Genomic DNA, 115,343 nt, shown 5'->3' with positions numbered 1-115,343 from the left:
ACGATCGGTAGCCGTCTTTCAACACGTTGCCTTCGACAGCGACGCCGCCCAGCGGATTGATCCGGTCCAGCACGACGAACGGCTTGCCCGCCTTCGCGCAGTCCTCCAACGCGTAGAGCATCGTATAGATAAACGTATAATAGCGAACGCCGACGTCCTGGATGTCGTAGACGACCATGTCGACCGCGTCCAGCATCTCCTGGGTGAGACGCTTGGAGTCGCGTCTGTACAAGCTGTATACGGGTACGCCCGTCCGCTCGTCGGCGTACGTATCCACCAGCGCGCCCGCATCCTGATCGCCGCGCACGCCGTGCTCGGGCGAGAACAGCGCGGCCAGCTCGTAGCGCTCGTGCAGGCGTTCGATCGTCGACTTAAAGCCGTGCGACAGGCCGGTCGGCGAGGTGATCAGGCCGAGGCGTTTACCCTTGAGGAGACCGTCGTAGCGCGCGAGGTTATCTACGCCGTTCAGAATCATCGCTTACAGCTCCGACTGGCGCAGGCGCAGCGTTTCCTCGGGAACCATGAACGTCTCCGCATACGTCTTGCGCGCTTCGATGCCGCGAACGCGGGCCAGATGCTTGTAATATTCCATGTAAGGGAACGACTTGCTGCCGGTCACGAACCAGTGCGTCGACAGCGCCTTGATCCACAGGTCGTAGGCTTCCTGGTCAAAATCGACATAGACGTAAGGGCGATAGTCGACGGCATCCTCCCAGTTTTCCGCATAATACAGCTTGCCCGCGAAGGCCGCCGGCAGCGCCCGCTCGATGGACGGCAGGCCCGCGAAGAAGCGCGCGTCGTTGACGATCCGGTGCGTCGTCATATGGTCCTTATGCATGCTGTTTTTAAAATGCGTGATGATGATGCTTGGACGCACCTTGCGAATGACGTCGCATACGCGCCAACGGATCGCAGCGTCGTCCGGCAGCTCGCCGTCCGGAATGTCGTCGAACACGATCGCTTCGCCGCCCAGCAATTCCGCGAATGCTTGCGCCTCCCGGATTTTCTGCGCCTTGTAGTCCGCCATGTCCTGTCCTGCGGGCACGCCGCGTTCGCCGGGCGTCAGCGCCAGCGTCACGATGCGGTCGCCTTTGAGCGAATGACTCGCGAGCACGCCGCCCGCCGTCAATTCCATATCTCCTACGTGGCCGCCGATGGCCAAGATCGTCTGCTTGTCGCTCATTGTGTTAGCTCCTTCCGCATGATCGCGAATTGACGTACCGTGTCGAAGCCGGCCTTCTCGTAGATTCGAATGGCCGGATTGCCGCTCCCCGTGAAAAGCGACATATAATCGGCGCCGACATCGCGCAGCGCCTCGCAAAGCTTGAAGAACAAAATGCTGCCTAGCCCGCAGCCCTCATGGTCCGGATGGACGCCGATGCCGGCGAAGTAGCCCCGGCCGTTGTCCTGCCGGACGACCGGTCCCGCGAAGCCGGCCGCTTGGCCGCCCGGCGCCGCCGCGATCACGACGGGCACGCCGTCCGCGGCGCAGGCCGCGATCTCCCGCTCCCAAGCGGGATTGTCGAGACCGGCCAGCATCTCGGCCAGCCCGGTATGCCTGCGCGGATCGAACAGCTCCACCGCGTAGCCGGCTTCCTCGGCCTTCGCCTCCTTGGCGCGAATATCCGCCGGGATCGCGAAGTCCGCAAGCGGCCTGTACATCGCGCACTGCCGCGCCCGATCCGCATACCCTTCGCTCAGGAGGAAGCGATAAAGCCCGGCGTCGGCCGGCACGCCCGGCGCATTGTTGTGCTCGTGCCCCGGCGTGCCCGGAATGTACCAGGGCAGCCGCATCGGGTTAAAAAACAGCACCTCGGACTGGCGCTTGCCGAGCGTGCGGAAGCGCGTTTCCAGCGCATCTAACAGCGCTGCCCGGTTCGCATCTGTGTCGAAGCCTTCGGCCAGCACGATGCAGGTGATATAGCCTGCTACATCGCCCAGCGGCAGATCGTCGCCCGTGCAGCCGCAGGCGAAGCCGCGTACCTCTCCGCCGTCCGGCAGCACGAACGCGCAGGCCGGATCGAAGTACCGGTTCGCCGTGAATATCTCGGCGAACGTCTCCCGCGTCAGCTCCTTGTAGCCTTCGCGGACGGCCGAGCCGTTCCAGAGCGCGACGACCGCGTCGACATACCGATCTTCCCAGGCGCCCAGCTTCAACTCCGTCATCCGCCGCACCCTTTCTCCGTTAAGTACTTCGCGACCCTACCGCCGCAGATGTATGCACGTGCGCTGACACTTCGCTTCAGACGCTCGCTTTTCCCCACGAAGTATGCATCCACGTTCACACTTTGTCCGACGCAGTCGCTTTCTCGATCGATGTATCCACATACGCGCACACTTGTACCGAACGATCAGACCCGCTTCGGTGCGCGCGGCTGTAGAGTAACTTTCTGCCTTTACAGCACCATTTTGACCGGACCGCGAGCCTGTAGAGTAACTTTCTGCCTTTACAGCACCAATTCGACCCGACCGCGAGACTGTAGAGTAACTTTTTGCCCTTACAGCACCAATTTGACCCGACCGTGAGCCTGTAGAGTAACTTTTTGCCTTTAAAGCACCAATTTGACCGGACTGTGAGCCTGTAGAGTAACTTTTTACCTTTAAAGCACCCTTGGACCGGTCCGCGACGCTGAAGAGTGTGTTCGAGGTAACAATCCAGCACTTTTCATCGATTGATGATTTGCGCCGTGCTGTACTAGTACGAGATCTTCCCCAGCACGACCGGCCGCGCCGCGCCCGTCGCCGCCGGCAGGTTGGCCGGCTGGCGGGCCATCGCGTAGTCCGCCAGCAGCGCGAACGCGATCGCTTCCTTCGCGTCGCTGCTGCCGCCGACGGCCTCCTGCGTCGCGACCGCCACGCCGCGCGCCGCCATCTCGGCGGCGAGATCGCGCATCAGCACGGGGTTGTAGCTGCCGCCTCCGCCGACGATCATGAGATCCGCGGCGTGCCGCCCCGCGATAAACCGGTCGTACGCGTCGCCGATCGACCAGGCGGTCAGCCTGGTCACCGTGGCCGTGAGATCCGCGTCCGACAGGCCAAGCTCGCGGCCGCGGCGCACGATCCGCTCCACGTAGTCCGCGCCGAACCGCTCGCGGCCCGTCGACTTCGGCACGGGCATCGCATAGTACGCATCCTGCCGGAGCTCGCCGAGCAGCGTCTCGCTCACGCGGCCGCGCGCCGCCAGCGCGCCGCCCGCGTCCATCGCAAGCGCGCCGCCCGTCACGAGGCTCGCGACGCCGTCGATGAGCATGTTGCCCGGGCCCGTGTCGAAGGCGTACACGTCCTCGGGTCCGCAGCCCGCCGGGATGACGGTCACATTGCCGATGCCGCCGATGTTCTGAAGCAGCAGCGTCCGGTCCGGCTCGCGATAGAGCAAATATTCCGTGAACGGAACGAGCGGCGCGCCTTGTCCGCCCACCGCGAGATCCGCGGGGCGGAAGTCCGACACGCACGGAATGCCCGTGCGCGCGGCGATGACGGCGCCTTCGCCGATCTGCACGGTGAAGCCTGCCTCCGGCGCATGATAGATCGTCTGACCGTGCGAGCCGACGACCGAGACGTCCGCCGGCGCGAGACCGGCCAGGCCGACGACGGACAGCGCTGCGTCCGCGTAGAGTTCCCCCGAGGCGAACGTTCAGCGCGCCCACCCGGTCCACGGTCGCCCGCGCGGGATCGAACAGCTCGAAGATCTCGCGCCGCACGTCCGCCGGGTACGGCTTGTTCTCGAAGGCGAGCAGGCGCACGGAGATTCCTCCATCCCCGCCCGGCTCGCCCAAGATCTCGACGGCCGCGGCGTCGATGCCGTCGACGGACGTGCCGGACATCAGGCCGACCGCGAAGCGACGCGATGGTTCGCCATTCTGCCGGGACATGCCCGGCTTCGAACGGTCAACGCACCGCCGCGAGCGCTCCTCATACCCGCCGCCTTCGAGTGCTCCGCCGGCTTCGCTGCGCACGGCAGCTACGGCCGAATCACCCGCCGCAGTCCCGCCCCGCTCAGCCATCCCTTCACCGCTCCCGGCCTTCGCCGACCCGCGCGTTCCTTCTTTCCCCACGCCCATATCAGCCCTTGACCGCGCCGACGGTGACGCCCTCGAGGAAATACTTCTGCAGGCTGAAGAACAGGATGAACATCGGCACCGCCGAGATCGTCGCGCCCGCCATCATCGGGGAGAAGTACGTCGTGTTCGCGAACCGGAAGTTCTTGAGGCCGACCTGGATCGTCTGCATATCCATCGTGTTGGTGACGAGGAACGGCCAGAAGAACGTATTCCAGCTGTCCATGAACGTCAGGATCGCGATGACGGCCATGACCGTCTTGGACAACGGCATGATGATCCGGAAAAAAAATCTGGAACTGGCTGCAGCCCTCCACCTTCGCGGACTCCATGATCTCGGTCGGGATGCTGCTCATGAACTGCTTGGCGAGGAAGACGTTGTACACCGTCACGAGACCCGGCAGAATCAGCGCGCTGTACGTATTTTCGATATGGAACGTATTGACGATGAGGATGTACAGCGGCACCTGCGTCACCTGGTACGGGATCATCATCGCCGCGAGCAGGATGGAGAACAGTACGCCCCGCCCCTTGAAGCGCAGCTTGGAAAACGCATAGCCCGCCATCGTCGCGAAGAAGACGTTCGTGATCGTCACGGCGCCCGCCACGATCGTCGAGTTCAGAATCCAGCGGTACGAATACTCGCTATAGTTGAAGAAAAAGGAATACGACTCCAGCGTGAACTTCCCCGGCCAGATGGAATAGCTGACGGCCCCCGCCTCGACCGGGTCTCCGAACGAGGAGATGACCATGAAGTAGATGGGGAACAGCGTCGCCAGCGCGAAGAGCAGGAGAAGGACGACAATCACGGTATTGCGGGCTCTCTTGCCGGCCCGGCTGCCGGTATGGTTATTGTAAAGCGACATATGCGGTTGCCTCCTTCCCCCTAGTAGTCCACGTCTTTGCCCAGGAACTTGAACTGGAACAGCGAGACCAGGGCTATGATAAGCGCCAATATCAGAGATTGGGCCGCGGCTTTGCCGAATTCAAAGTACTTGAAGGCATTGTCGAAAATGAGCAGGCCGACCATCGTCGTCGCATGGTCCGGTCCGCCGCCGGTCATCAGGTACGCGTTCTGGAACACCTGGAACGATCCGATCACGGCCGTCACGAGCAGGAACAGCGTCGTCGGCTTGAGGCTCGGAATGACGATATGCCACAGCTTCTGCAGGAAGGACGCGCCGTCGAGGTCCGCCGCTTCGTAGTAGCTGTCGTCGATGCCGAGCAACGCGGCCAGATAGATGATGATGCTGGCGCCGTGGCTGGACAGCCAGGCCATGATGACGAGCGAGAGCATCGCCGTGGCGCTCGAGCCGAGCCAGTTCTGGTTGTGCGCGCCGAACCAGCCGATGAATTGGTTGAAGATGCCGCCCGGCATCGGATCGAAGATCCACAGCCAGACGAGCGAGAGCGCGACGCCGGAGGCGACCACGGGCAGGTAATACACGGCTTTGAACACGGTCTGCAGCTTCTTGCGCAGCGGGAGAATCATGATCGCCACGAGAAAAGACAGCAGCAGCGCGACCGGGACGGTCAGTATGGTGTAGTAGAGCGTGTTTTTGATCGACTTCCAGAACAGGTCGTCCTTGAACGTCGCCGTATAATTGTCGAAGCCGATGTAGGTCGAACCCAGCGGCTTGTATTCCTGGAAGCTGATGAGGAACGCGCTGAAGACCGGATAAGCCGTAAACAGGGCGTACACGATGAGCGCGACCGCGATGAACGCGTAGCCCCATGCGCCGTCGCCTTTGATCTTGCGCTTTTTTGACCGATTGTGCCGACTGGGCCATGTGCAGGACTCCTCTCCTCGCGTCCGCTTATGAAGAAGGATAGCCGCATGCGGGGTGATCACGCGGCTATCCGTACGCGAATGCGTTATTGCGAATGCGTCGTTAATCTTGGACGATGCCGTCCTGGCCGAAGGCGTCGATCGCGGCTTTCTTCACCGCGTCGTACATGTCCTGCGGCTTGATCTCGCCGGCGAGCAAGGCTTGCATTTTCGGAACGATGACCTCGTTCTCGATCTTGATCGCCTTGGCGCCGAGGTCGGCCGGGATGTCGGGACGCGCCGGCGCGGCGTGGGAGAGCATCGTCTCGACGGCGGCGACGTTGTCCGGGCTGCGGTCGACCGTCATGGAAGCGGCCGCTTCGCGTCCGCTCTTGGTGATGTGGGCCGCGAACAGGTCGTTGTTCGTCGTGGCCGCGACCTTGCCGCTCGACAGGAAGTAGGCGGCCTTGGCGATGTTCGCCTTATGCTCGGCGGTCGGCTCCTTCTTGCCGCGGAACGCGACGTAGCCGTCGACGACCGTCGAGGACACCGGCTCCGCGCCTGCGAAGGTCGGCACCGGCAGGACGATATAGTCGACCTTGATGCTGTCCTTGACCGCGCTGCCGTCTTTGGCGTCGATTTTCGCGTTGTTCTTTTTTCGCGGAGTTCTCGAACGTCGCCAGGCCCTTGCCGGTGATCATCGTCTGGCCGGTGAGGAACATGTTCCAGCGCTTGCCCGCGTCGACGGAGCTCAGCTCCTTCGGCATCGAGCCGTCGTCGATCATCTGGCGAAGATCCGTCAGCAGCTCCAGATAGTTTTTGCTCGTATAGGCATACTTCAGATCTTTGTTAAACGCGGCCGGCATGCCCGCGCTCTTGGCCATGATGCCGAGGTAGTCCTTGGAAGCGACGCCTGCCGTCGCGAAGACGAAGCCGTAGCGGGAAGTCGCATTGCCGTTTTTCACGACGCCCTTCTTGATCGCCTCGCGGAATTCGTCGTAGGTCCAGCCGTTTTTCTGAACGTTTTTCCAATCGATGCCCGCAGCCTCGAGGAATTCCTTGTTGCCGCCCAGGGCGTGGACTTCCATGTAAGCGGGGAAGCCGTACAGGCCGGAGCCGTTTTTCATGTATTCCAGCGGCGCGGTATCGTAGTCGCCCGTCATCTCCGGCGTCGCGACGTCGGTCAGGTCGAGCGCCATGCCCTGCTGCACGTACTTGGCGATGCCGTCGGAGCCGATGAACGCGATGTCCGGCGGGCTGCCCGCGTTAACCTGCGTGTCGAGCTTCTGCGTCATGTCTTCCCAGCTGGCCGGCTCGATTTTGAGCGTCAGGTTCGGGTACTTGGCGTTGAAATCCTTTTCCATCTGGTCGAAGTTGTCCTGGTACGTCGGCGATACGGGCGGCAGCAGCGCCGTGATCGTATCCTTGGCGCCGGAATCGGCGGAGCCGGATGCGGCAGCCGAGCCGGATGCGGCCGGGCTGGCCGCGCCGTTCTTGTCGTTGTTGCCGCCGCACGCGGTCAGCGCGGATACGGACAGCGTCGCTGCGAGCATGAGCGAGAGTGCTTTGCCTTTGTTCATCATTCGGATGACTCCTCCTTGGGATGGCCCCTCAATCGGGTGAATGAAGACTAACGCTTGCCGGTTAAACGACTTGCTTGTGCGCGCGGATCGTCGCCTTGAGATTGCCTTCGAAGCGGGCCAGCGATGCGGCCGCCTCCGAAGCGGCGAGCCCCGTCTCGATCATCAGAATCGCGAGCTTGCAGCTCTGCGACGCCCGCGCCAGATAATCGGACGCCGTCTCGGCGTCGACGCCGGTCGCGGCCTTGATGATGCGGATCGAGCGATCCTGCAGCTTCTTGTTGCTCGCCTTGAGGTCGACCATCAGATTGTTGTAGGTTTTCCCCAACTTGACCATCGTCGCCGTCGTCAGCATGTTAAGCACCAGCTTCTGCGCCGAGCCGGCTTTCAGCCGCGTGGAGCCCATGATGACCTCCGGTCCGACGACGGGCGCGATGCAGATGTCGCACACTTCGCCGAGCTTCGAGCCTTTGTTGTTGACGACGCCGATCGTGGCCGCGCCGATCTCTCCCGCCCGACGAAGCGCGGCGATGACGAAGGCCGCGCTGCCGCTGGCCGAGATGCCGATGACCGCGTCCTTGTCCGTGACGCCGATGCGCGCGATGAGCGCCATCCCCTCCTCCGCGTTGTCCTCGAATCCTTCCACCGCTGTTCGAAGCGCCGTATCCCCGCCTGCTATATGCCCCTGCACGAGCTCAGGGTCGACCCCGAAGGTGGGCGGACACTCGGATGCGTCCAGTACGCCGATTCTGCCGGACGAGCCGGCGCCAATATAGAACATTCTGCCCCCCGCTCCTGAGCCTGGCATGCAGAACGTCTACCGCCTCCATGATGTTCGGAATTTCTTCCGCCACCGCGGCCGGAACGGCGGCATCCTCCCGGTTGAGAAGATGCAGCATCTGCTCCGTTGTGCACTCGTCGATCGTCCGGGTTGCCGGATTGATCTTCTCGGTGGTTAGACCCGCGAGATATTCGTTCATGGCCATTCTCCTACCCTTTGTTTGTGAGGATCGTCCTTTCATGGATCTATTTAATGCCCCCCTCTTGGGCTCTATCTTATCGTCTCCGCTTTGGAAGCGTCAATACTTTTTTGAAATAAAATTTCATTGTAAAAATTTTAATTGCATTTTTATTTTCATAAAAGCAACAAAAAAAAGACACTGCCGCGCGTGTCCGGCAATGTCTGAAATCGCTATCTGCGGTGCTTTCCCGCCAAAATATTGTGGGTTTTCAACAAATACTTTTTGATATTCGGATATTCCGCGCTGGCCACGCCGGCGAACAGGATGTCGATGACGGTCAGCATCGCGATGCGCGACCCCATCGCCCCGCTCCGGATCGTGACCTCGGGCGTGGAGATGCTGAGCACGATGTCGGCCTTGTCCGCGAGCTCGCTCTTGTTGAACTTGGTAAGGGCGATCGAGGTCGCGCCCGCGCGCTGCGTGATCTCGAGCGCCTCGAGGATCTCGATCGTATCGCCGGAGTTGGAGACGAAGAAGGCGACGTCGCCTTTGCCGAGCAGCGTGGCCGCCGTCAGTTGGCTGTGCCCGTCCGTGTAGGCGTGGCACATCTTGTTGATGCGCGAGAACTTCTGCTCGCCGTCCATGCATACGAGTCCCGAAGCCCCGATGCCGAAAAATACGATCCGGTTCGTGTCGCGCAGCGCCTGGACCGCCTTGGCGACCGCGCTCCGGTCGATGATGCTGAGCGTGTCCTCGATCGACTTCATGTTGTTGTACGAGATGTTCGAGACGACGACGTTCAGGTCGTCCCCGGGCTGGATATCGGTATACTCGTCCTTCTGCTCCTCGTCCATCGAACCGACCGACGCCGAGATGCTCACGATGAAGCTGCGGTAACCGCTGTAGCCGAGCGTCTTGCAAAAGCGCAGCACCGACGCGTCGCTCGTCCGGCTGAACTGCGCCAGGCTCTTGATCGAGAGATGCGGAATCTCCTCCGTATTGGCGAGGATGTACTCGGCCACCATCCGTTCGACGGGCGTCATGCTGTCCTTCATGTCGCGGATCTTGAGCAATATATTGTTCTGGATCGCCATGGTAGGTACCTGCGCATTCTGTCGTATTTTAGTAAATAGTAAGGCCATTTTTTGCAAAAGACAAGGGATGGCGGGACGGTTGAGCCATTTGCGGATTAGAAATAATATTTTGAAACAAATATATCATAATGAAATAAAATTTCTATATTTTATTGTTGGCAAGTGGGTCCCATGCTATAATAGCCGCAAATGAAGGGCCGCAACTTAAAAGGTACGTTGGACCGAACGGGCCCGCAGGAGGTAAGTCATGAGCAAGCTGAAAATCGCGATTATCGGGTCCGGCAGCACGTATACGCCGGAGCTGATCGAAGGCATCATCAAGCGCAAGGGGGGTTCTGCCCGTCAGCGAGCTCGTGCTGATGGACATCGACGCGCATAAGCTGAACGTCGTCGGCAGCCTGTGCCGGCGCATGATCGAAGCGGAAAATCTGTCCTGCCGCGTCACGCTGACCCAGGACCTGGACGAGGCGCTGCGGGACGCGGACTTCGTGCTCGCGCAGATTCGCGTCGGCAAGCTGTCCGCCCGCGTGCTCGACGAGAAGATCCCGCTCAAGTACGGCCTGATCGGCCAGGAGACGTGCGGGATCGGCGGCTTTTTCAAGGCGATGCGCACGATTCCGGTCATGCTGCAGATCGCGGCGCGGATGGAGGAACTGTGCCCGAACGCCTGGCTGATCAACTTCTCGAACCCGGCGGGCATCATCACCGAGGCGCTGCTCAAGCATACCGGCGTCAAGATGCTCGGCCTTTGCAACGTTCCGTATAATATGTACAAGAGCATCCGCGAGTCGCTCGCGCTGCCGGACGCCAAGATGACGTATGTCGGACTTAACCACCTGAGCTGGATCACCGCGATCGAACAAGACGGCAAGGACTATCTGAAAACGGCGCTCGAGCTCGGGCTCAACAGCGAGGCGATGAAAAACATTCCGTCGAGCGGCTTCAGCCGCGAGCTCGTGAACATGGTCGGCGCGATTCCCTCCTCCTACCTCGAGTATTACTACTTCAAGGACAAGAAGCTGAAGCTGCTGATGGAAAGCGAGCAGACGCGCGGCGAGAAGTGCATCGATATCGAGGCGGACCTGTTGCGGATTTACGAGGACGCCGAGCTGCACGTGAAGCCGGAGCTGCTCTCCTCGCGCGGCGGCGCCAACTATTCGGAGGTGGCGATCAGCCTCGTGGACGCGATCTGGAACGACAAGCGCGAGGTGCACGTCGTGAACCTGCTGAATCGCGGCGCCTTGTCGTTTATGGAAGACGACGACGCGGTCGAGACGTCCGCGGTCATCGGCAAGGACGGCGCGACGCCGGTCGCGGTGCCGGGCTTCGCGAATCGCCACATCATCGATTATATGCGGATGGTGAAGGCGTACGAGCGCGAGACGGTAGCTGCCGCGGTGAGCGGCAGCGAGGACGCCGCGATGCGCGCGCTGCTCATGAACCCGCTCGTCGGCGACTACAACACGGCGCTGGCATGCTTCAACGAGCTGAAGGAAGCGCACAAGGCGTATTTGCCGCAGTTCGGGTGAGTATCGGCTGTAAATTGGGCCGGTGCGGGTCAGGTTTGGGCGACTATAGCAGAAGTTTTTTCCGCTAGGGGCCACGCTGGCGGGGTTTGAGCGGCTTTTAGCGGAAGTTGTTTCCGCTATGGGCGACGCCGGCCGGGTTTGAGCGGCTTTTAGCGGAAGTTTTTTCCGCTAGGGGCCTCGCTGGCGGGGTTTGAGTGGCTTTTAGCGGAAGTTTTTTCCGCTAGGGGCCACGCCGGCCGGATTTGAGCGGCTTTTAGCGGAAGTTTTTTCCGCTAGGGGCCACGCCGGCCGGATTTGAGCGGCTTTTAGCGGAAGTTTTTTCCGCTATGGGCGACGCCGGCCGGGTTTGAGCGGCTTTTAGCGGAAGTTTTTTCCGCTCGGGGCCACGCTGGCCGGGTTTGAGTGGCTTTTAGCGGAAGTTTTTTCCGCTATGGGCCACGCCGGCCGGGTTAGAGCGGCTTTTAGCGGAAGTTTTTTCCGCTAGGGGCGGCAATGGCCGAGTTTGAGTGGCTTTTAGCGGAAGTTTTTTCCGCTATGGGCGACGCTGGCCGGGTTTGCGTGGCTTTTAGCGGAAGTTTTTTCCGCTATGGGCGGCGATGGCCGAGTTTGGGCGACTATAGCGGAAGTTTTTTCCTCTATGAGTTGCACGGGTTTGGTTTAGGCGCGATAGCGGAGCTTTCTTCAGCTATCGCTCGGGTGCACGAGAGCCCTCGGCAAGCGAATGTGTTACAAGAAAGAGAAACGAGCGTGATACCTATGAACGGCGCGGAACCGGGGGCCGGCTACGTCATCGGCGTGGACGGCGGCAACAGCAAGACCGACTATTTCCTGTTCGACCGCGAGGGCGGCTTCGTCAACCATATCAACGCGGGCACGTGCAGCCACGAGCGGTTCGCCGACGGCTACGCGGGCGCTTACCGCGAGATGGACGCCCGCATCCGCGAGCTGCTCGCGCCATGCGGCATCGCGCCTTCGCAGGTCGATGCCGCAGCGTTCGGCCTCGCGGGCTGCGACCTGCCCACGCAGCAGGAGGAGCTGTGCCGGATCGCCGGGCGAATCGGGCTGCGGCAGTATGCCGTGGACAACGATTCGTTCCTCGGCATCAAGGCGGGCACCGCGCGCGGCTACGGCATCTGCTCGGTCAACGGCTCGGGCGCCGTCACCGGCGGCATCTCGCCGAGCGGCCTGCGGCTGCAGGTCGGCGGCATCGGCAGCGAGCTCGCCGGGGACGAGGGCGGCGGCTACTACCTGGGCCGCAAGGTCGTACGCGCGGTCTATGACGGCTTCTACCGGCTGGGACCGCCGACCGCGATGGCCGAGCCGGTCATGGCGCTGCTCGGCGCGCCGTCGCGCGAGCGCTTCATGGCGTATGCCGCCGAAGCCGCGTACAAGCGCGCGCTCCCGAACACGGCGCTGATGCGCGTGCTGTTCGCCGCTGCGGACGCGGGCGACGAAGCCGCCGTCGCGCTGGTGGCGCACTCGGCCAGGCAGATGGCGCTGTCCACGGCGGGCTGCATCGCCAATCTCGACTTCCCCGCGGACGACGAGATCGAGATCGTGCTGTCCGGCTCTGTCTGGATCAAAGCGGAAAGTCCGCTGATGATGCAGCGGTATATGCGGGAGGTGGGCGAGCTGACCGGCCGCCGATGCCGCTTCCTCCCGCTCGCCGTCCCTCCGGCGACCGGCGCGGTGCTGTGGGCGCTGGAGCTGGCCCGCGGCGCCCCGGTCGACGCCGGCATGCGAAGCAAGGTGTTGCAAGGCGTACAAGCGAGGCTCTGATCCGCAAAAACAAACGGACCCTTCCCTCTCGAAGCAGAGGCGAACGGGTCCGTTTTATCGTTTCTCGGTCAGCAGGAGACGTCCGTCTCTTTGCCTTCAAAAAAGATCGTCAACAGCGCGCTCAGCTCCGAACGCTGCTGGGCCGTAAAACCGCGCAGCAGCGACTCCGAAATCTGCGCTTGACGGGCTTTGATCCGGTGAACCTGGCAGCGCGCTTCGTCCGTGAGCTCCAGCAGCGTCGCCCGGCGGTCGTACGGATCCGCGATTCGCCTGATCAGCCCGTCCCGCTCGAGCGCGTCCACCTGTTCGGTGACCGTCCTCGCTTTAACGCCCAGCTTGCCCGCCAGCTCGTTCATTCGGATCGTACCGGCTCCCCAGACCGTCAGCAAAAGCCGGATCCGCGAGCCCGACAGCGGAAAGGGCAGGTCCGACGAAGATAGTCTGGCTTCGAATTCTTGCTGTATATAGTGGGTAGCCCGCAGCAGCAAGCTGAACGACCTCTGCCGCCTTCGGATCTCCAGTCGCTGAATCGGTCATGGAATCGGATCGCTCCTTGACAAACGAATAGTAGAAGCGTAAGCTAAAAGCGAATTAGTGAGGGCCCTCACTTTCACCCACCACAGCACTTTGATCTTCTTGTTTAAGTTTACATGTTTCTTACTCGGATGCAAATGAAAGAAAACGGAGGAATCCAGATGACGCAAGCGAATTTGAACATCGGCATTATTCTCGGCAGCACCCGCGAAGGACGTGTCAGCCCCCAAGTAGGCGCATGGGTGAAGGAAGTCGCCGACAAGCGGCAGGACGCCAATTACGAGATCGTGGACATCGCCGAATACGATTTGCCGTTTTTCGGGACGACCGCCATGCAGGAGCCCGGCATCGCCGCCTGGAATCAAAAGCTCGCTTCGCTGGACGGATTCATCTTTATCGTCCAGGAGTATAACCATAGCATTACGGGCGTGCTGAAAAACGCGCTCGATATGGCTCGCGACGCCTGGAACCACAAAGCCGCGGGCATCGTCAGCTACGGCTCCGCCGGCGGCGCGCGCGCGGCGGAGCATCTGCGCGGCATCCTGGGCGAGCTGCTCGTCGCTGACGTACGTTCGAACCCGGTGCTCTCCGTTTATACCGACTTCTCGGACCGTCAAACGTTCAAGCCGGCGGAGCTGCACGTGCCGATCGTGAACGAAATGCTGAATCAGCTGATTACATGGAGCGCGGCTTTGAAGCCGGTCAGAGCCAAGTAATCGGCCGGTTGCCTATTCCCCGCCCATACGCAAAAAGCCCGCGACGCGGATTCCTGCACGGAATCGCGTTCGCGGGCTTTTTGCCGCGCTTTTCCCGCTGCCGGCGAGATTAGCCCTTCTTCGTGCTCAGCCAGTTCACCAGCGTGTTGATCTGATCGTCCGTCAGCGTTCCCTTGAACGCGGGCATGCCCCCGCCGCCGTTGTGAATGCGCGTCGAGAGCTCGTCCGTCGACAGCCGCGCGCCGACGTCCGTCAGCTTCGGACCGACGCCGCCGCTCAGATCCGCGGCATGGCAGGCGATGCATTGCGCCTTGTAGATCGTCTCCGCGTCTTCGCCGGATGCCGTCGTCGTACCGCCGGGCGATGCCGGCGCTTCGCTCGACGGCGGCGTCGTGGACGCGTTATTGTTGCTTTTTCCGCATGCCGCCGTCGTCATTGCCAGCAGCGCGGCTGTCGCCGCGATTGCCGCCCATTTTCTCATGCGAGCTTGACCTCCTTCTGTCGTTTGCGGTTAGATTTCTCCATTTATCCGAGCGGCATACGCGCGACGAACGGTCCTGCGTCACGAGAATAGCCGCGGACATATTGGACACGATAAGGACGAGGCTATGCAATTTATGGCAACGGCGGTGATGCGTTTGAACGCGAATCAAGAATGGATCGGCCATCTGTCCGAGCTGCGCAAGCGGCTGATCGTCACGGGCGTCTGGTTCGTCGCTTCGATGGGCGCCGGCTTGTACCTGTCCCCCTCGATCCTGCTGCTGCTCAAATCGCGGGCTGCGGCCGGCGCCCCCATCGACTGGCACGTTTTTTCATTCACCGACGGCTTGTTCGTCTATCTGAGGTGCGCTTTTCTGCTGGCCGCCCTGCTCACCTTTCCGATCGCGATGTATCAGGCCTGGGCGTTCGTACGGCCGGGTCTCACAGGCCGGGAAGCGCGCGGAACGCTCGGCTACGTCCCGGCATCGTTCCTGCTGTTTCTCGGCGGCGTCTCGTTCGGGTATTTCCTCGTCTTCCCGATGATGCTCCGGTTCATGCAGTCGATGAACGAGAGCGTGGGCGCCGTGGAAATGTACGGAATCGAGCGCTACTTCGCCTTTATGTTCGGCGTGCTGATGCCGCTTGGCATCGCGTTCGAGATGCCGCTCGTCATGCTTTTTCTGACGAAGCTCGGCCTGCTGGACCCTGCGCGCATCAAGTTTATCCGCAAATACGCCTATGTAGGGCTCGCGGTGGTAGGCTCCTGCATCTCGCCGCCGGACCTTTTTTCCCACTTGTCCGTGACGGTGCCGCTCCTGCTGCTGTTCGAGTGCAGCGCGCTCGTCTCGAACCGGCAGTTCCGGCTGCGCCGCGCGGCGGGGCCGACGCCCGGTTAAGGGCGTTGATGTTTAAGCCTGCGAAATATGAACGCGTTCAAATGCCTTCAAAGGAGGTGAACCAACGATGTTCCACAATATCGGCATCTCCGGACTGCTGATCATCTTCGCCATCGCGCTGATCGTCTTCGGTCCGGCCAAGCTTCCCCAGCTCGGCAAAGCCTTCGGCGAGACGTTGCGCGAATTCCGCAGCTCCACCCGCGGCATCATCGAGGACGACAAGCACGAGCCTGCCGCCGAGCTGATCAAGGAGCGGAATCCGACTTGAAGCCGCGCTCCCCCCTATAAAAGAGAACGCCAAAAAATCCCTTCCCCGTTTCCGACAGCGAATGTGTCGGCAGGTGAGGGATTTTCCTTTTCAACGATTCTATCTACGATTCCGCGACGACGATCTTGACGTCCCAGCGCCCAAGCTGCAGACTGTCGCCCGTCCCGATCCGCGCGTCCGCCAGCAGTTCGCGTCCCGCGCCGTGCGGATAACGCACTTCAACCGGCGCATCCGAGTAATTAAAATAGTAACGGACGACGCGTCCCTGCCCGTTGACGCCGGTCTTGACGACGATCGGAAAAACGAGCTCCTGGTCGGCGCGGAGCAGGTCCGCGCTCGCCAGCGCTTCCCTGAATATGCGGCGCATCGCATCCGCCGAAGTCATGCAGCCAACGTAGGTCGCCGTGCCGGCTCCATATTGGTTGCGCGTGACGGCCGCGTAAGTCCCCCCAGTGCGCATGGTCGTAATAGGCGAGTACCTCCGCCGTCGTCGGCGTCAGCAGCTCCATCCACGTCCGCACCTCGCGCGCTCCGGAGTCGAACGACAGCGCGCCGTCGCGCAAGGCGACCGCGTCCGGCTCTACGAATACGCTGTAGCCGACGCCGCAGGCTTCGTGGATGATGCCAGGCTGCTGCGCGGCGCGCACCTGGACGACCTCGTCCGCGAAGCCGGACTTGAACGAATAGACGACATGGCCGCCGTCCCGCACGTAAGCGTTCAGCCGCTCGAGCGTGTCGTCGGGCGCCGCGTAAAGCGCCGGCACGACGATCATACGGTAGTCCGCCAGCCGCTCGTGCGAAGCGGGGATAAAGTCGCATTGCACGTTCAGCTTGTACAGCTCGTCGTACATCCACCTGACGACGTCGTTATATTTCAAACCGCCGGGCAGCTTGAACCATTCGAGCGCGGTCAACGCCTCGTTGCTGACCATCACGGCGACGTCGCTCTTCTTTTTCAGATTGACCAACTGCTCGCTGAGCCGCGCGAAGTCCCTGCCAACCGTCTTCGCTTCGTCGTACACCGGATTCGGCTTGAGATCGTGGCTGAGCAGCCCCTTCCAGTACGTCTCGAACGAATTGTGGATCGAGTGCCAGTGCCAGTACGCGACCATATTGGCCCCGGAGGCCAGATGGCTGAACGCGAGCTGCCGCAGCTGGCCGGGATACGGCGTCCAATCCGGGAACGCCTGCGCCTGCGTCTCGAGCACGAGATAGTTCGTCCCCTTGAGCGACCGCGTCATGTCGCCCCCGAACGAGATCTCGGCGCCGGTCAGCTTGGCCTGCGACGGATGATAAATGTCGACGCCCGCGATATCGAACGGCCGCGCCGCCTCGAAGTGGTCGACCGACGGCTGCACGCCGAACGAGTGCCCCCGCCACTCGAAGTCGAAGTTCTGCGTCACGAACTGATCCGGCCGCGCGTACTCGCGGACGAGGCCGACCTGCCAGGCCAGGAATTCGGTCACGAGCCCGCGCTGGAACCTCGCGAACTCGGCGCCCAGGCTGCCGTTGATCGTGCCGTTTACCGAAGGGAAGTCCTCCCAGCTGTCGATGCGGTTGCTCCAGTAGTCCAGTCCGAACCGCCGGTTAACGACGTCCAGGCTGCCGTATTTTCTCGCATGTACTTCACGAACCGCAGTTGCACGTTCGGCCCCGCCGTATCATAATGCTTCGTCTCGTTGTCGGTCTGGTAGCCGATGACGGCCGGGTGGTCCTTGACGCGCCCGATGAGCCTGCGGATGATACGTTCGGCGTAAAACAAATACGTCTTGTTCGTAATGTCCATGATCTGGCGCGCGCCGTAGCGGCCGGGTCCGCCCGCCGCCGTCTCCGCGAGCACGGCGGGATCCTCCTTCACCATCCAGGCGGGGACCGCGTAGGTCGGCGTGCCGACGATCACGCGGATGCCCGCTTCGTGCATCGCATCCAGCACCCTGTCGACGGAGGAAAAGTCGAACACGCCGTTTTGCGGCTCGTGCGTGCTCCAGGTCGACTCGGCGATCCGCACCGTGTTGATGCCGGCTTCCTTCATCATGCGAATGTCTTCGGCCAGCCTGTCGTAAGGCATGTATTCATCGTAGTAGGCGACGCCGTACAGCAGTTTATCCAAGTTCGTCCACTCCCTGCGGTTCATTCTTATCGTTCATTCTTATCGCACCTGTCATTCGAATCCCGTCCTCAAGCGGCTCAGGCTCATTGGTTGCGGTACTGGTTCGGGGTCATCCCCGTATACTTTTTGAACACCTGGAAGAAGTACTTCTCGTCCTGATAACCGACCTCGTGCGCCACGTCCGCGATTCGCGCCCCGCTGTCCTCGAACAGCCGGCAGGCCTGGTCGATCCGGGTCTGGTGCAGATAATCCAGAAAGCTCGTCTGCAGCTGCTGCTTGAACAGCAGGCTCACGTAGCCGGGCGTGATGAATACCTCCCGCGCCACCGTTTCCCGGCTGATATCCTTGCTGTAGTTGTTGCGGATATAAGCGATGACCGCGTCGAACAGCTTGTTCCCGTTCTTCTTCGCGTTCAGTTGGGCGGCGACGAGCCGAGCGGTCTCGTCCAGCGCCTGCACGATGCCTTCGAGGCTCGAGCGGGCCAGCATATGCGTGATCCCGGCCAGATCCCGGCCGAACACCTCCTGCACGTTGACGTTTTTCTCGATGCACAGCCGATACAACGCGAAGAACAGGGAAAAAATCGAATTCAGCACCGGCTCCTTCGATGCGCTCTCCGGCCGCAGCGCCTGCAAAAACGCCTGGAGCTGCTCGCGGATCGCGCCTTCTTCCCCGTGCATGACCGCCTGGATGAACGCCTTCTCCAGCGCGAACGGATAAGAAGTGCGATCCGTCTCGCCGTCCACGGACTCCATATAGTCGACGATCTTGCGGTCGCCCATGTAGAACCGCATGTCCAGCGCCCGCGCCGCTTCCTGATACGAGAGACGCAGATGTCCGATCTCGGCGCCGACGCTGCCGATGCCGACGCTGACCGTGAACTTGAGATACGTTTCCGCGTTCCGCTGGATCTGCTCCGCATAGCGGCCGATCGCCGCGCTGTCCGGCATCTCTTCCGCGTTCAGCAGCGCGATCAGATCGTCGTTATGCTCGAAGGCGGCGCACATGCCCAGAGGAGCGAGCGTCTCCTCGGCGATGTTTTTGAGTCCGTACTTGTACAGCTCGACGTCCTCGTCGCCTACTCGCTGCTGGAACGAATGGAAGTTGTCGATCTGCACGACGAGCGCGCCGTAAAACGAATGGCCGAAGACGATGCCGTTCGTCTTCAGGCTCGCGAGGAGCCGCTCGTACGGCGGATTGTCGGTCAGCACGAGCCTGCCAAGCATCTTGTCCCGCAGCAGCGGGAAGCTGTCGCGGAAGCCCGCCTTCAGCTCCTCGAGCCTGCTCGACTGCTGCCGTTCCCGATCGATCTCCGCCCGGAGCTGGAGCACGAGATCCAGAATCTCCTGCCTGCGGCTCGGCTTGAGCAGGTAGTGACTGGCCCCGAGCGACATCGCCTTCTGGGCATAGGAGAACTCGTCGTAGCCGCTCATGATGACGCATTTGACGGCCGGATATTGCTTGGAAATTCGCTCGATCAGCTCGAGGCCGTCCATTTCCGGCATCCGGATGTCCGTCAGTACGATATCGACAGGCACCTGCGCCATCCGTTCGAGGGCTTCCTCCCCGTCCCTGGCCTCGGCGACGATCGCGATATCGTGCTGCGCCCAGTCGATCAGCGTCCGGATGCCGCTGCGCGCCCGCTCCTCGTCGTCGACGATCATCATACGAATCATGCGTCCGTCCCTCCCTCCATCTCGGTTTTCGCCGGGATCTCGATCTCCACGACGGTGCCTTGTCCCGGCTCGCTCATATATCCGATGCGATAATGGTCCTTGTAGAAATGCCGCAGCCGTTCCTGCACGTTCTGCACGGCATAGCCCCCCGGTATCCTTCGCGGTGTAAATATCGCCGTCGCTGCGGATCTCCAGGATCCGTTCCAGCGTCTCCGCCGACATGCCCGGTCCGTTGTCCTCGATCCGAAAACGCAGGCGATCCCCCTCCTGCACGCCCGATACGCGGATACGGCCGCCGCCGCGCTTGCGCTCGATGCCGTGCACGATCGCGTTTTCCACGAACGGCTGCAGGCTCAGCTTCAAGATGACGAAGCCGCCGATCTCGTCCGGTATGTCGATCTCGTAGGCAAGCAGGTCCTTGAAGCGCATCTGCTGCAGCGACAAATACAGCTCCAGCAGCTCCCGTTCCTTCGCCACGCTGGTGAAGCTCTTGCCCCGGTTCAAGCTGAGGCGGAACAGCCGCGACAGATTGATGATCATCTCGCTGATCCGGTCCTGCCCCGCGGCCTCGGCCTCCCAGAAGATCGTGTCGAGCATGTTGTACAGGAAATGCGGATTGATCTGCGACTGCAGCGCCTTCAGCTCCGCTTCCTGCTCGCGCAGCTTGAGCACGTAGACGTCGTCGACGAGCGTCTTGATGTTGGCGACCATGCTGTTGTAGCCGCGGCCCAGGTGACCGATCTCGTCTCCGTACTTGACCGCGATCTTCTCGTCGAACTGGCCGTTCTGGAACCGGCGCATCGACAGCAGCAGCTTTTTGAGCGGCGCCGTGAGGAACGCGGACAGCAGCATCAGAATCGGAATGCACAGGAGCAGCCAGCCGGCGATCGATAAAATGACGAACAGCTTGATCGAATTCAGCTCTCGCGTCAGGTTGCTGAGCGGGACGCCGTACAGGATCTGCCAGCCGTTCTCGCCGGTGCTGTACGACAGCAGCAGCTTCTCGCCTCCGACCGTGACGACATCCGAGCCGTCTCCGCTCGCCAGCGCACGGATGCGCGCCGTGTCCGCGGCCGAACCGTCGTAAAATGGCATCCCCGCGGACAACAGCGGCACGCCGTCGGCATCCAGGATGACGATGCCGTGATCCTTGTCGTACATCGTGTTCAGGTACCGGCTCAGCACCGTCTGCACGTTCACGCCGACGAAGATAAAGCCGATATTGCGTCCGTTTTTCACGTTGCGCACGACCCGGGTCATGCCGATCTTGGCATTGCGGTTGTTCTGGATAAACGTATTGTTCGCTTCCGTGAGCGGGAACCAATAGGAAGAACCGTTCAACGCGACCGTCTTGCGGTAGATGCCGCTATTCCTGATGTCTTCGATCGAATAAGGCCCGCTGCTGTCGTCCGTCGCCAGCTGGAACAGCGGCTGGCCCGTCCTGCCGTACAGCGCGACATAATCGAAGTTGCCGGTGACGAGCATCTGGTCGATCAGCGTAGAGTTCGCGTCGCTGTACAGGAGCGGATCGAGCGGTTCCTGCGCGTCCGCTTCCTTCGCCAGCATCGTCTGAATGACGGGCGCGATGCTGAACACCGTCACCCAGTTCTGCATCGCGCGCTGCAGCGAAGCGACATTGTTGTCGATCGCCTTGACGGGCCCCTGGTTCGTCGCGCTGACCTTGCTGACGATCTGCTTCTCCGACGTCCGGAAAGCATAGTACCCGAGCACCAGGGAAAATATAGTCATCAGCAGCGAAAATAAAATGACGATCTTATAGGTGAGACTCATGTTCAGGTAGATGCGCAGCATGCCGTCCCCCCCCAGGCGTCCCTCGGTTTGTACTCATGATAGCCAACCGCAGGACATTCCACAACGGATCGGCTCTTGGTTTCGATAAACTTCAACTTTCCCGTTCTTTTCTCTACTGACCGGCAGCCGGACCGTACGCTATGATGCAATCAGAAACGTCGCACACTCCACAATCCATCGTTCAGGGGGGAATACCGAATGGCTAAGCATAAAAAATGGAGCGGCTTGACCGCCGCGACAGCCGTCCTCGCATCCGTCACCGTCCTCTCCGCTTGCGGCAGCAACGGCAACAATAACGCGGCAGGCAGCGCAAGCGCGAGTCCGAACGCAAGCGCAAGCGGCGGCGCGGCAAGCAACGAGAAGGTCACGCTGCGCCTGTTCTCCAACCTGCCCGACCGCAAGTCCGGTCAAGGGCTGGCCGAGCAGACGGTCATCGACAACTATATAAAGGAAAACCCGAACGTGAAGATCGACGTCGAAGCGCTCGCCGAGGAGCCGTTCAAGAACAAGCTGAAGGCGTACATGGCTTCCAACGAGCCGGTCGACATCACGATGGTCCACGGCGGCGCCGAGCTGAGCACGCTGGTTCAGGCCAACTACGTCAAGGCGATCGACCCGGCCGCCTACGAAGGCGAACAGTTCAACTTCCTCCCGGGCGTCTACAAGTCGTTCACGTTCGACGGCAAGCTGTACGGCCTGCCGCGCAACAGCGACTACGAGGTCATTTACTACAACAAGAAGCTGTTCGACGACAACGGCGTCAAAGTGCCGACGACCTTCACCGAGCTGACGGATGCCATCAAGGCGTTCCGCGCCAAGAAGATCGCGCCGATGTCGATCAACGGCAAGGATCTGTGGAGCTTCGGCGAGCTGTACCAGAACATCGTGCAGCGCTACAGCGGCGACCAGAACCTCATCCTTGACGCGGTCGAAGGCAAGAAGAAGTTCACGGAAGACGAGAGCTTCCTCAAGGCGGCGCAGTACATGGCGCAGCTGCGGGACGACAAGCTGTTCCAGGACGCGTTCATGACCGCCGACTACGGCGCGTCGCAGAACCTGTTCACGCAGGGCAAAGCCGCGATGTGGTACATGGGCTCCTGGGAAGCCGGCATGGCGACCAACGCCAGCCTGCCCGAAGAATTCCGCAACAATCTGCAGGTCGCCAAGTTCCCGATCGCCGAGGACGGCAAGGGCGTAGCGACCGACCTGATCGCCTGGAACGGCGGCGGGTACGCGCTGGTGAACAGCTCCAAGCACCCCGAGGCAGCGAAGAAGTTCTTCGATTACCTTTTCAACGCCAACCAATGGGCGAAGGTCGCCTGGGATACGGGCGCAGCCGTTCCGGCGCAGAAGTACGAGCTGACCGGCAAAGAAAGCGAAGTCCAAAAGCAGTTGACCGACGTGCTCGTGCAGGCGACTTCTACCCCGGGCGCATCGTTCATCGACTACGGCACGCCGAAGTTCAAGGACGACGTACAGAACGCGTTCGGCAAGTTCTTCTCCGGCAGCCAGAAGCCCGAAGAGCTCGTAGCCGCCCTGCAGGCCGCCGCCGACAGCCAGTAATCGCGATTCGACGCCACGCATGAGCCACAGATAAAGGAAAGCGGCGGGGACGGCAGCATTCGTGTCCCCGCCGTATTCTCAAGGATGGAGCGGGTACCTATGCACCGAGTGCTACGCAATAAAACGGCGATTTTCCTCTTCGTTTTCCCAGGTCTTCTGCTGTTTATACTTACCTTTCTGGCCCCTATCCTATTGAGCGGATACTACTCCCTCACGGACACGCTAGCCCCGGGTACGAAAATCCATATGGTCGGCCTGCAAAATTACGCAGATCTGATCCTTCACGATACAAGATTTTGGATCGCGCTCCGCAATGCCGTCCTGCTCGGCATCGGCTTCATCGTGCTGCAGCATCCGCTTAGCATTTTCTTCGCCGTCCTGCTCGACCGGATCGGCGGCAAGGCGGAGAAGATTTTCCGCACCATCTTCTTCATCCCTTGCGTAATCTCCGTCGTCGTCATCTCGAAAATGTGGCTGTCGCTGCTCGACCCGACGTTCGGCATCCTGAACAAGCTGCTGGCCGCCGTCGGCCTGGAGTCCCTGCAGCACGCCTGGCTCGGCGAGAGCAGCACGGCGCTCGGCACGATGCTGTTCATCCTGATCTGGGCCGGCTTCGGCTGGGGACTGCTGTTCTACTACGCCGGCGTGAAGGGCATTCCCGAGGATCTGTACGAGGCCGCGAGCCTCGACGGCGCGTCGGGCCTGAAGCTGCACCTTCGCATCACCGTGCCGCTGCTGAAGCCGGTCATCGCCGTCCAGGTGACGCTGGCCATGATCACGGCGCTCAAGCAGATGGAGCTCGTCTTCCTGACCACCAACGGCGGCCCGGGCGATTCGACGCAATTCATCGCGGTCTACCTGTACAACAAAGCGTTCTCCGCCAGCCAATACGGCTATGCCAACGCCATCTCCATCCTGTTCATCGTCGTCTGTCTGATCGCGACGTACCTGAGCAACAAATTCATCCGCAGCGACGCGGCGGAAGCCTGAGGAGGCGACGAACATGAGATCGCGATACAAGACAGGCATTTGGATCTTTTTCCTGATCGTCGCCCTCCTGCAGCTGTTCCCGCTGATCTGGCTGGTCGACTTCTCTTTTAACAGCAGCGCGGACTTCTACTCCGACCATATTCTAAAGTGGCCGACCGATCCGCAGTGGCAGAACTACAAGAACGCCTGGATCGACGGCAAGTTCCTGAAGTACTTCCTGAACAGCGTGCTGGTGTCCGGCGTCACGATCGTGCTCACCGTCGTCCTGTCGCTGACGCTGTCGTACGCGTTCACCCGCATGCAGTGGCGGATGCGCTCCTTCTTTTTCTCCGTCATCCTGCTCGGCATCATGATTCCGATCCATGCGACGCTGCTGCCGAACTTCGCCATCTTCAAGCAGCTTGGCCTGACCGATTCGTACCTCGGCCTCATCCTGCCGTATACGGCCGTGTCCGTGCCGCTCGGCACATTCATGCTGACGGGCTTCCTGCGGAGTATCCCGAAGGCGGTCGAGGAATCGGCCGTGATGGACGGCTGCAGCATCTACCGCATCGTCTTCCAGATCATCGCGCCGCTCATGGCGCCGGCCCTCGTGACGGTCGTCGTCACAACGTTCCTGAACTGCTGGAACGAATTCATCATGGCGTCGACGTTCCTCAGCAAGGACGCGCTCAAGACGCTGCCTTTCTCGGTCATGAACTTCGCGGGCCAGTACTCGTCCGACTACGGCTCCCAGTTCGCCGTCATGGTGCTGACCAGCGTGCCGGCGATCGTCATCTACGCGCTGTTCAACGAGCAGATTACCAAAGGCGTGACGGCTGGCGCGGTGAAGGGGTAAACAATCGAAAAGCGTTTCGCGAAGAGGCTCTGGATGGAGCCTCTTCGTTTTGTATAGCGGCGGGGACAGCGAAGTGGTTCTGGCTGGGACTTCTTTGGCGCGTTTGGCGGCGGGGATAGCTAGGAGGTTCTAGCTGGGACTTCTTTGGCGCGTTTGGCGGCGGGGACAACGAAGTGGTTCTGGCTGGGACTTCTTCGGCGCGTTTGGCGGCGGGAACAGCTAGGAGGTTCTGGCTGGGACTTCTTCGGCGCGTTTGGCGGCGGTGACAGCTAAGAGGTTCTAGCTGGGACTTCTTCGGCGCGTTTGGCGACGGTGACAGCTAGGAGGTTCTAGCTGGGACTTCTTCGGCGCGTTTGGCGGCGGGGACAACGAAGTGGTTCTGGCTGGGACTTCTTCGGCGCGTTTGGCGGCGGGGTCCCGCGAAGATAAAAAAAGGATCGCCTCTTCGTCATAGGTATGACTATTGAGGCGGTCCCTCGATTCAACTCGTCTCGAAGTTAGATTTGAATCCCCTTCTGCTCCAGCGTCTCGCGCAAAGCCTCGGCCATGATATCGTAGCCGAGCACATGCGGATGCAGACCGTCGTCCGCCAGCTCCTCGCGAAGCCGGAGACCGTCTTCGCGGGTCATCCGCGAATGGTAATCGACGTAGACCGCGCCTTGTTCGGCGGCTACCTTTTGCAAATCTTCGTTCGCGCTGCGAATGCCCGCATTGCGTTGGTCGTTATGCCCGGATTGCGGCATATCCGTCGGGAGAATGGAGCATACGACCGGTACGATACCGCTCTCCTTCGCTTTCTTGACCATTTCCCCGATATCGCCGACGATGCGCGGAACGATTTGCTCCGCCGTTTTCCGGTCGTTCGCCGTCCAGCCGTTCATCGCCCAAAAGTTGTTAACGCCGATTTTGATCACGACATGCTTGGGCTTCAACTGGATCACGTCCGCATCGAATCTCCGCAGCACATGGCTGCTGATGTCCCCGCCGATGCCCCGATTCACGATAAAACGGCCGCCGCGGCCGAAGTAGGCATTGAGCTCCCACATATGCGTGATCGAGTCGCCGATGAAGACAAAATCGACCGGCACCTCGTGCGCGATCAGAATCTCGTTGCCGATATCGAATTCGCCTCTGCGGCTGTCCGCCGCCGCAGCCGTCGCGAAGTAGCCCGGTTTAACGAGCTTTACGCGATTCGTCGTCTCATTCGCCGTCATTTTCATTTCCCCTTCACCAGGGCTTCAGCCCGTTATTTTTCAGCTTAAACAGCGCTTCGGCAAAATAGTAATCTCCATAGATAAGCGGCGCGTCCACGCCGATCTGCGCAGCGTAATAGCCGGTCGCATGGAGCAGCAGCCCTTCTTCGTCCGCATCCCACGCGCCATAGTTTTCATGCAACGAACGAAGCATGCTTTCGGCCGCCTGCTTGTACGCTTCCCCCTTCCCCCTTCCCCTCCCTGCAGCGAGAAGGCCAGCTCCATCAACCCCGATGCGGCGATCGCCGCCGCGGAAGAATCTTTTGGCATCTCCTCCGCATCCGCCGGCAGCCGAAAATCCCAATATGGCACCAGGTCGGCCGGCAAATGATCCAGAAAAAAGCGCGCCGCCTTTTGGGCTGCGGCAAGGTACTTGTCCTTGCCCGTGTACGTATAACTGAGCGCAAAACCGTACAGCGCCCACGCCGCGCCTCTCGACCATGCCGAATCCGCGGCATAGCCTTGACCGGCCAGCGCGCCGCGCCGCTCGCCCGTCTCCGGATCGAAGCTGACGATGTGGTGAACGGAGCCGTCCGCTTGCACAAATTCCCGCAGCACCGTATCCGCGTGAATCTCGGCGATCAGCCGGTACCGCGGATCTTCGATTTCCCTTGAAGCCCAGTACAGGAGCGGCAGATTCATCATGCAGTCGATGATCGCCCAGCCGCTGTGATCCTCCCCGCCCCAATCCGGCCAAGCCCGGATGAATCCCCCCGGCGGGATTAAATCTTCCGGCCAGCAGGCTGGCGGCCATCAATCCGTGGCGCCTGGCTTCCTCGTCCTGCAGAAGCTGATATTGGTTGACGTTGCTTAACCCGAACATGAACCCGACATCGTGATGCAAAAAAGTCGAATTCCCACAGCGTGCGGCCGATTTGCGCCTCGCATTGCACGGCCAGTTCCTTTAAACGTTCATCCCGGGTGTCCCGATAGACCAGCCAGAGCAGCCCCGGCCAAAATCCCGCGACCCAATCGTGCGCAAGACTCCGAATGTAGCGGCCCTGCTGGGAGACGTTCGGAAACGACGCTCCGATGGCCACGCTCGTTTTGCCGATCTTCTCGACGACCTGCTGCCAGGCCGCTTCCGCCCAATTCGTCTGCGTATCCATCTCATACCTTCCTTCCGCCAACGATGCTTCGTCTATTATGGCAGCAATAAATAGGGAATTGAATGATCGTATTTTAAGGTTATGAACTTCGTAAAAGAACTTGTGCGGCATCCGGGCGCAGCAAAAAAGCCCCCCGCTCGCTCGACGCTCGAAACGGAGGGGGGAGCTTTTCGCCGCATGCGGTTAAACCAGGCTTCCGCCTTTTTTGCCGGTACTTGAGAATACCTTCCGACGCCCGGAAGGCGAGCGCGCCGACCGTGTCGGTCGGATTGTAGCCCGAGTTGTGCGGGAAGGCGCTGGCGCCGACGACGAACACGTTTTCCGCGTCCCACATCTGCAAGTACGTGTTGACCGCGGACGTGTCGGGCGAGGCGCCCATGACGACGCCGCCGGTATTGTGCGTCGACTGGTAGGTCGTGATCTCGTAAGGGCCGAGCTCCTTCAACTGATCGATATGGCTTGCGCCCATCTCCTTCATGATCTCCGCGCACTTGCCCGACAGGTACAGCGCCAGCTGGCGGTCCTGCTCCTCGAAGTCGAACGTCAACCTCATGAGCGGGTCCCCGTACGCATCCTTATATGTAGGATCGAGGTCGAGGAAGTGGTGGCGAAAAGGCATGCACGACCCTTGACCGCCTATGGACAGGAAGCGGTTGGCGTATTTGACCGAGTTGGCCTTGAACTCCGCTCCCCACGATGCGGTCCCTCCAGGCACGGGATTGTTCGCGATCGGGCGCATGCCGGTCTGGCTGATGCTGATCGAGCCGCCATGGATAAACTTCAGGTCGGTGTGGTCGAAATTGTCCCCGTTGTAATCGTCGAGGGATACGCCGAGCGAGCCCGCGCCCGCGTAAGTGTTGAACTGCTTGTCGTCGAAAAAGCCGGCCGCGTTGCCCTTCAGCACCTGGTACGCGTAATTGCGGCCGACGACCCCCGTCCCGCTCGCGGCGTCGTACGGCTTGCCGAGCCCGGACATCAGCAGCAGCTTGACGTTGTTGAACACGTAGCTGGTCACGACGACGATGTCGGCCGGCTGCACGAGCTCCTCGCCCGTCGTGACGTCCGTATACATGACGCCCGTCGCCTTCCCGCCCTGGTGAAGGATGCGCCGCACCTGCGAATGCGTGCGAATCTCGAATTTGCCCGTCTTCAGCGCCACGGGAAGCACGGTGACGACCGGATCCGCCTTCGCGCCGTATTCGCAGCCGAAGCGCTCGCAGAACGCGCAATATTGGCAGGCGGCGCGGGAGATGCCGTCCGGGTTCGTATACGGCTCCGACAGATTGGCCGAAGGCATCATGTACGGATGGAGCTTGAGCTTGGAAGCCGCTTCGCTGAACATGGTAAGCGCGGGCGACTTCTTCATCGGCGGCGTCGGATAATCGGCCGAGCGTTTTCCCCCGAGCGGATTCGGTTCCCCCCGAGATGCCGGCGAGCTTTTCGAATTTATCGTAATAAGGCTCCATCTCGTCGTACGTGAGGCCCCAGTCCTGAATCGTCATGCCGTCCGGAATCTTGTTCTTGCCGTACCGCTCGATCGTCTTGGAACGAATCTCGAAGTCGTACGGAAGGAAGCGGTAGGTCTGGCCGTTCCAGTGGATGCCCGCTCCGCCAAGTCCCTCGCCGAGCAGAAACGAGCCGTACGACCGCATCGGCAGCGCGCGGATTTTCTCCGTGCTTCGAAAAGTCACCGTGTCCTTGGACAAATCCTGCATCAGCTCGTATCGCAATCCATAGCGCAGCTCGTCGTGGACCATGAAGTAGTCCTCGGTCTTGCGCTCCTTGCCCCGCTCCAGGCCGACGACGTTCAGCCCGCTCTTCGTCAGCTCGGCGGCGATGATGCCGCCCGCCCAGCCGACGCCCACGACGACGACGTCCGTTTTCGGCAGCGTTTTGGCCATAGTTGCTCCTGTCCTCCCCGCCTTAGTGGGCGCTTAGATGGTCTTGCAGGCTGCTCGGCGGGATCACCGCGAAGTCCTTGTCGATGACGTCCGTATAGCTCATCTGGTTGCCGGGGTAGCTTCGCATCTTCCAGCCGTTCATGTCCGCGTTGCCGCCGTACAGCGGATCGCTGTACGCGCCTTCGAGCGTGCTGCTCCGCAGCATTTTGAAAAAACCGCTCGCCGAGATCGTCGTCAGCTTCACCTCGTCGGACTCGAACGCCTTCAGCACCTCGTCCTGCTGCTCGGGCGCAAGCGCCGCGAAGCCCTTCGCAAACTTCGTCTGGCTGTAATTTTCCATTTCCCGCAGCCCGATCTCGAACATTTCCCGCCGCTTCAGCCGGCCTTGATAGCCCTGGACCTTCTCCCCCGCATAAAAGGGCGGCGACATGTATTCCCTGGAATTGAAGCCCCATTCGCCCGCCAACTGGTGATCGATAAAAAACGGGACGCCGAGCGCAAGCGCGCCGGGGCCGGCGTCGTCGGCGGGAAAGATCCGTTCCGTTGCGGCCGACACGATGCCGAGCTGCTCCTGCGTGAAGAACATCGGCGCGCGATTGAAGTTTTTGATGTCCGGCGCCGCGCCTTCGCCCGCTTCGGGAGCGGTCTCCGTTTTTTTCGACGGCCGGATCAGGCTGCCGAGCGCCCCGCCCACGATGACGCCGCCGACCGCATAGCCGGCCTGGACGAGAAATTTCCGCCGGGACGGCTGTTCGACCTTGTCGTGGCCGGAGCCTCCTTCTTGATGGTCAGCCATCCTTTCACCTCCCCTTTTCATTCCGGATTTTCCCGATTAGTTTTTTCCAAAATTAAGTCCTTATGCATTCCCCGCGGCTGGTCATGCTAACTTTAAACCAATCCAATCCAATATAAGGTGGAGATCCGCAATGGCAACCCCAATCGCAACAAAACGCCGGATGCTCGCGTTCGCCTGCGCGGCGGGCGTGCTGACGCTGGCCGCCTGCCAGAGCCACAGCCTGCGCGAACAGTCGGTCAGGCAAGCGGCGGACGCGCAGCGCGTCATCGACGACCGGCTGAAGCTGAAGTCCGTGCAGCCGCCGCAGATCGCCGGACAGCACGATGCGGCGGTCATCCCGAGCGTCGACCGGGACAAGACGCGGACGACCAACCAGTACGGCGCGACGGGACAAGGCATGGGCAGCGGGGTGCTGAGCCGGATCGGCAGCTCCGGACTTCGCGGACGGGCGGCTTCCTCCGATCTGGAGGCGGAGCTCGCCGGCGCCGGGCTGGCAGGGGTGCGCGTGCTCGTCGCGAACGATACCGTGTTCCTCGCGGCCAAGGAACGGGGACCGTCCGCATCCTCGACCGATCCCCTTCAGCGCAAGCTGCTGAGCGGCACGGGCGGCCTGTCCGGCAAAGGTCCGGAGCCCGGCCCGCACGGCGGCGTCGGCATCCGCTCCGTCGACGCGGACAAGACGGATACGCTGGCCGCGGCCGAGCAATGGCTCAAGGACCGCGGCTACGGCGAGCGCATCGTCGCCATTGCCGGCCCGGAGGCCGTCGCGCTGATCGACCGCTTGCGATCGCGGGGCGCGGACGGAACGTCCGGCAGCCACGACCAGGATATCGCGAAGCTGATGCGGATGGGCGCGGCGGCGAAGGACGGGAAGTAGCGCGGCCGAACCGGGCGATGAGCGAAAAAAAAGCGGCGCCTCTTCCGCGGAATGCGGATGGCGTCGCTATTTTCGTATTCGCATGCGTGATATTCATCCAATGGGTTAAAACTAAATTACGGAGCATCTACGTCGATGTGGCGCTCGTCAGCGTTACTTTGCGAGAATGCCGGGCGGTTCGCGTCGATGTGGCGCTCGTCAGCGTTACTTTGCGAGAATGCCGGCTGTGCGCGTCGATGTGGCGCTCGTCAGCGTTACTTTGCTAGAATGCCGGCTGTGCGCATCGATGTGGCGCTCGTCAGCGTTATTTTGCGAGAATGCCGGGCGGTTCGCGTCGATGTGGCGCTCGTCAGCGTTACTTTGCGAGAATGCCGGGCGGTTCGCGTCGATGTGGCGCTCGTCAGCGTTACTTTGCGAGAATGCCGGGCGGTTCGCGTCGATGTGGCGCTCGTCAGCGTTACTTTGCGAGAATACCGGGCGGTTCGCGTCGATGCGGCGCTCGTCAGCGTTACTTTGCGAGAATGCCGGGCGGTTCGCGTCGATGTGGCGCTCGTCAGCGTTACTTTGCGAGAATGCCAGGCGGTTCGCGTCGATGTGGCGCTCGTCAGCGTTACTTTGCAAGAATGCCGGGCGGTTCGCGTCGGACAAGCATCTACTTACTCCCCAGCAGTGCCTCGTACTGCGCGGCATCCATCAGGCCCTTGACCGCCTCCGCCGGGTCGCCTTCTACCTCGACCTCGATGATCCAGCCTTCCCCGTACGGATCCGCGTTGACCTTCTCCGGCGCAGTCAGCAGCTCCTCGTTCACGCGCACGACCTTGCCGTCCACCGGACTAAACAGGTCCGACACCGTCTTGACCGATTCGATCGTCCCCATCGGCTGGTTCGCCGCGAGTGCGTCGCCTACGCCGGGAAGCTCCACGAAAACGATGTCTCCCAGAAGACTCTGCGCATAGTCGGTGATGCCGACCCGCACCACGGTCGCTGTCGCCTCCGCCCACTCATGCTCCTCCGTGTAGCCCAAACCCGTCCTGATCTCGCTCATCTTCGTCATCCCTCTCGATTAAAGTCGCACCGCTGCCTGTCGCTATAAGCGCCGAACGGCAAAAAAAGGACAGAGCAACGGCAAGCTGCCGTAAGCTCTGTCCCGGGTACCTGAGAGATTAGACGAGGCGTTCGCTTCGCCCTTACCCCTTTGGTGGCTGATCGCTCTCTCCAGAGGCGCGTCGAATGGCGGTACTTTTACCTGAAAGTTTGATCCTGCGGCCGGCGGACCGTCAAGACTTGCTCCTTCGGTGCCGCGCCGTGGGCGCAGTCTCTCCCTGCCATCTTCATCCGCGAATATAACAATTTACTTCGTAAGCTTAATTCAAGCGAGGGATACTCGTCAATATACCCGACTAATTATCGCCAAATTTGACTCCTGAATAGCTGGCAGGCCCACTGCAAATCCAAACGACAACCTAATTAGCCGGTTTTTCCGGCTATTTGGGCGGCAAATACCTATAGTTCAACAAAAGAGCTGCGATAACGCCCTTCGGCACTCATCGGCGCATCCCCGAGCCCCATCGCGGCCGCGATAACGCCTTTTGGCACTCATCGGCACACTTCCGAGCCCCATCGCGGCCGCGATAACGCCCTTCGGCACTCATCGGCGCATCCCCGAGCCCCCATCGCGGCCGCGATAACGCCCTTCGGCACTCATCGGCGCATCCCCGAGCCCCATCGCGGCCGCGATAACGCCCTTCGGCACTCATCGGCGCACCTCCGAGCCCCATCGCGGCCGCGATAACGCCTTTTGGCAATCATCGGCGCGCCTCCGAGCCCCATCGCGGCCGCGATAACGCCTTTTGGTACTCATCGGCGCATCCCCCGAGCCCCATCGCGGCCGAGATAACGCCTTTTGGCACTCATCGGCGCTTCCCCGAGCCCCATCGCGGCCGCGATAACGCCCTTTGGCACTCATCGGCGCATCCCCGAGCCCCATCGCGGCCGCGATAACGCCCTTTGGCACTCATCGGCACACTTCCGAGCCCCATCGCGGCCGCGATAACGCCCTTTGGCACTCATCGGCGCACCTCCGAGCCCCATCGCAGCCGCGATAACGCCTTTTGGTACTTATCGGCGCACCTCCGAGCCCCATCGCGGCCGCGATAACGCCTTTTGGCACTCATCGGCGCATCCCCGAGCCCCATCGCGGCCGCGATAACGCCTTTTGGCACTCATCGGCGCATCCCCGAGCCCCATCGCGACCGCGATAACGCCTTTTGGTACTTATCGGCACACTTCCGAGCCCCATCGCGGCCGCGATAACGCCCTTTGGCACTCATCGGCGCATCCCCGAGCCCCATCGCGGCCGAGATAACGCCTTTTGGCACTCATCGGCGCATCCCCGAGCCCCATCGCAGCCGCGATAACGCCTTTTGGCACTCATCGGCGCACCTCCGAGCCCCATCGCAGCCGCGATAACGCCTTTTGGCACTCATCGGCGCACCTCCGAGCCCCATCGCAGCCGCGATAACGCCTTTTGGCACTTATCGGCGCGTCTCCGAGCCCCATCGCAGCCGCGATAACGCCTTTTGGCACTCATCGGCGCACCTCCGAGCCCCATCGCAGCCGCGATAACGCCTTTTGGTACTTATCGGCGCATCCCCGAGCCCCATCGCAGCCGCGATAACGCTTTTTGGTACTCATCGGCGCATCCCCGAGCCCCATCGCGGCCGCGATAACGCCTTTTGGCACTCATCGGCGCGTCCCCGAACCCCATCGCGGCGGCTTTAGCGTCATTCTGCGCACATCGGCACAACCATCGGCGCCGCCGGGTCCCCTACTCGGACTCCCCGGCTACTCCATCTCCTGATCGTCGGCATCTGCCTCGGCTACAGCCCCGCCTCGTCGACATCCGCCCCAGCTACTCCAGCCCCGCATCGTCGCCATCCGTCCCAGCTACTCAAGTTCCGCATCCCCGGCTTCCGCCGCGACGCCGCCACGGACCTCTTGCCGGTACTCCGACGGCGTGCAGCCTGCCTTCTTGCGGAATACTTGCGAAAAGTGGCGCACGTCCGGGTAGCCGACGCGCTCCGCGATGTCGCCGATTTTCAGCTCCGAGCCGCCGAGCAGCTCCATGGCGCGCGAGATGCGCAGGTTGGTGACGTATTCCTTGAAGCCCGTCCCCGTCTTCTGCTTGAACAGCTGGCTGAAGTAGACCGGGTTCAGGTACACGACCGAAGCCACTTTTTCCAGGTTGATCTCCGCCCCGAAATGGGCGTGTATGTACTGCACCGCGACTTCGATCGCCTTTTCCCCGCCGCTGGCGTAGTGATCGTACACCTGCGCGGCCGAAGCGCTCCGCATGCGGCGCACCTCTCCCGGCACGGCCGTCAGATCATCGACGCGCCCCGAGTGCAGCACCTGAAACGGCGTCTTCAAATATCGCTTCAGGTGGGTGCGGAGCTTGTCGATCAGCAGGCCGAGCCCCGCTTCCTCCCGGAGCGTCACGAGTCCGAGCAGACTGTGCGCGTCGATGCTCGCGACGAAGCCTTTGCCGGCGGAGTCCATCAGCTCGGTCAGCACGTTTTCCACGATGAAATGCTCCAGCTTCGTGTCCGCGTCGCTGTCCAGGCGCACCATGAGCAGGTTGAAGTACGGGTGGCTCTCCGTAAACGGCGCGACGTCGATGCCGCCCAGATCGAGCCCGGACGCCCAACGCGCGAATACGCCTTCCCGAAGGAACCGCAAATTGCGCTTCATCAGGTCGGCTTCTTTGTTGCGCTCGCTCTCTTCCGCGATCTCGCGTCCGAGCTCTTCGATCAGTCCGACGAGCGATTCCTTGCCGATCGGCTTCAGCATATAGTCCCTGGCGCCGAGCCGCACGGCCTCCTGCGCGTACGCGAACTCGGAGTGCGCCGAGATGACGACCCACTTAACCTGCGGCTGCATGCGACGGGAAAACGCCATCAGCTCGAGTCCCGTCATGCCGGGCATGAGCACATCGGTCAGCACCAGGTCGACGCGCTTGGTCCGCAGCGCCTCCACGGCCTCTTCGGGATTCCCGGCGAGCAGCACCCGGTGCTCGGGAAAACCGCGGGAAATCGTCCGCTCGATGCCGCTGCGGATGACTTCCTCGTCGTCGACGACGAGAATATTCATCGCTGATCCCCCCTCTTCTGCGGGCTTGGGAAACGAAGCCCAAATCTTCGTGCCGCGCTCGCGTTCGCTCTCGATCCGCAGCCCGAACCCTTCCCCGTACATCAACGCAATGCGGCGGTGCACGTTCGCGAGCCCGATGCCCCGGCGTCCCGCGGGATCCTCCTGACGTCCCGGCGCCACGGCCGCCGCCTCCTCCAGCGACTGCCGAACGCGAAGCAGCGTCTCCTCGTCCATGCCGACGCCGTTATCCTCGACGACGATGACGAGCGCATCCTCCGTCTCCGCCGAGCGAATCCGGAGCGTGCCTTCGCGGCTCAGCGGCTCGAGTCCGTACTTCACGGCATTCTCGACGATCGGCTGCAGGATCATCTTCGGCACCTGGGCGCCAAGCCAGCGATCCTCCACCTCGATCTTCGTATTTACGCGGCCGCCGAGCCGCGTCTCGATAATGGTCAGATAGTGGCGCAGCTGCTCGAGCTCGAGCCGCAGCGGCGCGCGGGAAGCCTCCTCCCAATCGCTGCTGTACCGGAAGATTCGCGACAGCGCCAGGATCAGGCGGCCAAGCCGGTCGTTCTCCCGCTCGTCGAGCATCCAGTAGATCATGTCGAGCGTGTTGAACAAAAAGTGCGGGTTCACCTGGGACTGCAGCGCCTGCAGCTGGGCGTTTTTCTCGCTGATCGACAGCAGCTTTTCCCGTTCGATCAAGTTGTCCATCTGCTGGACCATCCGGTTGAACGAGCCGACGAGCACGTTCAGCTCCTGATAGGAATGGACGCGGACGCGCCCCTGAAAGTTCCCCAGCTCCACCTGCTTCATTTGCTGAATCAGCCGCTTGAACGGCGAGGAAAACGAGCGCGACACGAGCGTCGCGAGCGCCGTCGCGGCGACGACGAGCAGGATGACGACCGTGAGCAGGAATCGCTGCGTCTGCTTCAGCTCCAGCTTCAGGTCGCGCTTCGGCGTCACGCCGACGACCGTCCAGTCCGCCGTGCCGATCCGGGCCGCCGTCAGCAGCGCGTCCTTGCGATCGCGGACGGCGACCTCGCCTTTCTTCAGCGTGCCAGGCCAGTCGGCGGGCAATGCCTCCGTCGCAGTCTCCGTTCCGGCTCCGGACGCCTCGGGCCGCGTACGGACGATCGCGTTCCCGGCCGAATCGCGGATGACGACGCTGCTGCCCGGTCCGATGCTGGCGTTGGAGAGCGCCGAGAGGATCGGATCCTCCTCGGTCTCGATCAGCACGTAGCCAACCGACTTCATCGTGCTGAGCTCGAACAGCTGGCGGCCGAACGCAAACACCGGGCTGTCGATTCCGCCGCTCATCGGCGCCTGCGGGTATACGCCCAGCCAGCGCATATCCCCCCTTGGACTTTTGCAGCTCGGCATACCAGTCCGTCATCTTGTAATCGCGCGTCGAAGAGCCGATCGAACGGTCGAAGCTGTATACCTTGCCCTGGCTCGAGATGACGTGGATGCCGACGATATCGCTCCGCGAATAGAAGATCGCGCCGAGAATATCGGTGATCTGCCGCTCCCGGTTGACCGAGCTGACCTCCGGTAAACCGGCGGGCGTCTTCTGCTGCAGCAGCTGCATCAGCTCGTTGTTGCTGTTGAGCGACTTGGTGACGCTGTCGTAGCCCTTGAGCAGAAGCTCGAACAGGCCGACCGTCTGCGATATGTTTTTTTTCGCGATCACGCCGACCTTGTCCCTGATCTGCTCGGTCGCCCGTTGGTAGTAGACGAGGCTGACGACGAGCAGGAGCCCGAGCATGCTGAACAGAAAGATCAGGAACAAGCGGCCGTGGATGGATTGGAATCTTTTTCTCATTCTCTCATCTTATCCCTTAACCGCGCCCGCTACCATGCCTTTCGTGATTTTCTCCGCCAGCAGGAAGTATACGAGGATGACCGGCAGCGCCCCGAGCACGAGGAAGGCGCCGATCGCCCCGTAGTTGACCGAATACTGGCTGACGAAGCTGTACACGCCGAACGGCAGCGTCTTGAGCGCTTCTTTGGAGATGAACGTGGCGGCGAGAATGTACTCGTTCCACACGTTGATGAACGTCAGGATGCATACCGTCATGATCGGCGGCACCGACACCGGCAGGATGATGCTGCGGAAAATGCGGAAGACGTTCGCCCCGTCCATGATGGCCGACTCCTCGATCTCGTGCGGAATCGTACGCAGAAAGCCGCTCATAATGAAGACGGCGATCGGAATCTGGAACGCGATATAGGGCAGGATCATCGCCCAGCGCGTGTTCAGGACGTGGATGTTTTTGAAAATGAGCATGAGCGGCAGCAGCGTGCTCTGCAGCGGGATCATCAGGCCCATCAGGAAGATCAGCATGACGATATGGCCGTACTTCCAGCGAAAACGCGTAATCGCGAAGGCGGCGAGCGACGCGAGCAGAATGACGCAGACCATCGTGACCGAGGTCACGATCACGCTGTTCAGCAGGTAGTGCCAGTAGCGGCCGCCCGCGAGCGCGTTCGAATAGTTGCTCCATTGCACGGCGGCCGGCAGGGCGAAGAAGCTCCCCCGACAGAATCTCCTCGTTGGTCTTGACCGAGTAGATGAGCAGCCACAGCAGCGGATACAGCTGCGTGACGAGCAGGACGCCGAAGAAGCCGAATACGAGCGTCTTTTTCAGGGAGAACCCGCGCCTTCGGGTCTGGACGGCAGGCTCCCGGACGGCGATGCTGGCGGATTGGCTCATGGGGTGTGCGCCCCCTTTCTTTTAATTGCGGGCACGAATCATTCGCGGCATGAAATAACGACGGCATTAATCGTAACGCTTCTCGACGCGGTTGAAGAGCAGGTTGATGACGACCGTCGCGGCCAGGCACACGACCACGAGGAAGCAGGCGATGGCGCTGCCGTAGCCGTATTTCTGGGACAAAATCGAGATGTTGTACATATGGCTGGCGAGGACGTCCGTCGCGTGCGCCGGTCCGCCGGCCGTCGTGACCATGATGAGGTCGAACGACTGCAGCGATCCGATGAACGAGAGCACGACGGAGATCTTGAAGATCGGCACGATCATCGGCAGCGTTATATATCGGTCGGCCTTGAAGCCTTCGGCGCCGTCGATCTTGGCGGCTTCGTAAATATCGGCCGGTATGTTCTGGATTCCGGTAAATTGAATGAGGATATGATAGCCCAGGTACTGCCACAGCCCGATGACGATGATGGCGTAGATCGCCACCTTCGGCTCCGACAGCCAGGCATGCGTCCAGGAACCGAGTCCGAGCTTGATGAGGATCTGGTTGATCATGCCGCCCTGCGAAGCAGGGTTGTAAATGGTCTTCCAAAGCTGACCGATGACGGCGACGGACAGAATGACGGGCATAAAGTAGCTCGATACGAGAAAATTAGGCCTGCGGACGAAGCGGCTGATCAGGATGGCGACGAACAGCGCGAGCGGCAGCTGCACCAGCATGGAGAAGCCGGCCAGCATGAACGTCCGCCGGACGGACGGCCAGAATACCGAGTCGTTCGTGAACATGCGGTGGAAGTTGTCGAGACCGACGTGCTTGGCGACGCCGATGCCGTTCCAGTTCAGGGTCGCGTTGTAGAAGGACACGATGATCGGCGCGAAAACGAGGCCGACGTACAGCAGCAGACAAGGCAGCACGAACGCCGCGATCGTCCAGCGGGATACCTTCAGTACATTCAAGGCTGACGCCTCCTTCAGCGGCTTGCGGCGCTACGGCTGCGAAGGGAGGCGCCACGCGAGCGTCCCCCCTCCGAACCGTACGTTCAAGGCCGATTATTCTTTGTTGTCTTCGTAAGCTTGCTGATGTTCCTTGGCGACCGCGGCGGGGTCTTCCTTGGAGACGAACAGGTTCTGGATGCTGGACAGATGCGCCTGGGAGGTCGCCGGGTTCATCGTGTTGTCGAAGGAGATGTCGCCGCCCGTGACGTCCTTGAACATCGCGAGCACTTCCATCGCCATGTCGGAGTAGCCGGCCGCCTTGTAGTCGCCGTCCACCTTTTGCGCGACGCCGACGGCGCCCTTGACCGCGAACGCTTCCTTCGGATAGTTCAGCATGAAGTAATTCAGAAAGTCGAGCGTCTCCGGCAGGTGCTTGCTGTTCTTGGATACCGCGAACGCGCTGCCCGGCGCCAGCATGAACTGGTTCGGATCGCCCTTGCCGCCGACCGTCGGGAATTTGAACACGCCGACGTTGCCGTCCTTGTTCGCGTCGGACACCTCGATGCCGCCCGTCGCCCAGCTGCCCATGAAGTACATGGCGGCTTTGCCCGTCTTGAACAGGTTCTCGCCCGCGTTGTAGTCGAAGCTCGTCGCGCCTTCCTGGAAGGCGCCCGCCTGTACGAGCTGCTCGAACGCGTCGACCGCGCCGGTGAAGGCCGGGTCTTCGAACGTCTTTTTGCCGTCGACGACGTCCTTCAGGAAGCCCGGTCCGCCGTTCGTGCGGAGCAGCATGTTCATGAACAGGAACGAGCCGGTCCAAGTGTCCTTCTCGCCGATGGCCATCGGCTGGATGCCTTTTTCCTTGAGCTTCTTCACGTCTGCGACGAGATCCTCGAAGGTCGTCGGCGGCGCGTCGATGCCGGCTTGCTTGAACAGCGCCTTGTTATAGTAGAGCAGCGCGATGTTGTTGCCGTCGGGCAGCGCGTACAGATTGCCGTCGAAGGTGTAATAGTCCAGGATGCCGGACTGGAACGTGTCCTTCAGTCCGTTCTTTTCGACCATCTCGTTAAGCGGCGCGAACAGGCCTGCGTCGACGTAAGGCTTCATTTGCGCGGACGGGTTGACGATCGTGATGTCCGGCACCTCGTTGGACGCAGCTTGCGTCTTCAGCTTCTGCTTCTGCTGGTCGGTGTTCAGCGAGTCGAGCTCGATGTGGACGTTCGGGTGATCGGTCTCGTATTGCTTCACGATCTTGTGCAGCATATTGTATTTCGGATCGGTCGGGTCGGGATAAATGTTCTGGAACGTGATCGTAACCTTCTCGCCGCTGGCGGCGCTGGAGGCAGGCGCGCTGGCCGAGGCCGAAGCCGCCGAGGAAGCCGATCCCGACGGAGAAGCCGCCGCGTCGCCGCCGTTGTTCCCGTTGTTGGAAGAGCCGCAGGCGGCCAAGCCGACGGCGAGGAAGCCAGCCATCGCGGTGCCAGCCACTTTTTTGCCGGTCGTATACATGTTCAAATCCCCCCTTGACTTGGTATAGCCTCATTATGCTCGGAGGTGTAATCGCATACAACGCGTATACTTAGGAGTCGATGTTTGTTTTCTTAATATGGCCTCAATATCGTTTGCGAAACGGCGGCATCGCGCCGCGGCTGCGCATGCGCCTACGCGGCGCGCAGCGCAAAAAAATCTCCCGCCCGCCCACGAGGCGGTTCGGGAGATTCTTGAATTCATAGCCTTATTGCCGTCTGCGCACCGGAATCCAGATCTCGCTCCGGTAGTCCGGCTTGCCCGTATCCTGGCCCTCGTTCCACAGCAGCTCGGGACCCGGCGCCAGCTCGTAGCTCGAGGACGGGAACCATTCGGCGTAGATGCGCCCCCAAACGGATTGCAGCGCGGACGGGAACGCGCCGACCGCTTCGAAGACCGCCCACTCCGACGCGGCGACCTCCAGCGCGGATAGATGCGCCGGATATGCCTGCGTCGTCGCCGCTCCGATGTACTGATCGACCTCGCCGCCGTCCTTCCTTCCCTCGGAAAAGTTGGCCGAGGCGCTGATCAGCCCTGTCGGCTCGACATCGGACAGCCCCTTAATCTCAGCGATTAAATCCGGCGTCAGACTGCCCCATAACTCGGCGATGTGCGGATTGACGCCTTCATAGATCAAAGGCACCCGCTTCATGATGCCGACGATGCGAAACGCTTCCTTTTCCACTAACCGATACTTCATCTCGTCGCCTCCCTGGATCGTCAATCGGAAGGTCATCCGCGGATAGGCCTTGAGCGGCCGGCCGAGCCGGCGCGCCTCGGAGGGCGCCAGGCCATGCATCGCCTGAAAGGCGCGGGCGAACGAATCCGCCGTGCCGTAGCCGTACTTCACGGCAATGTCGATGATCCTCGCCTCGCTGCCGACCAGCTCGAAGGCGGCCAAGGTCAGGCGCCGGCGCCTCACGTATTCGGTCAGCGTCACGCCCGCGAGCGATGCGAACATGCGGCGAAAATGATGCTCGCCGCAGCAAGCCCGCCGCGCGGCTTCTCCGATATCCGGCGCCTCCACATCCGCGAGATGCGCCTCCACATACGCCAGCCCATCGTTCAACCGGTCAAGTCCGTTCATGCGGATAACCTCCCTTCGACTTCAAGATTAACAGGCCCGGCGCCGAGAGGTCCGACAATTCCGGATCAGATTCGGCCGGTTGGCGCAGACGAACACAACCGGGGCATCCGGCTCCCCGCGCGCTCGTAGCATAATCGGCTACGCCTTCACGATCTTGGCCGGGTTGTTGATCTTGTAAGGAATCGGATGCTTCGCGAGCTTCTTGGCCACGACCTTGGCCTCGAACGCGAGCTTGTCCCCCACCTCGAGCTCGAGCTTCTTCAGCGTGGCGCTATGGCTCGACCATGCCTCGCCCAGCTCCGTCTCCGTGTCGGCGATCGCGACCGCCTCGTAGATGATGACCTCGTCGTCGTTATCCGCGAAGTGGTTGGGCACCGTCGTGAATTCCTTGACGGTCGCCGTCAGCTTGACCTTTTCCTCGGGAAGCTGCACCTTCTTCGAACGCGCCGCGCCGGCCTTCGCCTTGGCCGGTGCCGGAGCGACCGACGGCGCCGCGGGTGCTGCGTCACCCGAAGCGACGAACGAAGCGAACGCATCCGCCGCCGCACGATCATCCTCTGGCGGCGCCTCCACGCCCGGGGGAGACACCGATGCCGGACTCGCCGCGACGGCGGCCGTCTCGGCTGACGTCTCCGCGGCCGTCTCCTCGCGCTCGCCCACCGCTTCCTCCGTCTCCGCGGCGCTCGCATAGCGCTGGCCGAAGTTCGCCGCTTGCATCTCCTTCAAATAGGAGGGGTGAATGCAGTGCTTTTGCTTGTTCGGGAGTTCGATGACGGCGGTCATATGATCGACGTAGCCGACAATGCCGCAGACTTCCTTCAGACCGTTGCCTTTATAGTAGAAGGTCTTGGCCTTGATCGCCTTCCCGGAGACCAGATCCCATTCCTTTAGCTTGTCGAGCTGTTCTTCTTCGTCCGCGAACGCAACGTAGCTCGCCGGCTCAATGACAAACGCGTAAACCATCTTATCCCGCCTTTTATCCCTAAATTGATCCCGGACCGGACGCGTATCCCGTATCCAAGTATAGCGCTTTAACTTGATTATAAGTCGTATCGCCGAAAGAATACTACCGCCCGCATTCCTTGCGCGCGGCGCTTCAGTCGGCATGCCGCCATTCACCCCGGCCCGAACGCCCACATACGCTGGTTAAAAAGCAAAGCGGGTGCGCTACATGATCAGCCGCTCCGGCCTCATCGCCCTGCCCGGCGATGCGGGCGCCCATCCGTTGTCCAACGTCGAATGGTGGTACTGCTACGCCCTGCTGACCGGGAGCAGAGGCGGGCGCTACGCCGTCATGGCTTCCTTTTTCCGCGTCGGAGAATGGGCGGCTCCCAAAGGGCATTATATCATCCACTCGCTCGTCCGGTTGGACAGGGCGAGGTTCGAGAGCCGCTCCGAGCTCGACCGCTCGCTCGCGGTCCAGATGGCCGGCGTCTACCTGCCCGCCTACCTGCTGGCGCATCCTTCCGACGGACATACGTGGGACGTCTACCGCCGGCTGCTCGCGAACGCTCTGCCGCAGCCGCATCGCTACATGCCCTCCTCATCCGTCAAGGGCCGCCCGACCAGACTCGTCTACGGTCAAAACGGGATGACGTTCGCGGACGACGGCGAAGCGAACTTCGAGTTGAAACTGGAAGCCGATACCGCTCGCCTGCGACTGAATTTCGCGCCGAGCAAGCCCCTATCCGTCATCGACGAGACAGGCGGGCTCAACGGACTGCGCTATTATTCCCAAACGCGAAGCGAGGTGCAGGGGGGCGTTATACGAAGAAGGCCGCGCGGAAACGCTGCGCGGCCAAGGCTGGTTCGATCATCAATGGGGCCGCAGCTACGGACTGCTGACAGGCGAGGGGTGGGACTGGTTCGGCCTGCAATTAACCGACGGCCGCGAGCTGCTCGTCAGCCGGCTGCGGCCGGCCGGCGCGAACCCCGAAGCCGGCGAAGATGCGCGTACCGAAGCCAGGCTCATCGGCCGGGACGGTTCAACGACGCCGTCGGACAGGGTTGTGCTCCAACCTTCGAGAAATTGGAGAAGCTTAGAGACAGGAGCCGATTATCCGGTCGCCTGGACGATCTCGCTGCCAGACTACGGGATGGCGCTTCGCGTCGCGCCGCTCATGGACGGTCAAGAGATGCCGGTGCTCGGGCCGCTGCGGGCGATCTGGGAAGGCGTCGTCGCCTTCGAGGGCGACGAGCAAGACGGCGGCGGCGCGCCGGCGCGGATCGCGGGCTACGGCTTTATGGAGCTGGTCGGCTATCCGCAGACCGCGCGGACCGTGCCGGCGCCCTTTCCTCACTTGCCGTAGTTTGCCGACTCCGAGAGCTGCCCGGCGACTTCCGCGATATGCGCGAAGGCCCTGCTGAATTCCTCCAGTCCGGCGGATGTGCCCTTGGACTCCTTGGCGATCTCCCCGACCGTGCGGTCCATCGCGCGGATGCTCTCCTCCATCGACCGGAACAGCTCGGTGATCTGCGATACGGCCGCCTTGCTGTATTCGCCGAGCTTGCGGATCTCCGTCGAGACGACCCCGAAGCCGAGCCCCTGCTCGCCGGCGCGCGCCGCCTCGATCGCCGCGTTCAGGCCGAGCAGCTGGCTTTGCTCCGCGATTTCCTTAACCGAAGCCAGCACGGAGCCCGCCTTTTTGAGCCGCTCGAGCAGCTGCGCCGACTCCGACGCCTGCTCCTGCAGCCGCTCCGCGATGTGCGCGCCCGCCGCCGTTATTTCCTGCCCGGTCGCCGACATCTGCTCGATCACGCCCGACAAATCGGCCGCGCCCGCGCGCAGCGAATCGAGCCGCGCGTTCGGTACGATGAAGCCGATCGCCCCGACGACTTCGCCGTTTTCCCGAATCGGACTGGCCACCGACAGGTAGGCGGTGCCGAACCGCGAAGCGTCCCGCTCCTCCACGACGCGTTCGCCCAGCTCGAGCGCTTTGAGGAGGACCGTTCCCTGCAGCGCCGACAGCGGCGTGCCTTCCGGTATGCCGGACGGATAAAACGAAGCTTTCTCGAAATGAACGACCTGGGTCCGATCGATCACGATGACGACGGGTTCGTCGGTGTAGGTTTGCTTGTAAACGGGAATGGCGGCTAGCACGTGCTCCAGCATCGTCGGCATCGGGGCATGACTCCTTGTGTGAGAGAATATAACCTGTATGTCGTCAGAAGGGCGCGGTAAATGAAGTGAAGGAAGCCTGCCGCAAACCAAAAATAGAGCAATTCAAAAGAAATATCCGCAACATTCGTATGCTATGGTAGAATCGAGCAACAAAGCGATCCGGTTAAGCGTTTACTTTATGAAAACCGGCCGGCGCGCAATGGAAGCCGCCAAAATTAAGGAGTGTATGAACCCATGAATTCGGCATCCCATGCCGCAACGGGAAAGCCGCCCAGCCTGCTGTCGAGCCGCTTCCTGCAAACCATCCTGCTGTCCAACGTCCTGCTGCAAATCGGCATCTGGGTCCGCAACTTCGCGATCCTGCTGTACGTCGCGGCCAAGACGGACAACGATCCCTACGCCATCTCGCTCATCAGCGTGGCCGAATTCGCCCCGATCTTCGTCTTCTCGTTCATCGGCGGCACCTTCGCCGACCGCTGGCGGCCGAAGCGCACGATGGTCTGGTGCGACCTGCTATCCGCCGTCTCCGTATTCGTCGTGCTGCTCAGCATCCACTTCGGCACCTGGCATGCCGTCTACCTCGTGACCTTTATATCCGCCATCCTGTCGCAGTTCTCCCAGCCCTCCGGCATGCGCCTGTTCAAGCAGCATGTGCCGGAAGCCCAGATGCAGCAGGGCATGGCCATCTTCCAGTCGCTGATGGCCATCTTCATGGTGCTCGGCCCGATGCTCGGCACGTTCGCCTACAGCCGCTTCGGACTCGAGACGTCGATCGCGGTCATGGGCGTCGCGTTCCTGCTGTCCGCGGCCGTGCTCGTCCGGCTGCCCGCCGACCTGCCGCAGGAGCGCAACGCCGCGAAGAGCCATTTCCGCCGGGAATTCGTCGAAGGCTTCAGCTACGTCTGGCAGAGCCCCGTGCTTCGCATGCTCGGACTGGCCTTCCTGCTGGCGGGCCTCGCCGTCGGCACTGCCCAGGCGCTCAACCTGTTCGTCGTCACCGAGCGGCTCGGCAAGCCGGAGGACTTCCTCCAGTACATGCTCATGGTCAGCGGCGGCGCGATGCTCATCGGCGGCGGACTCGTCGCCGCGTTCGCCCAGAAGGTGCCGCCGCAGGCGCTGCTTGCTACCGGCATGTTCTTCGGCGCGGTCTGCACCGTGATCGTCGGCTACTCCACGAGCGTACCGCTCACGCTGGTCGTCCAGTTCGTTAACGGCCTCGTCTTCCCATGCATCCATATCGGCATCAGTACGATGATCCTCAAGTGGTCCAAGCCGACGATCATCGGCCGCGTCAACGGCGTTCTAAGCCCGATGTTCACCGGCATGATGGTCATCTCGATGTCCGCGGCCGGCGCGCTCAAGAAGTCCTTCCCGCTCGAGGTCATCTTCTCGGCGGCCGGCGCCCTGTTCCTGATCGGTACGATCGCGATGCTCGCGATCGTCAGACAGCGCCCGCCGGCGCACGCCGCCGAAGGCATGGCGCAGACGAGCGCCTAAGGCGTTCGCGTCGTAAGATTTATCGTCGTTGGCGTTTATGAAGATTGAAGATCGTCGGACGCCGGAAAATAAGTTTTAAGCCGACTAAAATAAACAGCGGTGGACCAAGACTTGAAATAAAGTCTTAGCCCACCGCTGTTTGCTTTGCGAAAACGTTCTCCCGGTAGCGGGAGTTCAAAGACTCGTTACAGCCCCGCCTTATTGGGTTTCTCGACGATGGAGGAGCGCAGATGCTTCATATCGGTCATAGGCGGACGTCCGAATAGTCTCGTATATTCCCGGCTGAATTGGGTAGGGCTCTCGTACCCGACTCGAAACGCGGCTTCAGCGGCTTCCAGGTCTTCTGTAAGGAGCAAGCGTCGTGCCGTCTGCAGCCGGATGGCTTTTTTGATACTGCAGCGGGCTCATGGCGGTTACTTTTTTTAAATTGCTTATGGAGGGCCGAGGGACTCATATTCACTTCTTTTGCCAAATCCTCGATTAGAAATCGCTTGGAATACGCTTGATTGATCAGATGGATGACCTTGGCGATGCGATGCGCCTGGGTACCGATCAGCGCGAATTGTCTGATGATCTCTCCCTGTTCCCCTTGCATCACGCGATATAGAATCTCGCGGATGATTAGCGGGGCGAGGACTTCGATATCGCCGGGCGTATCCAACAGCCGGACAAGCCGGATTACCGCTTCTAGCAGCGTCGTGGTGGAGGCGCCCACGACCATGCCGGGACCTGTCGCTCCATTTATCGTTGGCTTGGATGACTTAAGAATGTCCATGATCATATCCTGGCTGAACTCCAATTGTAAACTTAGGTAGGGGGAGCTCAGGCGAGGCTTGTGTGATTTTTCCGACCACTGGCAGATTAACGGAAGTGACCAAGCAATGGTTCGGATCACAGCTGTAGGTTTTACCGGCAAAGGTCACGGCTTTCCCGCCTTGAGCAATGACATACAAGGATGGCACGCTCACCGCGTTGAGGGGCTCCGTTTCGTAGGATGTTCTTCTAAAACTAAGCTCGGGTACAGCCGACCCATGCGTACCATCGGAAGGCGCGTGCCGATGAACAAGCTCTGCCAACGCTTGCCGATCAATGGACACGGTCGAGGATTGGGCGAAATTGTGCATGATCGATCTCCTATGGTTGCTGCCTGGTAAGCCTATTGTATTCGCGTTGTATAGGATCAGGCAAGAATCGGACGCGAATGCACTACCGGCACAGCCGGCTTACAGCCTATACTTCCAAGTACAGGCAGGGGTTAATCTTAACGATATGGAAAGAAGGTATCGCATATGTTCAATGAAAAGGTCGTTGTCATTACGGGAGCAAGCAGTGGAATCGGTGAGGCTGCGGCGCTTCTTCTCGCCGAGAAGGGGGCCAAAGTCGTACTGGGAGCGCGCAGGTTGGAGCGCCTTGAAGCACTTGCAGCCCGTATAGCCGCGGCAGGCGGCGAAGTCGCTTACGCCCGAACCGATGTGAAACAACGCGAAGACCTGATTCATCTCGTCAAACTGGCATGCGAACGTTACGGCAAAGTGGACGTTCTCCTCAACAATGCCGGAATCGGACCGATATCCCCGCTCGACGAACTCCGTGTGGAGGATTGGGAAGATATGATTGATGTCAACATAAAAGGAGTGCTGTACGGCATTGCGGCCGGGCTGCCGGTTTTTCGCAAGCAGGGTTTCGGACATTTCATCAACATCGCTTCTACGGCAGGACTCAAGACGTCACCGAGCATGGCGGTATATTCAGGCACCAAGTTCGCTGTGCGGGCGATTACCGAGGGGCTGCGTCAAGAGGCAGGCGATAACCTGCGCGTGACGATTATTTCTCCCGGGTTCGTGAAGACGAATTTCGTAGACGCGATTCCAAGTCAGGAGATCAGGGGAGAGCTTGAGAGGTACCGCGATCAGAACGCGATCCCGCCGGAAGCTATCGCCCGTGCGATCGTTTTCGCGATGGAACAGCCTGCCGACGTGGATATTAACGAAATTATCGTGCGCCCGACCGCACAGGCGTAACTTCTCCAAATGTAGATACACCGGCAACCTTGGATTGAAAATAAAGCCCCCCGCCGCTGTGGAGCACCAACTTATGAAATTAAGGAACCCTGCAGAAAGTGCATCATCCAAGGCTGGTATGGCGGGCTCGGGCTCTTGCGATTTATCGCGTAAAAGTGCAAGGTGGCTTGTATCTTAAGCGAAAACCGGGGGGATATGGGCGATAGCTTCGCAAAGAACGCGACATCGCAGAAACTTTGCCATTTAGACCGATCCAAGGACCTGTAGAGTAACTTCCTGCACTTACAGCACCCTCTAAACCGGTCCATGAACCTGTAGAGTAATTTTTTTCCTTTAAAGCACCTTTTGGAGCGGACCATAAGGCTGTAGAGTAATTTTTTGCCTTTAAAACACCTTTTGGACCGGACCGTGAGGCTGTAGAGTAACTTTCTGCCTTTACAGAACCTTTTGGAGCGGACCGTGTGGCTATAGAGTAACTTTTTTCCCTTAAGGACCATTTAGACCGGTTCGCGACGCTGAAGAGCGTGTTTGATGATTTACGCCGTGCTGTACTAGTCAGTGACAGCCTATCTGTTGAATTCTTTAAAACGTGTACCTTGATAAGTGAGCTGTCCATGGTCTCCGACGACAATCAGACCGAATCTATCTCCTCTTACCTGCAATTCAATGCGTGTACGGCTAGCCAATTCGAAAGTTACGTAGTAATTGGTACTTGAACCGGCGTCCTCGGAGCCGCCCCAAACCTCCGTTCTTTTATCCAGTACCGTTGCGGGAGACGTAATAACATCCGAAGCATTGTTTGTAGTCCAAGTGGAGAAGCCACGAATGATTGCATACAGGAATATTGCAACTACCAGGATAAAAATAAAGCCGCCAAAAAGTTTAAAAAATGGAGGCATTTCATTTAAAATTCCAGAGAAGCCTGCGTTACCAAGGGAACCATTCATTCTATCTCTCCCAACAATATATTATACAAACATTCCCATAAAATTTTGACGATCCCATAGCTTGAAAAGTTGCGCTATCCTTCCAGTTCGCTTAACGCTGGCTGTCAGTCTACGATTTTAGCGGCTGTGGATCGCTAGCGATGCATGCGGTCCGCTCCCCTGCGCGCGGCCAATCGCCATAGCTCGCGGCGATGCGTAAAGGCAAGCAGCAGCCCGTTCGCGAGCGCGAATGCCGCGATCGGCGCAGGGAACGACCGCGCTAGCGCGTAGACGAACAGCAGCAGCATTCCCAGCACGACCTGGAAGGCGTCCGCTTCGGCGGATGCCTTCTTTGTGCCGCGCGCCTGGCGGCCGACGAAGAGCAGCGCCGCGAGGATGACCGCATAGGCGAGCGCGCCTTCGAACGAGAGTCCGCACCAGACGCCGAAGGTGGTCGCGATCGCTTTGCCGCCCTTTCCCCGAAGGAACGGGGAGAAGGCATGCCCGAGCACGGGCATCAAGGAAGCGGCGGCAGCGGCATAGCCCGACATGCGCCCGGAAGCGAGCATGATGGCGACGGGAACGAAGCCTTTGGCGAAGTCGAGCGCGATGCCGGTGACGCCGTATGCGAAACCGGCCGCCCGCCACAGATTCAAGGCTCCGGGATTGCCGTCGCCGATCTCGCGAAGGTTGCTGCGCGCCGCGAGGCCCAGCCAGTAGGAGAACATGAGCGAGCCGCACAGGAACAACGCCGCCGACCAGAGGAGGGCCGTCACTTGCGATCGCCCCCCGACGCGGATTTTTCTCCCTTTCCAAGGCACATGTCCGACGAACAGAACGCGGTACGAAGAATAAAGCATGATATACAGGAAGAACGCGGTGCTGATCGGATGAAGCGCCGGCAGCCAATGCCCGAAGCGTCCCGTATGGCGGGAAAAATAATAGATCTGCAGCGTATACAGCAAATAGCCGGCCGCCCATGCGGGCGCCACGGCCGTATGGAGGACGAATGGCGCGGCCTCGGCGCAAATCAAACCGACCAGCCACAAGGCGACCAGCAGCACCGTCGGCTTGGCGAGCTTGCCCGTGCTCTGAACGGCGCCTTTCCCGAAGCCCTCGACCTCGCTGCGAATGCCGCCCGGATACATGCGAAACGACACCAAGCCGCGACCGATAAAATTCGTGACCGGCACGCCGGCCTCGGCGAACCGCGCCCCGAGCGTCAAGTCGTCCAGGAGCTCGCCCTTTACGCCCTCATGGCCTTTCGCACGTTCGTAGTCGGCGCGCGATGTTAGGATGCAGGAACCGTACAGCCCCTTCTGCGGGTTGGCCCGCTCGAACGGCGACGTAAACGCGAATAGGCCGAGCAGGTTCGGGACCAGCGCCAGCCGTTCGTACAACTTTTCCGTGTAGTGGTAAGGAACGACGGAGACGACGCCGTTCGTGCGGGACCTCGCCTCGACCAGCGCGCCGAGCGCGTCGGGCGCGAGCCGCACGTCCGCGTCCAAAAACGCGATCAAGTCTCCCGTCGCCCGCAAATAGCCGTTCCAGACCGCCCAGTTCTTTCCCGTCCAGCCTTCCGGCAGCGGCAAGCCTTCGACGAGCGTCGCACCGAATTGTCTGGCAACCGGGCCTGTCCGATCCGTCGAACCGTCGTCGACGACGATGATCTCGTACGGCCGACGGCGCTGCGCGCGAAGCGACGAGAGCAGGTGCGGCAGGTTCTCCTCCTCGTTCCTTGCCGGAATGACGACCGACAGTCGGGATGCGTCGGAAGACCGCGAAGCTGATTGAGGTATCGTATTCCTTCGGAAAAGGACAAAGCCCGCGGCGCACGCCGGAACCATAAACGCCAGCCAGATCCACATGCCGCTCCCCGCCCCTTGCCTGGTGATTCGGCCTATGCGCCGTTATCTCATCCTATTAGCGGGCGAGGGAAAAGATGATCGGGATCGGCCATCGGGAGGTCGAAGCCAGCGTCAAACCGCTTGGAATCGAGGAGAAGCCGGATCAAGACGGACGCTTTTCTTTTTTTGGGAGAAATCGTGTAACTAAAGCTGATCAAAAAGTCGATGCCCAGCACGACGGACCAGAGCCGGATGACCCGGACGAGCTGCTCCGTGCTATTCGCATCGTCGACGAGGTAGATCATGCCGGCCAGGCAGAGACAGCCGATCGCCCAAGCCAGCAGATGCTTGAACCAGCCGAGGCGTTCCTGCCGCGCATGCTCGCGTCCGAATCGCGGCTTGGGCGCCGGCGCCGCCCCCCCCCCCGGCGAACCGATGGGCGAAGCGTTCGTCCGCCCACCGGACCATCCCATGGCCGAACGCGATTGAGACGCCGATATACACCGCGGAGAGTCCGTGCGCGAACGTCGCTTCGGCGCCCTGCCTCAAGTGCGCGACCGTCACCGCGAGCAGAACGACGTCGACGACCGGTGTCAGCAGGAGCAGGGCGGAGCCCGTCTTTTTCCATTTTAAAAGGTAACGGCAAGCAAGCCCAGCCAGAATAAGCACCCAGAACGCGACTTCGCAGCCGATGATGACGCCGAGCATTCCAACCTCTCCTTTTACCATACAATCGTATTAAATAAGACCAGTATATCAGCTTCTTTTAATAATACAATCGTATTATAATAAAGACATGCCAAAAATCGTCGATCACGAGAAACGAAAACAGCATATCGCCGAAGCCGTCTGGCGCCTCGTGCGGCGCGAGGGCATCGACGGCGCATCCGTGCGAAGGGTTGCGGAGGAGGCAGGCCTGACGCTCGGCGCGCTGCGGCATTACTTCGACGCGCAGCACGATTTGCTCGCCTACGCGATGCGCTTGCTGATCGAACGGGTCGGCGCGCGAATCGAAAGGCTTCCGCTCTCGGGAGAGCTGCGAGCGGACATCGAGACGATCGTCGCCCAGCTTGTGCCGCTGGACGAAGAGCGCCTCGCGGAAGCCGAGGTCTGGCTGGCGTTCGCGGGCAAGGCGGTACCTGATCCCGCGATCCGCGCGCTCAGCGAAGAGGCTCACAAGGCGCTGTATGAAGGCTTCAAGCGCATGATCGTCGCCCTGTGCGAACGCGGCCTCGCCCGGCCCGGCCTCGATCCGGAGCTCGAGGCCCGCCTGCTCCACGCGCTCGTCGACGGACTCGTCGTCCATCATACGATCTACGCCGAGCATCTGGCCCCCCGCCGGGCTGATGCGGATCGTATCCGCGCATCTGGACGGGCTGTTCAAGGCCGAATAGCGTGACGGAGCGGGCTGCCGCGAATGACCGCTCTCTTTGGTCTATCGCTACGTCATTGCCGCTCGCTGCTTACAGCGTCCCGCAGCATCCGCCGCGGAAACCGCTTCGGCTTCCGGGCGCGAGCGTTCCGAATACTCGACGATCCCCTCCGCCGCGCGCTTGCCGACGACGATGCGGCTCGGGATGCCGAACAGATCGGCGTCCTTCAGCTTGACGCCGAGGCGTTCGTCCCGGTCGTCGAGCAGCGCGTCGACACCGCCCGCTTGAAGCGTCCGGTACAGTTCTTCCGCGAGCGCTCGCTGCGATGCATCCTTCCAGGATACAGGCACGATATGCGCCTGAAAAGGCGCGACCGCCGCCGGCCAGCGGAAGCCCCGATCGTCGCGATGCTGCTCCGCGACGGCCGACATCATGCGGGAGATGCCGATGCCGTAGCAGCCCATGACGATCGGCGACGAGGCTCCCTTCGCATCCGCAAAGTCCGCCTGCAGCGGAACGCTGTACTTCGTTCCCAGCTTGAACACGTGGCCGATCTCGATTCCTTTGCGCATATCGAGACGGCCCTCCGCACAGCGCGGACATGGATCGCCCGCCGCCGCATTGCGCAGATCGCCGACCCGCGTCAGCGGAAAGTCGCGCCCGGGCACGACGCCTCGCAAGTGGAATTCCCCTTTGTTCGCGCCCGCGATGCCTGTCTCCATGTCCGCGACGGCAAAGTCGATCCATAACGGCAATTTTAATCCGACCGGGCCGATAAAGCCTGCGGGCGCCGCGGCGAGCGCTGCGATCGTACCGGCATCCGCCATCTCCAACGTTTCGGCGCCCAGCAGACGCTTGATCTTGATCTCGTTCGCTTCGTGATCCCCGCGAATCGCGACCGCCGTCGCTTGCCCGTCGGCGACCATCAAGAGCGTCTTGATCGTCTCGTCGGCCATGACGCCCATCGCCGCCGTCAACTGCTCGATCGTTCGCGCGCCGGGCGTATGGACGAGCTCCGGCGAAGTCGCCCCACCGTTCGCAGAATCCGCTCGCGGCTCTCCCTCCCGCCTGCCGACCTCGGCTTTCTCCAAATTCGCCGAATATCCGCAATGCGCGCAAAATGCGATCGTATCCTCGCCGACGTCGGCCAAAGCCATGAACTCGTGCGAACCGCCTTCGCCGCCGATCGTGCCCGAATCGGCCTCGACGCCCCTGAACTCCAGTCCGCAGCGCGCGAAAATCCGCTCATATGCCTCGTACATGGCCTCGTATGCCGCATTCAGGCTTATTTCATTTTCACCGAACGAGTAAGCGTCCATCATCAGAAACTCCCTGCCTCGCAGCAATCCGAACCGCGGACGCCGCTCGTCCCTGAACTTCGTCTGAATCTGGTATAACGTCATCGGGAGCTGTCGGTACGAGTTCACCTCGTCCGCGATCAGCGCAGTGACGACCTCCTCATGCGTCGGTCCCAGCACGAAGTCCCGATCGCCGCGATCCTTGAACCTGATGAGCTCGGGCCCGTACGCCGCGTACCGCCCCGATGTTCGCCATAGCTCCGCCGGCTGCAAGGCGGGCATCAGCACCTCCTGCGCGCCTGCGCGCTCCAGCTCCTCGCGCACAATCGCCGAGATCTTGCGGAGTACCCGCCATCCCAACGGAAGAAACGTGTAAACGCCCGACGCCACCGGACGAATAAACCCCGCGCGCAGCATCAAGCGATGGCTGGCCGCTTCGGCGTCCGAAGGAACCTCCCGCATCGTCGGGGCGAACAAACTGGACTGATACATACGACTACACCTCCCGAAATATAAAAAAAGAACGCCTCCGTCAGGGACGAAAGCGTTCGCGGTACCACCCTAATTCGACCGAATCGGCAGGCCGATCGATCCTTCGCGGATAACGGGGCAGGGCCCCGGCAGCGAATACTTCGGCTTCCTCGCTGCGGCTCGCAAGGCGGGAATCGTCCACCCGGTCGGAGAAGCCTCTCAGCCATGGGCTTCCTCTCTGCGCAGCCGGTCGTGGAAGGTCGTTTCCTTGTGTCTTCGCCGTTGTGAAGATAAAAGCGTGAATTGTCAAATAATTTACGCGAAGCGCGGCTCGATGTCAAGCGTCGGTTCGAATTTCCGCAACGCCGCCCAGGTAGGGCCGCAGCGCCGCCGGCACGCAGACCGAGCCGTCCTCCCGCTGATGGTTCTCCAGCAGCGGGATCAGAATGCGCGGCGTGGCGACCGCCGTATTGTTGAGCGTGTGCGCATAACGCAGCGTCCCGTCGGCGTCGCGATAGCGGATCCCCGCCCGGCGCGCCTGAAAGTCCAGCACGTTCGACGACGAGTGCGTCTCCCCGTAAGCGCCTCGGCTTGGCATCCACGTCTCGATGTCGTATTGCTTGTGCGACTTCTGCGACATGTCGCCGATGCAGACCGCCACGACGCGATACGGCAGCTCGAGCAGCCGCAATATTTCCTCGGCGTTGGCGGTGATCTCCTCCAGCATCGCATCCGACGCTTCGCCGCGGCACAATGCCACCTGCTCGACCTTGGCAAACTGATGCACCCGGTACAACCCGTGCACGTCCCGCCCCGCCGAGCCCACCTCGCTTCGGAAGCATGGCGTTGCTGCCGCAAGCCGGATCGGCTCCTCCAACGCCACCGTCTCGCCCGCGTAATACGACACCAGACCGACCTCCGACGTGCCGATCAAATATTTGTCGCCTTCGGCAAGCGCGTAGGTCTGGTCCTTTCCCGTCGGGAAAAAACCGGTGTTCGCAAACGTCTCGCCGCGCATCATGGCCGGCAGCTCGAGCTGCGTGAAGCCACGCCGCTCGAGCACGTCCAGCGCCAGCTGCTGCACCGCGCGATGCAGGCGGCTGCCGATGCCCTTCAGCACGTAGCTCCGCGTGCCTCCGAGCTTCACGCCGCGCCCCAGATCGAGCAGGCCGAGCCGCTCGCCAAGCCGAACATGATCCAGCGGTTCGAACGCGAACGCGGGAATCTCTCCGACCCGGCGCAGCTCGACATTGTCCGCGTCCGATCGTCCGTCCGGCGTGTCCGCCGATACCGGATTCGGCACGAGCTCGAGCAGCGATCGCCACGCGGCCGAGACTTCCGTCAACCGCGCCTCGAGCGCCGCGAGCTTCGCGTTTGCCTCCCGCACCTTTCCTTTTGCTTCGCCGACCAGCGCTTCGTATGCGACGGCGCCCGGGGCTTCGCCGGGCAACGCCACATCGCCGAGCTTTGCGTCCCGTTCCCCGGCGTTTCTAACGGTAGCCCCGCTCGGCGCCCGCTGCGACTTGACGAGCGCGGCGATTGCCTCGCTCTGCCTGTTGCGCTCCGCCCGCAGCCCCTCGACCTCCTGCAGCAGCGACCTGCGCGACGCGTCCAGCTTCAGCAGCTCGCGAATCGACACCGCGATTCCTTTGCGGTCCGCAGAATGCTGAAGCAGCTCCGCATGTTCGCGAATATAAGTCATATACAGCACGCTTGCCAGCCTCCTTCCCTAGCCCCGCCGCTTGCGGAAGTCGTTCATGAATCCCGCTAACGCCCGGCAAGCCTCCACGGGCACGCCGTTGTAGATCGAGGCCCGGATCCCGCCGACGCTCCGATGGCCCGCGAGTCCCGCGAAACCGGCAGCCTGCGCCTCCTGCGCGAACGCCTTCTCAAGCGACTCGTCCGGCAGCCGCCAGGTCGCGTTCATCGCCGAACGGTCCGGCTTCTCCACGATGCCGCGGTAAAATCCGCCGCTCCCGTCGATCGCCTCGTAGAGCAGCGCCGCCTTCTCCGCGCTCCGCGTCTCCATTGCGGCGACGCCGCCCTGCCGGGCCGTCCATTCCAGCATCAGCTTCATCATGTAAATGCTGTGCACGGGCGGCGTATTGTACAGCGAATTGTTGCTCGCATAGGTCGCATAACGGAAAATCGCGGGGATCTTCGCCGCCGCCGACGCCGCCAGCAGGTCCTCCCGGATCACGACGGCCGTGACGCCCGCCGGGCCCAGGTTCTTCTGCGCGCCCGCATAGAACATCGCGAACCGCGTCCAGTCGATTTTCCGGCTCAAAATGTCGCTCGTCATATCGCCGATCAGCGGAATACCGCCCGTATCCGGAAATGTCTTGAACTGCGAGCCTTCGATCGTATTGTTCGTCGTCACGTGAACGTAGGCGGTATCTTCCTCCGTCAGAGCAGTCAAAGCCACTTCAATGCTCGGCAGTCTCGCCCACCCGGCCTCCTTGCCGCTCGCCAGCACCTCTGCAGCCCCGACTGTCAGCGCCTCCTCGTAAGCTTTTTCCGAAAAGCTGCCCGCCAGCACGTAACGCCCCGCCTTGCCCGCCGTCAACAGATTCATCGCCAGCAAAGCGAACTGCGCGCTCGCTCCGCCCGACATGAACAGCACGCGGTAGCCCGCATCTTCCAGGCCGATCAGCTCAAGCAGCAGTTGCTCCGTCTCCGCGATCATGCGCTCCACCGGCTTGCTGCGGTGCGACATTTCCAAAAGCGACATGCCCTGTCCCGCAAACTCGATAAAGCTGTCCCGTCCCTGTTCCAGCACCTCGAGCGGCAGCGCCGCCGGTCCCGGATTGAAGTTGTACGTCCGATCCATTTCCATCGCCTCTTTCCCAAGATTGTCGTTTGAAAACGCAAAGACGCCCCTCGTCCGAATTGGGACGAGGAGCGTCAGCTCGCGGTGCCACCCAACTTGATGAACCGGCGCGCGGGGCGCGGTTCATCCTCTTGGTTCCGCGGTAACGGGCGGGGCCGGTAAACTTAGGATACGGCGGTATCTCGCGATACCCGGCCGCTCTTGACGGGAACGCCTCCGAGTTGGATGCTCTTCACAGGCATGGTTCCGATCTGCAATTGTTTGATTATTCTAACGGAGGGCTGCGGAGGTTGTCAATCCCTAAAGAGCGCGATCCCTATTCGCGAGCACGCCAATGCGTCACAGAAGCACGAGCCGCAGCCCGCGCGGTCAGCTCGCCCTGAACCAGTCGAACGACGCCGTCCCGGTCGCCGCGCTAAACGAGGCGGCGGCGACGCCGACCCGCGCCGTGCCCGACGCAGTCGACGAACCGTAGCCGCCGATCGGCGTCCAATAGTCGCCGTCCACGCTGTAGTACGCCCGGTAGTAATATCCCGCCTTGTCGAGACGCAGATAGATCGTCCCTCCGGATACCGGATCGGCGATGCTCACGCCGCCCGTCAGCCCTTGGCCGGAGAATTCAAGCCTGCCGCCGTTGTTGTACTGCCGATCCACCTTGATATAATGCGTCGCATCGTACCAGATCAACACGCCGGCTTGCTGATAGTTCTGCGTCGGCTTGTAGTCGATCTTGGCCATCAGGGACAGATCCTCGCTCGCCGCAGTCTGCACGACCTTGCCCGTGTCGTCGTTGGAGCTCGCCGCGATGCCGATCTGCAGCTTGCCGCCGGAGACGGTCGCCGTGCCGGACGCGCTCCACTTGCCGGCCAGCGCGCTGCCGCCAAACTCGTCGTCCATCGTCTCGACGCGGAACCAGTCGAACGGCACCGTCCCGCTCGCCGCCGAAAAGGAGCCTGCGGCCACGCCCGCCTTGGGCGACGTCAGCGCCGCCGTGCCGCTGCCGACTCCGGTCCACACCGCGCCGTCCGCGCTATAGTCGGCTGCGTACGTATTGCCGCTCTTTTGCAGCCGCAAGTAAATCGTCGCCCCCGGCACCGGATCCGCCACGGATGCGCCGCCGCTCAGCGTCGGCCCGGAGAACTCGAGCGTATGGCCGCCGTTGTACGTGCGCGACAGCTTCACGTAATGCGTCGCGTCCTGCCAGACGAGCAGGCCGCCTTGCATGTAGTTGGCGCCCGGCTTGTAATCCAGCTTCGTCGTCAGCACGTAATCCGAGCCCGCCATCGCTCGCAGCACACGGTGCTCCGCAAAGCCCTCGTTCGCCGGAACGGTCAGATTCAGCTTGCCGCCGTCGACCGTATACGCGCCCGTCGGCTCCCAGGCCGATTCGAGCGAACGGCCCGCGAACTCGTCGTTCATCCCGCGCTTCTGATACTGAAACCAGTCGAACGCCGCATACGTGTTCTCGTTCGCCGCACCCGCCGAGGACGCGATGAACCCGACGCCGAACTCGGCGCCAAGGGCCACGGCGGCATCCCCGCCGATCTGCGCGTACGTCTGGTTATCCGCGCTCTCGTAGGCCCGGATCGTATCGTCCTGCTTCACGATGCGCACATAAACCGTCTGCGCCGACGGATGCGGGTCCGCATACGTACCGCCGCCGGTCAAACCCGCTCCGCCGAGCACGTACTTGGCGCCGCCGTCGTACTTGCGGACGAACTTGACGTAGTGCTGGTTGTCCAGCCGCAAGACCAGTCCCGCTTGCTGCCCGGATTGCGAGGGCAGGTAAGTCATCTTGGCCGTCGCCGTAAAGTTTCCCTTCGCGCCAGGCTGCACGATGAAGTTCTGGTCCGTGCCGACCGCGCGCACCTCAAGCAGCCCGTTGTTCAGCCCTGCCGGCCAACCTGAACCGCTCCAGTACGAATTCAGATACCGCAAGGCCGAAAAATCGTCGTCGACCGGTTCCCCGTACGTAGTAAAAGTCCTGATGCCTCCCGTATTGGCAACCGAGCCGCCCGCGTTCACGGCCGTCACCTGCCAGTAGTAGCGCACGCCCGGCTCCAGCGCCTGGTTCAACGTATGTTGGATCGTGCGGCCCACGTTCTGGTCGAACAGCGGATTGGACAAGTCCGCCCGCTTGGACACCGTCAGCTTGTAGCTCGCAGCGCCGTCGGACCAGTTCCAGCCGAACCGCGGGTTCGCGGCGCCGACCTGCGCGGCGTCCTGTCTGGGCAGCAGAATATCGAACGCGCCCGGCTGGGCCGTACCTGCCGAGGCGGTCAAGGAGATCGTACGGCTGGCGCCGGGGGCGAGCGTTACGTTCAGCTTGGCGAAGTTGCCTTCATCCACCCCCTGCACCGCGAGGCCGCCGGCATCCGTCGCCGTCGTAGCGCCGTCCGGCACGCGGATATACACGGTGCGCGTACGCGACGCCGAGGCATCCGTATTTTGCAGCGTGACGGAGATGCCAGCATCGTCGTACGTGCCGGATACTAGAATGCCGCCGTTCGTACGCAGGTCCTCGAATCCGACGCCGAGATCCAGCCAAGCCTGCGGCGTCCCCGGGAACACCCGGATCTCCGTGTCGTTGTCGCCGTCAAGCAGCATCTGGTCGATCGCGGCCACATAGGCCCCGTGCGCGCCGATCTCCGGCGCTTTCTTGTAATCCTCGCCGTCGGTATGCGTCTCGACCATGCTGATGTCGTCGTAGAGATGGACGCCGTTTTTCAGGCCAAGCTTGACCGTGCGCAGCGCCTCGTCGGCCAGATGCAGCTTGGACGCCAGCACGGAAGCCCAGCCCTGGTTGAACGTATAGTCCATCTGCGTAGCCGCGACGTTCAGATACGTGGCCAGCGCCTCAGGCGTCATGATATCGCGCGTCTGCATCCACCAGAACGGCTGCGCCAGCAGCGTCATGTCCGCGCCCGTCTGCGAATTGTACCAGAACGGATCGAGCAATTGCGGGAGCAGCGCGTCCCAGGTCGCATTCGACACCCCGTACTTCTGGGCCTGACGAATCGACCAGATCGCCGCCGTGCTCTGGTTGCCGTCCCCCCGGGTGGAGCGCGTTCGGGTCCCAGGGCGTCGGGCTCCATACCCCGCTGTGCGCGTACCCCTGCCATTTGTCGAAATACACCTGGTGCGCCAGCTGCGCCTTCGTTACCTTTTGCAGGAGCTCCTTGGCCGACGTCAGATCCGCGTTCGTGAACGTCTTCTGCGTCAGTACCATGGCCGCCACGTTGCCCCCCGGGAAGTCGCTGCGCCAGCCCTGCTCGAGGCCCGGATTCTGAATCGGCTTGGCATTGTAGCCCATCAGCCACGCGTACTTGGCGCTGCCGCTCGGATACCCATAGTAGGGTTCGTCTGCGACGGCTTCCGCGTTCGGCAGCATCCGCTCGTACCAGTCGGTCATCGCCTCGCTGACGTCCGCATGATTGCTGTACAGCATCGCGAAGTGGCTGTAGACGAGATCGAACTCGGGCAGCACGGCGCCGTCGAAGCCGTCCGGGTTGGTGCCGTAGGCGCCGGGAGGCACCTCGCTGTTCCCGATCATGGCCCCGTGGTAATACAGGGAGCGGATGTACCAGTTGGCCATGCCGAGGTCCGGAATGTCGACCTTCGACTTGCCCCAGAAGTCGTCCCACCAGGCCGCCGTAGCGCCGGCATGATTCGCGTATCCGCCGCCGACGGCAGTTTGGGCTTTGCTCGCAGCCGCAGCGACGGGATCGGCATCCTTCAGCGAAGAGCCGGGAGCGAAGTAGAAATAAGCCGGCTGCCCCGGTCCGACCGTTGCGGAGATCGTCCCGCCCGCCGTGTCGACGGACACGCCTTGCCCGCTAGCGGCGACGGCCAGCGTCATGCGCTCGGTCGTGCCCGCATAATCGTTTTTCGCGACCAGTCCGTCGGTCATCGAAGCGTAGGAGATGGCGTAGTTGTCGTAAATCGCGCCGTAACCGGAGGCGACGTCCGCATCCGCGTTGGTCGTCCGGCCGACCTGAAGCTTGAACGTATGGGACACGCTGTCCTCGACCTTCATGACCAGGACGCCGTCCGGATTGACGAACGCGGAGCGTCTGGAGTCGAAGGTCTGCGCGCCCGCCGTCAGGCGCAGCGCCGTCGTCATCAGACCGGTCCGCACGTCGACCGTCTGCTTCCAGGCGCTGCCGTCGATCGCGCCCGGGTCAGGACTCGCGGACGTCCCGTAGCCGCCGTTCAGCTGAAACGGCATCACGCGCTTCGTATCGGCATGCCACCAGTAGTCGTACAGAATGGCGGGGATGTGGGCGAAGTTGTGGTAGGTCGTATCCTTGCCCGGCGCATCCGGCTTGGTGAAGCCCGTCGGACCGGCAAAAAACGTCGTGCCCCCCGAGGCCGATGAGCGGGAATTCATAGTATCCGTAGTCGAGCCGCTCGGCCCCTTCCTTGACGAACTTGGCTCCGTTCACGAGCGAATCCCAGTCCCGGTCCCATTCGTTGACCTGGGTAACGCTTACATTATCGAACCGGACATGTCCGCCCGAAGAAGCCAGCCCCGCGACCGTGCCCTCTTCGGGAAAATCGTTGCGCTCCATCGCGAGCGTTCCGTTCACATAGAGCTTGACGTTCGTTCCGTTGGCCTCGGCCTTGACCGTATACCAGACGCCGGTGCCAAGCGCGAACGGCAGGCTGTACGAATGGCCGTTCACCCACATAACGATCGTCTGGTTGGCGGCGTCGAGCCGGACGGAATTGTGCGGCCCGCCGGCGCTGCGGCGCAGCAGGATCTCGGCCGAGCCCGCGGTGACGAACTTCACGTCGGCCTGGATGCGGATACGCGCCTGATCGAGCGATTGATTGACGTAGATCTGCCTGTCCGCGGCCGGATCGGACTGATCGAGCTCGCCCGAGACGATGCTCCAGGTTCCGCCTTGCGGCGTCCAGCCCGCCAGCGTGCCGCCGAACGCATCGGAGAACAAGCCGACGTCGGCGTTCGCTTCGGCGTGCCGCGCAGGCGCCGGCCACAGGACGCACGAGGCCAGCAACACGGCCATGGATAAAAACAATGCCCCCTTCTTCATCCAGGAAAACTTCGCGATCATTCGAATCCGCTCCTCATCATCGATAATAAAATCGTCAACTCGAAAATGAAACGATTCATTAACACCGAAAAGAAAAGACCGCGCGGTTTATGGATAATCCAAATGAACCTTCGCGGTCATGTCGGTCGAGCTGCGCACGATCAGCTTCGTATCGAACGCATGGTGCCGGGCCGGCTCGCCGCCTCTCTCCGAGCCGACGATCAGATCGACCGCGAGCGCGGTCATGGCCTCCGTCGGCAGGGACATCGTGCTGAGCTGCGGCGACATCAGTTGGGCGAGCGGCAGCTCGTCGTAGCCCATCACGGCGATGTCGTGCGGGATGCGCATCTGCAGCTCCTGCAAATACTTCATGACGCCGATCGCCAGCGTATCGTTGCCGCCGATGATCGCGGTCGGCAGCGGCCGCGTCTGCAGCGCCCGGTGCGCATAATGGTAGCCGTCCATGATGCGGTAGGAGGGACAATCGACGATGTACTCGGACCGCTCCTCCACGCCGTGATCGGCCAATGCCTGCCGGTATCCCCCCAGCCGCTGCCTGCTCGTCTCCAGCTCCGGCGCCGGGTTCATGTAGGCAATATGCCGGTGCCCGATCTGGAGCAGATGGCTTGCCGCCCGGTACATGCCCTCGAAGTCGTCGACGCCGACCGAGTGAATCGGCGAGTCCTCGAACTTGCGCTTGTAAGAGACGATGGGAATCTCCTCGGCCATGCGGGCGAGCTTGGCGATCGTGGCGTCGTCCCAGCCGTAGGTGGATACGATCAGCCCGTCCAGGTTGCGGTGCATCATCTGGGACAGCAGGTCCAGCGTGCCCTCGGACGACTGCTGCGTAATGCCCGAGAACAAGATCGGCGTGTAGCCGATCTGCTCGAGACGCTTGTTGATCCCGTCGTAGAACGGCAGAAAATAAGGCTCGTTGATCAAAGGCACGAAGATGCCGATCGTGCGGCTCGACTTGGCCCGCATGTTGCGCGCGTACAAGTTGGGATGATAGTTGAGCTCGGCGATCACCTTGAGGACGGCCGCCTTCGTTTTCCGGGACACGCCCTCGGTATTGTTGATGACCTTCGACACCGTACCGACGGAGACGCCCGCCCGTTCGGCGACGTCCTTGATTCTGACCATACGCGCAACTCCTCCATAAACGCAGGCCCAACTTGGACCGATAACGATTCATTATTCCGTAAGTGTAAACAACCGCTTTCCCGCTGTCAAAAGGTAATCCGTCAAAAATAGCGCGCGCGCCAGGCCGCAAGACCCTTCTGCTCCAACACCCCCCTTCGCCTCCTCGATCCGCCCGATCGTCGCTGCAATCGTCTCGTGCTTCAGCGCGCTCCCGTCGCCGCCGCGGAACGTGTAGGGAACGTCCGAGCGCTGCAGCAGTTGCATCCAACCGACGGCATTATCGAGCTCGGCCTCCAGCAGCGAAGCGATGCGGCGCACGACGGTGCCTGCCTCCGGCTCCTCCTGTCCGGCGCGCAGCCGATCTGCAAGGTAGCTGAGCTCCAAGTGATGGAGCCTGCACTTCACCATGTGCCCGAGCATGGCCACCGCTTCGCGCTGCAATCCGAAGCCGGCCCGCTTCGCCTCGCGCACGCGCGTCCCGCCGGCTTCAGCCGCCGCCCGATCCAGCCAATCCGCCGCCATCCGCAGCCGTTCGATGAGATCCAGTTGCATGCGCTTCGTGAAGTTCGTCTCGCCGTCGACGACCAGATAAAAAGAACGGCGGTTGCTCAGCCAGCTCGGCGTCGACCACGGCGTCTTGAAGAGATCGACGAAGCGCGCCCCCCAGTATTCCGCGTAAGGCGGCAGATTGCCGAAGCGCAGCACCCAGCTGAGCTCCCAGGGGATGAACTCGACGGCGCGGGCGGCGTACTCCCAGAACCGCCGGATGCGGCGTCCTTCTTCATCTGCGGCATAAGCCTCGGCCAGCGCATCCTCCACGCCGTCCCAAGGACGGTACGGGTCCCGCGCGACGAGCCGCATCGTCTCTTCGTTCACCGAAGCGTACTCCAGCGGGAAGCCGAAGTATTCCTTCATGCCGGTCACGCCGGGCACCCGGGCGAGCGCCTGAATCTGCTGGTAAACCAAGCGAGGGCTTGGATAACCGGCGATATTGCCCAGATCCTCGCCGGAGCCGCCGGCGAAGATCTCGCCGACGACCTTCCGCCCCTGATCGCTCGCGATCGCCGCGAGATTGCGGAACCACTGGTCCGTCTCGTTGACGAAGTACACCTCGTGCAGCGTCGAATGGAGCGCCAGCCCGATCGCCGGATCCAGCCGTTCCGTAATCCGGTAAGTCTGTGCGGCGGACAGCTCCCACGGCTCCCACCACAGCTCGAACCCCGGCTTCAGCGCCTGCAGGTCCTCGTGCAAGCCGTTCAGAAACGCCGGAATCCGCTCATCCGCCGGAATGCCCCGGCATCTGGGACAATCGCTGTCCTCGTCGCACACCTCGGCCAGCTCGTCGTACGTGTACACCTGCATGCCGTCCAGCTCCGGCATATGCGCCAGCAGGTCCGCGAACAGCTCCCGGTACAGCCGCCGCACCTCGGGACTGCGAACGCAGGCGACGGAGTCGCCCGGCGAGATCGTGCTGAGCGTGCTCCCTTTGAGCACGCCGTACGACTCGGGATAATTGGCAAAGTCAAAGTACCGGGGAATGCCGAACAGCGCGAATGCCTGAAGCCCCGCCGCTTTGACCGCATCGACTCTTGCGGCGAGACTCCTTCTATGCCGCTCCACCTCCTCCATGTCGCTCAGCAGCGGGAAGCTGGCGGATACAGCGACGTTTTCCAAATTGACCGCGTCGATCCACGGCCGGGACCAAGCGATATTGACGAACACCGTGTTGATATTCATCGTCTTCAGCTGTTCGATTTTTTCCGCGGTATGCTCCTGGTAGGGATCGCCGTAGAAGTTGGGGTTGCCGAGCATGCCGCATACGTTAGTGAATCTCAACCTTTAATCGCTCCTTCGACTACGCCTCGTATTAGATATCTGTTGGCCAAAAAAGAAAATGAAAATCATCGGCAGGATGCACAGCACGATCGCCGCGTAAATATAATCCCAGCGCGTGCCCTGCCCCAGCATCCGTCCGTAGAAGCCGTTCAGCGCCGGCATCAGCGTCTTGTACTCCGGTTGCGTCATGATCAAATCGGGCAGGACGAAGTCGTTCCAGATGCCGATCGACTGGAGCATGACGAGCGTGGTCGTCGTTGCGGCCGCGAGCGGCATAAAGATGCGGAAGTACGTCTGGAACAGCCCGCTGCCGTCCATTTTCGCCGCCTCCTCCAGCTCCCGCGGGATCGACCCGAAAAAGCCGGTGTACAAAAACAGGGACATCGGCATCCCCATGGCGCCGTATAGCAGGATCAGGGAAATATAGTTGTTCTTGAGGCCCAGGTCGCCGATCAGCTTGATCTGCGGCACCAGCATGGTGAACGTGGGCAGCACGATCCCGAAGACGAAAAACAAGTACACGAGATGGCTCCACTTGCCCGGACGCCTTGCGATGATAAAGGCCGCCATCGAGCCCGCCACGATGAGCACGAGCATGGAGAAAACGAGAATGATCGACGTGTTCAGCAGCGACCGGAAATAATGGAGCTTGTCGAACGCGACGATATAATTGCCGAAGTACAGGCGGCGGGGCAGCTCGATCGGCGACCGGAAAAAGTCGGGCAGCCGCTTGAACGAGTTGGAGACGATCGAGAAGATCGGGTACAGCTCCATCGCCGTCAGCAGCATGAGCAGGAAGGTGACGATCCCGCCTCTGACGGCTGCGGGAGACAAGCGTCTGCGGGCTCTAATCATTGGTCTCGCGCTCCCTCCTTCGCAGCATCGTGTTGGTCGTCCCGACGAGCGCGAAGACGAAGAGGGTGACGACGACGCCCATCGCGCAGCCGAGTCCGACCTTGTAGGAGGAGACGGAGTAATCGAGAATGGCGATGTTGATGACGCGGGTCGTCGTGCCCGGACCGCCCTGGGTCAGGATGGCGATCATGTCGTACTGCTTGAGCGAGTTGATCAGCAGCAGCGTCATATTGATGGAGAAGGCGGGCGCCACCATCCGCCAGGTGACCGTGAACGTCTTGCGCCAGTAACCCGCTCCGTCGATCTCGGCCGATTCGTACAGCTCCTTCGGGATGATCTGCATGTTGGCCAGGTAGATGAGCGCGGTGTAGCCGACGGAGTTCCACACGCCGGTCAGCACGACCACGACCATCGTCAGCGCCGGATTGCCCAGCCAGTTCTGCGCCAGGCCGTCCATGCCGAACAAATACAGAAAAGCGTTAAGCGTGCCCATGTTGCCTTCCTGCGCATCCAGCACCGGCGAATAGATCTCGATGAACACGAAGCCGACGATAATGCCGGCGATCAGCATGGGCAGGAAAAAGGACACCCGCATCGTGCTCGTGAAGCGAGACTTGCGGTTGAGCGCCAGCGCGAGGAGAAAACCCGCGACGTTCATAAAGATCGTGTTGAGCAGCGCGTAATACAGGGTGACCGGTATGGTGGAAAAGATGTCGCGGGTGCGGAACATCTTCGCATAGTTGTCGAAGCCGACGAAATGAAAGGTTTTGGAGATGCCGTTCCAGTCGGTGAACGAATAGAAGAGCGACGTCCCGCTGGGATAGACAAAAAAAGACCGTAAAGATAAGAAAGGCCGGCAAAAGAAAGAGCAGCTCTACGATTTTTTCTTTGCGGTTGTGGCGCGTTCTTGTGCCCATCCTGAATCTTCCTTTGCAAGCGTGATGGAAAAAAGCGCGCGCGGGCCGGAATCGGACGCGAAGCCGGACTGCGCGCGCAGAGGGCGGGAGCGGGTTACTTTTGCGCGTCGCTCATCCAGGCGGTTTGCAGGTTCTGCAGCTCGGCGTTCAGCACCTTCAGCTTGGCGTCCGCATCCTTCTTTTCCAGCATGACGTTGCCGAGATTTTTGAGATTGTTCTGCACTTCCATCGGCCAGGTCATGAAGCCATAGGTAGGCGCGGCGTTCATATAATTCGACAAGGTGGCGAGGATCGGATCGACCTCCGCCTTCACGTTCTGCTTGGCCGACAGGCTGTTGATAGCGGCGCAGATCTTGGCGTTGTTCTCGTCGTTCATCAGGTAATTCAGAAATTTCACGGCGGCTTCTTTCTTGGCGCCGGCCGCATTCGCGCTCATCGCGAACGCTTCGCCCGCCGCCGCCAGCACGGAGCCCTTGCCGTCCTGCGCCGGGAACGGGAACATGCCGACATTGATCTTCTTGCCGTCCGCCAGCTGGTTCAGCACGGGAATATCCCAGCCGCCCAGCTCCATGATTCCCGCCTGCCCATCGATAAATTGCAGGACGGCCTTGGACATTCTGTCCGTGCTCAGCATCGTGCTGCCGTTCACGTAGCCTTTGTCGGGCCAGTCGATCAGCATGCGCTTGAAGAGGTTGGTGAAGGCCTCGTTGTTGAATTTTTCCTCGCCTACGCTGACCTTGGCGTCGAAGTCGGGCTGCTTGGCGTAGACGTCGGTGACGGCCTGCAAGGAAGCGATGTTGAGCAGGAAGTCTGCGCCGTTAATGAAAGGCGTCTTGATGCCTGGATCGTCCTTCAGCGTCTGCAGAATATGCTCGAAGTCGGCGTAATTCTGCGGCGGCTGCAGGCCCAGGCGGTCGAACACGTCCTTGTTGTAGGCGAGCGCCATGATCGCCGTATTGACCGGCGCCAGCACCAGCTTGCCGTCGTAGGTGGAGATCTTCTTCGCAGTATCGTTGATCTCGCCTGCCCAAGGCAGGTCGGACAGGTCGGCCAACACGCCGCTGTCGTAGTACGGGTTGACCGATGCGCCCGGCCATACCGTGAAGATCTCGGGGGTATCGTTGGACTGGATGCGCTGGGTCAGGTCCGTGTAGTGGTTGGCGACCGACGACAGGTTTACCTTCACGTGGATGCCGGGGTTTTCTTGCTCGAAATTTTTGGCGATCTCCTTGATCGTATCGTCCGCGTTGGACCAGAAATGCATCACGGTGATGTCGGCTTCGATCGGCGCTTCGCTCGGGTTTGCGCTGCCACCGGCAGACGGAGCCGCGCTCGAGGCGTGGGCGGAGGAGCTGGCGCCGGCGTTGCCGTTGCCGTTGTTCGAGCCGCTGCATGCGGCGAGCGACAGCGACAATAGAGCGGTCAATACGAAAAAGGCGGTCGAACGTGTTTTTCTCATTTTCGATTCCCCCCGTGGATTTAAAATGGTTGTTCCTTGTGGGCGGGTGCCGAACACGCTCCGGGCCAAAAGCGGAAGAAATTCCGCTATGGCGGGCAACACGCCAATCTCTGGGCCATTAGCGGAAGAGAGGTGGATCCGTAACCGCTTACACTTCACCGGAAAATGGTGAAACGATTCATTTTTTTCCAATACGCTGCTCTTGTTTAAAGATGCGAGCGACTCGCCAAGATGTGAACATACTAGCATCGGCCCTCGATGCCTGTCAATCGATTTTATGAATCGGTTCACTACCGAGGCAGACCTGCTCCCGCATCACCCCCGCTTCGATCCAGACGCTCTTGGTCTCGCCGGGCGCCAGCGTCAACGCTTCGCCTGCGGCAGCCGCCTCCGCCACGTTGCTATGGCTTCGCTTGGGGAACAGACAGACGATCTGGCCGTCCCCGAACGTCTCCGACGGTCCGATATCGAACGCCCGCCAGAGCAGCAGGTCGGGGAAGGTCGCGCCGTCCCACGATAGCCTGAAGGATAAGCCGCTCGCCGTATTCCGCACTGTCGCCTCGCTCGCTGCCAAGCGGCGCAGAAGGATCTGCCTGTTCTCCCTCGAAGTCCCGTACGGCGGCACGAGGCGCAGATCCTCCGGCCCTTCCGGTCCTTGCAGGTAAGGCCATGCGCCCGTCTTGCGGCCGTCCCTCCAGATCTCGCACGGCGGCAGGTCAATGACGCAGCTCTCGTCCAGAAACGGACGCCCCAGATTCGGATGATGGCCCCACGTAAAATCGACGGTCTCATCGCCGGTATTCAAAACTGTCTCGTCGATCCTAACGACGGAGCAGCCGCTCCGCAGGGAGACCGTCCGGATCAGTCGAAGCGGCAGCTCCCGGCTCTGTACGGCGCATACCGCCCGAATCTCCTCGACAGCGCCCGCGTCATCGCCAGCGCCAATACGCTCGATGCGATATTCCCAAGGCAGCTGCCAAACGTCGCCGTACCCGGACAGCGCTCGGCCGCGGTGCGTGCAGCCGCTCCAAGCGTTCGGGAACGCCTCGATCCAGCCTCCGACATAGCGAACGCTGCCTGCCGCATTCGGCGCCGAGAGCGCATCCAGCCCGGCGGGCGATCGCCAGAGCAGCTCGGTGCCGCTCGCCAGGTGGATCAGGCTCACGATATCCGCGCCTTTGCCCGGGACGATCGTAACCGACAGCCGATCGTTCGCGAGCGTGACGACCGCGCTGCCGTGAATCCGAGTCGCGCGCGCCTCCATTACCATCGTTGATCGAACGTCTCCAGCTTCACCGGATTGTCATAGCGGTAAGGCTGCTGCAGATTCAGCCGGACCCAGGTCTCGGGGTCCGCGGCGAACCGTTCCCTGACCTCTCGCATCTCCTCGTCGCCGTCCTGATTGGCCAGATCTTCGTCGAGCAGGCGTCCGAGTCGTTCGCAGGCTTTTCCGTATTTCTCGCGATCCCCTTGCTTCAGCGCTACCCGCACGTCGTAGGCGGCGATCGTCTCAAGATAATGCAGCGACGATCCGCGGAGCGAAGACGCCAGCTTGTTCAGGTCCGCGATCTGGTCGCGGACGTCGTCCGCCTTCTCTACGCCTTTGTCCAGCGCGCGCTCCAACAGCTTCACGGCCTCACGGAAATAATTCGCAGCCTCGCCCATTCGCAGCCCCAGGTCTTCGAGCATCCACGGGTGGATCGCCGTCGCATGCGTTATCATGTAAAAGGCGCGTCGGTTGGCTTCCCAGGCGGGCGTATCCCAGTGCCAGGCGGGTACGGTCGCGGCATCCCAGTCGTGCTTGGCCGGCTTGTGCGTCAGGTTGCAGAAGCTGTAGCTTGCGTCGAAAGGGATGTACCTCACGGCCCTCGAGGATAGATTCCAGGCCGCCAGCAGTTCATCCGTCGCGTTCGGCCCGTATCCGGCAGCCACCGCGGCAAGCAGATCCGACAGCGGAGCCTCGGGATTTTTCACGTACTCCCTGAACAGGTCGGTGTTGACCGACATCCTGGACACCGCGATGCCGAAGTGCTCCCTGATGCCGACCACGCCGTCAATCCCGCGGAACGCTTCGGCCTGCTCGTAGACCAGCTCCGGACAAGGCAGCTTCTGCACCGAATGGCAGCCGATCTGGCAGCCGGTGAACTGTATTTCCCCGATGACCGGGATGCCTCGCTCGGCCGCGATGCGAATCGTGTTGCGCACCCACAGATCCGAGTTGTTGGTCGGATACGTCTCCGCGATCGAATTGTTGATGATAATGCCAAAGCGTTCGGGACGAACCGCCTGCATGATCCGATAGGTCTGGCCCGCCGAGATCTCCCAGGGCTGCCACCAGAGCCGCGCCTCTTCCCTGCCCTGCTGAAGCGCGTCCTGCATCGCGTTCAGGAAGTGCGGCAAGCCGTTCGTGCAACGGTACGCCGGCGCACAGCGGGCAATCGCCGAATTCGCTGCACAGCCAAGAATCCTGGTCAAAGGTGTAAATCATCACGTCGGCGATCTCGGGAAACTCCCGCAAAAACGCGATCAGCCGCTCCGTATAATTGGCGATGACCTGCGAGTCCTGGATGCACGCCGGCGTGATGACGGAGTAGCCTTCCTTGACGTTCCTCAGCTGCGGAACGCCGAAGTGAGGCATAACGCGCATCCCGTGATTCTTCGCCTGTGCGATGCGGAACCGGAACTGCGCCCGCTTTTCGTCGTCGATGTCCTCCATGTTCAGCACTTCGCCGCCGGGACGGCCTCCCCAGCCCAGATTCAGCTGAAGCAGATTGATGCCGAGCCCTTGCAGGGCCGCCATCTGCTCGTCGTTCCACTCGTTCTCCAGCGCTTCCGGATTGCCGACGATCCCGCCGATACAGTCGAGCTTGTTTTTACGCATCGCTTGCCGCGCCTCCCTTCGTCGCCGACCCGACTGTCGCCGGCGCTCCGAACACCCGCTTGATCGCTTCCAGATACGCATGGCCGTACTCGGTATCCGGCAGCAGGTAGCTGCCCTCGGTCCATTCGTTCCAGGCGTTCACGTAGACGATCTTGTGCGCGTACGGCTGGCGCAGAGCAAAGTCCCGCGCCAGCCGGGCGGCCCGCTCGAAATTCTCCGGCGTGTTGTTCTCCACGACCGGGTACCAAGGGTAGCCCTCCATGATCGCGCCTGCACCCGCGAATGGCTCTCCCCGGGGCGAGGAGTCCCACCCTTGCGTCAGGATCGGATAGTACGGAATGCGCAGCTTGCCCGCCATCTTTTCCCAATGCGCCTCCGCCCTCGGCAAGCTGTCCGCGAAGTTCTGCCGCTTTGGCGCGCGGGGATCGAACACGTTTTCCGGATCGCCGATGTTCGCGCCGTACTTCTCGTCCCAGATCGTCTGATAGTTCGTCGCGCTGGCGATGCCGAGCTCCTCCAGCCGATCTTCCGCCTCGTGGTAAAAGCCCATGACATTCCAGTGCAAGCCTGGCAGTCCGGCGCGGCTCATCCTCTCATCGAACCGGTCCAGCAGCCGCTTGGCGCCTTCGATGCCGATCTTGCCGACCATGTCGTTCAGATCGAAGATCGAGACGACGGGCTTGCCCTCGATCGTCCAAATGCGCGGATGGCTCAAGTACTTCTCGATCCACTCGTCGACAAGCCCCTCCATCGCCTTGTCGTCGTATTCGCTCGGGAAGATCATCGCTTTTTCCTTGGAACGCGGCATGGGGAAAATATGCTTCCAGTCGTGATTGGCCCACATGATGCCGAACTTCATGCGATGGTTATTGGAGGCGCGCAGGAGCGCTTCGTCCAGCGGACGGTTCAGGTAAGGGCCGCCTTCGTACCAGTACCAGTCGACATGGAAAACGGTAATCCCGTAATCGGCCGCGAGGTCGATCTGGCGCTCGGCGTATTCGACGCTCGCCTCGTCGAAGCGGCCCCAGGCCGGAACCCTGGGCTGACGATGGCCCTCGTACAACGGACGGGCTTTTTCGACCAGCTCCCATTCCGTCCAGCCTTTGCCGTGCAGCTTTTCGTTACGGGGATCGACGTGCCAGCTTGGAAAATAAATGGCCGCCACGTCGAACCGCGCGTTTCGGTCGCTCATTCAAACAACCCCTTGAATCTTCGTTTTTGAAAATGAACCGATTCATTATTTACATAAAAAAAATATTCTCCGAATAGCGATGAACAGAATAAATAATGAACCGTTTCACATTGATCTTATCACCCGTCCGCCAAGGTGTCAACGCTTTCATTTATACGCGCTTTCCGTTCATTTAGAACTTGCCGGCGGCGCCCTTAAGCGCCGCCGGCGCGATCCTCTCCCGCCTCCCCCGAACGTGGCCGAGTCGAAAAACACCAGCTCGCGGTCGCTTCCGAACTTGCCTGCATACCTCGCCTGCTCGAGCATGATCGCTTCGGGGCTCATTCCCGGCGTATAAATGCCTATTGCAATGCGTCTTAGCGCCGACTCCCGGACGGCCTGGACGATATGCTCGTCCCCGTCGAACGACAGGCCGAATACCGTGAGCCCGCCGGACTGGCGCTTCAGGCTGTCGTAACAAAACGAGAGGTACTCGTTTTCCAAAATGCGCGACATCTTGTGGCGGCTCAGCCCTTCGGATACGAAAAGCGGCACCGCGTCCCCGCTCCGGTACAGCTGGTCGAGCGTGCGCGGCAGCGTGAGGTGGCGGCTCTCGGCCACGATCTTGCGCGTGCGCTTGTCCTCCGTGTACAGGTGCAGCGCGCCGTGCAGGAAATGAAGCGGAATGCGCTCCAGGTACTTCTCCGGCACCTCGGACGAGAAGAGGCAGTCGAAGAAGTAATCCTTGAAGGAAGACGGCGCGGTCATGATGGCCCAGTACGGAATCAGGTCGTAGGAAGTGGTGAAAATCGCCTTGAACCGGGCAAGCTGCACGCCCAGCTCGGCGAGTCTGCCATGCCTGCGGCCCTCCGCAGCCTGCGCGCCTGCGGGCGTGTCGATGTCCGTCTTCTCGGGATGCACCTGCTGCACGACCCGGACGAGCGCGTGCCGGATATCCGCGTAGAGGTCCGGCAGTCTGCCGCTGGCGTTGCCCACGAGCCCGTTCAGGCTGATCGCCTGGTTGATCTCGCGCAGCGCCAGTTCGAAGTTGGTCGTGCCGAGCGCCCGGAAGATCGCGGACACGGTCTCCTCCATGAATGGCGTCGCGGCCTGGAAGAGCGAGCCGTAGCTGAACCGCGGCGAATAGGAGATCGACAGCCCGTTGCCCGCCAGCAGCCCATCTGTATGCGCTTCCTGGATATCCCGATAAGCATACATCTCGTAGCGAAAAGACATATGGCGCCTCCCCCCGGCATCCTCGGAATCTAGGTTCCCGGCGATGCCGGGCTTCGATTCGAGTATACCAGACAGGGAGACGCCATGCTTTCCGGACGATCACGCATAGATGCCCGCATGTGCTTTCCATCGGCAGCATTTCGCATCCTCAGCCGCGCCAATGCCCGCATGTGCTTTCCCTCGACAGCACTTCGCATCCTCGGCCGCGCCTACGCCCGCATGTGCTTTCCCTCGACAGCACTTCGCATCCTCCGCCGCGCCTACGCCCGCGTGTGCTTTCCCTCGACAGCACTTCGCATCCTCAGCCGCGCCTACACCCGCATGTGCTTTCCATCGGCAGCACTTCGCATCCTCAGCCGCGCCTACTCCCGCATGTGCTTTCCATCGACAGCACTTCGCATCCTCCGCCGCGCCTACTCCCGCATGTGCTTTCCATCGACAGCACTTCGCATCCTCAGCCGCGCCTACTCCCGCATGTGCTTTCCCTCGACAGCACTTCGCATCCTCAGCCGCGCCTACGCCCGCATGTGCTTTCCCTCGACAGCACTTCGCATCCTCCGCCGCGCCTACGCCCGCATGTGCTTTCCCTCGGCAGCACTTCGCATCCTCAGCCACGCCTACACCCGCATGTGCTTTCCCTCGACAGCACTTCGCATCCTCAGCCGCGCCTACTCCCGCATGTGCTTTCCCTCGGCAGCACTTCGCATCCTCGGCCGCGCCTACGCACGCATGTGCTTTCCCTCGACAGCACTTCGCATCCTCAGCCGCGCCTACGCCCGCATGTGCTTTCCATCGACAGCACTTCGCATCCTCAGCCGCGCCTACTCCCGCATGTGCTTTCCTCGGCAGCACTTCGCATCCTCAGCCGCGCCTACACCCGCATGTGCTTTCCATCGACAGCACTTCGCGTCCTCCGCCGCGCCTACTCCCGAATGTGCTTTCCATCGACAGCACTTCGCATCCTCAGCCGCGCCTACTCCCGCATGTGCTTTCCCTCGACAGCACTTCGCATCCTCAGCCGCGCCTACACCCGCATGTGCTTTCCATCGACAGCACTTCGCATCCTCAGCCGCGCCAATGCCCGCATGTGCTTTCCATCGACAGCACTTCGCGTCCTCCGCCGCGCCTACGCACGCATGTGCTTTCCCTCGACAGCACTTCGCATCCTCGGCCGCGCTTACTCCCGCATGTGCTTTCCCTCGGCAGCACTTCGCATCCTCACCCGCGCCTACGCCCGCATGTGCTTTCCCTCGGCAGCACTTCGCATCCTCAGCCGCGCCTACGCACGCATGTGCTTTCCCTCGACAGCACTTCGCATCCTCACCCGCACCTACACCCGCATGTGCTTTCCCTCGACAGCACTTCGCATCCTCACCCGCACCTACACCCGCATGTGCTTTCCCTCGACAGCACTTCGCATCCTCCGCCGCACCTACACCCGCATGTGCTTTCCCTCGACAGCACTTCGCGTCCTCAGTCGCGCCTACACCCGCATGTGCTTTCCATCGACAGCACTTCGCATCCTCGGCCGCGCCTACGCCCGCGTGTGCTCTCCCTCGGCAGCACTTCGCATCCTCAGCCGCGCCTACTCCCGCATGTGCTTTCCCTCGACAGCACTTCGCATCCTCAGCCGCGCCTACTCCCGCATGTGCTTTCCCTCGGCAGCACTTCGCTCACCTAGCCGCGGCAATCTCGCCTGCTCGCTCCCTTACTCCGGCCGATCCAGCGAGAACGCCTCGCCCAGCTTCGCGTACGCGTTGCCGGCCAGCCGGCTGACCGGCTGGAGCCGCTGCGCGTCGATTCTGCCGTCGCTGAGCAGCTCGTCGGCGACGTGGAAGCGGACGACGCGTCCGATCAGCAGGTCGCAGGCCGGCGCGTCGTCCGTTCCGCCCAACGGATAGGCGCGCTCAAGCACGCACTCCATCCGGATCTTCGCCTCGGCGAGCCCCGGCACGGGCACGGCGCTGCTCGGCACGGCGGTGAAGCCGGCAAAGTCCAGCTCGCTCGCCTCCGGCGGCAGATTCGCAGCCGCCAGGTTCGCCGCGCGCACGTTCGACTCGTCGGTGACGTGAACGACGAAGCTGCCGGTCGCCACGGCGTTGCGCGCGCTGTCCTTTTGAACCCCGCCCTTGCGCTGGACCGATATCGACACCATCGGCGGATTCGCGGTCACGATGTTGAAGTAGCTGAACGGCGCCGCGTTCACGACCCCGTCTGCCGACAGCGTCGTCATTAGCGCGATCGGGCGCGGCACGATGCTTCCGATCATAAGCTTGTAGTTGTCCCGTTCGGTTTGTTCGGACGGATCGATCGCGATCATGCTTGTTCTCTCCCTTCGCCGCGGCCGTCATGCGCGGCCTGCGCGGCATCCCTTACGTAGCATTGGCATCCATCATTATGCCCGATCGGCATCCAGCACGCGAACCTCGATCGGCGGCAGCACGGCTGCAAGCTCGGCGCGTCTTGGCTCGAACCATTCGGGCAGCATCAGCCGCTCGCCGAGTCCCTCGATCGGCTCGTCGCGGGCGAAGCCTGGCGGATCGGTCGCGATCTCGAACAGAATGCCCCCGCTCTCGCGGAAGTAAATAGCGTTGAAGTACTGTCGATCGGTAAAGGGCGTCGGCTGAAAGCCGTGCACGAGCGCGCGCTCGCGCCAAACGCGGTGATCCTCGTCGTTCTTCGCGCGCCAGGCGATATGGTGCACCGTGCCTGCGCCGCCGTGACCGCCCGGCACCGCCTCCTCCCGCACCTCGACGATATTGCCCAGCTCCCCGTACGCGCGAAACCGGGCGAGGCCGCCTTCCGAGCCGACCTTTTCGAGCCCGAGCAGCTCCTGCAGCGCCGTCATCGTCTTGTCGGGCGCAAGGCTGAACAGGACGGCGCCGCCAAGTCCCTTGATCGCCTTATCCGCCGGCACCCCGCCGAACGACCACTTGCTCGGCGCGCCCCGCTCGCGCTCGACCAGTTCGAGCTGCAGCTCGTCGCGGTCGCGGAATCGCAGGAAGGTCTCTCCGAACCGCGTCGTCCGTTCGAAGGCGATCCCAAGCTTCGTCAGGCGTTCTTCCCAGAAGGCGAGCGCGCCGACCGGCACCGCGAACGTCGACCAACCGACCTGGCCGCCGCCGATCAGCCCCTTGCGGCCGTGCTCGAACGGAAAAAACGTAATCGCCGTGCCGGGACTCCCGCTCTCATTGCCGAAATAAAGGTGATAGACCTCCGGGCCGTCGAAGTTAACCGTCTTCTTCACGAGTCTAAGCCCGAGTACGCCTGCGTAAAAGTCGACGTTTTCCTGCGCGTTGCGAACGAATGCGGTAATGTGGTGAATGCCTGCCGTTTTCTGGGTCATCGCTATCGTCTCCTTCGCCTGTCGGCGATTCCTTATATCTTTAAATTATTTATCTTTAATTTAAGATAAATATACAGCAACATCCCCCGCGATTGCAAGCGGGGATTTGAGCGAGGCGATCTTTATATCGCATCCAGGCCGGTTTGCGCGACGAAAGAATGATCGGCCCGTCGCTGCGCGCCGCGCTCTCCCTCGTCCACGATGCCAAGCTGGCCCGCCTTGATGACGGCCTCGACTCTCGATTTGACCTTCAGCTTGTGAAAAAGATCCGTCAGCGCGTATTCGAGCGACCGCTGGCTGATCAGCAGCGCTTGCGCGATTTCTTTGTTGCTCCTGCCCCTGGCGATCTCCGTCAGAATCTGCCGATCCCTATCGGACACGGACGCGCACGTCTGGTCGACGCGGGGCTCGGGCCGCGGTTCGCTCGCGCGTCTCAGCTGCCTGAGCAGTTCGAGCGGGAGTACGGCCTCTCCGCGCGCCGCGCAACGAACGGCAGTCACGAGCTGCTCCCGGTTCACCGTCTTGGGCAGGAAGCCGGAAAGTCCCGACTCGACCATCACGTTAAATTGATTTTTGAAATCGAAACCCGTGTAGATGAGGATCGTCGCGTCCGGCCGGACGCCGAGCATGCGCTTCGACAGCTCGAGCCCGTTCATATCGGGCATCTGCAGATCGACGAGGATCACGTCGAACCGGAGCCGCTGCAGCAGATCGATCGCTGCGGCGGCCGTATTCGCGAAGCGCACCCGGATGTCCCCTTCCTGCTCGAGCAGCAGCTTCGTGCCTTCCATGACCGAGGGATGGTCGTCTACCGTCAGCACTTCTATCATATGAATGCCCTCCCGTCGCAGCCCGGTCTAGACGGCAGCCGGAATGCGGATGCTGATGGAGAGCCCGTCGTTCGGGGCCGAGCAGAAGACGATCTGGCCGCGCATGCTGTGCACGCGCTCCTTCATGCCGTATACGCCCATGCTCGCGAACGCGCTCTCCGCTTTCTCGATGTCCATGCCAACGCCGTTGTCCTCGTAGTGCAAATGAATCAAGCCTGCCGACGCCGCGAGCGAGATCTTCACCCGCGTCGCCCGCGAGTGCTTGGACGCGTTCGCCAGCAGCTCTTGCACGACGCGGTAAATGCCGAGCATCTGATCCTCGCACAACGCTTGCCCGATATCGCCGAGCTGGTAGTCGATCGCATAATCGGCGCGCAGCTGCGTCAGCTCGAACAGCGACGCCAGCGAAGAAGACAGACCGGCTTCCTTCAGCATGGGCGGACGCAGATCGATGCACGTCATGCGTATCTGATACATGACGTCGAGCATGCCCTCCGCGATCGACTGAAGCTTGTCCCGCGTGTCCGGATCCAGCGCGGGCTCCGCGATCATCTGCTCCGCCTTGCGATACCAGACGATCTGCTCCTGCAGCACCGAGTCGTGCAGATCCTGGGCGAACCGCTTGCGCTCGTGCTCGTTCAGCTGGAACAGCAGCCGAAGCAGTCTGGACGGTACGGCCGCCTGCGTCGATGCCGACTCCACCTCCCGGGTCAAATCCTCGATGACCAGGAAGTTGTCGTACAATACGCTGACATAACGGCAGATCGTCTCGAGCCAGATGCGGACCTGCTCGAGCCGAAGCGGCTCGGGACGCTCTCCCACGCACAGCACGTAGACCGATCTGCGGATATCCCCGATCCGGATAAGGTAGCCCTCCGACCGATCGACGACGCGGCACAGCGGCAAGTCGGCGCTCCACTCCCGGGGCGCCCCCGCAAGCCAGCGGGGAATCCGCGCGCCCGCGCGCAGGACGCCGCGGCGGTCGGGGCGAACCTCCACCAGGGTGACAGCCTCGGTCGTCAACACGTCCCGCACGACTTCGATGAGGCGCCCTTCCATCTCGGACACTTTAACCATACCGAACAGGGCGCTCGAGAAAACGTCCAGGCTATTTTGCAATCGCTTGTAAAGCTCCCCGGTCTCGTGGACCAGACGCTCGGTCTCCAGCCGTTGACGCTCCGCCTGCTTGAGTTCGGTAATGTCGCGCAGGATCGAGATCGCAACGACGCTTCCCTTATAAGACACGGGACCGGTGACAACCTCGACGTCCACGAACGAACCGTCCATCCGCACGAGCCGCTGCTCCGCCGGCGCGCTCGTGCTGGCGGAGCGATATACCTGCGACAGACGGGAGATCGCCTCGTCCAAACCTTCGGGATGAATCATCCCGAGAAGCCTGGCCTCCGTCAGTTCGCCCTTGGCGCCGAACAGCGCCATCGCCGCAGGATTGGCGTATTCGATCCGATAATCGCGATGCAAAATGATGGCGTCCGGGCTCTGGTCGATCAATCGAAGGTCTATCCCTCCGACGGCATGCGCTTCCCTCGCGTTCGCGCCGGCACGGGGCGGTTCAGCCGAAGAACCGCGTCCCGCTAGTTTGGCCCCGGTCACGTCGCGAATGATCGCGTTAATCAATTTGCGGCCCGTTGCGTCCGTCGGAAAGGATACGCACACGTTAAGCCAACGCATTTCTCCGTCCGAACGATAGATGCGGCACTCCAGGTCGTTCGCCCCGGCGCCCGTCATGTCCAGCGCCAGAAAAACGGCAAAATCGTCCGGATGCACGATTCGTTCCCACGCGCGCATGTCTTGGAGCTGTTCCTTGGCGTATCCCGTCACCGACAGCACGGAATCGGACAAACAATCGCAGCGCCCCGTCTCTGCCTCGTACGAACACATCGCCACGCCTAACGAGTCCATGATGCGGCGCATTTTGACTCGTTCCATATCCTGCGCAGCCGGAGGCGTTTTTCTGTAGGACCGATTCCGATGGGCGGCCGACGCTCGATGAGAGACGATAGGCGATTTTTTCACAAGCATTCCCTTCCTCGCTCGCCATATTTCTACATTCTAAAGCAGGATGGTAAAATTCTCATTGGTAATATGGACCAAATTCTTTTACAACAAATTTCGACACTATTCTTTATATTTCGATATCCCGGGAACATTATTTTAGTCCGTAGCGCTAAACATTTGCTTAAAGTCGACAAAAATCGTAATCCTTTTTTTTTCCACGATTCAAAACGCAAACGCTCGATGCCGTCGGCCAGCCTCGGACGAGCCCTGCATGCCATGAAAAAAGGGCGGTGCAGCGCCATTTTTCATGACGCGCACTGCCCTGTTCCCCGAGTCTTCCATGTCGGCATCCGCCGCGCTCAGTCCTTCCCTGTGACTTGAACGATCTTGTCGGCGATGCGCCCGAGCGGCACGATATGCTCCACGCAGCCTAGCTCGACCGCGGACCGGGGCATGCCGTACACGACGCAGGTCTCCTGCGACTCCGCGATCGTCGAAGCCGCGCCGAGCTCCTTGGCCAGCAGCATGCCCTTCGCGCCATCCTGCCCCATGCCCGTCATGATGACGTAATGACGCTTCAACCTGGACAGGCGGGCTACCGATTCGAACAGCACGTCCACGGAAGGACGGTGGCCGCTGCGCAGCGGCTCCTCCGTGAGCTTCACGACATACGCGCCGCCCTTCTCCGCGATCGTCAGATGCTTGTCGCCCGGCGCGATGTAGACCCGGCCTCCTCGCAAAGACTCCCCATCCTCCGCTTCGGATACGCGCACCTCGCAAATGGCGTTCAAGCGCTCGGCGAGCGACTTGGTGAAGCGAGGCGGCATGTGCTGCACGACAAGCACCGGGCACCGGAAATCGGGCGGCAAAGCCGTTAGAACGGCATCCAGCGCGCGAGGCCCCCCGGTCGAAGTGCCGATCGCGACGATCTGACCGAACGACCTGAAGCCGGGCGCATCCTCGCGCACCGCCCCGGCGGCTGCGCCTCTGGGGGCGGGATTCACCGCCGCCGACGGAAGCTTAAGCGCCGTCTTTCGCGTTTTGGACGCCGCTTTGACTTTTGCGACCAGCTCCGTCCTCACTTTGTACAAGTCGAATGAGGTGGAGCCCGAAGGCTTGCCGACGAAGTCTACGGCGCCCCGCCGCAGCGCGTCGATCGTCGCGGCCGCGCCCTCCTGCGTCTGCGAGCTGAGCATGACGATGGGCACCGGACGCGACCTCATAATGGCGGATACCGCGTCCAGACCGTTCATGCCGGGCATCTCGACGTCCATCGTGACGACGTCCGGCACGAGCTCCTGGGTCATGCGCACCGCTTCCGCGCCGTTCGTCGCCACCCCCGGCACGGACAACTCCGGGTCTTCCTCGAGCAGGCGCTTGATCAGCTTGCGCATAAAGATCGAATCGTCGACCACCAGCACCCGGATCGCAGCCATGGCCCCTCTCTCCTTTCCTTCCCCGCCGGAGCGGTCCTTACGTCTTGCGATAAAAAAAAGGCGTCCGTCGTCTCGAGCCCGTAGCGTTCCGGCTGGAAGACCTGTTCGGTCCCCCCCTATAAATAAATACCCGCCTTTGTTCAGCGACTTGGCAAAATTTTTGAAAACGTTCTCCTTGGCGGCATCGGTAAAATAAATGAGCACGTTGCGGCACACGATGAGGTCGAAGCCCTGCTCGTACGGATCTGCCAGCAGATTGTGCTGCTTGAACGTGACGCTCCGCTTGATCTCGTCGGATATCGCATACGTTTCCCCTGTCAGTTTGAAATGCCGGCTCAGGACCGGCTTCGGCACCTCCCGGACCGAGGAAGGCCCATACAGGCCTTCCCGCGCCCTTTTGATCGCCGTCTTGTCGATGTCGGTCGCCAGGAGTTCGTATTCATGCCGCTTGAGCAGGCCCGAGAGCACGATCGACAGCGTATAGGGCTCGTCGCCGGTCGAACAAGCCGCGCTCCAGCAGCGGAGCTTGCCGCGGCTCGCCGCCAGGTCGGGTATGATTTTTTTCTCCAGCGCCTCCCAGCGTTTGGCATTGCGGTAAAACTCGGAGACGTTGATCGTCATGCGGTCGAGAAATTCCTCGTACAGCTCGGCGTCGCGCAGCATGCCTTCGAACAGCTCGCCAAACGTGCGGCAGCCCCGCCGGTCCCTGAACGTGGCGAGCCGCCTGCGCATCTGGTCCTCTTTATACTGCAGCAAATCAATGCCGGTCTTGCCCTTCAGCTTCGCGACGAACTGCGCAAAATCGAGATCGTCGGCCTTCGCTGCCGCCATCGTTCATCCCGCCTTTCTAAACTTTGTCCGTGCGGAACATCGCGACCGACGCATTCAGCTCTTCCGCGAGCCCTGCGAGCGTCTGCGCGGTCGCCGCCGTCTCCTGACTGCTCGCCGCGGCTTCCTCGGCGGCGGCGGAGATGCTCTCGATCGACGCCATCATGTCCGACGACTGCGCCGCCTGCTGCTCGCTCGCCGCCGCGATCTCCGCGACCCGGCCAGCCGATTCGCTTACTTTGGCGAGAATGTCGCCGAACGCTTCGCCCGATCGCCGGGATCCCGCCAGCCCGTTCGCCACCGCCTCTTCGCTGCGCCGGGTATTCGCCTGCATGCCCTTGACGATCTGCGCGATCTGCTTGGTCGCTTCCCCGCTTCGCTCGGCGAGCTTGCGCACCTCGTCCGCCACGACGGCGAAGCCGCGGCCTTGATCGCCCGCGCGCGCAGCTTCGATCGCCGCATTCAACGCGAGCAGATTGGTCTGCTCGGCGATATCGTCGATGACCGATACGATCTCGCCGACCTGCTCTGAATCTTGCGCCAGCCGGGCCATCTGCTCGTTCACTTCGTTCATGCCCTGGATCGAAGCTTCGACGACGCGGCTGCCGTCCTGCGCGATCGCCATCGCCGCGTTGGACAGATCCGAAGCGTGCTCGGCGCTTCTCGCGACCGAGCCGATCGCCTCCGACAGCTCCTTGAACAGCTCGGTCATCGTCTGCGCGGAGTTCGCCTGGCTGGAGCTGCCGCCCGCGATCTCTTCCGTGCTCGCGGATATTTGCTGCGTGGCCGAGGAGACGTTTTCGGCGGAGTACTGAATGCGCCCGACCGTCCCCCGCAGATCCTCGATCATCCGATTGACCGAAGCGGCCAGCCTGCCTACCTCGTCCCGCGTATCGATGTCCGAGGTCTCCCGCAGGTCGCCCTGCGCCACGCGGCCGACAAGCTCGACCGTACGGCGAAGCGGACGGGAGATGTGCCGCGAGATATAGAAGCCGAGCGCCACGCTCAGCAGCAGCGCGGCCGCGATCACGGCGAGCGTCGCCCGGCGGGACGACGCGTACATGCGATCGCCGCTGTCGCTCGTATCGTTCGCGATCTTGGTATTCAGCGCGACAAGGTCCTTGAGTTTTTGAGACACCGCGTCGCCTTGATTCTTCAGATCACCTTGCAGCAGCGTCTCAAATGCTTCGGATTGCTCGCTGCTTGCCAGCTGCAGCGCTTCCTGCAGCTTGTTCTGGTAAGCCTGCCAGACCGAATCGAATTGAGCGAGAAGCTCAACCTCCGGAGGCGTTATTTTTGTCCCGCGATATACATCGACCTGGCGAATGACCTCCGCCTCGGCGTCCGTTATATTGTTTTCGTATTGCTTCTTTTTCTGGGCGTTATCGCCGAATGTACGATAGTCGCGAATATTGACGGCGATCAGCTCGTACTTCGCCTGGGCCCCGGATAAGTTTGCAATCGGGACCAGGTTGTTATCGTACAGGTTGCCGAGCGCGTCGTTCATTTTGCCGAGCTGACTCAGCCCCGTCGTTCCGGTAAAGACCAACAGCACGGCCATCAGCGCGAAGGCGATGCCCAGCTTGAAGGATATGTTCAAATGTCCGAACCATCTCATAGGTGTTCCCTCCGTTTTCGTTAACCTTTCATCGAACCGCCGCCTTGCCGAACAGGGACGATACCTCCAGGATCAGGGCCACGCTGCCGTCGCCCAGGATCGTCGCCCCGGCGATGCCCTCCACTTTGCCGATATAGGCGCCGAGCGATTTGATGACGATCTCCTGATTGCCGATGAGCTCGTCCACCGTCAAGGCAAGGCGCTTCTCTGCGGAGCCGATGATGACCAGCGGGATATGCTTCCGGCCGTCGTTCGTTCCGGAAACGCCGAACCTGTCGCGAATATCCGCGACCGGAATGACCTGGTTGCGGATCAGGACGACGGGCTGGCCGCGGACCGAGCGGATCTCTTCCGCGGGGACGCGCACGATCTCCGCGATGTTGCTCATCGGCACGATCAACGTCTGGCCGTTGCATTTGACCAGCAGCCCGACGATGATCGCCAGCGTCAGCGGCAGCTTGATCTTGAACGACGTCCCGCGGCCGAGCTCCGAACGGATATCGATCATGCCGTTCAGCTTTTCGATATGGCTGGCGACGATGTCCATCCCGACGCCGCGTCCGGAGACGTCGCTCACCCGCTGCGCCGTGGAGAATCCGGGGCGGAAGATCAGATCGATCGCCTCCCGGTCGCCCAGAGCGTCCGCTTCCTCCTGCGAGATGATTCCTTTGCCGACCGCGGAAGACCGCATTTTGGCCGGATCGATGCCCGCGCCGTCGTCTTCGACGTAGATGACGACCTGATTGTCCTCGTGCGCGGCTTTGATGCGAAGGATACCCTGTCGGGATTTGCCCGCCCGCTCCCGGACCTCGGGCAGCTCCAGGCCGTGGTCGACGGCGTTGCGGATCAGATGAATGAGCGGATCGGCGATCTCCTCGATGAGCGTTCGGTCAAGCTCGGTGTCCTGTCCCTCCATGACAAGCTCGAGCTCCTTGCCCAGATCCCGGGAGAGATCCCGGATCATTCGCGGGAATCGGCCCATCAGTTGCTCGATCGGCAGCATCCTCGCCTTCATGACGCTCTCCTGAAGATCGCCGATAATCCGCGACAGATGGTCCGCGATATGTCCGAGCTCGCCGACCGAGTCGTCCTGGAAACGGCGGCGCTGCGTGCGGGCCACCTGCTGGATGCGCGTCTGGTCGATCACGAGCTCTCCGACGAGGTTCATCAGATCGTCGAGCCGCTCGACGCTCACGCGGATCGTCTGCGCCTTGGACTTGACGGCCGCGGCTGGCTGCTGCGCGGTCGGAGGCGACGCGGGCTGCCGGATCAAGGACTCGGCTGCCGCGGCCGTCTCGGCCGCGGGCGGCACCAACACCAACACCGGCTCCCGCTCCGGCTCGGGCGAGGCTTCCTCGTCCCCGTGCGCGCGATAGTCCATCTCCGCCTCTTCGGGAGACACGGGCTCGGCATCCGCGCCCGCGACGTCGGCCAGATTAGCCGTCATCGCGGCCAGCTCGGACGACTCCTGCGTTCCCGCGTACAAATACGTCAGCTCCGGCGTCTCCATCCCGCTCTCGCCGATGCTCTCGTAATCGGGCGCGGCCAGGAGCACTTCGCCCCACTCCGCGAGCATCGTCTGTATGACGTAGGCCCTCGCGCCCTGAATGAAACAATCCGGCGAGAGCCGGACGCTCACCCAATAAAGGCGAAGGCCCTGCCCGATCGCGTTTTTCATATGAAGACGGATCGACAGGGACAGCTCAGGCCACTTGAATCCGGAGGCGGCGGCGGCGGCCGCGGCGGACGTCCCGTAAGCGGTACGCCCCGCATCCTGCTCCGCCGACGGCGCCGTAACGGGGACGCCGCCGCCCGCTTCCTCCGAACCGAACCGTTCGAGCGCCTGCAAGCATGCGGAGACGTCCACGGTGATGCAGTCCTGCGTCACGATGTCTTCCTTCATCAGCTTCAGGCTGTCGAGCGCCCGGAACAGCAGGTCGATCAACGGCGGCGTCACCGTTTTTTCCTTGGAACGGACCAGATCGAGCAGGTGCTCCATCCGGTGCGTCAGGCGCTTCATCTCCTCGAAGCCCATGGCGGCCGACGAGCCCTTCAGCGTATGCGCCGCGCGGAACAGGCTTTGGATCACCTCGCGGGATTCGCAATCCCGCTCCAGCTGCATGATCACCTCGTCCATCAGTTGAAGCTGCTCGTCCAGCTCTTCCAGAAATACTTCTTTGTATTCAGACAGCATGCTCGGCATCCCCCCTAGTCTTGAAGCAGAACTTCCTCCAGCTGCAGGATGCCGACCAACCCGCCGCTCGTCAGCCCGATCCCCGTGAAAAGCCGTCCGTCGAGTCCGCCGAAGCGCCCCTGCGGCGCCTGAATGTCGTTAAACGTCGTCACTTTGCTCACGCGGTCGACGATGATGCCGACCGTGTCGACGGCATGGTTCACGACGACGATGCGCGTCTGCTTCGTATAAGGCTGCTCCTCCATCCCGAACAGGTCGCGCAGGCTGAGCACCGGCACGATCTTGCCCCGCAGGTTGATGACCCCTTTGACGTACGGCATAACGCCGGGGATATGCGTAATATCCTGCATTTTGATGATCTCGTGGATGTCCTGAATGCGAATGGCGTACTGCTCGCGTTCGATGCCGAACTCCACGTACTGTTCTTGTGCCGTCATGGCCCGATGCTCCCCTCTATGTTGGCTTCCGCGAATCGCGGCGGCATGTCAGTCGACCTTAAAGACGGAAGCGGACTCGTGCAGCCGTTCGGCGAGCTGCGCGAGCGACCGGGAAGTCGACGCGGTCTCCTCCGAAGCGGCCGCGGCCTCCTCGCTGGCGGCGGAGATGCTCTCGATCGAGCGTCTGACTTCGTCGGACTGCGCGGCCTGCTCTTCGCTGGCGGCCGCGATCTCCCCGACCTTGCCCTCCGTGGCGGACACCATCGACAGAATGCGTTCGAACGCTTCGCCCGTCTCCTTCGAATGGCTCACGCCCTCGGCAACAGCCTCTACGCTGCGCTCGGTATTCCGCTGCATGGCCTTGATGATCGCCGAGATTTGCTTGGTCGCTTCGCCGCTGCGCTCCGCAAGCTTGCGGACTTCGTCGGCGACGACGGCGAAGCCGCGTCCCTGGTCGCCGGCGCGCGCGGCCTCGATCGCCGCGTTCAGCGCCAGCAGGTTCGTCTGCTCGGCAATGTCGCCGATCACCTCGAGGATCTCGCCGATCTTGGCGCTATCCTCGGCCAGATGCGCAACCTGCTTGCTGACCTGTCCCATGCTGGCCACGGACCGGTTGACGACGGTCCCGCCGTCCCGGGCGATGACCGAAGTTTGCGACGCCAGCAGCGCTGCCGCCTCCGCGCCTTCGGCGACGGCCGCGATCGCGGCCGACAGCTCGCCGAATCGCTCCCGAATGTCCACGGCCGCCTCGGACTGCACGTTCGTGCCGCTGGCAATCTCGTACGTGCTCGCCGAGATCTGCTCCGACGAAGCCGCGACGCTCTCGGAGGAACGCACCACGTCGCCGATCAGCGTTCTGAGCTTGGCAATCATGCGATTGACGGCCGACGAGAGCTGGCCGAGCTCGTCCTTGCTCCGAACCGGCACTTCCTCCGTCAGGTCGCCGTCCGCGATCCGCTCCGTCGCCTGCATCAGCCGCTTCAGCGGCGCGCTGATCGAACGGATCAGCCCGTACGCCAGCAGAAAACCGATGAGCGCCGTAACCGCGATGACGATGATCGTCGTATACAAAATGCCGCGCGTCGCGTCCGAAATCTCCGACAGCTCGATCGCGCCCATGATTTTCCATCCCGTGAGCTCGTTCGTCGCGTATGCCGCTTCTTTTTTTTACGCCTTCCAGCGTATAGTCCACGACGCCGCTATCGGTGCCGTACACCTGCTCGACGTAGCTGTTCGTGTTCTTGCTCCCAAGCTTTTGGGTAGGATGGGCGAGGTAATTGCCGTTCTCGTCGAGGACGAACACATACCCCCGCTCTCCGACGGTGAACTGCTTCATCTGCTCGCTGAACCCTTTCAGCCCGACCATCGCGCCTACGACGCCCGAGCCGTCGGGGACGGTCTTGGCAATGACGACGATCATCTCGCCGTTCGAGGCCGATACCATCGGGCTGGAGACGACCGCGGCGCCCGGATGTTCCATCGCCTCCTTGTACCAGTCCCGCTCGCGCGGGTCGTAACCCGCGGGCTTTTCGGAGGGCGGCACGAACGCCGCCAGTCCCTCCGTCGTGCCGAAGACGACGTTTCCGTAAATGGGCTTGGCTGCCTGGAAAGGCGCGAGCAGCGTCTCCGCTCTAGTCGGATCGCCTCCCGCGAGCAGCTTTGCGCTCATGAGCCCCGCAAGATAATCGACGTCCTGTATGCCGGATGAGATCTGGTCCTGGATTTTTCTCTCTGCGGCCTGCACGTTTTCCCTCGCGGCACCCTGAATCTGCGATTTGACTTCTCCAGCCGCGCTGCGGTAGGAGAACCAGCCGATCGCCGAGCTCGGCAGCAGCAGCAGGAGCGCCAGCACGATCGCCAGCCGATTTTTGACGGATAGATTGTTCACGTTACCGCCTTCCCTTCCGCTTTGAGCAGCTTGTTGACGGCCTCGATGACGCGATCCTCCTGAAAAGGCTTGACGATGAAGTCCTTGGCGCCGGCTTGCACGGCCTGGATGATCATGCCCTGCTGGCCCATCGCCGAGCACATGACGATCCGCGCCTCCGGGTGGCCCGCCCTGATCAGCCGCACCGCCTCGATCCCTTCCATGACCGGCATCGTAATGTCCATCGTGACGAGATCCGGCTTCAGCATGGCGTATTTCTCCACCGCGACCGCGCCGTTTTCGGCTTCGCCGACGACCTCGTGCCCGCCTTTTTGCAAGATCGATTTGAGCATCATTCGCATGAACGCCGCATCGTCTACGACCAATATCGTGGCCATGGCGTCACACCTTCCCTTCCGTATCTCTGGATATGATGAAATGAAGCTCGCCCGCGCGCTCGAACGCGACCGACATCCGCACGACGTTGTTCAAACCGTAAAAGTGCATGCGGCCGGCGATGACCGTAGGCGGCGTGATGTCGATCCTGCAACCCCTTCCGGCAACGATCGTCGCCGCTTGTCCTGCGACCATATTGGCCAGCTCTCCGACGAAGGAATGAAGCATCTCGCCCTCAAGCCGCATCCCGAACATCGTTTCGCCGAGCTTCCCGAACACCTCGCCCTCGCCCAGGATGACGACGCGTCCGTACACGTCCCCCCGTCACGCCGATAAGAACGCCCCATTTTTCCTGCCCTTGCGCCTCCTCCGAGCGAGGATCCGTAACGTCAAGCGGGAGCGGCACGACCTGGCGCAGCGCCTGCAAAATGTCCTGCAGCAGCTCGTCCGAGCGTCTTTCGTTCCAGCCCGTTTCGCTTGCCGACGTGTACGATCGTATATTCATGGCGGCCTCCTGACCGGTTATTTCGAACTACATTAATCATAAAGTCCTGGTTTTTCCCTGTAACCGAAAATCCATTGCGCGGTACCGCAAATTTTTGCGGAATACGGCAGCTGCCCATTGCGGATGCCCGCAATGGGAAGCTACGGGACGATAGAGGGATGGCTGCGTCTGTCCAGAAAAAATCCGCTCGGGCCGGGCGTCGCTGCGTCCCGGTCGTCCCATGTAGGAACAAATCCGCTCGGCCGGGCGTCGCTGCGTCTCGGTCGTCCCATGTAGGAACAAATCCGCTCGGGCCAAGCGTCGCTGCGTCTCGGCAGTCCCATGTAGGAACAAATCCGCTCGCTCCGGACGTCGCTGCGTCTCGGCAGTCCCATGTAGGAACAAATCCGCTCGGCCGGGCGTCGCTGCGTCTCGGCAGTCCCATGTAGGAACAAATCCACTCGCTCCGAGCGTCGCTGCGTCTCGGCAGTCCCATGTAATTAAGAAAAGGGTGAAGTCTGAGCTTCACCCCGAAAGTTATACATTCTGATTTGTTTAAAAAAGCCGACGCCATGAAAATCCGGCGTCGACCTTAAGTCTTTGGACTCATTTCGCTCAGCATTCCTCCAGCGCGATCCCGATCCCCCCGCTCCGCGGCGCGCTTCGCATAATCGCCCGCGATCGCGATGTCGAAGACGCCCAGTCCCATCGGGTTAAAAAAAACCGGCATTTCTTCGGGCACGGCCAGCAGCGCATCCCGGCATACGACGTCCGCGAGCGTGCGCGCATCCGCTTCCGAGAGTCCGCATGCCGCGTGGAGCCGCTCGATATCCGTGTTTTCCCTGCATACCTCGGACCAATCGTCCACGACCGGCATCGCTTTGCCGAATACGCTGCCTGGCTCGTAGTCGCGCAGCGAGACGTTAAGGAGCAGCGCGCCGGCCGGCGGCGCCGCGTCGACGTACCGCTCGGCGGACACGGTGCACGTCGCGAATACGTTCGACGCATCGTAAAGCTCCCGCCAATCGTTCGCGATGTCCACGACGTCCCTCAGGTCCGCGGGAACCGTCTCCGGATCGATCGGCCGCAGATCGAATAGCGTCGCACGCTTCAGCCGATCGCCGAGCAGGTCCGCGCACATGTCGAGGTGCAGGCGGCCGATCGGCCCCCAGCCGACGATGCCGAGACGCACGTCCTTCGGCTGCCGCGCCGCCAAGTACGCCTGCAGCATCAGGCCGCTGACCGCCGCCGCGCGCAAGCCGTTCAGCAGCGAGCTCCGAATAAAGGCCGAGGGAATGCCCGTCCGCGCGTCGTTGAGAACGATCGCATTGCTCGCGCGCGGCAAATCCCGATCGATATTGCCGGGGAAGCCCGCCACCCACTTGATGCCGGCCAGCTCGAACGGCCCGCCGACGTAGGCCGGCATCGCGATGATGCGGTTGCGCATGTCGCCGTAGCGAAGATACGTTTTGACCGGACTGACGCACGCGCCGCGGTCCCGTTCGCGGACGACCGACTCTACGATGCCGATCAACCGGCGCCAGTCGATGCCGAGCGTCCGGATATGCCCGTCGTGCAAATAGATCATTCCTCGCCACCTTCGCTCTCCGCCCGGGCGGGACGCGCCTGCTCCGAACCCGTTTCTGGCGCGGGCGCAAGACCGAGCTCCCGCCGAACCCAGTCGTCGTCGTACACCGTGTCCATGTAGCGCTCCCCCCCGGTCGGGCAGAATCGCGACGCACGCCGCTCCCCGCGGAAGGTCGGGCCCGATCCGCCGGATCGCCGCGACGACGCCTCCCGATGACGCGCCGGCGAGGATGGCCTCGCGCCGGACGAGCGACCGGCAGCCGCTCACGCAATCGGCGTCCGATACGCGCACGACGAGGTCGGCCAGCGCCTCTTCGTGCAGGTCGGGCACCTTCGCGGCGCCAAGCCCCGGGAATCGCCGCCGGCCGTCCGATCCGCCGAACAGCGCGCTGCCCTCCGCGTCGACCGCGACGATCTTCGTCGACCAGCCCCGTCGTCGGATATAATCGCGGCAGCCGCGGATCGTGCCGCACGAGCTGACGCCGCAAAACAAATAGTCGATCGCCCCGAGCCGCTCCCCCGATCTCGCGCATCGTCGTCTCCGCATGCGCCAGCGCGTTGTCCGGATTGCCGTATTGGTTGGTCCAATACGCGCCGGGGATCTCTCGCACCAGCTGCTGCACCCGGCGAATGCGGGCGGGCAAATATTCGCCCGTGCGCGCGTCCGGCTCGGTTACCAGCTCGATCTCGCCGCCGAAGCTCCGGATGATCTGCAGGTGCCGCCGGGTCGTCCGGGGATCCGCCACGCAGATGAACCGAAGTCCCAGATATGCGCACAGCTGCGCAAGGCTGATGCCCAGATTGCCCGAGCTGGACTCCACGATCACGCTGCCTTCGGTCACTTCTCCGCGCCCGATCGCTTCGCGCAGCATGTACAGCGCCGGGCGATCCTTGGCGCTGCCGCCGGGATTCATCCATTCCAGCTTGCCGTACGCCTCGAACGGTTCGCCGGCGAACAGCCGCCCCAACCGGATCAGCGGCGTACGCCCGATCGCTTCCGCGATGCCACCTTCGAGTCTCATGCGAACCCGACCTTTACGTGTAAAATATTTTTTTTGTTTTTTACGGCGGCGCGGCTTTGCTCGTCGTCGAAGCCGGCTTCGGCGACGACGTCGATGCCGGCCAGCATGCCGCCCCGGATCATGGCGCCGATCTCGGGAATGCGGTCCTGCAGCTCCTCGCGCACCCGGCCGAGCAGCGCTTCGTCCGCTTCCGGCACGCCGTACAGATGTACGCGCAGGGCGTTGCCCGACACGTTGACGCGCACGCCCGCGTCGCGAATATGCCGATAAACCGCGTTTTCAATGTCGTAAACGCTGATTTTTTCCCCGTGCTTGAGCTCGGGGCCGATACGCTTCACGATGCCGCTAAAGCTCTGCCTCCGTACGCCGCCTGCGACGATGTCGCGCAAATCGCGGACGACGTCGTACGTGACGTAGCGAAGCGCCGGAAACGCCTCGCGGACGGTCGACGTGAGCACGAGCACCTGCTCTCCCGCCGGCAGGGGCTCATACGCCTCGCCCAACGTCTCGGCGCCGATCCCTTCCGCTTCGATTCCTTCGGCCAGCAAGTACCGACCGTGCCGATGATCGTAATAGGCGATCGTGCCGATCTCGATCGAGCCGTACGTATCGACGATCGCGTCCGGTTCGATGCCAAGACGGCCGGCGGCTCGCTCTATCCAGCCCGGCGCCGCGATCTCGCCGACCAGGACGACCTGACGCACGCCGAATGCGCGCGAATCTTCCGCCGCGAGCAGAATCCGGTCCAAAATCGAGGGCATCGTATAGAGCACCTCGGGGCGGATGCGCCGCAAGCTGTTCGACGTGCCGCCCTACCGGATCCCGATACGACAGCGTATGGACTTCCATGCCCAGGCTGCGAAACACGCTTGCCGCCGTCGCTTCGGCATGTCCTGTCCCCATATCCGATACCGCCGTCCGGTAGCCTCGGTTCCCGAGTATTTCGCGAAAGACAGCTTCCTTAATGCGCAAATACGCCGCTTCGTCCCGCTCGGAATAGTAGATCGTCTTGCGGATGCCGGAGCTCGTGCCCGAAGTCCGATAGCGGTGCAAATCGTCGCGGAGCGCGAGCGGATTGTGATCCGTATAATAAAAAAGCCTCCAGCACGGAAGCCGTGATCAGGGGCAAAGGCGCCTTCGGCGCCGCGTTCCAGCCAGGAAGTCCGCGATACCACGGAAATCGCTGCGCCATCCGTTCGGCAAGGACCTTGCGGCCCGCGGACTCGGACATTCGATTCACTCCCTGCCCGTCGAGGTCGAAGCCTATTCCGGGATGCTATCAACATATGTCGCCGGGCGGTCCGACGTTCAAAATCCGCGCTGTCGGTCGTCCCCAGCCAGCGGCAATCGCAAAAGTCCCTTGGCGTTCGTATGATAGATCAGCACAGGGCAGGGGGAAATGACGTGAAAAATCGCGATATACAGACCGTGTCCAGCAAGCTCATCAAAACGAGGCTGCTTCTCGGCGGCAAGCTGGCGATTCATGTGCCGGCCGCCGCGCCGTTCTCCGGGGCCGGGCTGAAGGAAATGTTGGGGAAATACGGGATGGTGTATGTAAAACCGGACACCGGTTCGCAGGGCGTGGGCATCATGCGGGTCGAGCGGAGGGCGAAGGGCCGTTATCGATATCAAGCCGGCTTGGAGCGGTTTGAGTTTGACACTTACGCGGGAATGTATCGATCCTTGCGTCGCGGCATGGGAAAAAGACGCCACTTGATTCAACAAGGCGTGCGCGTGCTGCGGCACGAAGGCCGGCCATTCGATTTTCGCGTCATGGCGCAAAAAAACGCTGCGGGCCGGTGGGACGTCACCGGCATCGCGGGCCGCGTCGCCCATCCGGGCAAGATCGTCTCGAACGGCAGCCAGGGCGGTTCGATCTTCGAAGCCATGCGGCTGCTCGGACCCGCAGCGGGCCGCACGGGAGCCGTCCGCGCGATCGGGGCGATGCGAAGATTGGCGCTGCTGACCGCCGGCCGCTTCGGAAGCGAATATCCGGCCATGAACGAGCTGGGCATCGACATCGCCGTCGATCGCGGAATGAAGCCCTGGATTCTGGAGGTGAATACCCGCCCGGACCCTTGTCCGTTCGCCAAGCTTGAGGACCGGACGGCTATACGCCGGATCGTCCGCTACGGCCGGAGGTACGGCAGACGATACTGCTTGAAGTGCGGCAAGGCTAAAACAGGAACGTGAGTAACGCAACCGGCTAACCGTCGTCCTCTGCGGCGAAAAAATGCTCTATGTCGCAGAGGCGATTAAACTTGTCTCTTCCGGTCGCGAAGTCTCTGAAGCTTATCCAAGGATAAACCCGTCGCTTCGCCGATGACATCGAGATCCAGTCCCAGCCTGAGCATGCGAAGCGCGGCCTGCTCCAGACCTTGCTCCAGTCCTTGCTCCAATCCTTCTCTCAGGCCCTGCTCGCGTCCTTCCTCCACGCCGCTGTTCCGAATCGCCTCCAGGTTCTGCTGCAATCCCATGACGATCTCCCCCTCTTCCTTAAAGTGGTTAATCATATCGTCAATGGCCTTGCTCGGGTCCGGCAGCTGCCTGGCGACCATGTTCGCCAGCCAGTTGAGAAACTGGTTCTTCAGCTCTTCGGGCATCGCTCGCACGGTCCCCATCAGCTTCGCAAGCCGATCGTGCAGCTGCCGGCGGTCCGCCGACTGATCGAGCAGAAATACGGCGCCGATCGTATTCGACAGCTCCAGCAGCTCTCGCTCGGTATAACGTTCGACATCGATAAGCACGTATTCGAAGTCGAGCAGCTCGGAGCCGAACGCAGACTGTCCCTCTACGAGCGCGCGAAGCTGCCTTGGCGCCGTCCATGGACGCTGGCCGTTGTACAGCACGATCGGCACGATAGCGGGGAGCGTAAAGTGACCGCCTTCCTTGAACGGCCGGTTGCGAAGCAGATACCGCCAAATCTCCGTCTGGTACTGAAGCAGGCGGTAGGGCATGGACCTATCGACGGTGGATTGAAGCTCCAGCAGAACATAAAAAATAATGTCCCTGCCCTTCATGCGGAGCCGATACACCAAGTCCGCTTCTCTGCGGCCGAAGTCCGGCAAAACAAAGGAGTGATCGATCGCTTCCAGCTCGGTCTCGTCGATCGCTTCCGCCCATTCGCGGGCGACGAAGGAGCGAATCAATTCGACGAACAGCTTCTTGCTCGATAGCAAGTAACGGTAAGACGTATCGTGGGGAAACGAAAAGCTTGCGGTCTTCTTCCCGCCGCTCACGCGCGGTCCCTCCGTGTCATACGTCCATTATAATGCACCGCTCTCCGCCGTAAAAGCATGATCAGACTCACCAATGCTCCCCCCTCCGACCGGAAAAAGCAAAAACCCCGACCAAGCCGTCATGGACGACCGTCGGGGTGTGCTTCACCGCTAACGTAATGCTTTTATTAAACCATAATCGAAGCAAAAAAGGGAATGCATGTTCGCGAATTTTATTCCAAGCCGATCCAATCGCTCTCGGCCGCCTGACGCCAGCGCGCGCGAATCGCTTCGTACTCGTCTGCCGGCAGCGCGCCTTGCGCCAGCAGTCTCGCATTGGTCGTCCAGCGGTGCGGATTCGCGGTGCCGACGATCGCCGAATGCACGCCGGGCGTCGAGAGCGTGAAGCGGAGCGCTTTGCCGACCGCTTCTTCCAGATCGTTTTGCAAGAAATCGTACTTCAGCTTCTGCAGCCGCTGCCAGTAAGGATATTCGTAAGCCTTCGGATCCGGCGCTTCGGTATGCCGCCATGCCACGTTGGCGACGGGACGCTTGATGACGACGCCCATGCCGCGCTCGGCCGCTTCTTTTAGCGTCAGATCGGCCGATTCCTGGTCCGCGATGTTCAAAGACGTCATCAGCGAGTCGAACGCCCCCCGTGCGAACGGCATACAGCGCGTTCGTATGGTCTCCGCTATAGCCGATGAACCGCGTTTTGCCCTGCTCCTTGGCGCGCTTCAGCACGTCGATGACGTCGCCCTGCCTCAGCACCTCCTCGGAGCAGCTGTGGAGATGGATCACGTCGACATAGTCCGTCCGGAGCCGTTCGAGGCTGCGGTCGATGCTCTGCGCCAGCATGCGGGGATCCCAGTCGGGCAGATCGAGACCAGCCGCATGTCCGCATTTGGTAAAAAGAAAATAGTCGTCGCGTCTGCCCGATACGGCTCGGCCGATGAGCTCTTCGCTGTTTTTATAGCATTCCGCCGTATCGATCAGGTTGAGCCCCGCGTCCAGCGCGCTGCCCAGCAGCCGATCGACATCCCGCTGATCGGCGCCGCTGAACCCGATCTCCGCGCCGCCGAACCCCAGTACGCTTACTTGCATGCCCGTCTTGCCGTACGCTCTTTTTTTCCATGAACATTCGCCTCTTTCCATAGAATCTATAAACAGTTTACCCAATCAAACGCAGATGCCCCGAAACGGCAAAGAGCGGGGCATCTGCCCCGCTCCCGCTCCACGTACTTCCCGCTTCCGTTCGCTAGACGAACACATGATGGCCGATTTTTTTTGATCGCCTTCAGCCGCTTGGCCTTGGCAGGCTCAAGCTGCGGGTTAAAAAAGGACAAGGCGCCCGGAACATTGTTCTCGCCGGACAGGGCGGCCTTGGCCGCCTTCAGGCTGTCCTTGGAAGGCGTCTCCCGCTCCAGGCTGCCGTTGCCGGCCGGGGAAAACTGCCCCGGCGCGTAAATCACGCCCCGCAACGTGTCTGGATACCTGTCGTTGTGCAGACGGTTCATGACGACGCTCGCGACGGCGAGCTTGCCCGCGTACGGCTCGCTGCCCGCCTCGGCCTCCACCAGCTTCGCGAGCAACGTCAGCTCGGCGGGATCGATCGCTTCCGCAGCGGCGGCGCTTGACTTCTGCTCGGTGACGTCCGGATCGAGGAACGTCGGCGCGACGACCTTGAGCTGCTGTCCGACGGCCAGCGCTTCGCTCGAGAGCCCGTTGCGAACCTTCAGCGCGGTCGCGGTCGTATCGTGCGCTTCCGCGATGCGCCAGAGCGTATCGCCGGCGGCGACCGTGTACAGCGCTTCTTGCCGGAGGACCGCGATCTTCTCCTGATCCTTCCAGCCAACGCTGGCGTGCATCGACTCCGCGACGACGCGCAGCGGCGCATACGTGACGCCGTCCTTCAGCCGGACCGTGCCGCCGATATCGTAAGTGCGGCCGTTCAGCGCGACATCGGACGATCCCGCCTTGAATGCGAGCGCGTCTCCGAGGTCGTTGCGTATCGTCGTGCGTCCGGACTCTCCGTCGTACTCGAGCGTCCAGCGCATGAGATCCGCCAGCTCCTTGACCGGCGCATAGGTCCACCCGCCGATCGTCCATAAGTTTTGGTTCAGTTCGACCTTCATGTCTGCTATGTATAGGGCGCTGATCGTGCTATTCGTACTATTCGCGCTATTCGCGCTTGCGAATGCCGCGCCCGTGCCAAGCGCCAGGACAAGCGCAAGGGCCAGGATCGCGATTCTGGTCAGCCGTTGAATGAGCTTCATCTCCCTTTTACGAAATGAAATCCATGATCAGCACTGTTCGCTATTATACAGACATTAAAAAAGGAAAAATTTAAAAATGAGTGATTTTTCATCCTGGGTAAGCGCTTGCTTGTCCCGAATTCTTCGAAAATGGCGATCGATCGTCGATAACAGACAGCAACGCGTATCACTCTACCGGCCCTCTCAGGTATGTCGTCCTTCCGCTCGCCGCCTATCCGATCGTTGTTTTAAACCAAAATAAATGCGTTTTAACCATTATTTCCTCCGCAGCCGGATCACCGCGCTTATTAACTGCTTTTGAGCACTTATCGCTCCCTGCTCTCAACTCTAAGCTCTCGGCCCTTAGCCCCACTGTATCGAGATTAGCGTAATTGCGCTTGATCCCCCTCCTCCAAACGCAGCTTCCAGTTTAAAAAATGTGCTGATTTTTACGTTCTGACATTCCTAAAAAAAACCGCTGGATCGTCCCAGCGGCCGCCTCATTGCACGTCAACTACATGGCATACTTCGACCGCCGGTCGTCGCCTCTTCGCACGCTAACTGTTGATCCACGCATACTTGGAATGGTTACTCCTCGCTGGCCCGCCAACTGTTGATCCGTGCATACTTGGGATGGTTATTCCTCGCTGACCCGCCAACTGTTGATCTACGTGCATACTTAGAGCCCCGGCGGCCTTTGTGTTTGTATATTCGCACGTGGCTGACGGACTGAGGAGCCCTTATTTTTATTCAAGTCGCGATTGGCGGTCTGCTCGCGGACCCAGGCGCCGCTATTTCGGGTTTGCCGGCCTTTTTTTTGTCGTGATCCGGATGAATAACGGCCCTCCAGTCCGAAACCATCGCCATTTGGACAGGTTTTTAAGATATAACGTCTCCTGGGTCCGATATTTTTTGCCTGACTGCCTTCAGCGGCTGCCCGCCGTTCTGATTCGAACCACCCGCCTGCCTTCTCGTCTTTCTTTTCTTAAGGTTAGCGTGTGGTTCCTTGATTTTCCCATGATTTTATGTGCTGAATCGTCCAAAAAAAACCGCCCCCCGGGACCGGGCGCGGTTGGATCTGATTATTTTTTTGCCGCCTCTGCGCTTGGCTGCGCGCCGAATTCTCGCGGCCAGCACGATTTTCAAAATTTCGCCGAAGCTGCTCTTCAATCCGTTCTGTTGAATCTCCTGAATGTCGGCGTCGGACAGCGTGAGCGAAGTCGCTACGAGCGACGATGCCCGGTCGGCGAAGTTATAATCCGCGAGATCGTCGACGTTGCCGGTGCCGAATCTGACGTATTCGCCCTTGTAATTGTTGTTCTCGAACAGCACCACGGTTCCGGTGCTCGTCGGCGAAGAGAGCTTCAGGCTTTGAAGATCGTCGTCCAGGTTGACCGATGCCAGTCGCTGCACGCCGATGTTGCCACGGAATCGCTTGGAAGCGCCCGTGAAGTTGGTGCCAGCGTACACCTCCAGCAGCGGGTAGAGCACTTTGGCTCCGGCACGCCTGGGCGCCGTTTTTGCCATTGGCTTTCTCTTGTTGATCATCTACAAATCCCTCCTTGATCGGTGATACTCCAATCTATGGAGACGAGCACCCGAGGGATTGTCCGTTTAACTATTAGACCGTCTATTTTTGGAACCTATTTTCTTGCGAGTTTGATAGGCCGGAGTCGCACGCGGCGTGCCAAGCGAAGCCGCCACTGTCTTTACTTCCCTTCGTTAATCGCTTTAATCGCCTCGACAGGCAGCTTCGGAACGCGGTCGTACGTCAGCAATCCGTTGATCTCCTGCTCGACGTCGGTGAGCTGCGTATAGCAATAGCCCTGGACGACGCCCGAGCCGAGCAGCGGCTGAATGACCGCGCGCAGCCGCTCCGCGAAGTCCTCGTCGTCTTCCGCGCCGGAATAGCCCCAGCCTTCCCACTCGCTCTTCTTGTAGGCGATGCCGCCGAATTCGGTGACGAGAATCGGCTGGCCCTCGTACGCATAACCGCCGACGGTCAAGCGTCGGCCGGACGGCATGCCGTTCGCCGCGCGATCCGCTTCGGCATAGCGCGTCTCCAGCACCTCGCGCCGATACTCGTAGTCGTGGATGTTGAGCAGGTCCGTCTTTACCATTTCCCAGCCGTCGTTCGAGACGACCAGACGCGTCGCGTCCAGCGACTTGGTCAAGTGGTACATCGTGAGCGCATGGTGCTGCTGCCGCTCGTCGATCTGAATGTTCGGCACGCCCCAGCTCTCGTTGAGCGGTACCCAGACGACGATGCAAGGGTGGTTGTAGTCGCGCGCGATCGAAGCCTGCCATTCGCCGACGAAGCGGCGCACATAGTCGTTCGAGTACTGGTAGGCGTTGGCCGCTTCGCTCCACAAGAGGAGCCCCAGCCGGTCGCACCAATAAAGATAGCGCGGATCCTCCAGCTTCTGGTGCTTGCGCGCGCCGTTGAAGCCCATCTCCTTCGTCAGCTCGACGTCCCTGCGGATCGCCTCGTCGCTCGGCGGCGTCAGGTTGCCGTCGGGAAAGTAGCCCTGGTCGAGGACAAGCTTCTGAAAATAAGGGCGGTTATTGAGATTGAATCTGCCGTCTTCGATCGACACCTTGCGCATCCCAAAATAGCTGGACACCTCGTCGATCTTCGTTTCCCCCTCGTACAAGGTCAGGCTGACGTCGTACAGGTTCGGCTTCTCCGGCGACCACCAGCGTCCTTGGCCATGGTCGTTCAGCCCCTGCAAATGAATCGTGCGGGCTTCGTTCGCGGAACGGATCGCGTAGATATCGCTCGATACCGGCTCGCCTTCGAACGTGATGTCGACCTTGACCTTCAGGTCTGTCTGACCGGCCCATCCCGCCACCGCCAGTTGCAGGCCGATGTCGTTGCGGTCGATGTCCGGTGCCCAGCGAACCGAGGCCAGATGCGCGGACGACACAGCCTCCGCCCATACGGTCTGCCAGATGCCCGTCGTACGGGTGTAGAAAATGCTCGCGGAGTCGGACAGCCAGTACTGCTTGCCCCGCGGCAGCGTAACGTCGCGGCTGTAGTCGACGGCGCGAACGACGAGCGTATCGCCTTCGCCTTCCGGGCGCAGCGCGTCCGTGATGTCGGCAAAGAAAGGCGTATGTCCGCCTTCGTGCGTGGCGATAAGCGTGCCGTTGACCCATACGGAGGCTTCGTAGTCGACGGCCCCGAAGTGCAAAATGACGCGCTTGCCCTTAAAGTCTGCCGGCAGGGAGAGGGCGCGGCGGTACCAGACGATATCGTGGAAGTCCGGCTCGCCGATGCCGCTCAGCTTGCTTTGAAAAGCGAACGGCACCTGGATGCGACGGCTGAATTCGCGAGCGCCGCCTTGCCACTGCTGCCCGATGCCGACCGCGGCATCGTCGAACTCGAATTCCCATTCTCCATTCAAATTGACCCAGCTGTCCCGAACGAACTGCGGTCTGGGGTAGTCCTGTCTGGGGGCGGACTTTTGGAATTCGGACATCGATTTACCCTCCTAATTAGTTAATCGAAAAGTTAATAATTAATATATCAATGCGCATATTCGATCACATCTTATCTCGGACCGGCTTGATTGTCAACTCTTATGTAGTATAATTAACTCCACGGTTAATCATAGAGACGGAGGGAACGACATGGAGATCGAAGTCGGTACGCGGCATATGCCGCTGCTGGAATGCCTGTCGTCTGAGACGCGGGTGCGCATCATCGAGATGCTGCGGGACAAACCGATGTACGTCAAAGAGATCGCGGACGAGCTCTCGCTCTCGTCGGCGATCGTAACGAAGCATATGCAAAAGCTCGAGCAGGCCGGCATCGTGTCCACCCATATGGCCGCTGGCACCCGCGGCAAACAGAAAATATGCACGCTCAGCCTGGAACGGCTTGTTCTCCTCTTCCAGGCGGACGCCCGGAAGCCGGAAGCACGCGATCCGTCCAGCTACGCCGTCTCCATTCCGATCGGACACTATTCCGCTTACCAGGTCAAGCCGACATGTGGACTGGCCTCGCCACGCAAGCTCATCGGCCTGCTGGACGATCCCCGCTACTTCGATGCGCCCGAGCGCGTCGAAGCGCATCATCTCTGGTTCGCCAGCGGTTACGTGGAGTATCGGGTGCCCAACTATTTGATCGGCGACGCGCGGGCCAGAGAGCTCCGCGTTACCCTTGAGATCGGCTCGGAAGCGCCCGGCTACAGGGAGGATTGGCCGTCGGACATTGCTTTTTCGGTGAACGGCGTCGAGCTCGGCGTATGGACCTGTCCCGGCGACTTTGGGAGCCAGCGCGGAAGGCTTAATCCGGCATGGTGGGGCTCCAGCAATTCGCAGCACGGCGTGCTGAAGACGCTGCTGGTGAACGAGGAAGGAAGCTACATCGACGGGGTGCGGATGTCGGACATCACGACGGGAACGCTGGGCCTGACGGCCGGCAGCGACATCCGGCTGCGCATCGCTTCGGCCGAAGAAGCCCGCTATCCGGGTGGCGTCAGCCTGTTCGGAAGCCGCTTCGGCAACTATGCCCACGATATCGAGGCGACCGTCGCTTATTAGCGCTGCGGCGCCAAGCCGTCCTTCGATCTCAACGCAAGCGTCGCCGCGACGGTCCGATCCAGCCGCTCTTTGACCAGGATGCGCGAGGAATAGCGCTCGGGGATGCCGGCGAAGCCCCAATGCACGCCGGCCAGCCCGCCTGCGATCGCGCCGATCGTATCGGAGTCCCCGCCCTGATTCGCGGCCCGCTGCACCACTTCTTCAAAGGAATCCGACGTCAGCAGCAGATGCAGCACCCAGCGGAACGTGTGCACGACATAGCCGCTGGACTCGCAGTTCGGCTCCCTGGCGAGCCTCTCTTCATAAGCGGTGCCCGCGACGGCGGCTGCGATCGCTTCGCGAAGTCCGGCGTCTGCGTTCAGCATGGCGAACGCGATCCGGTTATATATCTCGCACGCCTCGTTGCACAGCTCGTCGTAATGCGTCATCTTCGACTGCATCCGCGACACGCGCGACACGTCGGACCAATCCGGATAGCACAGCGCCACGGGCAGGCATCGCATCAGCGAGCCGTTGCCCGCGCTTTGCCCGAGATTCAAATCCGCGAGCAGCGCGGCCTCGAACCAATTGCCTTCGTACGTAGCGAGCACGGTTCGGATGATGTTCCCGATATCCTTTGGCTTGGACGCATACCATTGCAAGAAGCGCTCCCCGATCGCCCGGATCGGATCGTCCGGTGACGCCAGAATGCCGTCCGCGACGCACAGCGTCATCATGGTGTCGTCGGTCACCTCGCCGGGTTCGAGGCGCCATACGCCGCCCCCCGACGATCTCCGTCAGATAACCGTGACGGGCCGCGATCTCCCGCGGAGACATGAACTCCGTCGTGCCGCCCAGCGCATCCCCGACGGCCACGCCGTACAAGCCGCCTCGTATCCGTTCAGCCAGTTTCATTTTGTCGCCTCCCGCTCCGTCTCTATCCCAGCTTCATCCCGATTCCGTCCGCAGGACGCCATGATCCGCGAATCCGAAGCGCGTTCATCTTAGCCGTAAATCGACAGCTCCGGCGCATATTCGGTGAACCGGTACAGCTGCGCCGGCCGCTGCGAGTACCGGTTGGACATCGCCGGCCGGCCTTCCGCGTCGCGCACTTCCTCCAGAATGCCTCTGCGGCTCTGCGTAGAAGTCACCTTGCGGATAAAGTTTTTTTCCTCGAACGACGGCACGACGGCCGTGATTACCTGGTACAGCTCCGCAATCGTGAACGTCTCGGGCAAAAATTCCCTGGCGATCGTCGTCGTCAGCATCTCCCGGCGTATCCGCGCTACGGCATCCCGCAAAATGGTCCGGTGGTCGAACGCCAGCTCCATCTTAAGCGCCTCCTCGATCGGCCACAGCGACACGTCCGACGCTTCGTCCGACGTTCTGCGGCTTGCCACGTACCGCTCCTCGACGAGCGCGAAGAAAGCGTGGGAGATCATCCAGCCGCGCGGGTCGCGACCCGGCTCGCTGTAGACGTTGAAGTACGCAAGGTGCACGTCCGCAACGCCCGTCTCCTCCATCAGCTCCCGCCGCGCGCACGCCTCGACAGTCTCCGCCTCGCGGGTAAATCCGCCCGGCAGCGCCCACATGCCTTCGCACGGCCACTGCTTGCGCTTGATCAGCATCACTTCCAGCCTTCGTAGCGGCAGCGCCTTCTTGGCCCCCGTCCGCTCGGTCTTGGTGATCGTGAACACGACGATGTCCGTCGGCGCGCCGTCGGGCGTGCGGAATCCCGCGGCGGAGTATGATCCTGCATGGTTATCGTTCATTTGGAATATGACCCCTGTCGCTTAGTCCTGCAGGTTCCCGAGGAGCCTGGCTCTGATGTCGCCGAGCGTGTGCGCGCGCACGAGGCGCCCGTCGACGAACACGTCCTCCAAGAGATCGGTCCCGCTGTATCGATCGTATTCTTCCTTGTTCAGATTATCAACACAGATCATCGTACCGTCCTGCGGGACGACGCGAACGAGCCCCGTTTGCGACTTTTTGACCTTGCCCGCGTCCGTCTTCGGGTCTTTGTAAATTTTGCGTTCCTCGCCGTCCACGACCGCGTACGTCGACTTGAGCGCGTAGCCGAATGTGTCGCGCGTATTGTACTGGTACGTGAACGACCCGATGCCGAACACCATGTTGGTCGACGCGAAGCCCTTGGCCGCGAGCCGCTCGCAAATCTCCCGGCAGCGCGCGATCGTGATCGCGTCCCCGTAGATCGCGCCGATGTGGCTGTCGAGCTGCTTGTAGCCGCAGTCGGTCGTCGTGCCGCCGAAGATGTCCCACAGAATCTCGATGACGCCGCGCCGCGCCAGCGGCTCCTCCGCGTCGGGGTCGCCGCAGATGATCTTGACCGGATCGCCGCTGTCCGGCCGAATGACGACCTTGCCGTCCCTGCTCAAAATATCGTCCTTCAGCCCGCGGATGACGACGTCGAGGACGGTCCACAGATCCCAAGTATCCGACACGATCGATACGAAGCCGCTCGGGTACACGTCCTTGATCAGATAGCGGTACGAAGCGGCTTCGTCCCGTCCGTGCGCGCACATGACGCTATGCTCGGTCGCCGGGATCGAGGTGCCGACGAGCTCCTTTTCCATATCGGCGCCGTAGTGGTCCTCCAGATACAAAATCGCAGGAATCGTATCCGTACCGGTAAACGAGAGCAGGTGCCCCGCGCCGCTCGCCTTGGCCGCCTCCAGCGAGCCCATGCCCCGCATCGAGAAATCGTGTCCCTGGAAAGGCACGCCCGAAGCGTCTCCGTTCGTCTTCAGCGCGAAGTGCTCGAGCAGCTTCCGGTATTCGAAGGCGAGCTTCGCGCTCGTGGCAGGCCCCCACAGCTGGCACGACATGAGCGTCTCCAGGTAGTTCGTGAGCCAGAAAAACGCGGGCTGCGTGTTCTCGATCGTGAGCATCGGCACCTTGACCGGCACGAGGCTGCCTTCCTTAACGGCCTTAATCTTGATCGGCAGGTAGCCGAGATCGTGCAGCGCTTCGATGTGGGCGGCATCGGGATCCGCCGTGCCGAGCGCATATCGGATGACGCGCTTGTACTCGTCCGCCACCTCCGCTTTTGTCCGGCCGAAGAAGTGTAAATTGAAGTAATCGATCAAGTATTCCTTGATAAAAGCCTGGAAGCCGAAAGCTACGATGCTGTCGATCTCGGCGATCCGGCTCGTGCGCGCCGTCCAGGTCGAGTAGACGCGCTCCGTGCCTTGCGGGTATTGATTTTTGTGGCTCACCTTGTAGAAGTCGCACAATAGCGTAGCCGGGTAAACGTAGTTGTTCGTGTTCGTCGCGGTCATGGCAGCATGCCTCCGATCGGATAAATTTGGATGAATTCCGTGCTTGGACCGTCAAGGATCGTGTCCGTCGTATAGACGCGTTCGATCAATCCCGAAGCGGGGGAGCTTGCCTTGGCGGATCGCGTTCTCGCAATGGGTCACGAGCAGGTAGATCCGCGAAGCGCCCAGCTCCCGAAGCCGCTCCGCGCTCAGCAGGAACGTGCCGCCGTACGAGCAAAGATCGTCGATAATGATCGCTTTGAAACCCGTTCGATCGACGCTCCCGGCGACGTCCAGCTTCTGAATGCGCCCCGTGCGGAAGTCCCTTTCCCTTGTGTCCGACCAGTTGCCTGAAGCCGTCCACCTGGCCGTACCGCTTCTGCGCCCCCGCGTCCGGGAAGAACAGGTAATCCGCCGCCGGATCGAATCCCGTCTCCGCCGTCACCCGGCTCAGCAGTTCAAGCGTCGGGTACACCGCTTCGCTGCGGTCGAGCAGCGCGGGGGTGACGTCCGAATGTGGCTCGACGACGGTCACGCGCGCGAAGTTCATGGCGTTAATCATTCGCGCCGCGTACCTTAGCGTAAAGACCGACGCACCTTCCGTCCGGTCCATCCGGCTGTACGGCATGTAATAGATGTCCAGCGTCGTCCGTTGCCCGAGACCGCGTTCGTCCAGATAGTTTTTTACGAACATCAGCTTGATCAGGTCGGCGTCCGTCTCGTACTTGAAGGCGACCCGATTGCCGTCCGTCTCGCGGGCCAGCGCAAGGATCCATTCCCCATTCACCCGCGTCTCCCCCGTTTGGATACGTCTCGAAGTCCAGCGTCTGTCCGTTTAACCGAATCATGTCATTCACGCTCCCCCGCTTCATGATGTCCAGGGCCGACTGCAGGCACAGGTAAGCCGAGCCGAGTCCCGCCCGGTCGTCGAGCAGTACGTTAAAATAAATCTTCCTGCCGCCCGCGGAAGGCACGAACGGCGGATCTTCGTTGATGGCGTCGAACGGAATGCCGTTGTCCGTCAGGTAATCTTGGATTGCCGGATATTGCTGCGCTGCGCAGGCGGTAAAGACGATCAGGTAGGCGCCCAGCGCCCGGCATTCCCTGAGCAACCGCGGCACGTCGTCGAACGAGAGGCCCGCGCGATGGTAATCGAACACGGTGTTGTCGAAGTCGTACGCGACGACGAGCCGGCCGTACTTGCGCCACTCCGCCACGAGCCGGGACACGACATGATCATCCTCCAGATAGTAGTCCATCGGGATCGCCTCGCTTTATATCTCATTTTTATATTATCATAATGACAATATTAAAGAATGTCAAGGGGTCTTTGTGACCCGAAATAACAAAAAAAGCGCCGGAATCGGCGCGCGCGTTACTCCCAAGGGTATTTCGCCAGCAGAAAATCCGCGAACGCCTTGCTTTGTTCCCGCCGGATGGCGCGCATCTCCTTGCGGTGCACCGCGGTCTCGAACAGCTTCTTCTCCTCGTCCGTCTCGGGAATGACCTGCGGCACGTAGACAGGCTTATTGTCGTCGCCGAGCCCGACGAAGGTGAGAAACGAAGTCGCCGCGATCCGGCGCTCTCCGGTTCGGAGATCCTCGCGGATCACTTTGACGAACACCTCCATCGAACGTTTGCCCGTCCACGATACGAAGGCCTCGAGCGATACCGAGTCCGTCTGCCGGATCGGGAGCAAAAAGTCCACCGAATCGGTCGAAGCCGTGACAGCGGTGACCCTGCACAGCTTGGACGCGGAGATCGACGCGATGTCGTCGATGTGGGACATCAGCCTGCCGCCGAACAGCGTCTCGTGATTGTTAACGTCGGTCGGGAATACGCGGGAGGTTTTGACGCAGCGGGTCTCTTTAACGAACTTTTTTTCCAACTCGGCTCGCCTCCCTTTATCCCGTAAATGGTCTGCTTGGCTCATTGTCCCCAGCCTGGCGGACCTTATGCCCCGGGAGCGGTCGGAAGGGTGCGGGGGGACAGTGCGGGAGGAAGCGTGCGGAAGGAAGAGCGAGGGATGAAGGAAGGCGCGCTCCGGCGTCGAATAGTCGAATAGTCGAGCATTGAACAGTCGCACAGTCGCACAGTCGCACAGTCGCACAGTCGAGACGGATAGTAACAGTCAATCTTCGAATAGTCAAACAGTCGAAATCAGACGAACGCCATAAACGGCGAGCGCGATCGTACGCGCACGAAAGGAGCATTCCATGACCGTTGGCATTTTGGCGCATTTGCTCGGTACGCTGCCCTACGCGCAACTGGCCGACAAGGTGGCCGAGCATCGGTTTTCGTACGTGCAGCTGGCGCTGTCCAAGGCCATTGCCGGCATCGACTTTTCCCTCGGCAAGCTCAGCCCGGGACTCGCGAGCGAGATCGGCGGCGCGTTCGCGGACCGAGGCGTCCGGATCGCGGTGCTCGGGTGCTACGCCAGCCTGATCGATCTAGACGAGGACAACTTTCGCTATAACGTCGATCGGTTCAAGGAACATCTGCGTCACGCGCGGCATTTCGGCGCGCCGATCGTGGCGACCGAGGTCGGCGTGCCCCAGGACCCCGGCCGCCTTGCGCAGCACGCGGCGCTGCTCGACCGCGCGCTTGAGGAGCTCGTCGATGAAGCCGACCGATGGGGGGCCGTCATCGGACTGGAGGCGGCCCAGGGGCACTTGATCGACACGCCCGAGACGCTGGCGGCCGCGATCGAACGGTTCCCTTCGTCGTGCGTCGGCGTCGTCCTCGATCCGTGCAATTTGCTCGACGGCCGCACGCTGGACGACCAGGATCAGGTCGTCGACGAAGCGTTTCGGCTTCTGGGCACGCGTATCGTCAGCGCCCATGCCAAGGATCTGGTGCGCGTCGCAGACGGCGGCGTCCAAGAGACGGCCGCGGGGCTGGGCCAGCTGCACTATGGCCGCTTCTGGGAGAAGCTTGAAGCGCAGAAGCCCCACGGCTTCGTCACGCTGGAGGCCGTCGCGGCGGCGCAGATGGAAGCCGCGGCGCGCTTCGTGCGCGAGGGACGCGAGACGGCACGCCGAGGATTAAGCGGTGGCTGACGCGGTGAGCGCGAGCTGATGCGGTGGCGCGGGCTGACGCGGTGAGCGCGAGCTGACGCGGTGGCGCGGGCTGACGCGTTTAAACCATGGGCGGCGCAGCGCACATGCTCCTGACTTGGCGCAACCTGCAGCTGGCTACAAGTGATAATCGCCCCGTTTGTCCTGATCAGGAACAACGCCGGCTCTCGGCTCGCGCGATGCGCCCCGTTGTTCCTGGTTAGGAACAACGCCAGCTCTCGGCCCGGGCGATGCGCCCCGTTGTTCCTGGTTAGGAACAACGCCAGCTCTCGGCCCGGGCGATGCGCCACGTTGTTCCTGGTTAGGAACAACGCCAGCTCTCGGCTCAAGCGATGCGCCACGTTGTTCACGGTTAGGAACAACGCCAGCCATCGGCTCGCGCGATGCGCCCCGTTGTTCCTGGTTAGGAACAACGCCAGCTCACGACTCGCGCGATGCGCCCCGTTGTTCCTGGTTAGGAACAACGCCAGCTCTCGGCCCGGGCGCTGCACCCCGTTGTTCCCGGTTAGGAACAACGCCAGCTCTCGGCTCGCGCGATGCGCCCCGTTGTTCCCGGTTAGGAACAACGCCGGCTCACGACTCGCGCGATGCGCCCCATTGTTCCTGGTTAGGAACAACGCCAGCTCACGACTCGCGCGATGCGCTCCGTTGTTCCCGGTTAGGAACAGCGCCGGCTCACGACTCGCGCGATGCGCCCCGTTGTTCTTGGTTAGGAACAACGCCAGCTCTCGGCTCGCGCGATGCGCCCCGTTGTTCCTGGTTAGGAACAACGCCAGCTCTCGGCTCGCGCGATGCGCCCCGTTGTTCCCGGTTAGGAACAACGCCAGCTCTCGGCTCGCGCGATGCGCCCCGTTGTTCCCGGTTAGGAACAACGCCGGCTCACGGCTCAAGCGATGCGCCCCGTTGTTCCCGGTTAGGAACAACGCCGGCTCACGACTCGGGGAAGCGCTTGGGTGATCCTAGTGCCAACGCAAAAATCCACGGTAGCCGGTCGTTTTTGGCAAAATCGAATGTGTGACGGGAGAAAATGCCGGACTTTTGCGCGATTGATGGCGGAGATGCGTCATGCACCACAAAATAGGATGCACCTCAAAAAAAGGATGAAGCAGCCCCATGCTGCCTCATCCTTTTTTTGCATTCATCAAAGTCCTTAAATCAACTTTTTCGCATACCACCTGTCCCCGCGGAACCGCTTCAGGAACAGGATGCCCCGCACGCCCCATTCGCAGTTCATCGCGAGCCAGACTCCGATAATGCCGAACCCGAGCGTGATCCCCAGGATGTAGCCGAGCACGATCCGGAACAGCCACATGGACAGCATCGACGCTATCGAGGTGAAGCGGGCGTCCCCGGCTGCTCTTAGTCCCGCGGGCAGGATGAAGCTGATCGACCAGAGCGGGATCTGCGCGATCGCGTTGATGAGCGTCAGCCAGAAAATATCGTCCACGATGTCGGCCGGCGGATGGAACAGGCTCACCAGCGGATGGAAAAGCGGCATCAGGATGGCGGTCATCACCACGAACGAGCAGGAGGAGAGCCAGATAAACGACTTGATGAACTTGCGGGCGTCCCCGACGTTGCGGCCGCCGATGCATTGGCCCACGACCGTGACGATCGTCAGCGACATCGCGCCGGCCGGTATCTGGTACACCATCGCGATCGTGCCGCTGATGGCGTTCGCCGCGAGCGCATAGGTGCCCATGCTGACGATGAACACCTGGGTCAGCATTTTGCCCCCGTTAAAAAACATCTGCTCCGCCGCGAACGGCACGCCGATCGTCATGATCCGCTTCAGCATGTCCCACGGCACGCGGACCAGCTGTCCGACGCGCAGCCGCAGCGACGTATCGATCCGCAAAATGTACACGATCGCGCAGACTGCCGCCGCGTATCGCGCAATGTTGACCGCGATCGTCATGCCGAGCACGCCCATGTCCAGCCCGTTGATGAAGACGAAATTCAGAATGACGTACAGCAGATTCATAATGAGCGACAGGATCAACGACACCCGGGACCTCCCGATGCCCCGCATCGCCCCGCATACGGCCTGGACGACGCCGATGCCGAGGTAGGACGCGCAGCTGCCGATCAAATACACGCGAGCGTGGTCCAACACGTCGGGCGACGCCCTGCCGAACAGCACCTGAAGCACCGGCGCATGCAGCAACGCTACCAGCAGGCCGATGCCCAGCGACAGCAGCGCGACCGAGGCGACCGTCCCCGCTGCGGCTTTGGAGATCATCTCTTCCTTGCCGCTGCCCTTGTACTGCGCGACGACGACCGTGCCCCCGGTGGCCACGGCGACGAAGACGTTGATCAGGAAAATGTTCAGCGAATCGACGGTGCTGACCGCGCCGACCGCCGCGACGCCGGACGAGCTGATCATGGCGGTATTCACGAGGTTGAGACCGACGATAAAGGCCTGGTCGATCAGGATCGGGATAAATAAAGCGATCACTTTGCGGTAATCCATGGACGACCCGGTCAAACGCCTGTCCAGATAAGCGTGCGTCCGCGCCTTGAGTTGAAGCGGTCTCACCTTATCACTTCTTTTCCCGGATAATCGTTGCTTCGCAACCTTTGCAAACGTTATACCTGCGGGTCCTATTCTAGTGGCAAAAAGAAAAATCCACAACCTCGGCAGGCTGCGGACAGGGATCGCATATGGGGGAAAAACGCCTGCTTGCGCCGGAGAACGGCTTACAGCGCCGCTTTCCGCTGGTTTTTCCGATGCTGCTTAAGCTGGTGGTCCGACGAGATCAGAATCGGCAGCACCTTTTCGCTGCGGACCATGACCGACTTGCAGATCATGCACGTAGGCACGTCCTCGAACGAGAAGTTGTCGCGGATCCAACCTTTGCAGCCGTCTTTGGTGCAGGACCAGATCGTCGTCATTTCTTCGGGTAAATTTTCCAACGGTTTATTCCAAGAATAATTCAATGGATCGTCCCCCTTCAAATAAAAAATCCCCAAAACGAGTCGTTCGGGGATTCATTCTTCATTTACAGTTTGATGACGTTCTCGGCTTGCTGGCCGCGATTGCCTTGGACGACGTTGAACTCGACGCGTTGGCCTTCGTCCAGCGACTTGAAGCCTTCGCCGACGATCGCGCTGAAGTGTACGAATACGTCCTCGCCGCCTTCGACCTCGATAAACCCGAATCCTTTTTCTGCGTTAAACCATTTCACTGTTCCGTTTTGCATGAAAACACCTCCATTTTTTACATGAGCTTCTCATTTTAAGGTACAAAATAAAAAATTCATATATTGCACAAGGTTAGTCATTAAAATAATAACCCTCTGCAATAGATGAATTTAAGGTCACGATTCCAATAAGACAACTATATCACAGCAACTGGCGAAAAGCAATCCGCATGCGGGCAACGCGCTTCGCCGGCCGTCAATAGACATCGGGCATCCCCCTGATACAGGCGGACGCCCGATGTCTACCGTCCTCGTCGGTCCACGCTTAAGTCCGAGACCTCAACGCGCCCACGATTCGGTCATAACGACAGGCTCGATCCTGCCGCCGCCGATCCGCATGCGATCGATGCACAACCTGCGATTCCCCGGCTCCGTGTCGCCGATCGTTCGGCGATGGTATACGATCAGCCATTCGTCCGACGCCTCCAGGTGCAGGTAACCATGGTGCCCGGGGCCCTCCGCGATCGGCTCCTGCCTTTCCAGGATCGTGCCCTCGTTCCCGAACGGACCGAGCGGATTGTCGCTCACGCCGTACGCTACGCGATACGTGCCGTTCGTCCATCCGCCCATGGACCACATCAGGTAATAAAGCCCGTCCTTTTTTGATCATGCAAGGGCCTTCCACATATCCCTCCGGCGTAATGGAGCGGAACACTTCTTCCCCATCGCCTTCGTCCGTCAAGGGAACGAAACCGGTCATCTCCCCGTTCATCCGCGCGACGTTGCAATGTCCCCAGCCGCCGTAGTACAGGTAGACGGTTCCGTCGTCGTCCTTGAAGAGATGCGCGTCGATCGGCTGCGCCCGATGAATGAACTTGTCCACCAACGGCTTTCCGAGGCAGCCCCGGTACGGCCCTTCCGGACGATCCGCCACGGCGATCTCCAAGCCCCCCCGTCTCCTCGTCCGACTGAATGTCGTTCGAAGCGAATACGAGATAGTATCGCCCCCGGTGCTCGATCTGCGTCGGCGCCCAGACCGCTCGCCATACCCAAGGGAAATCCGTCATGTCTACGATGCCCTCGTGTTTGTCCCAGTGGATGAGATCGGCGGAGCTGAACGCGTCCAGATTCATCTGCATCGTATATTCCGTGAAGGAGCGCGTGGCGAAAATCCAGTGCTTCCCCTCATACGTTCTGGCCTCGGGGTCTGCGTACCACCCGGGCACGATCGGATTGTTTATTTTCACGGGTCGGGAACTCCTTCCATGTCCGGCTCATTGACGGCCTCTTCGGCCTCGGACCGTTATTTACGTGGATGCCGAGCTGTTGAGCGCCCCGAACGGCACGTGCGCCGTCGGATAATAACCCGACACGCCTTCGATGTGGCCGACCTGATCGTCGATGAAAATATGCGGCCGGAACACCTTCAGCACGCGCGCCTTCTCGATGCCGCCGAGGAAAAAGCATCGTCCACCCGAATGCCGGCCGTCCGCAGCGTCGTCACGACGCGCTCGTGCGCGGGCGCATTGCGAGCCGTCACGATCGCGATCCGGACGCGCGGCGAGTAGTCCGGGTCTCTCTTCTTCTTGTCCCACTCCCGCCGCTGAAGCCGCGCCAGCTCGCTGAAGAACCGAAAAAGCGGTCCGGGCGGCAGCGCCTCCGCCGCCTTCACCCGCTCGCTCTCGTGGAAGCCCTGCATGCCTTGCGCCTGGTAGATGCCCTCCGCCGAATCGTCCGCGATGATGCCGTCGAAGTCGAAGGCGATTCGCAGCTCCTGCTCCCGGTCGTCGTCGACGAACCCGGTCGGGAACACCTGCGCCGCCGGCAGCCCCATCCGGATCGCCGACCGGACGTCGTCGGGATCCGCCGAGAGAAAGAGCGACGCGTTAAAAGCATCCATATACGTGAAGGGATTGCGCCCCGCGACGAACGCCGCGCGCGTGATCGGCAGCCCGTAATGCTGGATCGACTTGAACACGCGCAGCCCCGTATCCGGATCGTTGCGCGACAGCAGCACGGCTTCGACCGGCTGGTCGTCCGGGTCGTTGCCGTTGATCATGAGCAGCCGCTTGATCAGCGGGAAGGCGACGCCGGTATGCAGCACCTCTTCCTCGTGCGCATGCTGGTACTGACGATACTCCTCCTCCCCCTTTTCCTTGAACACCTTGTCCGATGCCTCCAGATTGAACAGGGCGCTGGACGCGACCGCGACGACGAATTTTTCTTCAATAGGAAATGGCATAGGTTCCTCCGTAAATTTAGGCGCGCTCCCGCTTAATCGACGATGATGTCTTCCGGCGGCACCGTAGCAAAAAAGACTGGCATCGTTGTTCATCTGCTCTTGCTCTTCCCAGGTGATTCCATAAGGGAATCCCCAGTCCGTATAGCCGACTATAATAAAGAAGTTTTCATCCTGCCAAGGCTGATCGTCGTTTGCTTTTTTTAGGCGCCGCAGCCGATCGTCGTCTCTCGGCCGCTTTTTGCGCTTTGGCTTTTCGATTCCTGGCCCTTGCCTTCTCTCCATTGCGCCCCTTGGCAATCTCTTCTTTCGTGAGCGTTAACCCGAGCATTTGAAGTTCCTGAACCGCGCAATCCGACGGCACATCGAAGGATTTGCGGTAGTCTCGAATCGGCTTTTTTCCCTTATATCGTTCAAGCCAGCTCTTTCCGAGCGGCAAGCGCTCCGGCCTCGTCAAGCCTTTATGCTTCATAGTCCCTTCCTCTGCCCGTCAAGTCTGCCAACAACTCGTCCGTCCACAATTCCTGATGAAGCTTGGCGCCTTTCTCGGCGATCTCCCGACCAAGCGCCGGGTCCCACTCGAAGACGCTTCGTTGCAGCCGCAGGCGCTCGGCCTCCTGGATCGGCACGCCGATGTGCGCATGCCGACGATAGACGTCCCGATTCATCCGCCATGCGCGGAACCGGCTGCCGAAGCGCCGCTGCAAGCTTTGTGCGATCATCAGGCCCGCGTAGTCCAGGTCCCCCCGAGTAGCGAAGCGCGATATCGGGAAGCGCCGCGAGCAGCCGCTCCAGCAGCCGGATGACGGCCAGCATCGGTTGACCGTTGCCGCAGATGATCACGGGCGCAATCGCAGCCTTCCCCGCACGATCCGCGAGCGCCGCATCGGCGTCCGCGAGCGCGGCGAACACGGCAGGATTCTCGACCATGTGAATCACGGGGGCGCGAATCAGCCTGAGCTGCGCCGCGTCCAGCCGCTCGACCTGCCGCAGCGTCAGGATCCGTTCCTCCGAGCCGTACAGGTCCGGCGCATACAGCATCGCCTGCGAAGACAGGTCGTCATCGGCGACGCCGCAGGCGCGGTACACGTCGCGCAGCAGCATCGCTTGCGTAACGCCGGCATCCGTCGCCGCCCCATTCGGCTCGCCGCCTGTCTCCTCTTCCGTCATCGAAGCCGGCTCGAGATCGAAGATCGACGTCAGCCCCCACCAGAACAGACGCCCGCCCGGCCGCTTCCAATCGAGCGCATGCGCGTCTCCCGTCGCCATAGCTGCCAGAATCGGCAATCTCACGGGCCGCAGCGGAAGCTCCGCAGCCAGCAGCATGCACACCGCGGCCAGCGCATGCCGAAGCGCGAGCTGCGCATCCAGAGGCGACTTCGCGAAGATCAGTCGCAGCGTGCGGGCTCCTGGCGAACGCTCCGCCGCGAGCCCTTCGGCCCACGCGATCGCGCGGCCGTCGCCGTCCGCGTCCTGGATCGCCGCCGCAAGCTCGCCTTCAATCATGCGGTTCCATTCCGCATCGATCAATTGCTGACGCTCGCCGAGCGTGAGCACCGACTCGCCGGCCAGCATCGCGAGCAGCTCCGGCACCGTCAGCCCGAACCGGCTTTTTTGCAGCAAGGCCGCAAATTTTTGGATCGAATAGCGCCTCGTCTCGCCGGCCGCGGGCGGCGGACTGTAGGTCTCATAAAACGCATCCAGCGCCTCTCGCTCGTCCGCCGAAACGTCGTTCAGCGTGACGTATCCCCTTGCGCCGTTTTTCGACGACTGGTACTGCCTCCGCAGCTGCGCCAGAAATCGCGCAAAGCCAGCCTGCCCGAAATATCGGCGAACTTCCGTCTCCTTGCTCATGAACGGCGTTCGTCTCCCCGCTCTCCGAGCGGCTCGAGACGCCTGCCGTTCCAGCGATACCTGAATACCGTCACGTAGTTCGCGTCCTTCGGCCGGTAAATCTCGCTGATGCCTAGTTCGGGAACGGTGTCGTAGCAGCCCCACAGCACCTGGGACGTCATCATATAGTCGAAGTCCATCTCGGATAGCAGGCCGAACAGATCCCGGATATTCTCGTCGTCGACGCCCGCGAACGCCTCGTCGAGCGAGATGATCTTGGGCGCTTCGGGGCTTGCGTCCGCATAGCGCGAATATGTCGCCGCGAACAGCGGGATGTACATGGACATCGCCTTCTCGCCGCCGCTGAGCACGTTAAACCTCGAATCCGTCAGCTCGCGGTACTGCGATTCCTCGCCCTTTTTGTAGCGCAGGGAGAACTGGAACCAGGACCGGTAATCGAGCATGTCGTAAATATGCTTGCGCAGCGTCTCGCGCTCCTCGGCGGCGCCTTGCTTGGCCCACTGGATGCGCGAGCGGAAATGTCCGACGAGCCGCTCCACCTCGTCGTCGTGCAGCAGATGCGCATCCTTGCGCAGCAGAGCGACGAGTTCGTCGCTGTTCAGCTCGTTCTCCGACTGCGCCGCCTTCGGCAGCCACTGCAGCTGCAGCTTGAGGCCGCTCGACGTATCCCGCTCGGCCATCAGCTTGTTCATCGTCTTCATCCATAGTTCGGCCCGCTGAATACGGCTGCGGATCGACTTGCCG

87 protein-coding genes, 21 pseudogenes and 2 riboswitches (2 of these 110 running past the window's edge) are annotated in these 115,343 nt (G+C 61.5%); of the genes and pseudogenes, 18 read left to right on the top strand and 90 right to left on the bottom strand.

Annotation, left to right across the window (positions count from 1 at the left end; all coding sequences use genetic code 11):
• The 11 genes and pseudogenes from OMP40_RS41400 to OMP40_RS09555 all read right to left on the bottom strand — a co-directional run.
• Positions 1 to 475: pseudogene (locus OMP40_RS41400) on the bottom strand (exo-beta-N-acetylmuramidase NamZ family protein); it reaches 673 nt to the left of the window's first position.
• Positions 476 to 478: 3 nt separating this feature from the next.
• Positions 479 to 1,183 carry a PIG-L deacetylase family protein gene (locus OMP40_RS09590; protein ID WP_277530934.1) on the bottom strand — a complete coding sequence of 235 codons (705 nt, stop codon included), beginning with the start codon at positions 1,181 to 1,183 and terminating at the stop codon, positions 479 to 481.
• Positions 1,180 to 2,166, bottom strand: coding sequence for a GNAT family N-acetyltransferase (locus OMP40_RS09585; RefSeq protein WP_277530932.1), 987 nt, complete (start codon positions 2,164 to 2,166; stop codon positions 1,180 to 1,182). Before OMP40_RS09585 ends, OMP40_RS09590 begins: the two co-directional genes overlap by 4 nt.
• A gap of 529 nt (positions 2,167 to 2,695) precedes the next feature.
• Positions 2,696 to 3,583, bottom strand: a complete 888-nt coding sequence (locus tag OMP40_RS09580) for an anhydro-N-acetylmuramic acid kinase (protein ID WP_338131148.1) — start codon at positions 3,581 to 3,583, stop codon at positions 2,696 to 2,698.
• Positions 3,584 to 3,683: 100 nt separating this feature from the next.
• Positions 3,684 to 3,824: pseudogene (locus OMP40_RS39910) on the bottom strand (anhydro-N-acetylmuramic acid kinase); the annotation flags it as partial.
• A gap of 238 nt (positions 3,825 to 4,062) precedes the next feature.
• Positions 4,063 to 4,924 (bottom strand): annotated as a pseudogene (locus tag OMP40_RS09575) (carbohydrate ABC transporter permease).
• A gap of 20 nt (positions 4,925 to 4,944) precedes the next feature.
• Positions 4,945 to 5,811 (bottom strand): carbohydrate ABC transporter permease, encoded by an 867-nt coding sequence (locus tag OMP40_RS09570; RefSeq protein WP_277533075.1) that lies wholly within the window; start codon positions 5,809 to 5,811, stop codon positions 4,945 to 4,947.
• A gap of 139 nt (positions 5,812 to 5,950) precedes the next feature.
• Positions 5,951 to 6,376, bottom strand: a complete 426-nt coding sequence (locus tag OMP40_RS39905) for a hypothetical protein (protein ID WP_338131079.1) — start codon at positions 6,374 to 6,376, stop codon at positions 5,951 to 5,953.
• Complete coding sequence (locus OMP40_RS09565; protein WP_338131078.1) at positions 6,309 to 7,409, bottom strand: ABC transporter substrate-binding protein; 1,101 nt, start codon at positions 7,407 to 7,409, stop codon at positions 6,309 to 6,311. Before OMP40_RS09565 ends, OMP40_RS39905 begins: the two co-directional genes overlap by 68 nt.
• A 61-nt stretch (positions 7,410 to 7,470) precedes the next feature.
• A pseudogene (murQ, locus tag OMP40_RS09560) lies at positions 7,471 to 8,386 on the bottom strand (N-acetylmuramic acid 6-phosphate etherase).
• Positions 8,387 to 8,598: 212 nt separating this feature from the next.
• A complete protein-coding gene (locus tag OMP40_RS09555) occupies positions 8,599 to 9,462 on the bottom strand; it encodes a MurR/RpiR family transcriptional regulator (RefSeq protein ID WP_277530931.1) in 864 nt (287 codons plus the stop codon).
• A gap of 247 nt (positions 9,463 to 9,709) precedes the next feature.
• Here OMP40_RS09555 and OMP40_RS09550 point away from each other — a divergent pair, with 247 nt between their 5' ends.
• The 3 genes from OMP40_RS09550 to OMP40_RS09540 all read left to right on the top strand — a co-directional run bounded on the left by OMP40_RS09550 (position 9,710) and on the right by OMP40_RS09540 (position 12,770).
• The gene (locus tag OMP40_RS09550; RefSeq protein ID WP_277530929.1) at positions 9,710 to 9,841 is read left to right on the top strand and encodes a hypothetical protein; all 132 of its coding nucleotides are present in this window, start codon (positions 9,710 to 9,712) and stop codon (positions 9,839 to 9,841) included.
• A complete protein-coding gene (locus OMP40_RS09545; RefSeq protein ID WP_277530927.1) occupies positions 9,822 to 10,991 on the top strand; it encodes a family 4 glycosyl hydrolase in 1,170 nt (389 codons plus the stop codon). The genes OMP40_RS09550 and OMP40_RS09545 overlap by 20 nt, the downstream gene beginning before the upstream one ends.
• A 756-nt stretch (positions 10,992 to 11,747) precedes the next feature.
• Positions 11,748 to 12,770, top strand: coding sequence for an N-acetylglucosamine kinase (locus OMP40_RS09540; RefSeq protein ID WP_277530925.1), 1,023 nt, complete (start codon positions 11,748 to 11,750; stop codon positions 12,768 to 12,770).
• 68 nt (positions 12,771 to 12,838) lie between these two features.
• Here OMP40_RS09540 and OMP40_RS09535 read toward each other — a convergent pair whose 3' ends face one another.
• Positions 12,839 to 13,258, bottom strand: coding sequence for a MarR family winged helix-turn-helix transcriptional regulator (locus OMP40_RS09535; protein WP_277530923.1), 420 nt, complete (start codon positions 13,256 to 13,258; stop codon positions 12,839 to 12,841).
• Positions 13,259 to 13,465: 207 nt separating this feature from the next.
• On the opposite strand from OMP40_RS09535, the gene OMP40_RS09530 reads away from it, so the two are divergent.
• Entirely contained in the window at positions 13,466 to 14,020 is a 555-nt protein-coding gene (locus OMP40_RS09530; RefSeq protein ID WP_277530922.1) for an NADPH-dependent FMN reductase, read from the top strand.
• Positions 14,021 to 14,129: 109 nt separating this feature from the next.
• On the opposite strand, the gene OMP40_RS09525 is transcribed toward OMP40_RS09530, so the two are convergent.
• The gene (locus OMP40_RS09525) at positions 14,130 to 14,501 is read right to left on the bottom strand and encodes a c-type cytochrome (protein WP_277530921.1); all 372 of its coding nucleotides are present in this window, start codon (positions 14,499 to 14,501) and stop codon (positions 14,130 to 14,132) included.
• 136 nt (positions 14,502 to 14,637) lie between these two features.
• Between OMP40_RS09525 and tatC the strand changes: the two genes are divergently transcribed.
• Together tatC and OMP40_RS09515 are read left to right on the top strand one after the other, a co-directional pair.
• Positions 14,638 to 15,396 carry a twin-arginine translocase subunit TatC gene (tatC, locus tag OMP40_RS09520; protein ID WP_277530919.1) on the top strand — a complete coding sequence of 253 codons (759 nt, stop codon included), beginning with the start codon at positions 14,638 to 14,640 and terminating at the stop codon, positions 15,394 to 15,396.
• A 67-nt stretch (positions 15,397 to 15,463) separates the two neighbouring features.
• Positions 15,464 to 15,664, top strand: a complete 201-nt coding sequence (locus tag OMP40_RS09515; protein ID WP_090116968.1) for a twin-arginine translocase TatA/TatE family subunit — start codon at positions 15,464 to 15,466, stop codon at positions 15,662 to 15,664.
• A gap of 379 nt (positions 15,665 to 16,043) precedes the next feature.
• Here OMP40_RS09515 and OMP40_RS09510 read toward each other — a convergent pair.
• From OMP40_RS09510 to OMP40_RS09495, 4 genes and pseudogenes are all read right to left on the bottom strand, one after another.
• Positions 16,044 to 16,124 (bottom strand): annotated as a pseudogene (locus OMP40_RS09510) (hypothetical protein); the annotation flags it as partial.
• A gap of 58 nt (positions 16,125 to 16,182) precedes the next feature.
• A pseudogene (locus tag OMP40_RS09505) lies at positions 16,183 to 16,596 on the bottom strand (beta-galactosidase trimerization domain-containing protein); the annotation flags it as partial.
• A gap of 590 nt (positions 16,597 to 17,186) precedes the next feature.
• Complete coding sequence (locus tag OMP40_RS09500; protein WP_277530917.1) at positions 17,187 to 17,774, bottom strand: beta-galactosidase; 588 nt, start codon at positions 17,772 to 17,774, stop codon at positions 17,187 to 17,189.
• Between the two features lie 83 nt (positions 17,775 to 17,857).
• Positions 17,858 to 21,262 carry a response regulator gene (locus OMP40_RS09495; RefSeq protein WP_277530915.1) on the bottom strand — a complete coding sequence of 1,135 codons (3,405 nt, stop codon included), beginning with the start codon at positions 21,260 to 21,262 and terminating at the stop codon, positions 17,858 to 17,860.
• A gap of 198 nt (positions 21,263 to 21,460) precedes the next feature.
• On the opposite strand from OMP40_RS09495, the gene OMP40_RS09490 reads away from it, so the two are divergent.
• The 3 genes from OMP40_RS09490 (at position 21,461) to OMP40_RS09480 (ending at position 24,653) form a co-directional block, all read left to right on the top strand.
• The gene (locus tag OMP40_RS09490) at positions 21,461 to 22,825 is read left to right on the top strand and encodes an extracellular solute-binding protein (RefSeq protein ID WP_277530912.1); all 1,365 of its coding nucleotides are present in this window, start codon (positions 21,461 to 21,463) and stop codon (positions 22,823 to 22,825) included.
• Between the two features lie 192 nt (positions 22,826 to 23,017).
• Complete coding sequence (locus tag OMP40_RS09485) at positions 23,018 to 23,815, top strand: carbohydrate ABC transporter permease (RefSeq protein ID WP_277530910.1); 798 nt, start codon at positions 23,018 to 23,020, stop codon at positions 23,813 to 23,815.
• A 13-nt stretch (positions 23,816 to 23,828) separates the two neighbouring features.
• Positions 23,829 to 24,653 (top strand): carbohydrate ABC transporter permease, encoded by an 825-nt coding sequence (locus OMP40_RS09480; RefSeq protein WP_090116974.1) that lies wholly within the window; start codon positions 23,829 to 23,831, stop codon positions 24,651 to 24,653.
• Between the two features lie 497 nt (positions 24,654 to 25,150).
• Here OMP40_RS09480 and OMP40_RS09475 read toward each other — a convergent pair whose 3' ends face one another.
• From OMP40_RS09475 to OMP40_RS09455, 5 genes and pseudogenes are all read right to left on the bottom strand, one after another.
• Positions 25,151 to 25,867, bottom strand: coding sequence for a GDSL-type esterase/lipase family protein (locus OMP40_RS09475; RefSeq protein ID WP_277530906.1), 717 nt, complete (start codon positions 25,865 to 25,867; stop codon positions 25,151 to 25,153).
• A gap of 39 nt (positions 25,868 to 25,906) precedes the next feature.
• Positions 25,907 to 26,551 carry a glycoside hydrolase family 88 protein gene (locus OMP40_RS09470; protein WP_277530904.1) on the bottom strand — a complete coding sequence of 215 codons (645 nt, stop codon included), beginning with the start codon at positions 26,549 to 26,551 and terminating at the stop codon, positions 25,907 to 25,909.
• A 77-nt stretch (positions 26,552 to 26,628) separates the two neighbouring features.
• Entirely contained in the window at positions 26,629 to 27,015 is a 387-nt protein-coding gene (locus OMP40_RS09465; RefSeq protein ID WP_277530903.1) for a hypothetical protein, read from the bottom strand.
• A gap of 183 nt (positions 27,016 to 27,198) precedes the next feature.
• Positions 27,199 to 28,916, bottom strand: a pseudogene (locus OMP40_RS09460) (GMC family oxidoreductase).
• 22 nt (positions 28,917 to 28,938) lie between these two features.
• The gene (locus tag OMP40_RS09455; protein ID WP_277530901.1) at positions 28,939 to 29,712 is read right to left on the bottom strand and encodes a gluconate 2-dehydrogenase subunit 3 family protein; all 774 of its coding nucleotides are present in this window, start codon (positions 29,710 to 29,712) and stop codon (positions 28,939 to 28,941) included.
• 130 nt (positions 29,713 to 29,842) lie between these two features.
• On the opposite strand from OMP40_RS09455, the gene OMP40_RS09450 reads away from it, so the two are divergent.
• On the top strand, positions 29,843 to 30,589 hold the full coding sequence (locus tag OMP40_RS09450) for a hypothetical protein (protein ID WP_277530900.1): 747 nt from the start codon (positions 29,843 to 29,845) through the stop codon (positions 30,587 to 30,589).
• 204 nt (positions 30,590 to 30,793) lie between these two features.
• Here OMP40_RS09450 and OMP40_RS09445 read toward each other — a convergent pair whose 3' ends face one another.
• From OMP40_RS09445 to OMP40_RS09405, 9 genes and pseudogenes are all read right to left on the bottom strand, one after another.
• Positions 30,794 to 31,237 carry a hypothetical protein gene (locus OMP40_RS09445; RefSeq protein WP_277530899.1) on the bottom strand — a complete coding sequence of 148 codons (444 nt, stop codon included), beginning with the start codon at positions 31,235 to 31,237 and terminating at the stop codon, positions 30,794 to 30,796.
• 4 nt (positions 31,238 to 31,241) lie between these two features.
• On the bottom strand, positions 31,242 to 31,634 hold the full coding sequence (gene gcvH, locus OMP40_RS09440) for a glycine cleavage system protein GcvH (protein ID WP_277530898.1): 393 nt from the start codon (positions 31,632 to 31,634) through the stop codon (positions 31,242 to 31,244).
• Positions 31,635 to 31,729: 95 nt separating this feature from the next.
• Positions 31,730 to 31,810: riboswitch (glycine riboswitch) on the bottom strand.
• A gap of 3 nt (positions 31,811 to 31,813) precedes the next feature.
• Positions 31,814 to 31,924: riboswitch (glycine riboswitch) on the bottom strand.
• Positions 31,925 to 33,535: 1,611 nt separating this feature from the next.
• Positions 33,536 to 34,738 (bottom strand): response regulator, encoded by a 1,203-nt coding sequence (locus tag OMP40_RS09435; protein WP_277533073.1) that lies wholly within the window; start codon positions 34,736 to 34,738, stop codon positions 33,536 to 33,538.
• 81 nt (positions 34,739 to 34,819) lie between these two features.
• Positions 34,820 to 35,554: pseudogene (locus tag OMP40_RS09430) on the bottom strand (sensor histidine kinase); the annotation flags it as partial.
• A 1,018-nt stretch (positions 35,555 to 36,572) separates the two neighbouring features.
• Positions 36,573 to 37,455 (bottom strand): annotated as a pseudogene (locus OMP40_RS09425) (carbohydrate ABC transporter permease).
• 66 nt (positions 37,456 to 37,521) lie between these two features.
• Positions 37,522 to 38,415: a carbohydrate ABC transporter permease gene (locus OMP40_RS09420; RefSeq protein ID WP_277530897.1), complete on the bottom strand. Its 894-nt coding sequence runs from the start codon at positions 38,413 to 38,415 to the stop codon at positions 37,522 to 37,524.
• 93 nt (positions 38,416 to 38,508) lie between these two features.
• Positions 38,509 to 39,903: an extracellular solute-binding protein gene (locus OMP40_RS09415; RefSeq protein ID WP_277530895.1), complete on the bottom strand. Its 1,395-nt coding sequence runs from the start codon at positions 39,901 to 39,903 to the stop codon at positions 38,509 to 38,511.
• 226 nt (positions 39,904 to 40,129) lie between these two features.
• On the bottom strand, positions 40,130 to 41,008 hold the full coding sequence (locus tag OMP40_RS09410) for an AraC family transcriptional regulator (RefSeq protein WP_277530893.1): 879 nt from the start codon (positions 41,006 to 41,008) through the stop codon (positions 40,130 to 40,132).
• A gap of 138 nt (positions 41,009 to 41,146) precedes the next feature.
• Positions 41,147 to 41,971: a hypothetical protein gene (locus OMP40_RS09405; RefSeq protein ID WP_277530891.1), complete on the bottom strand. Its 825-nt coding sequence runs from the start codon at positions 41,969 to 41,971 to the stop codon at positions 41,147 to 41,149.
• A gap of 208 nt (positions 41,972 to 42,179) precedes the next feature.
• Here OMP40_RS09405 and OMP40_RS41395 point away from each other — a divergent pair.
• Both OMP40_RS41395 and OMP40_RS09400 read left to right on the top strand, forming a co-directional pair.
• Positions 42,180 to 42,764 (top strand): annotated as a pseudogene (locus OMP40_RS41395) (lipocalin-like domain-containing protein); the annotation flags it as partial.
• Positions 42,673 to 43,317 carry a lipocalin family protein gene (locus OMP40_RS09400; RefSeq protein ID WP_338131147.1) on the top strand — a complete coding sequence of 215 codons (645 nt, stop codon included), beginning with the start codon at positions 42,673 to 42,675 and terminating at the stop codon, positions 43,315 to 43,317. The pseudogene OMP40_RS41395 and the gene OMP40_RS09400, both read left to right, overlap by 92 nt.
• Here OMP40_RS09400 and OMP40_RS09395 read toward each other — a convergent pair.
• The gene (locus OMP40_RS09395; protein WP_277530889.1) at positions 43,305 to 44,129 is read right to left on the bottom strand and encodes a methyl-accepting chemotaxis protein; all 825 of its coding nucleotides are present in this window, start codon (positions 44,127 to 44,129) and stop codon (positions 43,305 to 43,307) included. The two genes, OMP40_RS09400 and OMP40_RS09395, sit on opposite strands and share 13 nt — an antisense overlap.
• A gap of 234 nt (positions 44,130 to 44,363) precedes the next feature.
• On the opposite strand from OMP40_RS09395, the gene OMP40_RS09390 reads away from it, so the two are divergent.
• Complete coding sequence (locus tag OMP40_RS09390) at positions 44,364 to 45,626, top strand: MFS transporter (protein ID WP_277530888.1); 1,263 nt, start codon at positions 44,364 to 44,366, stop codon at positions 45,624 to 45,626.
• A gap of 185 nt (positions 45,627 to 45,811) precedes the next feature.
• Here the strand turns inward: OMP40_RS09390 and OMP40_RS39900 are convergent, their stop codons facing one another.
• Positions 45,812 to 45,982: a hypothetical protein gene (locus OMP40_RS39900; RefSeq protein WP_338131077.1), complete on the bottom strand. Its 171-nt coding sequence runs from the start codon at positions 45,980 to 45,982 to the stop codon at positions 45,812 to 45,814.
• A gap of 278 nt (positions 45,983 to 46,260) precedes the next feature.
• Positions 46,261 to 46,750, bottom strand: a pseudogene (locus tag OMP40_RS39895) (AraC family transcriptional regulator); the annotation flags it as partial.
• 165 nt (positions 46,751 to 46,915) lie between these two features.
• Here OMP40_RS39895 and OMP40_RS09380 point away from each other — a divergent pair.
• A complete protein-coding gene (locus tag OMP40_RS09380) occupies positions 46,916 to 47,647 on the top strand; it encodes an SDR family oxidoreductase (RefSeq protein WP_277530886.1) in 732 nt (243 codons plus the stop codon).
• A 566-nt stretch (positions 47,648 to 48,213) separates the two neighbouring features.
• On the opposite strand, the gene OMP40_RS09375 is transcribed toward OMP40_RS09380, so the two are convergent.
• The 3 genes and pseudogenes from OMP40_RS09375 to OMP40_RS09360 form a co-directional block, all read right to left on the bottom strand.
• The gene (locus OMP40_RS09375) at positions 48,214 to 48,594 is read right to left on the bottom strand and encodes a DUF2500 domain-containing protein (protein ID WP_277530884.1); all 381 of its coding nucleotides are present in this window, start codon (positions 48,592 to 48,594) and stop codon (positions 48,214 to 48,216) included.
• A 134-nt stretch (positions 48,595 to 48,728) separates the two neighbouring features.
• Positions 48,729 to 50,441, bottom strand: a complete 1,713-nt coding sequence (locus OMP40_RS39890) for a glycerol-3-phosphate acyltransferase (RefSeq protein WP_338131076.1) — start codon at positions 50,439 to 50,441, stop codon at positions 48,729 to 48,731.
• Positions 50,442 to 50,593: 152 nt separating this feature from the next.
• Positions 50,594 to 51,128: pseudogene (locus tag OMP40_RS09360) on the bottom strand (hypothetical protein); the annotation flags it as partial.
• An 88-nt stretch (positions 51,129 to 51,216) separates the two neighbouring features.
• Here OMP40_RS09360 and OMP40_RS09355 point away from each other — a divergent pair.
• Positions 51,217 to 51,819: a TetR/AcrR family transcriptional regulator gene (locus OMP40_RS09355; RefSeq protein ID WP_277530883.1), complete on the top strand. Its 603-nt coding sequence runs from the start codon at positions 51,217 to 51,219 to the stop codon at positions 51,817 to 51,819.
• Positions 51,820 to 51,861: 42 nt separating this feature from the next.
• Here the strand turns inward: OMP40_RS09355 and OMP40_RS09350 are convergent, their stop codons facing one another.
• The 31 genes and pseudogenes from OMP40_RS09350 to OMP40_RS09200 form a co-directional block, all read right to left on the bottom strand.
• Positions 51,862 to 53,583 (bottom strand): proline--tRNA ligase, encoded by a 1,722-nt coding sequence (locus OMP40_RS09350; RefSeq protein ID WP_277530882.1) that lies wholly within the window; start codon positions 53,581 to 53,583, stop codon positions 51,862 to 51,864.
• Between the two features lie 316 nt (positions 53,584 to 53,899).
• On the bottom strand, positions 53,900 to 55,273 hold the full coding sequence (gene serS / locus OMP40_RS09345; protein WP_277530881.1) for a serine--tRNA ligase: 1,374 nt from the start codon (positions 55,271 to 55,273) through the stop codon (positions 53,900 to 53,902).
• Between the two features lie 18 nt (positions 55,274 to 55,291).
• A complete protein-coding gene (serC, locus tag OMP40_RS09340) occupies positions 55,292 to 56,392 on the bottom strand; it encodes a 3-phosphoserine/phosphohydroxythreonine transaminase (protein WP_338131072.1) in 1,101 nt (366 codons plus the stop codon).
• A gap of 369 nt (positions 56,393 to 56,761) precedes the next feature.
• Positions 56,762 to 59,386, bottom strand: coding sequence for a beta-xylosidase family glycoside hydrolase (locus OMP40_RS09335; protein WP_277530877.1), 2,625 nt, complete (start codon positions 59,384 to 59,386; stop codon positions 56,762 to 56,764).
• Between the two features lie 1,187 nt (positions 59,387 to 60,573).
• Positions 60,574 to 61,470, bottom strand: coding sequence for a family 16 glycoside hydrolase (locus OMP40_RS09330; RefSeq protein WP_277530875.1), 897 nt, complete (start codon positions 61,468 to 61,470; stop codon positions 60,574 to 60,576).
• Positions 61,471 to 61,557: 87 nt separating this feature from the next.
• On the bottom strand, positions 61,558 to 62,592 hold the full coding sequence (locus tag OMP40_RS09325; RefSeq protein WP_277530873.1) for a LacI family DNA-binding transcriptional regulator: 1,035 nt from the start codon (positions 62,590 to 62,592) through the stop codon (positions 61,558 to 61,560).
• Positions 62,593 to 62,643: 51 nt separating this feature from the next.
• A complete protein-coding gene (locus OMP40_RS09320; protein WP_277530872.1) occupies positions 62,644 to 64,428 on the bottom strand; it encodes a hypothetical protein in 1,785 nt (594 codons plus the stop codon).
• Positions 64,429 to 64,431: 3 nt separating this feature from the next.
• Positions 64,432 to 65,283 (bottom strand): carbohydrate ABC transporter permease, encoded by an 852-nt coding sequence (locus OMP40_RS09315; protein WP_277530870.1) that lies wholly within the window; start codon positions 65,281 to 65,283, stop codon positions 64,432 to 64,434.
• A complete protein-coding gene (locus OMP40_RS09310) occupies positions 65,276 to 66,013 on the bottom strand; it encodes a carbohydrate ABC transporter permease (RefSeq protein WP_277530868.1) in 738 nt (245 codons plus the stop codon). The genes OMP40_RS09315 and OMP40_RS09310 overlap by 8 nt, the downstream gene beginning before the upstream one ends.
• A gap of 281 nt (positions 66,014 to 66,294) precedes the next feature.
• Complete coding sequence (locus OMP40_RS09305; protein WP_277530866.1) at positions 66,295 to 67,659, bottom strand: ABC transporter substrate-binding protein; 1,365 nt, start codon at positions 67,657 to 67,659, stop codon at positions 66,295 to 66,297.
• Positions 67,660 to 67,924: 265 nt separating this feature from the next.
• The gene (locus OMP40_RS09300) at positions 67,925 to 68,929 is read right to left on the bottom strand and encodes a DUF4432 family protein (RefSeq protein ID WP_277530864.1); all 1,005 of its coding nucleotides are present in this window, start codon (positions 68,927 to 68,929) and stop codon (positions 67,925 to 67,927) included.
• Positions 68,923 to 69,864: a hypothetical protein gene (locus OMP40_RS09295; protein WP_277530862.1), complete on the bottom strand. Its 942-nt coding sequence runs from the start codon at positions 69,862 to 69,864 to the stop codon at positions 68,923 to 68,925. The genes OMP40_RS09300 and OMP40_RS09295 overlap by 7 nt, the downstream gene beginning before the upstream one ends.
• 668 nt (positions 69,865 to 70,532) lie before the next feature.
• The gene (locus OMP40_RS09290) at positions 70,533 to 71,732 is read right to left on the bottom strand and encodes a glycosyltransferase WbsX family protein (RefSeq protein WP_277530860.1); all 1,200 of its coding nucleotides are present in this window, start codon (positions 71,730 to 71,732) and stop codon (positions 70,533 to 70,535) included.
• Between the two features lie 168 nt (positions 71,733 to 71,900).
• Positions 71,901 to 72,947, bottom strand: a complete 1,047-nt coding sequence (locus OMP40_RS09285) for a DUF4917 family protein (protein WP_277530859.1) — start codon at positions 72,945 to 72,947, stop codon at positions 71,901 to 71,903.
• Between the two features lie 1,708 nt (positions 72,948 to 74,655).
• On the bottom strand, positions 74,656 to 75,267 hold the full coding sequence (locus OMP40_RS09280; RefSeq protein WP_277530857.1) for a flavin reductase family protein: 612 nt from the start codon (positions 75,265 to 75,267) through the stop codon (positions 74,656 to 74,658).
• Between the two features lie 75 nt (positions 75,268 to 75,342).
• Positions 75,343 to 76,293: a ring-cleaving dioxygenase gene (locus OMP40_RS09275; RefSeq protein WP_277530855.1), complete on the bottom strand. Its 951-nt coding sequence runs from the start codon at positions 76,291 to 76,293 to the stop codon at positions 75,343 to 75,345.
• A 122-nt stretch (positions 76,294 to 76,415) separates the two neighbouring features.
• On the bottom strand, positions 76,416 to 77,123 hold the full coding sequence (locus OMP40_RS09270) for a response regulator (protein WP_277530854.1): 708 nt from the start codon (positions 77,121 to 77,123) through the stop codon (positions 76,416 to 76,418).
• Between the two features lie 27 nt (positions 77,124 to 77,150).
• Positions 77,151 to 79,070, bottom strand: a complete 1,920-nt coding sequence (locus tag OMP40_RS09265) for a PAS domain-containing sensor histidine kinase (RefSeq protein ID WP_277530851.1) — start codon at positions 79,068 to 79,070, stop codon at positions 77,151 to 77,153.
• A 428-nt stretch (positions 79,071 to 79,498) separates the two neighbouring features.
• On the bottom strand, positions 79,499 to 80,575 hold the full coding sequence (locus OMP40_RS09260) for a protein-glutamate methylesterase/protein-glutamine glutaminase (protein ID WP_277533070.1): 1,077 nt from the start codon (positions 80,573 to 80,575) through the stop codon (positions 79,499 to 79,501).
• A 171-nt stretch (positions 80,576 to 80,746) separates the two neighbouring features.
• Positions 80,747 to 81,406: pseudogene (locus OMP40_RS09255) on the bottom strand (CheR family methyltransferase); the annotation flags it as partial.
• Between the two features lie 16 nt (positions 81,407 to 81,422).
• Entirely contained in the window at positions 81,423 to 83,021 is a 1,599-nt protein-coding gene (locus OMP40_RS09250) for a methyl-accepting chemotaxis protein (RefSeq protein ID WP_277530848.1), read from the bottom strand.
• Between the two features lie 28 nt (positions 83,022 to 83,049).
• Complete coding sequence (locus tag OMP40_RS09245) at positions 83,050 to 85,215, bottom strand: chemotaxis protein CheA (RefSeq protein WP_277530846.1); 2,166 nt, start codon at positions 85,213 to 85,215, stop codon at positions 83,050 to 83,052.
• A gap of 14 nt (positions 85,216 to 85,229) precedes the next feature.
• Positions 85,230 to 85,652 carry a chemotaxis protein CheW gene (locus OMP40_RS09240; protein WP_217594171.1) on the bottom strand — a complete coding sequence of 141 codons (423 nt, stop codon included), beginning with the start codon at positions 85,650 to 85,652 and terminating at the stop codon, positions 85,230 to 85,232.
• A 48-nt stretch (positions 85,653 to 85,700) separates the two neighbouring features.
• A complete protein-coding gene (locus tag OMP40_RS09235) occupies positions 85,701 to 86,771 on the bottom strand; it encodes a methyl-accepting chemotaxis protein (RefSeq protein ID WP_277530843.1) in 1,071 nt (356 codons plus the stop codon).
• A gap of 115 nt (positions 86,772 to 86,886) precedes the next feature.
• Positions 86,887 to 87,321, bottom strand: a pseudogene (locus OMP40_RS41390) (cache domain-containing protein); the annotation flags it as partial.
• Between the two features lie 215 nt (positions 87,322 to 87,536).
• On the bottom strand, positions 87,537 to 87,917 hold the full coding sequence (locus tag OMP40_RS09225; RefSeq protein WP_277530839.1) for a response regulator: 381 nt from the start codon (positions 87,915 to 87,917) through the stop codon (positions 87,537 to 87,539).
• A gap of 4 nt (positions 87,918 to 87,921) precedes the next feature.
• Positions 87,922 to 88,230 (bottom strand): chemotaxis protein CheX, encoded by a 309-nt coding sequence (locus OMP40_RS09220; RefSeq protein ID WP_277530838.1) that lies wholly within the window; start codon positions 88,228 to 88,230, stop codon positions 87,922 to 87,924.
• Positions 88,151 to 88,420, bottom strand: coding sequence for a hypothetical protein (locus tag OMP40_RS09215; protein ID WP_277530837.1), 270 nt, complete (start codon positions 88,418 to 88,420; stop codon positions 88,151 to 88,153). The genes OMP40_RS09220 and OMP40_RS09215 overlap by 80 nt, the downstream gene beginning before the upstream one ends.
• A gap of 571 nt (positions 88,421 to 88,991) precedes the next feature.
• A complete protein-coding gene (locus OMP40_RS39880) occupies positions 88,992 to 90,533 on the bottom strand; it encodes a pyridoxal-phosphate dependent enzyme (RefSeq protein ID WP_338131071.1) in 1,542 nt (513 codons plus the stop codon).
• A gap of 34 nt (positions 90,534 to 90,567) precedes the next feature.
• Positions 90,568 to 91,008: pseudogene (locus tag OMP40_RS39875) on the bottom strand (pyridoxal-phosphate dependent enzyme); the annotation flags it as partial.
• Positions 91,005 to 91,802 (bottom strand): phenylacetate--CoA ligase family protein, encoded by a 798-nt coding sequence (locus tag OMP40_RS09200; RefSeq protein WP_277530834.1) that lies wholly within the window; start codon positions 91,800 to 91,802, stop codon positions 91,005 to 91,007. The gene OMP40_RS09200 and the pseudogene OMP40_RS39875, both read right to left, overlap by 4 nt.
• A 610-nt stretch (positions 91,803 to 92,412) precedes the next feature.
• Between OMP40_RS09200 and OMP40_RS09195 the strand changes: the two genes are divergently transcribed.
• Positions 92,413 to 93,201, top strand: coding sequence for a YheC/YheD family protein (locus tag OMP40_RS09195; protein WP_277530832.1), 789 nt, complete (start codon positions 92,413 to 92,415; stop codon positions 93,199 to 93,201).
• 62 nt (positions 93,202 to 93,263) lie between these two features.
• Here the strand turns inward: OMP40_RS09195 and OMP40_RS09190 are convergent, their stop codons facing one another.
• The 5 genes and pseudogenes from OMP40_RS09190 to OMP40_RS09170 form a co-directional block, all read right to left on the bottom strand.
• Positions 93,264 to 94,247: an Rpn family recombination-promoting nuclease/putative transposase gene (locus OMP40_RS09190; RefSeq protein ID WP_277530830.1), complete on the bottom strand. Its 984-nt coding sequence runs from the start codon at positions 94,245 to 94,247 to the stop codon at positions 93,264 to 93,266.
• 212 nt (positions 94,248 to 94,459) lie between these two features.
• Positions 94,460 to 95,381, bottom strand: a pseudogene (locus OMP40_RS09185) (aldo/keto reductase).
• 5 nt (positions 95,382 to 95,386) lie between these two features.
• Positions 95,387 to 96,502, bottom strand: coding sequence for a cell wall hydrolase (locus OMP40_RS09180; RefSeq protein WP_277530828.1), 1,116 nt, complete (start codon positions 96,500 to 96,502; stop codon positions 95,387 to 95,389).
• Positions 96,503 to 97,504: 1,002 nt separating this feature from the next.
• Positions 97,505 to 98,029, bottom strand: a complete 525-nt coding sequence (locus OMP40_RS09175) for a hypothetical protein (RefSeq protein WP_277530826.1) — start codon at positions 98,027 to 98,029, stop codon at positions 97,505 to 97,507.
• A 161-nt stretch (positions 98,030 to 98,190) separates the two neighbouring features.
• Positions 98,191 to 99,963 carry a glycoside hydrolase family 2 protein gene (locus OMP40_RS09170; RefSeq protein WP_277530825.1) on the bottom strand — a complete coding sequence of 591 codons (1,773 nt, stop codon included), beginning with the start codon at positions 99,961 to 99,963 and terminating at the stop codon, positions 98,191 to 98,193.
• 151 nt (positions 99,964 to 100,114) lie between these two features.
• On the opposite strand from OMP40_RS09170, the gene OMP40_RS09165 reads away from it, so the two are divergent.
• A complete protein-coding gene (locus OMP40_RS09165; protein ID WP_277530823.1) occupies positions 100,115 to 101,029 on the top strand; it encodes an ArsR/SmtB family transcription factor in 915 nt (304 codons plus the stop codon).
• Here the strand turns inward: OMP40_RS09165 and OMP40_RS09160 are convergent.
• The 7 genes and pseudogenes from OMP40_RS09160 to OMP40_RS09135 form a co-directional block, all read right to left on the bottom strand.
• Positions 101,026 to 101,745 (bottom strand): ADP-ribosylglycohydrolase family protein, encoded by a 720-nt coding sequence (locus OMP40_RS09160; protein WP_338131070.1) that lies wholly within the window; start codon positions 101,743 to 101,745, stop codon positions 101,026 to 101,028. The two genes, OMP40_RS09165 and OMP40_RS09160, sit on opposite strands and share 4 nt — an antisense overlap.
• A gap of 100 nt (positions 101,746 to 101,845) precedes the next feature.
• A pseudogene (locus OMP40_RS39870) lies at positions 101,846 to 101,923 on the bottom strand (hypothetical protein); the annotation flags it as partial.
• A gap of 89 nt (positions 101,924 to 102,012) precedes the next feature.
• The gene (locus OMP40_RS09155; protein ID WP_277530822.1) at positions 102,013 to 102,780 is read right to left on the bottom strand and encodes an NUDIX hydrolase; all 768 of its coding nucleotides are present in this window, start codon (positions 102,778 to 102,780) and stop codon (positions 102,013 to 102,015) included.
• Between the two features lie 21 nt (positions 102,781 to 102,801).
• Positions 102,802 to 104,307: a nicotinate phosphoribosyltransferase gene (locus tag OMP40_RS09150; protein WP_277530821.1), complete on the bottom strand. Its 1,506-nt coding sequence runs from the start codon at positions 104,305 to 104,307 to the stop codon at positions 102,802 to 102,804.
• Between the two features lie 85 nt (positions 104,308 to 104,392).
• Positions 104,393 to 104,848 carry a hypothetical protein gene (locus OMP40_RS39865; RefSeq protein ID WP_338131069.1) on the bottom strand — a complete coding sequence of 152 codons (456 nt, stop codon included), beginning with the start codon at positions 104,846 to 104,848 and terminating at the stop codon, positions 104,393 to 104,395.
• Entirely contained in the window at positions 104,841 to 105,545 is a 705-nt protein-coding gene (locus tag OMP40_RS09140) for a hypothetical protein (protein ID WP_277530820.1), read from the bottom strand. Before OMP40_RS09140 ends, OMP40_RS39865 begins: the two co-directional genes overlap by 8 nt.
• 116 nt (positions 105,546 to 105,661) lie before the next feature.
• Positions 105,662 to 106,174 (bottom strand): acyl-CoA thioesterase, encoded by a 513-nt coding sequence (locus OMP40_RS09135; RefSeq protein WP_277530819.1) that lies wholly within the window; start codon positions 106,172 to 106,174, stop codon positions 105,662 to 105,664.
• 328 nt (positions 106,175 to 106,502) lie between these two features.
• On the opposite strand from OMP40_RS09135, the gene OMP40_RS09130 reads away from it, so the two are divergent.
• The gene (locus OMP40_RS09130; protein WP_277530818.1) at positions 106,503 to 107,345 is read left to right on the top strand and encodes a sugar phosphate isomerase/epimerase family protein; all 843 of its coding nucleotides are present in this window, start codon (positions 106,503 to 106,505) and stop codon (positions 107,343 to 107,345) included.
• Positions 107,346 to 108,513: 1,168 nt separating this feature from the next.
• Here the strand turns inward: OMP40_RS09130 and OMP40_RS09125 are convergent.
• The 10 genes and pseudogenes from OMP40_RS09125 to OMP40_RS09085 form a co-directional block, all read right to left on the bottom strand.
• On the bottom strand, positions 108,514 to 109,902 hold the full coding sequence (locus OMP40_RS09125; RefSeq protein ID WP_277530816.1) for an MATE family efflux transporter: 1,389 nt from the start codon (positions 109,900 to 109,902) through the stop codon (positions 108,514 to 108,516).
• 161 nt (positions 109,903 to 110,063) lie between these two features.
• Complete coding sequence (locus tag OMP40_RS09120) at positions 110,064 to 110,303, bottom strand: cold-shock protein (RefSeq protein ID WP_217594140.1); 240 nt, start codon at positions 110,301 to 110,303, stop codon at positions 110,064 to 110,066.
• 62 nt (positions 110,304 to 110,365) lie between these two features.
• Positions 110,366 to 110,566, bottom strand: a complete 201-nt coding sequence (locus tag OMP40_RS09115) for a cold-shock protein (RefSeq protein WP_277530813.1) — start codon at positions 110,564 to 110,566, stop codon at positions 110,366 to 110,368.
• Between the two features lie 279 nt (positions 110,567 to 110,845).
• The gene (locus tag OMP40_RS09110; RefSeq protein WP_277530811.1) at positions 110,846 to 111,145 is read right to left on the bottom strand and encodes a family 43 glycosylhydrolase; all 300 of its coding nucleotides are present in this window, start codon (positions 111,143 to 111,145) and stop codon (positions 110,846 to 110,848) included.
• Between the two features lie 85 nt (positions 111,146 to 111,230).
• Positions 111,231 to 111,440, bottom strand: a pseudogene (locus OMP40_RS09105) (arabinan endo-1,5-alpha-L-arabinosidase); the annotation flags it as partial.
• 106 nt (positions 111,441 to 111,546) lie between these two features.
• Positions 111,547 to 111,732, bottom strand: a pseudogene (locus OMP40_RS09100) (arabinan endo-1,5-alpha-L-arabinosidase); the annotation flags it as partial.
• A gap of 81 nt (positions 111,733 to 111,813) precedes the next feature.
• Positions 111,814 to 112,748: pseudogene (locus OMP40_RS09095) on the bottom strand (5'-nucleotidase).
• Between the two features lie 458 nt (positions 112,749 to 113,206).
• Positions 113,207 to 113,467, bottom strand: a complete 261-nt coding sequence (locus OMP40_RS41385) for a DUF2399 domain-containing protein (protein WP_420871915.1) — start codon at positions 113,465 to 113,467, stop codon at positions 113,207 to 113,209.
• A 52-nt stretch (positions 113,468 to 113,519) separates the two neighbouring features.
• Positions 113,520 to 114,599: pseudogene (locus tag OMP40_RS09090) on the bottom strand (TIGR02679 domain-containing protein); the annotation flags it as partial.
• Positions 114,596 to 115,343, bottom strand: partial view of a TIGR02680 family protein gene (locus OMP40_RS09085; RefSeq protein WP_277530808.1) — the final stretch only. 3,386 nt of this gene lie beyond the right edge of the window; 748 of the gene's 4,134 nt are visible here — the last part of the coding sequence; the start codon falls outside the window, past its right edge; the stop codon is at positions 114,596 to 114,598. The pseudogene OMP40_RS09090 and the gene OMP40_RS09085, both read right to left, overlap by 4 nt.

The organism is Cohnella rhizosphaerae, from assembly GCF_029525575.1.
Classification (GTDB): Bacteria; Bacillota; Bacilli; order Paenibacillales; family Paenibacillaceae; genus Cohnella; species Cohnella rhizosphaerae.
This window is presented reverse-complemented; position numbering and strand designations above follow the sequence as displayed.

Excerpts from the sequence above, each read along its gene's own strand:
- tatC (WP_277530919.1), top strand. The coding sequence starts at position 14,638 with ATGGCAACGGCGGTGATGCGTTTGAACGCGAATCAAGAATGGATCGGC.
- OMP40_RS09540 (WP_277530925.1), top strand. The coding sequence starts at position 11,748 with ATGAACGGCGCGGAACCGGGGGCCGGCTACGTCATCGGCGTGGACGGC.
- OMP40_RS09235 (WP_277530843.1), bottom strand. The coding sequence starts at position 86,771 with ATGGGCGCGATCGAGCTGTCGGAGATTTCGGACGCGACGCGCGGCATT.
- OMP40_RS09165 (WP_277530823.1), top strand. The coding sequence starts at position 100,115 with ATGGAGATCGAAGTCGGTACGCGGCATATGCCGCTGCTGGAATGCCTG.
- OMP40_RS09330 (WP_277530875.1), bottom strand. The coding sequence starts at position 61,470 with ATGATCGCGAAGTTTTCCTGGATGAAGAAGGGGGCATTGTTTTTATCC.
- OMP40_RS09480 (WP_090116974.1), top strand. The coding sequence starts at position 23,829 with ATGAGATCGCGATACAAGACAGGCATTTGGATCTTTTTCCTGATCGTC.
- OMP40_RS09350 (WP_277530882.1), bottom strand. The coding sequence starts at position 53,583 with ATGTATCAGTCCAGTTTGTTCGCCCCGACGATGCGGGAGGTTCCTTCG.
- OMP40_RS09110 (WP_277530811.1), bottom strand. The coding sequence starts at position 111,145 with ATGTGGTCCATGGGCGGATGGACGAACGGCACGTATCGCGTAGCGTAC.
- OMP40_RS09530 (WP_277530922.1), top strand. The coding sequence starts at position 13,466 with ATGACGCAAGCGAATTTGAACATCGGCATTATTCTCGGCAGCACCCGC.
- OMP40_RS09260 (WP_277533070.1), bottom strand. The coding sequence starts at position 80,575 with ATGGCTGCGATCCGGGTGCTGGTGGTCGACGATTCGATCTTTATGCGC.
- OMP40_RS09545 (WP_277530927.1), top strand. The coding sequence starts at position 9,822 with ATGGACATCGACGCGCATAAGCTGAACGTCGTCGGCAGCCTGTGCCGG.
- OMP40_RS09395 (WP_277530889.1), bottom strand. The coding sequence starts at position 44,129 with ATGCCGACGATGCTGGAGCACGTGCTAGCCGCCATTCCCGTTTACAAG.
- OMP40_RS09465 (WP_277530903.1), bottom strand. The coding sequence starts at position 27,015 with ATGGATACGCAGACGAATTGGGCGGAAGCGGCCTGGCAGCAGGTCGTC.
- OMP40_RS09245 (WP_277530846.1), bottom strand. The coding sequence starts at position 85,215 with ATGCTGTCTGAATACAAAGAAGTATTTCTGGAAGAGCTGGACGAGCAG.
- OMP40_RS09355 (WP_277530883.1), top strand. The coding sequence starts at position 51,217 with ATGCCAAAAATCGTCGATCACGAGAAACGAAAACAGCATATCGCCGAA.
- OMP40_RS09265 (WP_277530851.1), bottom strand. The coding sequence starts at position 79,070 with ATGGAACGAGTCAAAATGCGCCGCATCATGGACTCGTTAGGCGTGGCG.
- OMP40_RS09450 (WP_277530900.1), top strand. The coding sequence starts at position 29,843 with ATGGCAACCCCAATCGCAACAAAACGCCGGATGCTCGCGTTCGCCTGC.
- OMP40_RS09410 (WP_277530893.1), bottom strand. The coding sequence starts at position 41,008 with ATGAACGGACTTGACCGGTTGAACGATGGGCTGGCGTATGTGGAGGCG.
- OMP40_RS09550 (WP_277530929.1), top strand. The coding sequence starts at position 9,710 with ATGAGCAAGCTGAAAATCGCGATTATCGGGTCCGGCAGCACGTATACG.
- OMP40_RS09390 (WP_277530888.1), top strand. The coding sequence starts at position 44,364 with ATGAATTCGGCATCCCATGCCGCAACGGGAAAGCCGCCCAGCCTGCTG.
- OMP40_RS09455 (WP_277530901.1), bottom strand. The coding sequence starts at position 29,712 with ATGGCTGACCATCAAGAAGGAGGCTCCGGCCACGACAAGGTCGAACAG.
- OMP40_RS09290 (WP_277530860.1), bottom strand. The coding sequence starts at position 71,732 with ATGAGCGACCGAAACGCGCGGTTCGACGTGGCGGCCATTTATTTTCCA.
- OMP40_RS09415 (WP_277530895.1), bottom strand. The coding sequence starts at position 39,903 with ATGTATACGACCGGCAAAAAAGTGGCTGGCACCGCGATGGCTGGCTTC.
- OMP40_RS09490 (WP_277530912.1), top strand. The coding sequence starts at position 21,461 with ATGGCTAAGCATAAAAAATGGAGCGGCTTGACCGCCGCGACAGCCGTC.
- OMP40_RS09470 (WP_277530904.1), bottom strand. The coding sequence starts at position 26,551 with ATGATGAATCTGCCGCTCCTGTACTGGGCTTCAAGGGAAATCGAAGAT.
- OMP40_RS09155 (WP_277530822.1), bottom strand. The coding sequence starts at position 102,780 with ATGAACGATAACCATGCAGGATCATACTCCGCCGCGGGATTCCGCACG.
- OMP40_RS09555 (WP_277530931.1), bottom strand. The coding sequence starts at position 9,462 with ATGGCGATCCAGAACAATATATTGCTCAAGATCCGCGACATGAAGGAC.
- OMP40_RS09130 (WP_277530818.1), top strand. The coding sequence starts at position 106,503 with ATGACCGTTGGCATTTTGGCGCATTTGCTCGGTACGCTGCCCTACGCG.
- OMP40_RS39890 (WP_338131076.1), bottom strand. The coding sequence starts at position 50,441 with ATGTGGATCTGGCTGGCGTTTATGGTTCCGGCGTGCGCCGCGGGCTTT.
- OMP40_RS09140 (WP_277530820.1), bottom strand. The coding sequence starts at position 105,545 with ATGGACTACTATCTGGAGGATGATCATGTCGTGTCCCGGCTCGTGGCG.
- OMP40_RS09305 (WP_277530866.1), bottom strand. The coding sequence starts at position 67,659 with ATGAGAAAAACACGTTCGACCGCCTTTTTCGTATTGACCGCTCTATTG.
- OMP40_RS09115 (WP_277530813.1), bottom strand. The coding sequence starts at position 110,566 with ATGCAAAACGGAACAGTGAAATGGTTTAACGCAGAAAAAGGATTCGGG.
- OMP40_RS09285 (WP_277530859.1), bottom strand. The coding sequence starts at position 72,947 with ATGTCTTTTCGCTACGAGATGTATGCTTATCGGGATATCCAGGAAGCG.
- OMP40_RS09375 (WP_277530884.1), bottom strand. The coding sequence starts at position 48,594 with ATGAATGGTTCCCTTGGTAACGCAGGCTTCTCTGGAATTTTAAATGAA.
- OMP40_RS09435 (WP_277533073.1), bottom strand. The coding sequence starts at position 34,738 with ATGAATATTCTCGTCGTCGACGACGAGGAAGTCATCCGCAGCGGCATC.
- OMP40_RS09515 (WP_090116968.1), top strand. The coding sequence starts at position 15,464 with ATGTTCCACAATATCGGCATCTCCGGACTGCTGATCATCTTCGCCATC.
- OMP40_RS09150 (WP_277530821.1), bottom strand. The coding sequence starts at position 104,307 with ATGACCGCGACGAACACGAACAACTACGTTTACCCGGCTACGCTATTG.
- OMP40_RS09300 (WP_277530864.1), bottom strand. The coding sequence starts at position 68,929 with ATGGTAATGGAGGCGCGCGCGACTCGGATTCACGGCAGCGCGGTCGTC.
- gcvH (WP_277530898.1), bottom strand. The coding sequence starts at position 31,634 with ATGAGCGAGATCAGGACGGGTTTGGGCTACACGGAGGAGCATGAGTGG.
- OMP40_RS09590 (WP_277530934.1), bottom strand. The coding sequence starts at position 1,183 with ATGAGCGACAAGCAGACGATCTTGGCCATCGGCGGCCACGTAGGAGAT.
- OMP40_RS09270 (WP_277530854.1), bottom strand. The coding sequence starts at position 77,123 with ATGATAGAAGTGCTGACGGTAGACGACCATCCCTCGGTCATGGAAGGC.
- OMP40_RS09170 (WP_277530825.1), bottom strand. The coding sequence starts at position 99,963 with ATGTCCGAATTCCAAAAGTCCGCCCCCAGACAGGACTACCCCAGACCG.
- OMP40_RS09565 (WP_338131078.1), bottom strand. The coding sequence starts at position 7,409 with ATGATGAACAAAGGCAAAGCACTCTCGCTCATGCTCGCAGCGACGCTG.
- OMP40_RS09225 (WP_277530839.1), bottom strand. The coding sequence starts at position 87,917 with ATGGCCACGATATTGGTCGTAGACGATGCGGCGTTCATGCGAATGATG.
- OMP40_RS09380 (WP_277530886.1), top strand. The coding sequence starts at position 46,916 with ATGTTCAATGAAAAGGTCGTTGTCATTACGGGAGCAAGCAGTGGAATC.
- OMP40_RS09475 (WP_277530906.1), bottom strand. The coding sequence starts at position 25,867 with ATGACGGCGAATGAGACGACGAATCGCGTAAAGCTCGTTAAACCGGGC.
- OMP40_RS09160 (WP_338131070.1), bottom strand. The coding sequence starts at position 101,745 with ATGATGACGCTGTGCGTCGCGGACGGCATTCTGGCGTCACCGGACGAT.
- OMP40_RS39880 (WP_338131071.1), bottom strand. The coding sequence starts at position 90,533 with ATGCGGAGACGACGATGCGCGAGATCGGGGGAGCGGCTCGGGGCGATC.
- OMP40_RS09250 (WP_277530848.1), bottom strand. The coding sequence starts at position 83,021 with ATGAGATGGTTCGGACATTTGAACATATCCTTCAAGCTGGGCATCGCC.
- OMP40_RS09180 (WP_277530828.1), bottom strand. The coding sequence starts at position 96,502 with ATGAAGCTCATTCAACGGCTGACCAGAATCGCGATCCTGGCCCTTGCG.
- serC (WP_338131072.1), bottom strand. The coding sequence starts at position 56,392 with ATGGATCGGACGTACAACTTCAATCCGGGACCGGCGGCGCTGCCGCTC.
- OMP40_RS09495 (WP_277530915.1), bottom strand. The coding sequence starts at position 21,262 with ATGCTGCGCATCTACCTGAACATGAGTCTCACCTATAAGATCGTCATT.
- OMP40_RS09280 (WP_277530857.1), bottom strand. The coding sequence starts at position 75,267 with ATGATCGCGATCGATCCGTCCGAACAAACCGAACGGGACAACTACAAG.
- OMP40_RS09240 (WP_217594171.1), bottom strand. The coding sequence starts at position 85,652 with ATGACGGCACAAGAACAGTACGTGGAGTTCGGCATCGAACGCGAGCAG.
- OMP40_RS09315 (WP_277530870.1), bottom strand. The coding sequence starts at position 65,283 with ATGATTAGAGCCCGCAGACGCTTGTCTCCCGCAGCCGTCAGAGGCGGG.
- OMP40_RS09310 (WP_277530868.1), bottom strand. The coding sequence starts at position 66,013 with ATGTTCCGCACCCGCGACATCTTTTCCACCATACCGGTCACCCTGTAT.
- OMP40_RS41385 (WP_420871915.1), bottom strand. The coding sequence starts at position 113,467 with ATGATCGCACAAAGCTTGCAGCGGCGCTTCGGCAGCCGGTTCCGCGCA.
- OMP40_RS09585 (WP_277530932.1), bottom strand. The coding sequence starts at position 2,166 with ATGACGGAGTTGAAGCTGGGCGCCTGGGAAGATCGGTATGTCGACGCG.
- OMP40_RS09175 (WP_277530826.1), bottom strand. The coding sequence starts at position 98,029 with ATGATCAACAAGAGAAAGCCAATGGCAAAAACGGCGCCCAGGCGTGCC.
- OMP40_RS09325 (WP_277530873.1), bottom strand. The coding sequence starts at position 62,592 with ATGGTCAGAATCAAGGACGTCGCCGAACGGGCGGGCGTCTCCGTCGGT.
- OMP40_RS39865 (WP_338131069.1), bottom strand. The coding sequence starts at position 104,848 with ATGATTAACGCCATGAACTTCGCGCGCGTGACCGTCGTCGAGCCACAT.
- OMP40_RS09525 (WP_277530921.1), bottom strand. The coding sequence starts at position 14,501 with ATGAGAAAATGGGCGGCAATCGCGGCGACAGCCGCGCTGCTGGCAATG.
- OMP40_RS09275 (WP_277530855.1), bottom strand. The coding sequence starts at position 76,293 with ATGACCCAGAAAACGGCAGGCATTCACCACATTACCGCATTCGTTCGC.
- OMP40_RS09405 (WP_277530891.1), bottom strand. The coding sequence starts at position 41,971 with ATGGTTTACGCGTTTGTCATTGAGCCGGCGAGCTACGTTGCGTTCGCG.
- OMP40_RS09215 (WP_277530837.1), bottom strand. The coding sequence starts at position 88,420 with ATGAATATACGATCGTACACGTCGGCAAGCGAAACGGGCTGGAACGAA.